This is a genomic window from Listeria fleischmannii subsp. fleischmannii LU2006-1 (assembly GCF_000344175.1).
Lineage (GTDB): Bacteria > Bacillota > Bacilli > Lactobacillales > Listeriaceae > Listeria > Listeria fleischmannii.
The window spans coordinates 1-115,343 of sequence record NZ_ALWW01000002.1; the positions used below are offsets into that span (position 1 = coordinate 1).

Sequence of the window (115,343 nt, forward strand, 5' to 3'; positions counted from 1 at the left end):
AAAAGGTTCTGCCTGTCTTAGATGAACGTGAACAGAAGATTTTACAATATACATTTATTGAAAATCGTAGTCAAAAAGAAACGGGGGAACTTCTAGATATCTCGCAAATGCATGTATCGCGCATTCAACGTCAAGCGATTAAAAAATTACGAGATGCACTGCAAAACGAGGAAGTGGACTGAATGGCAGGGGCAGCTGAGAAAAAGATAGATATTTTCACTTTCCAACGCGCAAAATTATTGCAACAATATTGTGGCGATATTTTTTATATTTATGAAAACGACAATCAATTTTTATGTGTATTAGCTGATGGATTAGGCAGCGGACACGAAGCACATTTAGCCGCAAAAGCCGTTATTGATACAGTGAAAAAAGAGCCAGAAGAAGATTTGGTTTTACTGATGGAACATTGTAATCAAGCTATTTCCGGATTACGAGGTGCAGCTGTTGCTATCATACGTGCTGATTTTGACACCAAAAAATTATCATATGTAGGACTCGGAAATATTCGCTTTTACATGGTAGATAATCATGCAAAATTAAGTTTCCCACTCTCCACAACGGGTTTTTTATCAGGAAAACGGCAACATTTTAAACAAAAAGTATTGGAATTTAAGCCTGGATCAAAATTTTTGATTCATTCTGACGGACTCGTTTTAAAAAAGGTTAAAAATTATTTAACTTCTTCATTATGTGTGGTTAAAACAGGGCATACAATCGAGCGTTTAATTCCTGATATACCAATGGATGATGTTACTTTTGTAATCGGAAAATTTCCAGAATAAAGAGATAAACTGTCATTTTTAAATGGCAGTTTTTTATGTTTACTGATACACTAGAAAAGAAGAACGTAGAGGAGGATACATAACATGGAAAAGTCTATTTTGCCATTTATTTATAAAAATTTAACGTATAAACCCGCACAAATTGATGCTGTAATTAGTTTGTTAGAAGAAGGAAATACGGTTCCATTTATTGCCCGTTATCGAAAAGAGAAAACAGGTAGCCTCGATGAAGTGGAAATCCGCGATATTGAAGAAACCTATCACTACATCACAAAACTAGAGGCCAGAAAAGAAGAGGTCATTCGCCTTATTGACGAACAAGGAAAGCTGACAGACGAGCTCCGTAAACAAATTATGGGAACCGATAAACAGCAAAGCCTAGAAGATATATACCGTCCTTTCAAGCAAAAAAAGCGGACCAAAGCGACCATCGCAAAAGAACAAGGTTTGGAGCCGCTAGCGATTCAATTGCTTACATTTGCTGATTTTGACCCAGTAAAAGAAGCGGAAACGTATATTTCCACTGAAAATAATATCCAAACTGCTGAGGAGGCCTTACTTGGCGCTCATGAAATTATTGCAGAACAAGTAAGTGATGTGGCAGAATATCGAAAATGGATTCGTGATTTCACGCGTAAATTTGGAATGATTACATCCACCAAAAAAAATGATGCGGAAGACGAAAAAGCCGTATATGAAATGTACTATGACTACCAAGAAATGATTGCAAAAATGCAAAATCACCGTGTGCTTGCGTTTAATCGCGGGGAAAAAGAAGGTATTTTGCGCGTCGCCGTACAAGTTGACACGACTAAAATCCATTCTTTTTTAGAAGAAAAAATGTTACCTAAAAAAGAGAATGCTGCCGTACAACTCGTGCGCGCTGCCATTTTAGACGCCTACAAGCGCTTTATTGGCCCGGCCATTGAACGCGAAATCCGCGCTGAATTAAGTGAAGTCGCTGAAGACCATGCGATTGATATTTTTTCTCAAAATTTAAGAAAACTTTTATTACAGCCACCCCTAAAAGGGAAAATTGTTCTTGGTGTTGACCCCGCCTTCCGGACGGGTTGTAAATTAGCCGTTTTAGATCCGACGGGTAAAGTACTTGAAATAGGTGTGATATATCCTCATACTGCAAAAGCCCGCCGTCCAGAAGCAAAGGAAAAAATTCAAGACTTATTAAACAGGTACGGGATTGAAATCATTGCGATTGGTAATGGAACAGCGTCTCGTGAAACGGAACAATTTATTGTAGAAGTGATTAAGGAATCGGGCAGCAATGCTTTTTATACCATTGTAAATGAAGCAGGGGCAAGCGTATATTCTGCAAGCGAAATTGCGCGTGAGGAATTTCCAACTTATCAAGTAGAAGAACGAAGCGCGGTTTCGATTGGGAGACGGCTTCAGGATCCGCTAGCCGAACTTGTAAAAATTGACCCTAAATCAGTTGGCGTTGGGCAGTACCAACATGATGTTGCTCAGAAAAAACTAAACGAAACACTGCGTTTTGTTGTGGAAACAGCAGTTAACCAGGTGGGCGTGAATGTCAATACGGCATCTGCCTCTTTATTACAATATGTAGCGGGGTTAAATAAGACGGTTGCTGGGAACATCCGAAAATATCGGGAGGAAAATGGACCTTTTGCTTCCCGCGCTGAACTCAAAAAAGTACCGCGTTTAGGGGCTAAATCTTATGAACAAAGTATTGGTTTTATGCGAATTTTAGAAGGCAAAAACGCGCTTGATAAAACGGACCATTCACCCAGAGAGCTATGCGGCGGCGAGGCGAAAGCGCTGAATTGGGAAAATGGATTATCGTTTACAAGATATTGGTTCACAGGCGCTTAAAGAGTCCCTCCAAGACTTAAACATTAAAGAAACAGCGGAAGAACTTGAAATTGGGGTTTTGACGCTACAAGATATTATTCAAAACTTAATTGCCCCAGGACGTGACTTGCGCGACGCACTTGAAGCGCCTATGTTAAAGCAAGATGTTATCAAAATGGAAGATTTAAAAGCTGGGATGGAACTCCAAGGAACCGTTCGAAATGTAGTGGATTTTGGGGCATTTGTTGATATTGGCGTAAAACAAGATGGTCTTGTGCATATTTCTAAATTAAGTCGTACATTTGTGAAAAATCCGATGAATGTGGTTTCTGTAGGGGATATTGTTACCGTTTGGGTGGAAGATGTGGATTTAAAGAAAAATCGAATTGCCCTTTCAATGGTCGGACCAGCTGGGGCATAAAATGGAGCAAGCAGAACTACAAAGCTGGATGGAAGAAGTATCGCTTCGCTATTTTGATAAGCCTTTTAAACATCAGGCGCGATTTAATTCAAGATTACGGACAACGGGCGGGCGCTACTTACTCCGCTCACATGACATTGAAATGAATCCTAAATATTTAAGCCACTACGGAAAAGAATATTTTACAGGGATAATGAAGCATGAACTTTGCCATTATCATCTGCACTTAGAAAATAAAGGCTATATGCACCGTGACCAAGATTTCAGGGCGCTTTTAAAGGCTGTTCGTGCCCCGAGATTTTGCAAAGCGATTGAAGCAGACATTCCAAAACATGCGTATGTTTGTGAAAAATGTGGTCAAGAATTTCTTAGAAAAAGGAAGTTTAACGTGAGTCGGTATGCGTGCGGTAAATGTGGCGGAAAGTTGCGCTATATTTCGAATGGAACGGCCTGAAGCAAGTGAATTTTCACTTGCTTTTTTGCATAAAGCTGATTATAATTAAGTTTGTTACGTTTTATTCCACAGTAGCTCAGTTGGTAGAGCAATCGGCTGTTAACCGATCGGTCGCAGGTTCGAGTCCTGCCTGTGGAGTTATGGAGAAATACTCAAGTGGCTGAAGAGGCGCCCCTGCTAAGGGTGTAGGTCGCTCGCGCGGCGCGAGGGTTCAAATCCCTCTTTCTCCGCCATACATGTCTAGCACAAGCTTTATCTCTTCGGTAAGGCTTTTTTTATTGCTTTTAAACGTCAGGCTTTATTTCATCTGTTGCGATAAGGGGCAATTACTGATAAACTAAATAAAGTCTGATAAACAGGATTTTTATGAAAAAGAAGGTGAAAAGAAAATGGTGAAACCAGTTGTAGCAATCGTTGGTCGCCCGAATGTCGGAAAATCGACCATTTTTAATCGTATTGTCGGTGAACGTGTGTCGATTGTGGAAGATGTTCCTGGGGTGACACGTGACCGAATTTATAATTCAGCAGAGTGGCTCGGTAAAGAATTTAATATTATTGATACTGGTGGTATCGAAATAGGCGACGAGCCATTTTTAGATCAAATCCGCGCGCAAGCTGAAATTGCGATTGACGAAGCGGATGTCATTATTTTTATTGCAAATGGCCGTGAAGGTGTAACAGATGCGGATGAACAAGTAGCTAAAATTTTATATCGCTCAAAGAAACCGGTAGTTTTAGCCATCAATAAAGTTGACAATCCTGAAATGCGTGATCAAGTCTATGATTTTTATTCACTTGGATTTGGCGAACCCTATCCGATTTCTGGTTCGCACGGGCTAGGCCTCGGAGATTTACTTGATGAAGTTCGAACACATTTTCCAGCTGAAGAAGAGGATGACTATGATGATGATGTGATTAAGTTCTCCTTAATCGGTCGCCCGAATGTTGGGAAATCTTCTCTTATTAATGCGATGTTAGGCGAGGACCGCGTTATCGTCTCCAATATTGCAGGCACAACACGCGACGCCATCGATACAAGTTACACATACGAAGACCAAGAGTACGTTATGATCGATACGGCCGGTATGCGTAAAAAAGGTAAAGTTTACGAAAACACTGAAAAATATAGCGTTTTACGTGCCATGCGCGCCATCGAGCGCTCTGATGTCGTCCTTGTCGTTTTAAATGCCGAAGAAGGTATTCGCGAGCAAGATAAACGAATTGCCGGGTATGCTCACGATGCAGGCCGAGCGATTATCATCGTCGTAAATAAATGGGATGCCATCCAGAAAGATGAAAAAACCATGAAGGCCTTTACGGAAGATATTCGCGAACAGTTCGTATTTTTAACCTACGCACCCATCGTCTTTGTATCAGCGTTAACGAAAAAACGTTTAACGAATTTATTCCCACTTATTAATCAAGTGAGTGATAACCATTCCCTTCGCGTCCAGTCGAGTATGCTAAATGATGTAATTAGTGATGCTGTAGCTATGAATCCTGCGCCAATGGATAAAGGAAAACGACTTAAAATTTTCTATACTACCCAGGTGGCTGTTAAACCGCCCACTTTTGTTGTGTTTGTCAATGAGCCCGAATTAATGCACTTTTCATATGAACGTTTCTTAGAAAACCGAATTCGTGAGGCCTTCCCGTATGAAGGAACACCAATTCGCGTGATACCACGTAAGCGCAAATAGAAATGGAGGAGTTTACTTTGACTAAAAAACAGATTGCAGTTTTAGGTGCGGGAAGCTGGGGGACTGCTCTTGCCATGGTTTTAGCCGATAATGGGGAAGATGTTTTGATCTGGGGGAATCATCAGGCGATTACGGATGAAATTAATCAATCGCATAAAAATGCGCATTATTTACCAGAAATAGAGCTCCCTAAATCCATTTCAGCAACGCTTTCGCTAGAAGAAGCTATTTCTAAAGCCGAAATGGTTGTGATTGCGATTCCTACAAGTGCGATGCGAACGGTATGTAAACAACTAAATGAGACTTTAACCGGAGAACCTAAACTCCTTGTTCATGTAAGTAAAGGAATTGAACCAGAAACCAATTTACGAATGTCCGAAGTCATTGCTAGCGAAATTGATTCTGCTAAGCGAACCGGAATCGTTGTACTATCTGGTCCGAGTCACGCAGAAGAAGTTGCTCTTCGTCATCCGACAACTCTTTGTGCAAGCAGTAAAGACTTAGCGCTCGCGGAAAAAGTTCAGGATGTATTTATTAATAACAATTTACGCGTTTATACGAATGAAGATGTAGTCGGTGCAGAAATTGGTGGAGCGCTTAAAAATATTATCGCGCTTGGTGCCGGAATTTCAGATGGCCTAGGTTACGGCGATAATGCCAAAGCGGCTTTAATGACACGCGGAATGGCTGAAATTACTCGCCTAGGCGTTGCGGCTGGCTCAGATCCACAAACCTTTTATGGTTTAACCGGAATTGGTGATTTAATCGTTACCTGTACAAGTGTTCATTCACGTAACTGGCGCGCTGGAAACATGCTCGGCAAAGGCAAAAGTCTAGACGAAGTTTTAGAAAGCATGGGCATGGTCGTGGAAGGCGTTAGAACAGCCAAAGCCGTAAACGGATGGGCAGAAAAACTTAACATTGATATGCCGATTTCTAAAGCTATCTATGAAGTTTTATTTGCTGGTAAAGATCCAGGTGAAGCCGTTGATATGCTAATGGGACGTAAGAAAAAAGTAGAAAAAGAAAAATTTTAAAAGAAGTCGACTCTTAAAAAAGGGTCGGCTTTTATGTTAAAATAAGTCCAAAAGGAGCGGTGACAATGAAAGTAACAAGCACAGAAAAAGGATATCAAATCTCATTTGAGGAAAAAGTAGAAAACGGCTCGATTTTATTCGTCGACACGCAACCCGCGAAAACAAGCCAGAGCACCCAAATTGCCACTTTAAATTCTAAAGAACAAGACATTCAGTATATCACTGATAAAAAAGCTCGCCTATATTTCATTTTAGAGAAACCAAACGGGGAACAAATCGTTTCAGCTGAGCGCATTTTAAATTTTGAAGGCACATTTAATTTCCGCGATATGGGAGGATACATAAATAAACACGGAAGACAAGTTAAGTGGGGCCGGTTATACCGCTCTGGCGACTTGTCAGCCTTAACGGAAGCAGATAAACATCAAATAGAACAATTAGGTATAAAATGGATTTGTGATTTAAGGAGCACAGCTGAAGTGGCTACAAATAAAGCGCCTGAAATTGCACAAATTCCAAATCTCAACATCCCAATTGGTACAGCTAAAAATGAACCAGCGGAAAAACAAAAATTAGATTTACCTACGGATAAAACCATTTATGAGCCGCTAATGGGAGAAAGTTATAAAGTTTTTGCTGGCTCACTTGAAAGTTATCACGAAATTTTTGAAGAAATTTTAAAACAAGAAACCCCGTTTTTATTCCACTGTACAGCAGGAAAAGACCGCACAGGCGTTTTAGGTGCCCTTTTATTAAAATTATTAGATGTATCTGAAAAAGATATTTTGAATGATTATTTGCTCACCAATCAATTTACAGATGACATTTTAGATGAAATGATCCATTTAGTTGAAATTTTAACCCAAAATAAATTATCTATCCAAAAAGATGCGCTTCGTCCGATGGCAGAAGCTAAAACGAGTTATCTTGAAATTGCCTTTAAAGAAATGGAAAAAAATTATGGGTCTGTAGATCAGTTTATGGAAGACGGAATAGGCATTACAAGCGAAATGAAAGCGCGTTTACAAAATATGCTTTTATATTGAAATAGGCGAAGAAACCTAGATTTTTCAGGTAACAGACACATTTTTTGTTTATTTTTATATGAAAAAAGAACTATTTTCACTGTAAACGATGGTTTCACTTGCTATTATAGGACTTCCAAGTTAGTATTATGTGTAACAGATTGATACTATCACGTTTCCGGCATAGGACGATATGTTTGAAATGTTAAGAAATCGTGTCAGTTTGGCATAAACCCTTGCAGTTGCGAGGATTATGTGATAATCTTTTATCAGAATTACTGCAAAGGCTTGCATTTAAGCCGTTTCGGTCTTAATTCTTCAAAGATTTTTCTTGAGCCTTAAAGTAATTTTGGGAAAAGGAACGTCCAAGTAATAATTAAGACCTGATTATTTTGGATTATTCTTTTGAGGGAGGTGAAACAAAAATGGCAAATAAAACAGATTTAGTAAACAGTGTAGCTGAAAAAGCTGAACTTTCTAAAAAAGACGCTGCGAAAGCTGTAGAAGCATTATTTGAAACTATTCAAGAAAACCTTTCTAAAGGTGAAAAAGTTCAATTAATTGGTTTCGGTAACTTCGAAGTTCGTGAACGTGCTGCTCGTAAAGGACGTAACCCACGTACTAAAGAAGAAATCGACATCCCAGCAAGTAAAGTACCAGCATTTAAACCTGGTAAAGCGCTTAAAGATGCAGTGAAATAATCTACATATAACTTTAAGCTAACAACTCCCCACTCGCGTATGCGGGTGGGTGTTTTATTGCGCCTCTTATCGCGGAGCGATTAGAGGCGCAATATAAGACCGAGCGGAGCGAGGTGTTAATCCGAAAGAGCCGTTTATCGCGGAGCGATTAGAGGCGCAATATAAGACCGAGCAGAGCGAGGTGTTAATCCGAAAGAGCCGTTTATCGCGGAGCGATTAGAGGCGCAATATAAGACCGAGCAGAGCGAGGTGTTAATCCGAAAGAGCCATTAGAGGCGCAATAAATTTAGCAAGTAAATTCAAAACCCTCCATTTCTTCAAACTAGTAACCCCCCCACAAACCATTCTATCCCCATAACTCAGACTTAAGACCGATAAATAATACTTTCCTAGACGTTGGAAAATAACCGTTAGGTAAGTTATTATTATTGTACAAGCAAAAATTTTCAGTGAACTCATCTTGACGTTACATAGAAATTAGAAAGGAGATTTTTAAAAAAAATAATTGTAAATGAATCTTAATTAAGGTATGGTTAGAGTATAGTTGCTTTACATGACCTTGGTAAAGGAAGGTGACACAAATGACACATAACTTTTCAGAAGATGAAATCGTATACGGAGATTCTTGGGGACTTGTGCATCGTGGTGTTTTAGAAGATAAAGAAATTGAAAGAATGAAAGCGCTACGAGATAAAGTTTATGGGAAAAATGGCATTGCTGTTACGACACTAAAGCCAATTGGGCGAGTCGAAATAGAAGGCAAAGTATATGAGGCACGACTTGAAAATGGTTATTTGGATGTCCGAACAAAAATAACAGTTGTCGGAATTGATTTTGGCTATTTGCTTGTAGAAGAATTGAAAATGGAGGCGAAGTAGATGTTATATGCAGGACCAATTATTATTACCGTTTTAGTCATTATTGTTTTAATTATTTTCTTTACACTAGTTCCCGTTGGACTTTGGATCAGTGCAATTTCAGCTCGAGTACCTGTAGGACTAGGAACATTAATCGGAATGCGCTTACGTCGCGTTGTGCCGTCTCGTGTAGTTAAACCACTTATTAAAGCGGTTAAAGCTGGTTTAGAATTAGAAGTAAATCAATTAGAAAGTCACTATTTAGCTGGTGGTGATGTTGATAATACCGTTGATGCCCTAATTGCCGCACATCGCGCTAATATTGAACTGGACTTTAGTCGTGCAGCAGCGATTGATTTAGCTGGTCGTGATGTGTTAGAAGCTGTTCAAACTTCCGTTACACCAAAAGTTATTCGCACACCTGAATTTACTGGTGTTGCACAAAACGGGGTTGAAGTAAAAGTTATTACACAAATTACCGTACAATCGAATATTGAACGTATTGTCGGTGGTGCTGGTGAGGATACAGTTATTGCTCGTGTCGGTGAAGCAGTTGTATCCACTGTCGGTGAAACACGTGAACATACAGATGTTTTAGAAAATCCAAATAGTATTTCAAAAAAAGTACAAGAACAAGGTCTTGGCGATGGAACTGCGTATACCATCTTATCAATTGATATTGCAGAGATGCGAATCGGTGATAATATTAAAGCTAAACTTGATATTGAAAAAGCCAACGCTGATATGGAAGTAGCACAAGCCGCGGCATCGAAACGTAAAGCGGAAGCGATTGCGCTCGAACAAGAAAATCGTGCAGCCGTTGTGGCAGCAGAAGCAGAAGTTCCAAGAGCCATTGCAAGTGCTTTTGAGGCAGGAAAACTGGGTGTTATGGATTACTATAAGATGGAAAACGTACAAGCGGATACAAGTATGCGCGAAACAATTGCAGGCGACGACAAACCAATTGGCCAATAAGAAAGTAGGTGCCGAATATGTCTTTTGATCCAATGGATTTCTTAAGCGATTTTGCTGGCTTTTTACCGTTTATTATCATGATTGGTGGAGTTTTACTTGCGAAACGTGCTAAAAGAGAAGCGGATAATAAACAGAAGTCTGGCCGCCCGAAAGCGCCTCAAAGCAAGATGATGCAGGCCATGAATGAGGCAAGAAGCGAATACCGTGAAGTGATGAAAACTCATTCCAAATCGCAACAAAAAACGGCTGCTAAACCTAAACCAAAAGTTACAAGTGGAACCTATACAAGTGCACGTGAAGCGCAGACCACTAAAGTAGATGTAGCGGCTAAAAGGCAGGCTGACCGTGCGAAGAAACAAATGGAACGCGATTCGAATTTGCTGGATATTAATGTGACAAGAAGTGAATTTGAGAAGCGCCGTAGACAAAGTCAAAAATTTGGAAACATGAATTTAAAGCAAGCGATGATTGTGAAAGAAGTTTTAGACAAACCAGTTTCTCTTCGGAATCATTCATCTTGAAAATTCACTTCAAAACATGTATAGTAAACGGTAGATGTATAAGAAAATCCCGTTAAGGGGAGTAGCAGTCATAATTATGTCGTCAATACGGATTTTTTCCCGGCATAGTTAGCAATTTTGAAATTGTTTGCAAGACCTTACGTTTATTTCGTAAGGTCTTTTTATACGCAAAAGAAGGAGGAAAAGTGTGAAAAAATTAGTTTCAGTAGTACTCGCGGCCACTCTTATTTTTACACCAATAGGAGGTACGGTCATTAACACAATCGTTCCCGTAGAATCAAAATACACACAAGTGAAGGAGGCGGATGCAAGGGGATATCGTTCGCCTGTCCGGTCATTTAAATCTAATAATAATGGTATCAATCGCTCTAATGTGAATCGTTCGCAAACGAATACAGGGGCAGCAAACACCGGTAAACGCGGTTTCTTTAGCGGCGGTGGCCTAATGGGCGGCTTAATGATGGGTGGAATCGCGGGCTTACTATTCGGCGGTCTTCTCTCTAATATGGGCGCATTGGGCAATATTTTTGGGCTCATGATAAACATTTTAGCAATTATCTTGATTATTCGTTTAGTGATGATGCTATTTACTAATCGAAAAAAGAATCAACAACCTGTTGTGGCATCTAATCGCGGGGCTATTACGGAGGCGCGAACAGAGACGATTGAAGCTGCAACAACTTCCCGCGAAGAAATATTAGATGAAGGTAATATTTCGAACGCAGTCATTGCTTTTTTCACGCATGAAAAGGGCTTAACGCTTGATGATGTTCAGGTCGCTTTAACTTATGATGAAAAAATTGGGTTTGGCGCTGATGTTATTCAAAATGACCGCATTATTCAGCAATTAGATCATTTTTCACTTGTCCAAGCTATTCGCTATTGGGCTGAACATTTTGCGAGAATGGATCCAAATATCGGTTTGAAATTGGAGTATTCCGAGCAAGACGGTATTTATGCTGTTATAACAGAATAACTCGAGACAGCTAGGCGTAATGCTTAGCTGTTTTTTGACAGTTTGAAAAATAAGGCGTATAATTATTCTTACTTTATTAGTCGGAATTAGGAGGTTTTAAGTGTGCATTTAAAAAAAGTGGGAGAAAAAATTGAATTACAACACGAAACAGGGAACTGGCCTTTAATTAAAGAAGAAGGTTTTTCACCTGTTCAAATAACAGTGGCTGCTGTAGCGGCATGTAGCGCCTATGTTTATGCAAAGTTACTGGATAAAAAACGTATACCTTATGAAGATTTAGATGTGGATGTGAGCTACGAGCAAGACTTAGAGCAGGCGGTTCATGTGATTAAAAAAATCGATGTGAACTTCCAAGTGAAAGTAGCGAAAGAATATCAGGAAAAGGCTGAAAAAGCCGTTCATCTTGTCAAAAATGGTTGCCCGGTTGCTAGAAGTATGCATCCAGATATTCAAATTACGGAACATGTCACATTTCTTTAAAAAAGTAGGCGCTCGCCTACTTTTTTATTTTTCTGCCTCGAGTTAATTTTCAAACTATAAGGTGATGCGAGTCTTAGTAGCTAAAACAAAAGTCCTTCCCTTTATGAAAACGCATACATTAAAAATAGGTAAAAAGTTTTTGTTTTGAATATAAAGTATGAATTTCGTCTCAAATAATCCAAAAACTTTTACAGCGCTTTCAAAATTCGTATAATAAGGTTAGGTGATTGATTCTTATTGTGTTTCACTATGAAGGGGGTAGTTTGTGATGTTATTTGAAAAGATGAAACAATACGATTATGAACAAGTTGTTTTTTGTCAGGATGAGGCTTCTGGACTAAAAGCGATTATTGCCATTCACGATACAACTCTAGGACCGGCGCTAGGTGGATGTAGAATGTGGCCATATGAAACTGAAGAAGAGGCCCTTACGGATGTTTTGAGACTTGCGCGTGGTATGACTTATAAAAATGCGGCGGCTGGACTCAATTTGGGTGGCGGGAAAACGGTCATTATCGGAGATCCAAAAAAGGACAAAAGTGAAGCCCTTTTTCGTGCCTTAGGGCGTTATGTGGAAAGCTTAAATGGGCGTTATATTATTGCGGAAGATGTGGGCACGACTGTTCAGGATATGGATTATATCCATGAGGAGACCAAGTATGTGACAGGGATATCTGAAACGTTCGGGTCATCTGGAAATCCAAGTCCAATGACGGCGCGGGGTGTTTATGTTGCTATGAAACGGACAGCAAAAGAAGCATTTGGAACGGATTCTTTACTTGGGAAAAAAATCGCGGTTCAGGGTGTTGGCAATGTAGCTTATGCGCTTTGCGATTTGTTACACAAAGAAGGCGCCGAACTTATTTTGACGGATATTAATACGCAAGCGGTAGAGCGGGCTGTGCGTGATTTTGGTGCGGAAGCTGTTTTGCCAAATGAAATTTATACGGTGGATGCGGATATTTTTGCCCCATGTGCGCTAGGCGGTATTTTAAATGATGAGACAATACCCCAGTTTAAATTTAAAGTGATTTGTGGTAGTGCAAATAATCAGTTGTTAGATATAGAAAAACATGGTGAGATGCTTGCTATGAGAGGGATTTTATATGCACCAGACTATATTGTAAATGCTGGTGGCGTGATTAATGTGGCGGATGAGCTGCTTGGGTATAATGAGGAACGGGCTAAGAAAAAAATTGATGAAATTTATGACCAAATTGGGAAGGTTTATGAAATTTCGGCGGAAGCGGGTATTATTCCGGCTATCGGCGCGGATCATATGGCTCTGAAGCGAATTGAAATGATGAAGCAAGTGCGTAGTACATTTTTGATGATGAAATAAGGGAATATTAGTGAGCTCCTTTTTTTAGAAGGAGCTTTTTCTTGCCTAAAAGGGTGCGTGTTATTATACTTATTTCATAAGACGCAAGGAGGAATTGACAATGAATGAAGGACAACAAAAATTTCAAGCATTTATTTTAGAGCGCACAGAGGATGGTAGGGAGTCCGCTATGAAGGAGCTTCTTAGCGAGAGCTTCAAAAAACAAGATTCGGGGGATTTTGACCAAATGTATTTAATGGCTATGGTTCCGAAAATGGTTTCGTATATTCGGGAAGATAAACGCGACGAAGTGATGGAAGTGGTTCAAAAATTTGGCGCGAGTCACGTAAGTAAATGATATGGCTAAGTCGATTGTTGAAAAACTTCAGTTAACGAAATATAACACGAAAGTGGTTTTAAACGTGCCACAGGATTTTACGGAGCTTGATGCTTTAGAGAACGTGGACCATTCTTTTAAACAAAAGCAATATGATTTAATCTTTGGTTTTGTGTATACAATGGCGGAAATGAAGGTTTTTGTGGAGGAGATTGTTGCGCAAAATCGTCTAGGTGAAAAAGGCTATTTATTTGTGGCGTATCCGAAAAAAGGAAATGCGCTTTATGATACGTTTGTGCATCGTGACGAAATCATGCCAACACTTAATGTTGATGAAGAGGGCTTTTTACCGAATAGTGGCCTAAAATTTTCGCGTATGGTGAGCATGGATGAGACGTTTACGGTTGTAGGAATGAAAGAAGCGTTAAAAGAAAAAGGTAAAGTGACTGCAAGAAGCGGAGCGGATGAGCCAGACTATGCGACAAAAATTCCTGATTTTAAAGCACTTATCGCTTCTGATGCACCGGCGCTTGTGGAATTTGAAAAACTTGCTGCGGGTTATCAAAAGACGTGGGCGAGATATGTGTTTAGCGCGAAACAACAAGCGACGCAGGAAAAACGCTTGTTAGAAGCGAAAGAAATCATAAAAGAGGGATATAAAAGTATCGATTTATATCGCCGAAATAAAAAGTAAAAACGTTGCTTAGCCTGTTTTGTGGCTAAGCTTTTTTTATATTAACAAAAATGTTTCCTTATGGAAAAAATTTAAAGAAAGGATTAAGAAATGGAAAATGATATTGTGTTTTGTTATAAAACGTGATATTCTTTACATGAAAATAAAAGAACGAATATTTTTGCCTGTAAGGTGAGGCTCCTATGCAAACATAGGCCACTGCCCAAAAACGTCCAAAGACGCCAATGGGTAGAACAGGGATTGTCGGATTAAGGCTTTCCATAATGTGGCTAAGAAATGATTTTTTTCTTTACGTTGCACAGTGCCAAAACTTTTGCGAGGGGAAAGCATAATCATAGGTTTATTTGAATGTGTCTTTATCCTTGTCAACGTTTTGGCAAGGATTTTTTTGTGGCAAAAATGGTGAAAGGATGTGAGATAAATGCCATGTATATTAGCTGATATGGACCCGGATAGTTGTGATAAAAAATATAGGGGTATTTATCTGCCAATCACACGCATGTAGTACCTCTTGTAGGAGGATATGCCATGAGACCAAATGAAGTGGGTTTATTAAAAGAATCCAAGGAAAAATTAGATACCTTGTTCACGTATTATCAAACAAATGGGCAAGGTTTAAACGAAAATCAAGTGAAAAAGCGGTTAGTAGAATTTGGTTACAACCGAACCAAGAAAAGTAAACCTAAGCCACTCTACTTACTTTTAGCCAAAGCGTTTAACGATCCATTTATTTATATTTTAATCGTACTTGCGGTTATTTCATTTCTAACATCCGATTTTGAAGCGGCTATTATTATGAGTATGATGATTTTATTTAGTGCTTTAATTAGTTTTATTCAGTCAGTCAGGGCGCAAAAAGCTAGTTTTTCTTTGCAATCATTTATTCAAAATAAAACGACGGTTATTCGTAATAATAAAAAACAAGAAATTGACACAAAATATCTTGTTCAAGGAGATATTCTCCATTTATCGACAGGGGCTATGGTTCCAGCTGATGTGCGTATTTTTGAAGCACAAGATTTGTTTATCAACCAATCAATGCTAACGGGAGAATCATTACCTGTTGAAAAATATGATTTTCCTGATGAAAAAAGTGATACGATTTTAGGCAGCCATAATTTAAGTTTTATGGGAACCGATGTCGTAAGTGGAACAGGGCGAGCGATTGTGCTACGTACAGGAGACCACACGATTTTTGGTGAGCTTGCTGAGATCGCCACACAAACACGAGGGGACACGAGCTTTGATAAGGGCGTTCGCTCAATCTCAAAATTGCTGTTTTACCTTATGCTTGTCATGGTGCCTATTGTGTTTGCCATTAACGGTTTTTTAAAAGGGGATTGGCTGCAAGCTTTTATGTTTTCTGTCGCCGTTGCAGTGGGACTTACACCTGAAATGCTCCCCATGATTGTTAATACAAACCTTGCTAAAGGGGCCATTAAAATGGCCAAAAAGAAAGTGATTGTGAAGGAACTTAGTGCCATCCAAAACCTTGGTGCGATGGATATTTTATGTACAGATAAAACGGGTACGCTCACTTGCGATAAAATTTCGTTAGTAAAACATGTGACAACAACGGGAAAACAATCGATGGAAGTTTTAGAACTGGCTTTTTTAAATAGTTATTATCAAACCGGTTATAAAAATGTGCTAGATTATGCTGTTATCAAACATACGGAAAAGAAAAGTGGGCAACTTAGAAACTTAAAACGAATGCAAAAGTTAGATGAAATCCCGTTTGATTTTGAACGACGACTATTAAGTGTTGTAATTCGCGAACGAAGCGCTGACCGCCTCATTACAAAAGGAGCCGTTTTAGAAGTTTTCCAAATTTGTACGCACTTTGATGCAGATGGTCAAATAAAAGAATTAACAGAGGAAGATAAAATCAAATTTCAAGCGTTTAGTGAGGAATTAAATAAAGCCGGCATGCGTGTTATTGCTATTTGTTATAAGGATAAACCTAAAGCCTCTACTTTTTCAAAAAATGATGAAGAAAGTATGATTTTAAAAGGCTTTATTGGCTTTCTAGACCCTGTTAAATCGTCTGCTAAATATGCGATTGAAAGTTTAACACAAAAGGGTGTGCATATAAAAGTTTTAACGGGTGATAATGAAATTGTAACGAAAAAGATTTGCGAGGATGTAGGAATTCCAAATGAACGATTTTTACTAGGATCGCAAATTGAAAAAATGACAGATTGTGAGCTTCATGAGGCCCTTGTAAAAGTTTCGATTTTAGCCAAACTGTCCCCACTTCAAAAAGCTCGCATCGTAGCAGTTTTGAAAAGAAACAATCATACAGTGGGTTTCATGGGGGACGGCATGAATGACGCACCGGCGCTTAGAAAAGCAGATGTAGGAATTTCTGTTGATACGGCGACAGATATTACAAAAGACGCCAGTTCTATCATTTTATTAGAAAAAAGTTTAACGATTCTGGAACAAGGTTTAGCGGAAGGACGAACGGTTTTCGGCAATATTTTAAAATATATGAAGATGACCGCCAGTTCAAACTTCGGCAACGTATTTAGTGTTTTAGTAGCGAGTGCCTTTCTACCATTCTTACCGATGCTATCCATTCATCTACTCCTCCAAAATTTATTGTATGATGTTTCACAACTTACCCTACCTTGGGACAGGATGGACGATTCGTTCCTGAAAAAGCCACGGAAATGGAATACGAAAAATATGCTGCGCTTTATTGTAACGATTGGGCCAGTGAGCTCAGTTTTTGATATTTTGACCTTTCTTGTTATGTGGTTTGTATTTAAGGCCAACACAGTAGGTGAACAGGCGCTCTTCCAAAGTGGATGGTTCGTTGTTGGCTTACTCACGCAAACCCTTGTCGTACACATGATTCGGACTGAAAAGATACCGTTTATTGAATCTGTAGCAACAAAACCAGTGATGCTTTCTACTTGTTGTGTTATGGGGCTTGGCCTTGTGATACCATTTACAGGCTTCGGTCACGCGATTGGTCTTGTGGACCTACCAGCACTTTACTTCGGGTTTTTAGTATGCATCCTAATTAGTTATATGGTCACAATCCAAATTGTCAAACATATTTACATCAAAAAATTCCAGGATTGGATTTAAAAGGAGATTTGAAATTGTCATACTTAAAAAACAAAACAATCCCAATCAATTATGGCCTATTAGGAATGTATAGCGTCGTCTTAGTCTATAGCGCAAGCTTTCAGACGGCGCTTGTGCGCTATGAGGTAAATGCTAATTATTTTGCTATTAGACAATCTATTTTTTTCACAGTAGGCCTGCTCCTCATGCTCTTTATTTCCCGTTTTAATCGGCAGATTTTTTTGCGTGAAAAAAGCATTCGTTCGATTTATCTTGTTACTTTTTTTATGTTGCTTTCTGTTCTTATTTTAGGTGAAACTACAAATTCGGCGCAGCGTTGGCTCAATTTATTTGGTTTTGTGTTTCAGCCAACGGAACTCATTAAAATTTTCGTTATTTTATTTACAGCATCGTATTTTACATATTTTCGGAAACAAATTGACAGAAGTGACCGCCCCCTTTATTTATACATCTTCTTATTATTAATGATTGTGGGGCTTATCATTTTACAGCCTGACCTAGGCACGGCGGCGATTGTATTTGTGATTGCGATTAGTCAGCTTATGGCATCAGGCTTGTCATTTAAACGCATTTTTAAAGTAGCGCTCTTTTTAATTGGGGTATTTATCGTGGCCATTTTATTCGTTTATTTCATTCATCCGGACTTTTTTAGTAGTACAAAAATGGCCCGCTTTAGTTATTTGGATCCGTTTAACAAAGAAAATTTGGATGACTCCTATCAGCTTCGAAACGGCTATTATGCCATCGGAAATGGAGGTTTTTTTGGAAATGGTCTCGGCGCAAGCATTCAAAAACTAGGCTATTTGCCAGAGGCGCACACGGATTTTATTATGACAATTATTTCGGAGGAACTAGGTGTTTTTGGCCTTTTACTCTACCTTACTTTTATCTTTATTTTTATAAAAAAGCTTTTTCCGTGGTGTTCTTGAGTCAGTCGACTTTTGACGTGCTTGTCGCGATTGGTGTTTTAAGCTGGTTATCCATCCAAGTGTTTTTTAATCTGGGCGGTGTTTCGGGAATTATCCCACTTACTGGCGTGCCATTGCCATTTATGAGTTACGGTGGGAGTTCGATTTTAGCGCTTTCGTGTGGCTTAGGTTTTGTGCTTGCGGGGGGAGAGGCGAATGAAAAAGCAGATTAAAGAAGGTGTTTTTTATGCATGAACGTAGAAAAGAAAGCGAAAAAATAATTTCCCTCGTGGTGCTTTTAAGTATCATGAGTTGTATAGCGATTTATTTTGCGCAACAAACGGAACAATATGAGAAAAATTTTGTTTTCCAACAAGTTACATTTTTGATTTTTGGCTTTGGGATATGCTACCTGGTTTCCAAAAGTCCGATTGATTTTATTCGAAAGCATATTTTTTGGTTTTACGGGGCGGCAGTTGTCCTTTTACTTGGTATTGTTTTAAAAGTTCCTTTTACACAAGAAGTGAACGGGGCGACTAGGTGGTACCGTTTTGCCGGCTTTTCCCTTCAGCCATCCGAAGTTATAAAAGGCGTTTTTGTCCTCGCTATGGCTCATTTTGCTGCGAAATATGAGAAAACACCGGTGAAACAGTTACTTGTTATGGGCGGACTAGCGCTGCCGATTTTACTTTTACTTTATAAGCAGCCGGATCTTGGGACAACCATTGTGTATTTTGTGACGATGTTTACGATTATGCTCATTGCGAATCGGTCATGGAAATTAATTGTGGGTATTATTTCGGCAGCTGTTTTGTCTGTTAGTCTCTTTTTATTTTTACTGTTAAACCATATGGAATGGCTTGAGATGTTTGGTTTCAAACGGTATCAATTTGCGCGGATTTTTACTTGGCTGGACCCTGCAAGTGATCCAAATGGCGCTTATCAGGTCAACCTGTCTATGAAGGCCATTGGCTCGGGAATGCTTTCAGGGAGGAACGGGAGCGTTTATATCCCCGAAAGCCACACCGATATGATTTTTAGTACAATTGGAAATCAGTTTGGTTTTATAGGGGTAAGTATTTTGCTTATTGTCTTTATTCTTTTTATTAAAGAACTGATTGAAGCGGGCTTAAATATGAAGAAAAGTTTTTCGATGTACCTTTTTGCGGGCTTTGCCATGTGTTTTGCTTTCAATATATTTGAAAACATTGCGATGTCGATTGGGTTAATGCCACTTACAGGTATTCCGCTCCCATTTATTAGTTATGGGGGTTCGTCTGTGTTTGGAAATATGATTTGTATTGGGATTATGCTAGCGGCTATTCGCTATGATGCACAATTAGAGTAGCTTCTTTCTACTAAAAAACCGAAATATGTTACAATGTGAGTAGGAGTTGTAGAAGGGATACGTTGTGTATGGCGAATTATATTAATAAGGAAAAACGACAAATTGATTTCGATCCATTTCAGTTGCCTATTATTGCCATCCCAGAAGTTATGGCAGTTTCATTTATGCCAAAAACAGAAAAGGCACTTTTAATCCGCATAGCCGATGTGGGGACACATTTTAAACCGCTAAAAAATCCTGATTTATATGACGCAATTCTGGAAATTCATTTTAATGACATTAACGAAGAAGATGACTACTGGGGATTAAGCCAAAAAGAAGAACATGAAATGAAGTTATTCAATGAACGTCATGCGTCCATGATTTACTCCTTTTAGATAAGCATCCTGACAGAGGACAAATTGTGGTGCACTGTAATGCAGGCGTAAGCCGAAGTAGCGCTGTTGCGATGGGAATTGCTGAACATTACGGCGATACGGTGACACTTGAACAATTAAAGGAAATTAAACGATATTTACCAAATCCACGTGTTTTAACTATCATGCGCGGGGGAAAATATATATAAACAAAGAAGCGTGCTTGCCTAGTGCGCTTCTTTTGACTCTTGTATTGTCGGATAAATCACGCATATCAGATTTTACGCCCTATTTGAATTGTTCTTTTAAAAAGGATTTTCACGATTTAATGGTATAATACGTTCTAGGATGGAACTCCTACATAAATGAGTACTTATATGCAAAAAAATTCATAATTCAAAAAAGGAATGAGTTCAATGTCAAACGAAATTAAAAAAATGGGACTTATCAGCTTAATTTTAATGATTTTCACATCAGTATTTGGTTTTGCAAATGGACCAATCGGTTTTTACCGAATGGGTTACAGCGCGATTCCGTGGTATATTGGAGCCGGAATTTTCTTCTTTATTCCATTTGCGCTGATGATGGCGGAATATGGTGCCGCTTATCGTAAGGAAAAAGGCGGAATTTATTCATGGATGAATGACAGTATCGGGCCGCGTTATGCATTTATCGTAACGTTCATGTGGTTCACCTCGTACGTCATTTGGATGGTCGGAACAGCTTCAAAAGTCTGGATACCATTTTCTATCTTCCTCTTTGGCGAAGATAAAACCCAAACATGGTCGATTCTAGGCTTGTCACCTACTAAAACAGTCGGCATCTTAGCGTCATTTGGATGGTTATCGTAACATTGCTTGCTTCAAAAGGATTAAAACAAATTACAAAAGTTACAGCTGTCGGCGGAATCGCCGTTATGGGACTAAATGTCGTTTTAATCGTCGTAAGTTTACTCATTTTAATGTTAAACGGCGGAAATTTTGCGCAAGATATTTCAGGCGTCAAAGATTTTCTTGTATCGCCTAACCCAAGTTACCTAAGCCCAATCGCTATCTTGTCGTTTTGTGTGTTCGCTATCTTTGCCTATGGTGGCACCGAGGCAGTAGCCGGTCTAGTTGACCAAACAAAAAATCCAACAAAAACATTTCCAAAAGGGATTATGATCGCCGCATTCATTATTTCTATCGGTTATGCCCTTGAAATTTTTATGTGGGGAATTAGCACAAACTGGGATAAAATTTTAAGTGGATCAAACGTCAATTACGGGAATATCACATATGTCTTAATGTATAACCTCGGATTAGAATTTGGGAATGCACTAGGACTCGCAACAGATTCAGCTGCACAAATGGCGAACTGGTTCGCACGTGTAACAGGACTTTCCATGTTCTTAGCTTATACAGGCGCATTCTTTACTCTAATTTATTCACCACTAAAAGCTATCGTACAAGGAACAGCGGCATACTGGCCAAAACGTATGAGCAAAATTAATAAATTCGGAATGCCTGAATTTGCTATGTGGATGCAGTGTTTGCTCGTTGTTATTATCGTTCTAATCGTTTCTTTTGGAGGAAAAAGTGCCTCTGCGTTTTATAATACATTAACCTTAATGGCCAACGTCTCCATGACCTTGCCTTATGTATTCTTAGCATTTGCATTCCCGTTCTTCAAAAATCGGGAGGGCTTAGAGCGACCTTTCGTGGTCTATAAAACAAAAGCAATCACCTATATCGTCACATTTATTGTGGTCGCTATTGTAGGATTTTCAAATATCTTTACGATTATTGAACCTGCTATGAGCGGAAACTATAGTGATACAATTTGGATGGTAGTTGGCCCAGTCTTCTTTGCGATTATTGCAATGGCAATCTATGAAAATTACCATATCAGACAAAGAAAACTTAAGAAGTAAAAGTAAGAACACTACTTTGCGTAGTGTTCTTAGCTTGTAGAAAAACTCAAAGTTTAAGCAAAACAAAACGCTTCTCACCAAAATCAGACTGCTGACAAATGGTGAGATTCTAGGCAGGACCGAGTACCGGAGCGGAGCGTACTCGAGTACGTGAGCACCGGAACGGAGGTGCTAACAACGAAGATTGCCGTTTGTCAGCAGTCTGAGAACACTACTTTGCGTAGTGTTCTTTTATAATGCTTTTTTCTTATTAGAAATCCACTTTTTCTAGTACACTTAATGTGTGAACACAAACGAAAATAAATCATTTTCACACGATGAATGGAGGATTTTTTATGAGTAAACATTTTGATTATATTGTCATCGGCGGTGGCAGCGGCGGAATCGCTTCAGCAAATCGGGCCGCAATGTACGGTAAGAAAGTAGCTTTAGTTGAACCCGTAAATCTTGGCGGAACTTGCGTCAATGTTGGTTGTGTCCCTAAAAAGGTAATGTGGTACGGTGCGCAAATTAAAGAAGGCATTGAAAAACTAGGACCGGACTATGGGTTAAAAGGAGAAGTGGACTTTGACTTTGAAACGCTAGTTAAAAATCGTGAAGTCTATATTGAACGCCTGCACGGAATTTATAAAACTAATTTAGACAAAAATAAGGTAACGGTCTTAAGTGGTTATGCGAAATTCACGAGCGACAAGACGGTCGAAGTAGCGGGCGAAATTTATTCGGCCGATCATATTTTAATTGCAACTGGCGGAAAACCAACCATTCCGGACGTCGAAGGAGCCGAACTTGGCACAGATTCAAACGGATTTTTTGCTATGCGTGAGCTACCAAAACGTGTGGCCGTCGTTGGAGCCGGCTATATCGCTGTCGAATTATCTGGCATTTTACATGCGTTTGGTGTCGATACCCATTTATTTATCCGTAAAGACAAGCCTCTGCGTCACTTTGATTCCATAATTTCAGAAACATTAATTAAAGTGATGACAAAAGATGGTCCAAATCTTCATACTGAAAGCGTGCCAAAAGCGGTTAAGAAAAACGAAGATGGTAGTTTAACACTTGAACTTGAAAATGGAGAGTCCTTTGAGGTCGATAAACTGATTTGGGCGATTGGACGGACGCCGGTTACAGATACCATGAATATTGCAGCAAGTGGTGTTATGCTTGACGAAAAAGGTTTTGTTAAAGTAGACAAATATCAAACTACTTCAGTACCTCATATTTATGCTGTAGGGGATGTGACAGGGCATGTTGAGCTGACGCCTGTTGCGATTGCAGCAGGTAGAAGACTTTCTGAACGCCTCTTTAATGGGAAGCTAGATGAACATTTAGACTATAACCTTATCCCGACAGTTGTGTTTAGTCACCCGCCTATTGGAACGATTGGTTTAACGGAAGAAGCGGCGAAAGAAAAGTACGGGGAGAAAAATATTAAAGTGTATTCGTCCTCCTTTACGTCTATGTATACGGTTATAACAGAACACCGGGAGCCTACTCGTATGAAACTGGTATGTCTCGGTGAAAATGAAAAAATTGTGGGACTGCACGGAATTGGTACAGGGATGGATGAGCTTCTGCAAGGATTTGCTGTAGCGATTAAAATGGGAGCGACAAAAGCGGATTTCGATAATACGGTAGCCATTCACCCAACAAGCGCCGAAGAATTCGTTACGATGCGATAAAAAGGAGGAGCAAACATGACTAAAAAATTAGCGCTTTATTTTGTCAGACACGGACAAACCTATTTAAATAAAAATTTGCGAATGCAAGGTTGGGCTGATACACCATTAACACCAGAAGGGGCAGAAATCGTGCGCCAAAGTGGCCGGGGTCTATCCGACACCGAATTTGTCGCCGCCTACTCAAGCGACCTACACCGCACCATTTCAACAGCTAAAATCCTTCTACATGAAAACAAGCACGGCTTTGGCTTGCAGCTTGAGCCACGGAGTGAATTTCGGGAGACTTTTTTCGGTTCTTTTGAAGGAGAAAAAGGGGATGTGGCATGGGGCGAAATCGCCCGCTTTAACGGCTACGATTCACAAGAAGACTTCTTTTCAAAAGTAGATGTGAGAACCATGATGAATGACACTAAAAAAGCCGATCCAACTGGCGATGCCGAAGACTTCATGACCTTTTGGACCCGCGTTGAAAAAGGGTTCCTCCATGTCATTAACCGTCACCGCGATACAGGCGGCAACATCCTCATTGTGGCCCACGGGAATACCATTCGCAATATCGTGCATGAACTTGAGCCTTCAATTACAGAAAGCTTCGTTTTAGATAACGCGAGCGTGACAGTTTTAACCTATGAAAATGGCTTATTTAAAGTAGAACGACTTAATGATATTTCACATTTTCGAGCAGAATAAAAAAATTAACCATTTCCCAAGCGGAAGTGGTTCTTTTTTACTTAGACTGAAAGATAAGATAGTAGCTAAAGATTTTAGGGTATAGTAAAAAATAAGCTTATGAAGCTAGACAATGGAGACATTTTACAACAAAGCTTAGGTTTCAAATTTTAGGAGGTTTTAAGATGAGAAATAAAAACGATTATAACGGGAAGTTTGAAAAGCAACCACAAAAATACCCGGGGATACAAAGTAAAATGAGCCAGTACCTGATACAGGGGAACAAACGTATAAAGGCTCGGGGAAACTAGTGAATAAAAAAGCGTTAATAACAGGCGGAGATTCGGGAATTGGTCGTGCAGCTGCAATTGCTTACGCGAGAGAAGGAGCAGATGTTGCTATTAGCTATCTTAAAGATGAGGAACAAGATGCAAAAGAGGTCAAAGAAGTTATTGAAAAAGAAGGGCGCAAATGCGTATTACTTCCAGGTGACTTACGCGAGGAAGGCTGTGCGCAAAAAATTGTAAAAAGTGCCGCCTCCTCATTAGGTGGATTAAATATTGTTGTGTTAAATGCAGGCATACAACAATACGAGTATGATGTTCAAAAAATTTCATCCAAGCAGTTACGTGATACCTTTGAAGTGAATGTATTTTCGGTTGTTTTTGCTATTCAAGAAGCATTAAATTATTTGGATGAAAAAAGTAGTATTATTTTGACCTCTTCCATACAAGGCGTGAAACCAAGCGCTCATTTAGTTGATTACGCGATGACGAAAAGCTGTGAAATTTCACTTATCAAAAGTTTAGCACCACAATTAGGTGGAAAAGGCATTCGAATTAATGCTGTGGCACCTGGCCCAATATGGACGCCGCTTCAAATCTGTGGTGGTCAGCCACAAGACAACATTCCAGAGTTTGGACAAAATCAACCACTGATGCGTGCCGGCCAACCAGTCGAACTGGCAAGTGTCTATGTTTTACTGGCTTCCGATGAGGCAAGCTATATAACAGGCCAAGTTTACGGTGTAACAGGCGGTGCACCGATTAACTAATTTTCTACAAAAGGAAAGGGGTTTGAAACAAATGCCATGGACGAAAAATAATTATCCCAATTCATGGAAAAACTTAAAGACAGAAGAACGAGAAAAAGCCATTGAAATTGGGAATGCATTATTAAAAGAAGGTTATTCAGAGGACCGTGCCATCCCAATTGCAACCGCTAAAGCAGAAGAATGGTATGAAAAACATAAAAAGTAAAAAAAACGCACTCGCTTTGAGTGCGTTTTTGATTTAGACTTTTTCAGTATCAAGCTTACTTTCATCGTCATCAGGCGGCGCTTTTTTGTCACTTCGCCGCAGTTGAATGAGTTTCACAACGTTCACAATAATCGTTTTCACAACCGCATAAAGTGGCACACCCAGAACCATTCCGAGAAGCCCGGCAAGATTACCTGCTACAAGTAAAATCACAATAATGGTTAAAGGATGGATTTTCAGTGACCGACCCATAATAAGCGGTTGAAGTACGTTGCCGTCAATTTGTTGTACGATAACGACTACAATAATAACAAGTAACGCTTGAAACGGGGAAGTGAAGAGTGCCACAATAACAGCTGGTGCCGCCCCAATGACCGGCCCTAAATACGGAATGATATTTGTCACACCGGCAATCAGCGCGAATAAAAGACCATATGGCTGCCCGATAATTAAATACCCGATAAACGTAAAAATACCAACAAACAAGCAATCAAGCGCTTGAGAACTAATATAAGAAGATAATGTTTTGTTCATTTCTTGAATGATTTTTTTAGCATCCGGACGAATTACTTTCGGGAAAAATTTTTCAACAGAATCCATAAAGCGATGCCCGTCTTTAAACATATAAAGTAAGATAAACGGTACAGTGACTAAAATCATAACAAAACTAGTAAGGAAACTTGCGATGGCACCAATACCTGCCGTTACTCCGTTTAAAACACTATTTAAGATTTTAGGTACTGAAATATTGGCTTTTTCAAGTTCGCCTTTAATATCAAAATCATTTAGCGGCGGATTTTTGGTAATGCCGCCCAGCCATTTTTCAAAATCAGACCAGTAACCAGGAATTGCTTTTGCAAGTTCAGTGATTTGGTCAGTAAGTACAGGGCCAATTTGAACTACTGCGAGCACGATTATGGCTATAAAAGCAATAAAAATTAAAATGACGCTAAGTAAGCGTGGTACTTTTCTTTTTTCTAAAAAAAGTACGAGTGGGTTAAACATATAAAATAAAAAGCCAGAAACTAAAATTGGTAAAAATAAAGTTGAAATAATCACTCCAATTGGCGAGAAGATATATTTCATTTGAAGTAATAAGAAAACAATCGCTACAATCGCTAAAATTTCGATTGTCCAAAAAAACATTTTGCTTTCTCTAAAGCGTGATCCTTTCATTATAAGCCCCTTTCTAAAAATTCCTTTTTTTATAGTGTATCATCATCCCTATGAAATAGCCATTTATAAATTGACCTTCCAAAAGAACTGTTATATTATATATATAACAGTAAGGAGGCGGAAATATGCTCTTACAGATTGACTTACAAAAAGAAGAGCCGATTTATATGCAAATCGTCCATCAAATCATTGAAGGGATTGCCAAAAATGAGCTAAAGCCAGGCGATGATTTACCTTCTGTAAGAAGTTTAGGCGCTGATATTGGTATTAATTTTCATACCGTGAATAAGGCGTACCAAATACTGAAGCAAGAAGGTTTTATTTTAATCCATAGGCAAAAAGGGGTTGTCATTCATCCTGATGCGGCATACCTTGCGAACGCGGCTTATGTCGAAAAGTTAAAACGTGACATTCGGCCTATCATTGCGGAGGCGGCTGCGCGTAATTTGCCTATTCGTGAAATGGAAAAATTAGTTGAGACTTTATACAACGAGATGAAAGGAGAATAAAAATGGAGTCCATAATCTTCACACTTGTTTCGCTATTTATTATTTTAATTGAAGCAATAACCCCCTTTATTGTGCACCGAACGGAATGTTTTGGTGTGAATGTGGGCGTAAGGGCGAATCAAGAACCAGAACTGAAACAAATGAAAAAACAATATGCGTTTAAAGTGATTTTATATGGCATTTTTGTTGTTATCCTTACATTTGCCTTAATGATGGCTTTTTCTGGAAATGATTCGGCGCAAGGATTTCTATTTACAATATCGATGTTTATACTCTTAATTATTGCTTTTTTGATTTATCTAAAATACCACCGGCAGACTATCGCTTGGAAGGCTCGGAAAATAAAGTCCGGAGAAATGGGCGAATCAAGCGTGGTGTTGATTGATACCGCTTTTCACCGGAATAAAATGATTATTTCTTATACGTGGTTTCTTATTCCATTTTTAATTACACTGATTACACTTGCGATGACGGTTGTTTTCTATCAATCAGCGCCAAGTGTGATACCTAGTCATTATGATTTTAATGGAAACATCACAAATGAAATGCCGAAAACCGTTCGAAATGTTTCACTTTTAATTGTGATGCAACTCTTTATAATAGGCTTATTTATGGGCATCAATTATGTGATGTCACGGAGCAAGCAAGTACTGGATAGTGATAATCCATCTGATTCGGTAAGGCGGAATCAACTCGCACGTGCGATTTTTAGTAAAGCCATGCTTGTGATGTGCATTTTATTAGTCTTAGCCTTTTTCGTGATTCAATTGACATTTTTAACTGGTTTAAGCCCACAAATCGCGACGACAGCGACACTTATTTTGGTACTCCTCATATTAGTTATCGTGTTGCTACTGGCCTTTTTTGTTGGTCAAGGCGGCTCGAGGCTTAAAATGGGGGGGAGTGAAAATACTGATAAGACTGTTCGGGACGACGATAGGTACTGGAAACTGGGTATCTTTTATTTTAACAAAAGTGATCCGTCGCTCTTTGTGGAAAAAAGGTTTGGAATCGGCTGGACGATAAACACAGCGCGACCTTTCGCCTGGATGCTACTTCTTGGAGTGATTTTAATTTCTATTTTGATAGGTGTTATCCTTTAGAGTGCATGTTTTTAGCTTTTGTGTTATCCTTTTAGCTATAAAGCGGCAAAGGAGTGAGTGATGTGTCTTTACAATCAGCACGGTTAGAAGAACATGAAGATCTCTTTTTAATAGGCTTAGCATGGCAGGGAACATTTACCGAGGCTAGAAAGGGTAATATTTTAAACGTCATTAAAAAAATGCGTTCGTTTCTCGGTGAGGAGTTTACAGAGCTTTACGGGATTTCCATTCACAATATTGAAGAAGGTTTTACGCATTATTCCGCAGTTTTAGCGGATCACAAACCTAAAACACTTCCAGATGAGCTCGAATGGTTAGAAATCCCAGCACACACTTACTTTGTGGGAAAACACGAGGGAAAAACAAATGTGGAGGCAACTTACAAAGAAGTTGCAGCAGAAATTAAAAGACGTCATTATGAACCCTATATGACCGCCAATTTCCCTGTTTTCGACCCACTACCATTTAAAATGGAAGTTTTTGATTTAAAACATGATATAAACGAGGAAAGTGAATTTGAAATCCGCATTCCAGTCGTACAAACAATTACAGATTAGCGCAGGTAAAACCTGCGCTATATTTTATTTCCATGAAAAACTAGCTTGCGAGACTAAGATATGCTATAATGAAAGCGCATTTTTTGTGAATATATTAACAAAAAGGAAGAAGTGATTTAGTTTGTCCTACTACAGTCCAAAAGAAATTACAGAAACTACAATTGAAAAAGGGATTCAAAAAGCGCATTCAAACACGCTTAGCTTAGTTATTTTAGGTTTTCTTGGAGGTGCGTTTATTTCGCTTGGATACCTCCTTTATATTCGAGTGGTGGGCACGATGCCACATGAATGGGGAAGCTTTGCCACCTTTATTGGTGCTAGCGTATTCCCAGTTGGATTAGTTTGTATTTTACTTGGCGGTGGGGAACTCATAACGGGGAATATGATGGCTGTTCCGCTAGCTTTCTTTGATAAAAAAATTACGTTTACAATGCTTCTTCGTAATCTAGGCATTGTAACGCTTATGAATTTAGTAGGGGCGCTATTTGTAGCATACTTTTTCGGCCATTTTGTGGGCTTAACAGAAGGTGACTTTTTAGAAAAAACAGTCGCGACTGCTGGGGCTAAAATTAAAGATCCGTTTTGGGTTGCTTTTGTTTCAGGGATAGGCTGTAACTGGTTTGTTGGCATGGCGGTCTGGCTATCTTATGGAGCAAAAGATTTTGCGGGTAAAATTTTAGGTATTTGGTTCCCTGTTATGGCTTTTGTGGCTATTGGATTTCAGCACGTTGTCGCCAATATGTTTATTATCCCAGCCGCTATTTTTGCAGGATCCTACACATGGACAGATTTTATATTAAACGTCATTCCTGTATATCTCGGGAACACGGTAGGTGGCGCCATTTTTGTTAGCCTATTTTATTTCCTTGCTTATAAAAAACAAGCTGTACATCCAAAAAAAGAAGATATCAGGCAGCCTGTAACAGAAAACGAATAGTAAATGAATTGAATTTGTTGCGAAAAATTAAGAACGAATTTAAAAAGATAATAAGTACGATTTAATAACTTCGCCTACAGCTTGAAGCCGACTTTTATAAAAGTCGGTTTTTAATTTACCCATAAGAACGAGATGAAGCTATATCCTTTGTAAAATCGTCCATAATTTCTAAATAAAGGCAATAAAAATAGTGAAGCTATTCTTTTTTTTGTTGTAACAAGAAATAAACTGTGTTAAAATAAAACTACAATATGTAGTTTTATAAGGAGTGTACAACATGGAATTAGATGAACGTCTGATTGAAGCTTATAACAATATTTCTGAGGCTAGCTATTATGGGGATGATGAAGACTATGAGAAATATAAGCAAGATTTACTGGCGCTAGATATTACCGACGGGGAGCAGCTTTATATTATTGCGCAACATTTTATGCAAGGTTTAAGTTCATATGAAATTGCTAAGGCATTACTCCAAAAAATTACTAAAAATAGCGAATTTTATAGTAAGGGATGTATTGTACTTTCAGATGTCGAACGCTTTGGTTTTGAAAATTATGAAGGAGCATTTGCGATTTTAGATGAGGCTATTGCGAGTGGTGCGGGAGTTGACAATATTTTATTTGCTAAAGCACGAATATATGTTGATTTAGAACAAAATCAAGAAGCACTAGCGCATTTGGAACAAATTAATCCTGATAAAATGGAAAATTATTCAAATATCCTTAATTGGTATATGACGGTTTATCGAAAATTGGACAATCTTAAAAAAGCTCATGAAACGTTTGAATTAGCAAAATCAAAATATGCAACTGACTACAGCTATCCAACAGTTGTACTCAGCTATGCTCGTTTTCTCATAGCAGAAGAAAAGTACCAAGAAGCATTAATGATTCTAGAGGAAGTAACACAACTATCAAAGGATTATATAGGCGCCCTTTCTGAGTGGCAAAACATTTACCGACAATTAGATGAACCTAATAAGGCTGATTTGTACATGAGATGGCAGCATATATTAGAACATGCTTGGGCACACGATGGAGTTATAAATTCAGCAATTTGGCAGTCAGAAACCGATTTAGATAAATTGCAATTTTGGAACCAGATTTCAAAAGATAGCCCAGAATATTATTATGCAAAGTTGCAAATCGCCTTTATTGCATTTGATTTAAATGAGATTGAGATAAGTAAAGAGATACTTACTGCTATTCCGGAAATGGAAAAAAATCGCATAGAAGAGGAATATGATTATGACTTTCAAACCCTCTTTCAAAAGCTTGATGAGAAATTACAAGCTACTGCACGACCGGAAACAGTACCTAAAGATGCCTTTTTGATAAAAAAGAAAATATTTGGGTATTAGGTCAAAAAATTGATAGACAAGCTTATATTGGTGAAGTTTTAGAGTGGGATATAGACGGTCGTTTATCAGAAAAATCGATTTATACGGGTAATGAAGGTGATACAGTTACTTTTGAAGCCTACAACCAAGCTTTCGAAACAGAGAGCAGTGGTAGATGGGTAGAGGGTTTAATGGTTGAAAATATAGTTTATCGCTGTTCGAATAGTGATGAACTTGAAAGTAGTTACGGGGTAGAAGATCCCGCTGTTACGAAAGCGGTTGGAACAAAATTCTCGTTATTAAACCAGACAATGGCTATTGCGCTCTACAACCAATCAGGAGACTTTATTGGTGAAAAAGATCTTAGCGAAGGAAATGAGTTCCCAGAAGGATTTTTTGATTCTCTAACAAGAGAGCTATTTCGTGTTTATAGTGCAGCGCATCACGGGGTATATAGTCTAATTGCAAAACGACTTGCTAAGGTCAACCGCGAAGATTTACAAGGTGAAGAATTACAAAGTTTGTATGATGCGTTCGCGTTTATTGCAGCACATGTAGAAGGGAATAATGTTGTCATTGACGATGATTTTATTAGCGGACATGGTCAATTGAGCAATTCTTCTTTTCAACAATACGATGTTAATTTTAGTGGGTTTATCGAAACACAAGCCAGAAAATATTTAAAAGAGATAGTGGCAAAATAATCCACATTTGTTTATTTTATGATGGAATCAAAAGAATCCTCTTACAGCTACAAGTAAAAAAGGCACGAAATGTGTTAAGCTAAAACTTGAAAGTGAAAAGAGGATTTTTTTGCTTCATATAGAAAATCGGAGCCTAAGTTTTAAATTCACGACTTGCAAAAAAAGTAAAATGACTTTATACTTAAACTATTCTATCAAAGGGGTGTTATCTTTAAGCCAATGAAATTATAATCCTGTTTTATATGAAAAAATGAAGGCAAGACCATTTTTTTCGGACAGGATACGTATGCTCATTTCGCTTGTTAACATCGTGCGACTATGTTTATTTGTGTACTCCTATCCGAAAACTCGGCAGGAGGTTTTTTTATGTTTACATTAGAAGTAAAAGATTTGAAAAAAGAAATAGGTGCTAGAACACTGTTTGAGATTAGCCATTTAACGGCGAAACGCGGGGATAAAATTGGTATTGTGGGACGTAACGGTACGGGTAAGACCACTTTGCTTGAAATTTTAGCGGGTGTTTCTGAACAAGACGCTGGTGAGGTTTTGCGTGACGGAACGACCGGCTACATCCGCCAAATTAATCCGCAAGATGAACGTCTTAGTGGTGGGGAAAAAACGCGTAAGTTAATTCAGGAAGTGTTGCGCACAAGGCCGCAGCTTATATTTGCGGATGAGCCTACATCGAATTTGGATGCAGATAGTGCGGCGCATTTAAAACGCGATTTTAAGAAATTTTCAGGCACGATTTTTGTTATTTCACATGACCGGGATTTTCTAGATGCGGTTTGTTCGGAGATTTGGGAACTGGAAGGTGAGGAGATTACGCGTTACAAGGGGAACTATTCGCACTATCGTTTGCAAAAGGATAATGAACGAGAAGCACAGCAAAAAGCGTATTCAGAAAATATGGCGGAGAAAAAACGGTTGGAATCTGCTATTTCATACCGCAAAGATATGGCAGGTAGTATGGATGCCAAGCAAGAAAAATTATTTAAGAAAGGCCTCACAAGAAAAGAAGTTGCGTATGGCAGAATGTTTAAGGGTGGGCAACAAAAAAGCCAACATAAAACGATTAAAGCTACCGAAAAACGACTAGAACGACTCGAACACGTCGATAAACCATTCCAGTTTAAGCCGGTTAAAATTAGGCTACCAGAGACGAGACGTCTTAAAAAGGGCACTTCTCTTTTGCAAATTTCTGCAGGAGACGTAAAAGTTCCAGGGAAGAAGCTTTTTAAAACGGAGGCTTTTTCCATAAAAGTAGGAGAAAAGATTGCGCTTGTTGGAAAAAATGCCAGCGGGAAGACAAGCTTTTTGCGGGCGATTTTAAACGAGGACGATTTGATTCGGCGGACAAATGAAGTACGAATCGCATACTTCGACCAAGAACTGGCAGGGCTTGTTACGAGTGAGACGTTAATTGAAAACGTAAATCGAGTGAATGCCCACGACAAACAACTTGCGATGGACGTTTTAGGTAGCATGCACTTTTCACAGGCCGATTTAAATAAAAAAGTGGCGATTTTATCTGGCGGTGAGCGTGTCAAATTGTATTTATCAATGATTTTACTAAGCGACGCCAATTTGCTTATTTTAGATGAGCCTACAAACTATTTGGATATTGACGCGATGGAAGCACTAGAAAGTATGATTCGCGAATTTGACGGCGCCGTTTTATTTGTCTCGCATGATGGGGCCTTTGTGCGAAATGTCTCGGAGCAGGTGATTCGTATTGCTGATGGGACAATGAAATGGATACCAAAAGCGATGACGGACATCGTAAAGGAAGAGAGTGAGGCACGCGTGACAGTGGCAGAAGATAAACTTGTTGTCCAACTACGCCTAACAGAAATCGCTGCGAAGCTTTCTGACCCGAAAATAAGTGCTAAAGAGAAAGATGAGCTAAACGAGGCGTATATGCGTAATAGCCAGATTTTGCGGCAACTTGAAGAGTGAATTATGGGTATTTTTGTGATAAAGTGGAGATAAGCTAAATTAAAGAGAGGTAATAGTATGGGGCAGAGCGATATAGAAGACAGGTTAAAGATGAAAAAGGTAGAAATGGAACACTTAGTGCAGTTTAATGAATTACTCCGTTATGTGTTTCAAGTGACGAACCAAGATTTGCAGGAAGTAGGATACGAGGAAGGTGAAATCGAGCAGGCTAAACGTCCTGTTTTAAAACAAGCAGATGTGTTGGGCTGGTTTGACGGCGACAAGCTTGTTTCGCAACTCGCAGTTTATCCGCTAAAAGTCAACATTCATGGTGTAATATATGATATGGGTGGTGTGACTGGTGTTGGAACGTATCCGGAATATGCGAACTTTGGTTTAATGCACCAGCTTATGCGGCAAAGTTTAAAGGATATGCGTGATCGTAAACAAACGGTGTCTTATTTATTTCCGTATTCGATTCCGTATTATCGCCGAAAAGGTTGGGAAATTATTTCAGATATGATGACCTTTTCTATTAAAGATACGCAACTGCCTAATTTAGTTCAAGTATCTGGAATGGTGGAGCGAACGGATATTTACCATCCGGATATTAAATTAACCTATGATCGTTTTGCGCGTGAAAATCATGCGGCGATGATTCGAGATGAACTTTCCTGGGAAGAATATTTTCGCTGGGAAAAAGAGGAACTTACGGCAGGTATTTACTACAATGCGAACCACGAGCCGCTTGGTTTTGTCTTTTACTGGATTGCGGACGATATTTTTTATATGAAAGAAATGATTTATTTAACGGAAGAGGCGCGGTCAGGCTTATGGAATTTTATTAGTGCGCATTTTTCAATGGTGACGGATGTGAAGGGGCGGACCTATACAAACGAACCGATTGCGTATTTACTTGAAGATAGCGAAATTGTAGAAACGATACAGCCTTATTATATGGCGCGCATTGTGGACGTGGAAGGCTTTTTGGAAAAATATCCATTTCGTTTTAGCGAAGGGGAAGCGGCTTTTCATTTTGTTGTGCAAGACCCGTTACTGGAATGGAATCAAGGTGTCTTCACTATTTCGTTCGAAAACGGACAAAAAAAGATTACGAAAGAAGCGGCGGGACCTGCGATTACAGTGGACATTAAAGCACTGACAACGTTGCTATTTAGCTACAAACGGCCGAGCTACCTTGCTAAAATTGGACGCATCCAAGCAGATAAAAGAGCGATACAACTACTCGAAAAACTCATTCCTACTGAAACAGCTTATTTTTCCGATTATTTTTAAACATAGGGTGCCTTACTATTTTGTAAGGTGCTTTTTTGTGACTTGATTTCTGCTTAGAAGAGGAATAAAATAAACAAAGATTTGAGACAGAAAGAAGGTCCAAAATTGTTTAGTCATTTACCTAATTCATTTTTACAGATGAATACGATTTTTATATCTATTTTAATAGAAGCACTACCTTTCGTTTTAATTGGCGTTTTTATTGCTGGTTTTATTCAAATGTTTATTTCTGAAAAATTTATCGCGCGTGTGATTCCTAAAAATCGATTTTAGCCGTTGTTGTAGGTTCTTGTATCGGTGTTCTATTTCCTTCTTGTGAATGCGGAATCGTACCGATTGTTCGTAATTTGTTAAAAAAAGGAGTGCCACTTCATGCGGGAATTGCTTTTATGCTCACGGCACCTATTATTAACCCGGTCGTCCTTTTTTCTACATACGTAGCATTTGGTAGTACATGGGAAATTCCTATTTTACGTGTGGTCGGCAGTCTGGTTGTGGCCATGGTCGTGGGGAATTTAATTGCCTTTTTCTACAAAGGAGAGGGCTTAAAAGAGAAAATTTTAAATACAGAAAGTGATGTTAAAGAAGAAGTAGAATTGGTTCAAACACCACCCTTAATGCTTGCGGATAGCTCTGTTCCAGTTACCCAGTTTACGATGCTTGAAACAAGTCAGGAGGAACATCACCATTCTCATGAACATGCGCATCATAGTCATACTGAAATGAATTTTGGTCAAAAATTGTGGCATACAGCACAACATTCAGTAGATGAATTTTTTTCAGTAGGGAAGTATTTAGTTTTTGGTGCATTTATCGCGGCTGCTATGCAAACGTATATTAAAACATCCACGCTTATGCAAATCGGACACGGTCCCATCTTATCCATTTTACTCATGATGGTACTCGCCTTTATTTTATCCCTTTGCTCGGAAGCAGATGCTTTTATCGGTGCCTCATTCCGAAGCATCTTTTCAACCCAGTCTATCGTAGCATTTCTCGTATTTGGTCCCATGCTTGACATCAAAAATTTAATGATGATGCTGGCTTCTTTTAAAGTCAAATTTGTCCTTTTTCTCGTTACAACGGTTACGATTGTGGTCTTCATTTACGCCCTAATTATTTAGAAAAGGAGGATTTTCATGTTACGCGCATTTATATTATTAGGTTTTGGCTTTTATATGATGTTTCTGCATATTTCCGGAGATATTAGTAAATATATTAATATGAAGTATTCCTATCTCTCCTTTTCAGCTATGATAGCCTCTTTTTTACTTGCTATCATTCAACTCATTATGGTCTTCCGAGATGAAGACGAAACGAGCCATGAACACGCAGGACATATCCATTCAGGAGAAAATACGATTTGGAAAAAATTCTTTGTCTATACACTTCTTGCCTATCCACTCGTTGTGGGATTTTTATTCCCTGTCGCGACACTCGACTCAACCATTGTCTCAGCAAAAGGATTTCATTTTCCAAAAAACAATGCAGCTGGTGATGATCCGTATGCGGCGAATCAATTTCTAAGGCCGGATACAAGTGGTTATTTTGGTAAGACGGATTATGAAAAAATGATGGAGAAAGAAAAAGCGCTCATTATCCATCAAAATCCAATCGTAGTAACGGATGAAAATTATTTAATGACCATGGAAATTTTATATAATTATCCAGGGGAATTTACAGGTAAGAAAATTAAATTTACAGGCTTTGTTTATAATGACCCCGTCACTAAATCAGGCAATCTCTTTTTATTCCGCTTTGGTATTATCCACTGTGTGGCGGATTCGGGCGTATTTGGTATGCTTGTTAAAATGCCGGAGGGGACAGAAAAGCTAGCCAACGATACATGGATTAGTGTTTCTGGTGAAATTACGCAAGACTATTATGCTCCGTTTAAAATGAATATCCCGTCACTTGAAGTAGAAAAATATATGAAAATCGATAAGCCAAAAGAAGTATACGTTTACCGAAAATATTAATTTTAGGTTGCGGATTTGGTATGATTACGTTATGCTTATTTTTGTGAACTGTTTACGTTTTCACGAATCGATAAAAGGATGGACTTAACAATGAATGATTACCGTCATTACTATCATTTTCCGCGCAGCGACTGGCAGGAACTGGAAGTAAGTAAAGACCAAATTTTAACTTCAGAAGAACTCGAACAAATTCGTGGGTTAAACGACCGAATTTCTCTTCAAGATATATCTGAAATTTATTTGCCGCTTATTAAACTAATTGCTATTCAGTACCATGAAGCGATTTTTATTCACGGTGAAAAAATGGAGTATTTAAAGAAAAAGGAAGAGCGCCCGCCCTTTATTATTGCGCTTGCTGGTTCGGTTGCAGTGGGAAAAAGTACCACAGCACGTGTGCTGAAGCTTATGCTGGATCGCTGGTTTTCTAAAACACGTGAAGTTGAACTTGTGACGACAGATGGGTTTTTATATCCGAACAAAGAGCTTGAACAGCGTGGAATTATGAATAAAAAGGGCTTTCCGGAAAGTTATGATAAAAATCGTTTTATTGATTTTTTAGTGGATTTGAAAACGAACAAAAAGAATGTGGACGTTCCGCTTTATTCTCACCTTACGTATGATGTGCTGAAAGAGACCCGCACACTTAGAAATCCCGATATTGTTATCGTAGAGGGTATTAATGTTTTACAAATGGACGCTTCGTCAGCCTTCTTCCCACGCGATTTTTTTGATTTTGCGATTTATATGGACGCCGCAGAGGATAGTATTAAACGCTGGTATTTGGAACGCTTTTTTATGCTCCGGGAAACGGCTTTCCAAGACACAAGTTCCTATTTTCATCAATATACGAAAATTAGCGAACAAGAAGCGGAAAGATATGCGCTTGAAATCTGGGACACCATCAATGGCTTAAATTTAAAAGAAAATATTGAAACAACCAAATATCGCGCTGACCTGATTTTGCATAAAGGGGACAATCATCTTATTTCAGACATTTATTTGCGAAAATAACCGCCTAAATCTACTAGGCGGTTTTTACTTTACATTTTTCGTTAAATGAATTATATTGTAAGTGAGTAATCACTCATTAAAATGGAAAGTGGGGAATGTGAGATGGAATCCATTATTTCGACCAAAAATTTGAATATCCAGTTTCATAATAAACAAATTTTATTTGATGTGACAATGAATGTTCATGAGGGGGAGATTTTCGGACTTATTGGGCCTTCTGGTGCCGGAAAGACAACTCTCGTCAAAGCCATTGTCGGGATGGAAAAAGCGAGTAGCGGGGAAGTAGATGTACTGGGCGCTAAAATGCCAACGCTACATGTTATGAACCAAATTGGCTATATGGCTCAGTCAGACGCCTTGTACGTCGATTTAACCGCCAAGGAAAATTTGGATTTTTTTGCCTCTCTTTATTTATTAAAAGGAGCAAAAAAACGTGAGAGAATTACTTATGCGGCTAAGCTTGTCAATTTAACCGATGATTTAAACAAAAAAGTAAGTGCTTTTTCAGGCGGAATGAAACGCCGCTTATCTCTTGCGATAGCAGTGCTTGCTGATCCGGACGTTTTAATTTTAGATGAGCCCACGGTTGGAATTGACCCAGAGCTTCGGAAATCCATTTGGGATGAACTAAATGAATTAAAAAACAATGGAAAATGTATTTTAGTCACCACTCACGTCATGGATGAAGCGGAAAAATGCGACCAACTGGCCATGGTGCGTGAAGGACGAATCATTGCAGAAGGAACGCCAGACGAGCTTTCAAGTAAAACTGAAACTGGAAAACTGGAAGATGCATTCTTAGAATTTGGGAGGGTGACGAAATGAGAGTTTTAGCCATTGTCAAACGAATTGCCAACCAATTTAAGCGAGATAAACGTACACTTGCCCTCATGTTTATCGCACCGCTCCTTTTAATTACATTACTTAATTTTTTATTTGACAGTGATTCCGTAAATCCCAAAGTAGGAGAGTTCGGCCTAACGGACAGCATGATAACACAACTGGAAAAAAGCGACTTATCGATAAAAAAATACGCCAATAATACAAGTCCAAAAGATAAAATAGAGAAGAATGATTTAGATGCCTTTATCGATTTTTCAGATAACCAATTAACAATCACTTATGAAAATAGTGATCCATCAAAAAGTAAACAAATTGCGTTAAAAGTGCAAGGCGCCCTATTAAAAGAACAACAAGCAAACCTCAAAAATGCTGCGAAACAATTAGAAGGTACAATGAAACAAATGCAAGCAAGTGGGAACGTAAACGAAAGCGCCGTTTCAATACCTAAAGGTGAGTCTAATATTCAAGTTGAAACGCATTATATATATGGCGACAAAGATACGACCTTTTTTGATACAATTGGCCCTATTTTTATCGGATTTTTCGTTTTCTTCTTCGTCTTTTTAATTGCGGGTATTTCCTTTTTACGCGAACGAACAACAGGTACGCTTGAAAGGCTCATGGCGACGCCAATTAAGCGAATTGAAATTGAACTCGGCTATATGATTGGCTTTGGTATTTTTGCACTCTTACAATCCGTTTTAGTGGCCGTTTACTCCGTCCAAGTTCTGGATATGATTCAAAACGGTTCCATCTGGTATGTACTGCTCATTACACTAATGCTTGCTATGGTTTCACTTGCCCTTGGAATGCTGCTTTCCACATTTGCCAATAACGAATTTCAAATCATCCAGTTTATTCCAATCGTGATTGTGCCACAAATTTTATTTTGCGGTATTTTCCCGCTCGAAGGAATGGCTGACTGGTTGCAGTGGATTGCGCATATCATGCCGATGTATTACGGGGCACAGGCTCTTCAAAGCATTATGATTAAAGGGGAAGGTTTTAGTAGTTTCGCCGGTGATTTCTACATTCTCCTTTTATTTATAGCGGCGTTTCTAATTCTCAATATTTTTGCCTTAAAGAAATATCGAAAAGTATAGGAGGAAATAAATTTGGAGAACAAACCAACAGATCTTTTGCGTCAGATTTTAGATGTCACTGAAAAAGATAAACGAATGAGCGAAAAAACAAAAAAAATATCGTCAAAGCTGCTATCGAACTTTTTGCTGAAAAGGGGTTTTCTGCGACAAGCACGAGTGAAATTGCAAAACGCGCCGGAGTGGCAGAAGGCACCATTTTTCGCCATTATAAAACCAAAAAGGATTTATTAATGGCCATTACGATGCCAGCTTTAATTGAAGGTGTCGTACCGTTTTTAGCACAGGATTTTGCAGAGGAAGTATTTCAACAAGACTACAGCGATTTTAAATCCTTTTTAAGGGCGATTATTATAAATCGGTTTGAATTTGCCAAAAATAACGGGAAAGTCATCAAAATTTATTTTATGGAACTCATGTATCATGATGAATTACGCACGCAGTTCTCTGAAATTTTTATGACCCATGTAAAAGGCCATTTTGACACCCTTATTGATTCTTATAAAGAAAAAGGGGAGCTTATGGATATGCCAAACAGCACCATTATGCGCGCCTTAATTACAAATATCGTTGGCTTTTTACTCACTCGTTTTGTTGTGATGCCTGATGCTAATTGGGACGATGAAGCGGAAATTGATTTTACCGTTCGTTATATTATGAACGGCTTGGCTAAATAAAAACGGGAAAGCTGTTTCTTACAAACAGCTTTCCCATTTTTATTAATTTTTTCTGGAGTTTGCTACGATATGAATATCAACGCCGTCAGTTTGGCGCATAATAGCATTTACAATTGAGCCTTTTGCGACTTCTTCAACTCTCGATTTAATCGACTGGCCTAAAATGATTTGGGTAATATTGTTTTTATTGGCCACATCAGTAATCACTTGAGAAATTTTCCGTTCCTTGATGGGCTCTACAAGAAAGTGGGCGTTAAATTGCTTGGCTAAATCTTGCCACGTTGCATATTCCTTTTGAGTTTTTTCAGGTAGCTCATCTAATTCTTTGGAAATGGCCGTTAAAATGAAGAGTTCACTGCGCAGACGATCGGCGATGCGGAAGCCACGGCGAATCAATTTTTCAGCATTGGCATCATTTTTTATACAAACCAAGATTTTTTCGTTCATCATGGCGGCCCGAAGACGCGCGGCCTTTTTGTCCGCCTTATCATCTACATCGTCGGCAACTTCGCGGAGTGCGATTTCGCGAAGCGCGGATAAATTTTTGGTTGTAAAGAAATTCTCAAGAGATTGTTGGATCTTTTCGGCTGCGTAAATTTTTCCTTCTCTTAGCCTCTTTTGAAGTGTTTCGGCGGTAACATCGATTAAAATAACTTCATCAGCCACATCAAGTAAAAAGTCTGGAATTCTCTCGCGCACAGAAACACCCGTAATATCATTCACAACATCACGCAGGCTTTCTAAATGCTGAATATTAACAGCAGAAATCACATTAATACGATGATCTAAAATGGTTTGAACATCTTGATAGCGCTTTTCGTTCACTGAACCAGGGATATTAGAATGCGCCAGTTCGTCAATAATGACAACCTCAGGGTTTCGCGCAATAATCGCGTCTACATCCAAATCGAAATAGGTATTATTTTTATAAGGAATTTCTTTTAAGGGAAGCGCTTCTAAACCGTGAATTAAATCGGCTGTTTCTTTTCGACCATGCGTTTCAACAAGACCGATTACAACATCAATGCCTTCTTTTTTTAGTTCGTGTGCTTCCGTTAACATCCGATATGTTTTCCCGACACCAGGCGCCGAGCCAATATAAATTTTTAATTTTCCGCGCTTTAATTTTTCAATTTGTGCTAGCAACTCTTCCGGGCTTTTTCGGTGGAAGGAAAGATTTTTGTTGCCCACTAGACGCACCTCCATTAGTTATAAGCTGTTTACAGAAAATCAGCTTGATTCATGCAGTATTCATTTTAGCACAAAGTCATTCAAGAAAGAAGTTCTTTTTTTCGCAAAAAAAAGCTGGCAAAATTGCCAGCTTGAGATATTCTTTTTTACTGCGCGTAGTAACCTCCGTCAACAGGTAATTCAATCCCCGTCACGAAATTCGATTCGTCACTTGCAAGATATAAAACGCCGTACGCAATATCAAGGGACTTACCAAGCCGAGGTAGCGGCGTAAGCGATTCGAACCAGCCCCGTGTCGCTTCGTCTTCAAATAATTTTTTCGTCATAGGCGTTTCGATATAGCCTGGGTGAACAGAATTACAACGAATATTTTTCTTCGCATAATCCACCGCAACAGCTTTTGTTAAAAGTCTAACTGCCCCTTTAGAAGCCGTATAAGCGCTTGCACCAGAACCCCCAGTTAAACCAGCAATAGAAGAAATATTAATGATGGAACCGCCCCCTTGTTTCTCCATAATCGGGATAACTTGGCGCATGCCTAAAAATGTTCCTTTTAAGTTTACATCAATGACTTTATCCCACTGTTCAATGCTTGTATTCACAAGGTTAAGCTCCGTACTAATGCCTGCATTATTGACCAAAATATCCACACGGCCAAATTTATCTAAAGCAAGCTGGATGACTTTTTCCCAATCTTCCTCGCGAGCAACATTATGGGTTAAAACTTCGGATTTTGGATTAATCGCTTTTAGTTCTTCGCCGGTTCTATTCAGAACTTCTTCCTGCATATCCGTCGCTATAACAAAAGCCCCTTCTTTCGCAAATAGCAATGCCTCTTCCTTCCCTTGACCGCCTGCAGCCCCAGTAATAATAGCAACTTTGTCTTTTAATCTCACTTTAAATCCCTCCTAATTTGATAACGCTTACAACCTTATTATAGGACGAAATAAAGAGCAGTTCCAGAAAACTGCTCAAAATAAAGTACTTAAATTTTAGTACCTATATTTACTTGTTTTTTTAACCAATTTTTTCCTTCTACAAACCGTGAAACGAGCATCGCACAAACCGTGTTCCCTGTGGAGTTTAATAGGGTAGCCGGAATATCGATAATCGTACTAATGATCATAATAGTTGCAACGAGTTCAGGTGAGAAGCCGAAGATGGAGATAATTAATAATTCCCCTGTCATACCGCCACTTGGAATGGCTCCCATAACTGCGCCGACTAAAAAGGCAACGGCTAAAATGGCTAAAATACTCGATGCACTTGTCATATCTTTTCCAAATAAAGTAAAGAGGAAAACAATTTTCATGATACCACCCATAACCGAACCGTCTTTATGCGTGTTCGCCCCGAGCGGGATGACCGTTTCAGCAATATCATCCGGGACACCCATTTTTTTAGTAGCAACTAGATTCACAGGAATACAAGCCGCACTGGACGATGTAGCGATAGCCGTAATGGCTGGCGTTGTGACATGTTTCCAGAAAACTTTTACGCCAGTTTTTCCAGAAGCGATAAAGGCATACAATGTATTCATGCCAAAGAAATAAATGACCGCTAAGACGAGATAAAGGAAGAAAATGCCAAGATATCCATTAATAATTTGTGGTCCGAGTTCACCAACTGTTACGGCGAAATAACAACCGAGCCCAACTGGGGCAGCGTACATAATAAACTGTACCATTTTTAAAATAACTTCTGTCGCCGAGTTTAGAAAAGCCGCAACGGGTTGACCTTTTTCACCAGCCATCGAAGTTGCTAACCCGAATAGAATCGAGAAAATAATGAGTGGAAGCAAGTTGGACTTTGTAAATAATTCAAGAAAATCAGGGACAGTAAAAGTTGTCACTAAAATTTCCGCAAGTCCTTTGCCTTCCTCAGTTGGTGCTTTTGGTAAATGAGCCGTAATGGCTGATAAATCCACATTATGTAACGGATTATAAATTGAAATACCGATAAAAGCGATAATTCCTGCGATAACTGCTGTTGTAAAAAATACAGCGAATATAGTTCCAATGATTTTTCCAAGTCTAGCCATTTGCTTCATATTAGCGATGGCGGATGAAACACTAAGAAAAACAAGTGGAACAATGACCACAAACATTAAATTTAAAAAAATATCGCCAATAGGTTTAACGATGACCGTTTTATCTCCAAAAATAACGCCAAACAAACCACCTAAAACAATGCCTGAAAGCAGACAAATCGTAAAGGTATAATTTCGTAAAAGTTTCATTCTGATTCTCCCTTTCCGCTAAGTACTTTAATAGAATAGCAGAGATAACAGCGGAATGGAAGGGTTGTGAACAAAAATTAAAGAGAAAAAGCGACCGTGTAGTTTGTCACAAATAATATAAAACGCCTTTAAATAGCCATATAAAAAAGGATTATGATCGATGCTTCGAAAAATGGGGTGCGTAAATAAGCCAATTTATTCAAACTAAAACCCCCTTTCTCGTTAGAAAAAGGGGGTTTTAGTTTTATTTGGTTGTTTCAGTTGTGTCTTCACTGTCTGATTTCTTTTTATTGTAGTTATACTTGGATGGATCGACTTTCTTAAAGCCTTCCGGTGTATAGAACCTTAGTAAATCACCTTGTAAAACAGAATCAGAAAGTTGAAGTTCTTTCGAGACGGTATCTTTTGTTGCTTCCATTTCCTTCGTCTCTTTCTCAACCGGCTCACCTGTTGTTTGGTTATAATATTTACCACCTATTAAAGAGTAGGTTGGGCTAATAAAATCACCGTTTCTAAATGGTACAAGTTGTTTATGGTCTTTAGAAAGTAAATCTGTTCCCATTTGAAGATAATTTTTCGTATCAATACCGAGCAAGTGAAGCATAGTTGGAAGTACATCAATTTCGCCACCATACTGCGTTTTGACGCCGCCTTTCACACCAGGAACATGAACCATGAATGGTACGCGTTGTGCTTGGGCATTTTCATAAGCATTATAATCTTTGCCTAAGATTTTCGTCATAGCAGAAGCATGATTATCGGAAATTCCGTAGTGGTCTCCGTACATTACAATGACCGAGTTGTCATATAAGCCAGTTTCTTTCAAGTAAGTAACGAACGATTTTACAGACTCATCTAAGTAACGAGCAGTTTGGAAGTAAGTATCAACAGATGAATCGCCTGTTGTAGCTGGTGCAATACTAGCCTCATCCGAATCAATTGGGTAAGGGAAGTGGTTCGTTAATGTAATAAACTTCGCATAAAATGGTTGTTTAAGAGATTCAATATATGGCTCAGATTCCTTAAAGAAAGGTTTATCTTTTAAGCCGTAATTGGAAACGTCGTTATCATTCATATCATAGTAGCTCGCATCAAAGAAATGATTGTAACCAAAATGTTTATAAACTTCATCACGATTCCAGAAACTCTTATAATTTCCGTGGAATACAGCGGAATCATAACCATAATTCGCTAAAATCCCAGGAGCCGATTGGAACGTATTCGAGCCTTTTGTTGTAAAGGCGGACCCTTGAGATAAGCCGTAAAGGGAATTCTCAAGCATCATTTCAGCGTCAGCCGTTTTACCTTGCCCTGTTTGATGGAAGAAGTTGGTAAACGCAAGCGTATTTTGATCTTTAAAGAACGAATTAATAAACGGCGTAACTTCTTCACCATTTAGCTTGTAGTTGATTAAAAATTGTTGGAAACTTTCTAAATGGATATAAATAACATTTTTACCTTTTGCTTTACCAAAATATTCCGGATTTGGTGCCGCATATTTTGATTTCGTATAATTTAAGACTTCATTGACATCACTTGAATCTGCAAGTGCTTTTTGCGTTTGAGATTCTGTACTCTTAACAGCGTCATAAATTTGGTAATTGGTCATTCCCAAATATTTCACAATATAGTTGCGGTCAAACGTTCTTGTTAACAACTGCGGGCGATCAATTTCAGCCAACCCAAGATTGGCGAAAAACATAGCGACTCCAAGTGTTAAAACACCAACCACTTTTCTGGCGCGAATTCTTGATTCTTTATTCGGTCGTATAATGCCAAACACAAGTAGAGCAATTAAAATCAGGACATCTGCAAAGAATAAAATATCGGTCCAATGGATTAAAGCAAGAATACTCCCGCCCATGTCACCCATATTTTGCATTTGCTTCGGATTCAAATTCGGAAGCGTAATGAAGTCCGAAAAGAACCGGTAGTAAACCATATTGGCGAAAAGAACGAATGTTAAAAGGAAATCAATAACGATAATCCAAATAAATGAACGTCTTCCTTTCGCAAATAGGGCTAGCCCCATAAAGAACACCGCTGTACTAAGCGGATTAATAATTAATAAAAATTGCTGCATGGTATTTTCAATACCGAGTTTAAATTGCGTTTCATAGGCAATAACTGATTTTAGCCAAAACAGAACGACGGCCAGAATAAAAAACCCATAATTTTTGCTTAGAAAAGTAAGGATTTTTCCTTTCCCACTTCCTTCATATTACACCTCTCCTACACTCTATTTACTTTTTAAGTATTTTAAGATTTTGATGAAAAAAAGCAGGTTTTTTGCATATACATACAAAGCCTGCACCAACATAATCTTAACACAATTTTAACAAAAGGGAAAACATAACACATGGGTCCTGAGATGGATGACTAGAAAAAAGAACGGCTCATCGTTTATGATAGAAGAAAAAAGAGGGAAGACATTGAAACTAACAAACACTTTTTTTGAAAAAAAGACTACGATTGAAGTGGCGCGGGATTTATTAGGTACAAAACTCGTACATGATACAGGGGCCGTCAAATACACAAGTTTAATTGTGGAGACCGAAGCTTATTTAGGCGAGACGGATGAGGCGGCACATAGTTACCTGAAACGGCGAACAAAACGGACGGAAGTCATGTTTATGCCTGCTGGCGCAATTTATATGTATCAAATGCATCGTCAAGTGCTACTTAATTTTATTACAATGGAAGAAGGCGTACCAGAAGCCGTTTTAATTCGCGCGGTCGAACCGTTAACGGGGATTTCTGAAATGGAATTAAATCGCGGTTTGAAGTCGGGGGTTGAGGTTTCAAATGGGCCGGGCAAATTGACACAAGCAATGGAATTTTCGATGGAAGACTATGGTAAAACGCTGTTTGATAGTAATATTTGGCTTGAAAAGGGCTTAACGCCAGCTCAAATTGTTGCGACGGAGAGAATTGGCCTGCCCAATAAAAAAATGGCGAAGCATTTTCCACTGCGATTTATAGTAGCTGGAAATCCGTTTGTCTCTGGGAAAAAGAAGGATATATCGAAAAATAATGGTTTTTACTAAATTTTATGTTTGCTGTACCTGCGCGGCTACTATATAATGAAAAAGCAAAGGAGGAAGATTATGGTAAAGAAGATAATTGCAATTATTATTTTAGTCATTGGTTTATTACTTATATTTTCGCCTTTTATTAAAAGCGGGATTGTGAAATATTTAAGTGGCCATGATTCGATTACAAATTATTCGGCCCAAACGTTAGAAGATAATAATAAAAAACAAGCTACTTTCGATTATGATAGTGTTCAGCTTCCTTCCATGAAAAATGTAGTCGAAGGGGCTAGAGACTATGATAAAGATGCGGTAGTTGGTTCTATTGCCGTTCCTTCTGTTGATATAAAACTTATGGTTTTAAAAGGAACGAATACAGCCAATCTCTTAGCTGGTGCAACAACAATGCTCCCGGACCAACAAATGGGGAAAGGCAACTACCCGCTAGCAGGGCATCATATGCGAAACGAATCGATGCTTTTTGGTCCCTTGATGAATATAAAAGAGGGCGCCAAAATTTATTTAACAGATTTAAACACACTTTATGAATACGAAGTGGCCTCAACTAAAATAGTAGATGAGACAGATGTAAGTGTTTTAGATGATGCTGGTGATAATCGCATTACTTTAGTGACGTGCGATAAACCAACAGAAACAACAAAACGCAAAATCGTGGTGGGTAAACTGACCCATACAGAAAAATTAACAACAGAACTTAAAAACAAATATTTCGAATGATCCCTTTATTATAAAGGGATTTTTTTAAAGCGAGTTGCTTTGGTTTGAAAAAGAAGTGTTGTATCATAAAAATGAGTAGAAGAAAGGGTGAAAAACATATGGAACTTACTGTTTTTGGTCACTGGGGAGGTTATCCGCTTGCAAATGATGGGACGAGTAGTTATTTGCTTCGCGAAGGAGACTTCCATCTATTAATAGATGTGGGTGCGAGTGCGGTTTCGATTATGCAAAATTATATAAATCCGAATGATCTAGATGCGGTGATTATTTCACATTATCATCCGGACCATGTGGCAGATGTTGGGATATTGCAACATGTTCGCTTGTTATCAGATACAGCTAATAAGCCCCCTGTTTTGCCAATATATGCCCATAAAGAAGATGCTAGAGGATATTCTTATTTGGATATGGAAGGTGTCACAAAAGCGCATGAATATAGGGAGAATGAAGAAATTCAAATCGGTCCTTTTCAAATTCGCTTTTTAAAAACCATTCATCCTGTGCCGTGCTATGCGATGCGTATTGAGGCGGGTGGAAAAGTACTAGTTTATACGGCAGATAGTGCCTTTCAGGAATCATTTATTCCATTTTCAAAAGAAGCAGATTTACTGATTACGGACACGAATTTTTATCAAGATATGGCCGGGAAATCAAAGGTGCATATGGCAAGTGTTGAAGCTGGTCAAGTAGCACAAGAGGCGGGCGTTAAAAAGCTCTTACTTAGCCATTTGCCACAAAAAGGAAGTTTAGAACAGTTACAAAAAGAAGCTGAGTCTGTTTTTAGTGGGGAAACCAAACTTGCTGAAAAAGGTTTAAAAATTCATCTATAAAAAGGGGTAAGAAACGTGTATTTTATTGATAATAATAATGAAAAAGATCCGCGTATCAATTTAGCTGTCGAAGAATTTATTTTAACGGAACTTAATCTAGACGAGCCGGTGCTGCTTTTCTATATAAATAAGCCATCTGTTATTATTGGACGAAATCAAAATACGATTGAGGAAATTAATACGGAGTACATTGAAAAAGAAAATGTCATTGTAGTACGTCGCTTATCAGGCGGTGGTGCTGTTTATCATGATGAAGGAAACTTGAATTTTAGTTTTATCACAGAAGATGATGGCGATTCTTTCCATAACTTTGCGAAATTTACGCAGCCGATTGTTCAGGCGCTTCAGAAACTAGGCGTGAATGCTGAATTAAAAGGGCGTAATGATCTGTTAATTGATGGTTTTAAAGTATCAGGAAATGCTCAGTTCGCAACTAAAGGAAAAATGTTTTCACACGGTACGCTCATGTATAACTTGAACTTAGACCATGTGGCCGCATCTTTAAAACCGCGCAAAGACAAGCTAACTTCAAAAGGAATCAAATCGGTCCGCAGCCGCGTTGCCAATATCGCTGACTTTTTGGATGAAAAAATGACCACAGAAGAGTTTCGCGATTTATTACTTCTTTACATTTTTAACGTGGAAAACGTAGCAGATGTAAAAGAATATAAACTCACAGAGTCTGATTGGGCTAGAATTCATGAAATTTCAAACGAGCGCTATGCGAATTGGGATTGGAACTACGGAAAATCACCGAAATTCGATTTAGAACGTACAAAACGCTTCCCAGTGGGCTCCGTTGATATTCGTTTAAATGTAAACAAAGGAATCATTACAGAAATCAAAATTTTCGGCGACTTTTTCGGTGTATTAAATGTAGCGGATATTGAAGAGCGCCTAACCGGAACCGTCTACAAAAAAGAGGCACTAGAATCCGCATTAGCAGATATTGATGTGAAAAAATATTTTGGTAATATCACGAAGGAAGAGTTTTTAGAATTACTTTATTAAAAAATTGGCAAGCCTATACAGGCTTGCCAATTTTTTATTTTATGTCCTCTTTCATCGCATATAGTTGGCTCACATCAAAACCATTCGCTTCGTCTATTACATAAAGCGGGCGATGCTTCACTTCCTCATACATACGACCAATATATTCGCCAATCACTCCTAAAACAAGAAGAACAATTCCAAAAAAGATTAGTTGGATAATCACAATCGAGGCCCAGCCAGGCACCGTTGCGGTTGTGAATAGTTTTTGAAATAGGACGAAAAACATATAGAAGAAGCCACATGCGGCAACCGTTACGCCTAAATAAGTTGCAAGTTTTAGAGGCAGATAAGAAAAAGAAGTAATGCCATCAATGGAGAGTTTAATCATTTTTCGAAGCGGATATTTCGTCGTTCCGTAAAGCCGCTCATCGCGCTCATATTCAATCTCCGTTTGCTTAAAACCAAGCCAACTAACTTGCCCACGAACAAACGGATTTTTTTCTTCCACCTGCCTAAGAGCCCTACAAACCTTCCTATCCATCAGCCGAAAGTCGCCAGTATCAACAGGAATAGGTGTATCAGACAGCTTTTCAAGAGCACGATAAAACACTTTTGCACTAAATTTTTTAAAAAAAAGATTCTCCTTTTCGAATTAACCGTTTCGCATAGACAACTTGATAGCCCGCCCGCCATTTTTCCACCATAGCAGGAATAAGCTCTGGAGGGTCTTGCAGGTCAGCGTCAATGACCACAACACCAGCGCCACTTGCATAATCAACACCAGCTGTAATCGCAATTTGATGCCCGAAGTTTCGAGAAAAATGAATCACACGAACATGCGCATCTAATTCCCGCAGATGATTTAAAATCGACCTTGTCCCGTCTATACTCCCGTCATTCACAAAAATCAGTTCAAAATTTGCTGTTAAACGCCGCATAACGGCCACTAAACGTTCGTAGCTACTAATTAATACTTCCTCTTCATTAAAAACCGGAATGACCACTGAAAGTTCCATTTGATTTGTCATGTTATCCGCACCCTTTCCTATTTCAGTAAATAAAGCGTTCCATTTCCAGTACCATTCATTCCTTGGCCGCCATTTGCCCGCGTTGTAGTTTGCGATGTGGTATCGGTTGAACTATATTCACTGGAATCAATTGGTGTAGCATTTTCTTCAATCCAAGTGATGATTTCCGAATTCGCCGCTTTACTGTTAGCAGGAATATAGAAGTACTTGATTTCGCCGTTTTTAATCATCGTTTTAAAATCATTTAGCGTGAGTGTAGGGTCAGTTCCGTTAAACCCACCCATCGCCATGACAGCTTTTTGAGTTTTAATAATGTAAGGACCTGCTGTTGTCGCATCTGTCGTTCCAAATAGATAGGTTTCGCCAGTATTGTTTTTTTCTAAATAAGCAATTAACCCCGTATCAACAGAAGCATCAGCAAAGCCACCACCACTTGAACTTGAAAGCCCGGGACCTGTCTCAGGAAGCGAACTATTCCCTCCGTAGATGAGCGGGGTAAGCGACCAGTATGTTGGAGCGACAAGAAGGACAGCGAGACCGAGCGCCGTAATTTTAGCCGTCAAAGCTGTTGATTCCCTCCGGTAGAATACTAAGAAGAGCGAAATCGCAATGGCTAAAAGCAAAATGCCAATCGCACAAGGAGCCGAATATTGCCAAACAAAGAAAGCCTGTAAAGCACCAGTTACTGTAAGAGCACTTGGGAGTAAAAAGACTCGCCAAGTTTTCTTCTCCGAATAAAGTTTAAAAAGAGCGATTAAACCAGCGCCTGCTAACGCCGCAATAGGAGGGGCAAGCATAATGAGATAATAGTGATGGAAGAAACCCGCGACGCTGAAGAATCCGGCAACCGGAATAAGCCAAGCTGCCCAAAAAACCATTTCTTTTTGCGCATCTGATAAATGAAACCATTTAGCCTCTTTACGGCGATAGGCGATAAAAATGGCTAACATACCAAAAAGTGCAAGTGGTAAAAACCAACTAATTTGGTCACCGAGTGCTGTTTGGAAGAGGCGTAAAGGTCCTTTTTCCCCTGTACCAAACATGCCGCCACTATTCATCATTTTAGAACCACCTTGCCCGCCGCCGTTTGGCCCACCAAAAGAAGGGGGACTTGGCATGTTATTAGCAGTGCTATTGTTATTTGTTCCGTCAAATGACGGGCCCCCGCTACTCGATTGACCATCGGAATTTTGCCCGTTAGTATTACTTTTCGCACTATAAGCGGAATTTGCAGAACCCGTGCTACCGATACCTGTTTCCTGGCCTAATAAACGCTCCATTCCGTTATAACCAAAAGCAAGTTCTAACACAGAATTTGTTTCGCTACTCCCTATATAAGGACGACTACTTGCATCAGTTTGATCCACAACAACAGCCCACGAAACGGATACACCTAGCATGAGGACGAGAGACAAGGCTAAATGGACGGCCTTTTTTTTCCAAGAAATCTTTGTAGCGAGTAAATAAAACACAATAAAAGCTGGAAGTACCATATAGGCCTGAAGCATTTTAACGTTAAAACCAATTCCAATCATGAGGAAGGCGAAAAGTAGCCAGCCCAGTTTTCCGCGCTTAACAGCTTTAAATAGAAAGAGCGTACCAAGTAGTAGAAAGAAAACTAAGATAGCATCCACGTTATTTGTTCGCGAAACCGCTACAGCAATTGGTGTAAGGGCGAGTAAGAGTGCCGAAACGCGTGCTGCCCATTTACCAAAGCGAGGTCGTATCAGAAAATATAAAATAATGACAGAAAACACGCCAGCCAGTGCTTGTGGTAAAATAACGCTAAAACCATGAACACCAAAAATTTTAGCGCTTAACGCCTGAAACCAAAAAGCAACGGGCGGTTTATCCACCGTAATAAAGCCTGCTGGATCGAAAGCGGCGTAAAAGAAATTATGAAAGTTTTGCACCATACTTGTGACAGCTGCTGTATAGTAAGGATTAACCGTTTCATCATTCCAAACCCCATAAAAATTCACAAAAATTGCTATACCGATAATACCCACTAAATAATAATCTAATTTTTTCTTCATGAAATCACTTCTCTCTTTTTATGAATAACTTTAGTGTAAAAGTTAAATATGAATAGGTTATGAACAAATTTAGAAAGAAGTTTGAAACTAAATTGAAAAAGCATACCCACTTTTTAACAAAAAAAACATAAAATTTTAAAAAAAGGTCTTGTCAAAATGAATATCTGATGGTATGATATAAAAGTTGTTATAAGCGGCTTATAAAGCCAATTGTGCGGGTGTAGTTTAGTGGTAAAACCACAGCCTTCCAAGCTGTTGTCGGGAGTTCGATTCTCCTCACCCGCTCTTTACATACTGTTACTAACGCAGTGTTTCGACCTTTTTAAGCGAAGCATTGCGTTTATTTTTATTTTTTAGGATAAAAAGGAGGTTTTCGCATGGATGTTAAAAAGCTCAAGGCTGAAATTATTCAGTATGCAACCGAAATTGGGGTGCAAAAAATTGGCTTTACAACAGCGGATCCTTTTTTATTTTTAAAAGAACGACTGGAAGTGGCTGAAAAAGAAGGCGTTTTAACGGGATTTGAACACCCCGTTTTAGACGAACGTGTCTATCCTGATCTTATTTTTGAAGAACCGAAGTCAATTATCGCCATTGCGCTTGCATATCCCTCAAAACTAAAAGAAAGCCCTACAAGCAAACGTGAATCTAGGCGAGGCGTATTTGCGCGTGCTTCATGGGGAATTGACTATCATACGATTTTGCGTGAAAAATTAGCTTTAATAGAAGCCTTTATTTTAGAACGAGTGAAAGATGCGAAAATGAAGAGTATGGTTGATACCGGAGAATTATCGGATGTTGCTGTAGCAGAGCGAGCTGGCATTGGCGCACGAGGAAAAAATACACTTTTAATTACAAAAGAGTTCGGTTCTTGGGTTTATTTAGGGGAAATGTTGACGAATATTGCTTTTCCGCCTGATACACCAGAAACGGATTTATGCGGCGACTGTAATAAATGTGTCGAAGCTTGCCCAACGAATTCACTGCTAGGCGAAGGCGCAATGAATCCCAAAATCTGTTTAAGCTATTTAACTCAAACAAAAGGTTTTTTAGAAGAAGAATATCGCGAAGTGTTGCATAATCGTTTGTACGGCTGTGATACGTGCCAAGTGGTCTGTCCGTATAATCGCGGACGTGACTTTCACCTTCACAAAGAAATGGAACAAGATGGAAACTTAGTTCGACCTGAACTTAAACCACTATTACACATTTCTAATCGCGAATTTAAAGAAAAATTTGGTAGCATGGCAGGGTCCTGGCGGGGGAAAAAGCCCATTCAGCGCAATGCGATTATTATTCTGGCAAGATATAAAGATAAAACGGCCATCCCGGATTTAATCGGCTGTCTAAATCATGATACGCGTCCCGTAATTCGGGGAACGGCTGCCTGGGCGCTTGCTAAAATAGGCGGAAAAGATGCTGAAGTCGCTATTTTAAATGCTTGGGAAAAAGAAAAAGATGAGGAAGTCAAAATAGAAATTGAACGAGCAAAAAAAATTATAGGAGTAGGGTGAATAAAAAAATGGCAAACCATGTAGTACTTTATCAACCGGAAATCCCGGCAAACACAGGAAATATTTCGCGCACGTGTGCGGGGACGGATACGTATTTACACCTTATTCGCCCACTGGGGTTTAGCACGGATGATAAAATGTTAAAACGCGCAGGATTAGATTACTGGGACCATGTAAAATTAAAATATTATGATTCACTAGAAGAGTTTTTTGAAAAAAATGCGGGTGGCGAATTTTATTTTATTACAAAATTTGGTAGACATGTGTATAGCGATGTGGATTATAGTGACCCTAATAAAGATTATTTTTTCGTTTTTGGAAAAGAGACAACGGGCCTACCCGATGAAGTTTTAAAGGCCCACGAGGAAACTGCGCTTCGAATTCCAATGACGGATAAAATCAGATCGCTTAACCTATCAAATACAGCCGCCGTTTTAATTTATGAGGCATTACGTCAGCAAAGTTTTGGTAATCTTGAAACAGCGCCAAACTATGAACGCCAAGTTTTTGAGGATTAAGGAGGGCTTTAAATGAATCAAACTATTGAACAATTGCTAGGTCACTATTCTGTTCGCGAATTTGAAGATAAACCACTTTCTGAGGAGCAAATTAAATTGCTTGTTCAAAGTGCGCAGGCTGCATCGACTTCTAATTTTGTGCAAGCCTACTCGATTATCGGGGTAAGTGATAAGTCCATTCGAGCGGAACTTTCAAAAATCGCAAGCAATATGGGCTATGTTGAAAAGACGGGGCAATTTTTTGTTTTTGTTGCAGATTTAGCAAGAAATAAACGAATTGCGGAAGCGTATAAAGCTTCTGCGGATTCTTTAGAGACAACTGAAAAGTTTTTAGTTTCTGTGATTGATGCGGCACTTGCGGCGCAAAATATGGCGGTTGCTGCGGAATCAATGGGGCTTGGAATTTGCTATATTGGTGGCATTCGAAATGACAGTAAGAAAGTCTCTGATTTACTGCATATTCCGGATTATGCGATACCTTTATTTGGCTTAACAGTAGGTTACCCATTGCAAAATTCTGCACCAAAGCCACGCATGCCGGAATCACTCATCTATCATGAAAATACGTATGAGGCAAAAGATAAGGAACTTTATTATGCGTATGATGATATTATTCGTGATTACTATAAGGAACGAACTGGCGGGGTGCGTGTTGAGGCATGGACGGAGCAGATTGCAAAAGGAATGAGCAAACCGACGAGATTAGATTTAAAATCTTTTATTGAAAATAAACATTTAGGCACAAAATAAAACGCGAAGTGATCATCACTTCGCGTTTTTGTTTTATCATCCATTCCGCTTATTTCGAGCAGACTGAATTAAATTCCAAATGATTAAAATTAAAATCACAACGAGAAGAATATTAATTAATCCGCCCGCGATATGAAAAATAATGCCGATAAGCCATACGATGAATAAAACAACAATAATTCCCCAAATTATACCTAACATAAATAAAACCTCAATTCCTTTGATTGTACGTTAGTATTTACCACAAATTTAAAGGGTGAAACATCTAAATTCCTTTTTCGAGACGGATTTTTTGAAAAAGACCTTCTATTCCAGCTGAAATAAGCCGCTCCGTTTCATCAAAATCCCCTGTATAATAGGGGTCCGGGATACTTGGGTTATCGCTATTTGGAACAAAATCCATCAATTTATGAATGGAAGCCTGGCTGTTTTCTCCGCCTAAAGCTAGAATATCCGTTACATTAGAATCATCCATCCCAATAATATAATCTGCTGTTTTAAAATCTGCCTCATTTAGCTTACGTGCACGCATATGACTAAAATCAATATGATGCTTTTCTAATACTTTTTGCGTTCCACGGTGAGGCGGATTCCCTAAATTCCAAGATCCCGTTGCTGCAGAATCAATATCGAATTGATCCGCCACATGTGCCTCTTCTACTTTCTGTCTAAAAAAACCTTCTGCCATAGGGGAGCGACAAATATTCCCTAAGCATACAAAAACAACTTTAATCATTTTATTCACCCTTCCATTCTCTCTGTAACGCTGTTAAATTGATATCACTAGCCTTAAGGAGCTCGAATAATTCGAGAACTAACACTTCAGGCAATTTTCGTCTAAAATATAGAATTTGATTTTCAAACAAGGGGTAGGCCAGCTCTTCTTTTTTCGCCAATATTAGCTTTTTCAGTTGCGTTAAATACCACGTTTTCTCCGCTTCATCCTCAAGTAAAGCCAAAATTTCCACCCGTGTTTTGAAATCCGCTTGAATGAGCATTTGGTCAAGTTTTGCCTGTCCGTATGATGGTGCTTGATGGATTTCAAATGGCTCGAAGTAAAGCTGGTTTTGAAAGCTATCAAAATCGCTGGCGATGGTTAGGGTTTGCAAGGTTTCAAAATCGGCATAAAAAATACTCGGTTCCTCCGTACGGTAATCAAAACCGATATAGCGCGCACCGTCTTTCGAAAAATAAATATAATGCCCGGAAAGTGGATTTTCTAATGCGGCCTGAGGTTCGGTAATTAATTTGTCAATACCAAAAATTTGATAGATTTCCAGAAAATTGATGCCATATGAAGTAGGCTCACTTGTTTTAAGATGATTTTTTTTAATAAAACCACCATTTTGTTCTTTTAGTAAGGCGCGGTAAGACGCTGGTAGGCGGACCTTATTTTGTGTTTCAAATTGTTCTATTTGTTCTTCGGTTGCTTTTTTTGATTCTGTTATTAGCCACATGCCTGACACCTCCAAAACCTATTATGCTAAAGATTTTTGTACCTTGCAACTAAAGGGACGTTTAGTTACATTTTTTTGTGGTAAACTTAGATTGTGATGATTTCCACACTGGACAAAACGCGGAAGTTAGATTATAATAATTATTAAATAATACTAATTACAATTTAGGAGGAGAAAGATATTATGAAAACAATTAATTCAGTTGACACAAAGGAATTTTTAAACCATCAAGTGGCAAATTTAAACGTATTTACGGTAAAAATTCATCAAATTCATTGGTATATGCGTGGACGCAATTTCTTTACATTACATGAAAAAATGGATGATTTATATAGCGAATTTGGGGAACAAATGGACGAAGTCGCAGAACGTTTACTTGCGATTGGCGGTAGCCCATTCAGTACATTAAAAGAGTTTTTAGACAATGCAAGTGTTGAAGAAGAAGCTTACACTAAACCTAAAACGATGGAAGAGTTAATGGAAGATCTTGTGGGCACGTTAGAGCTTCTTCGTGACGAATATAAACAAGGAATTGAGCTTTCTGAAAAAGAAGGCGACGATGTAACAAATGATATGTTAATCGGCTTTAAAACAAGTATTGATAAACATATTTGGATGTTTAAAGCTTACCTTGGTAAAGCTCCTTTAGAAAAATAAGGAAAGAAAGATGTGGCTTCCGGTCACATCTTTTTTGTGCTTTCATTTTATGTTATATAACACGTTCTTAAATTTAAAATTGTTGTTTAACAAAATGTTTAAAATTTTATGAAAAGAGGTATAAAAAAATCAAGCATAAAAGCAGAATGCATGATTATTCTTTTAAAATCTGCTAATCTAACTATAAATCATTAAGGAATGAGGAGTGAAATTATGGAAATTAAAGTGACGGAAAATGCCCAAAGCTGGTTTAAAGATGAGTTCGACGTATCAGGCGACAACGGTATTCGCCTATTCGCTAAATACGGTGGCTCCAACAGTTCCTTACACCCAGGGTTTTCAATTGGTGTATCTGCAGCCGTTCCACATGAAGCCGTTGTAACTGATCAAGAAGAAGGCATTCTTTTCTTTATTGAAGAACATGACTATTGGTATTTTAAAGAACATGACTGGGAAATTGATTATAATCCTGAAACAGAAGAAGTAAAATATTCGTTTACGGAAACAGTACAATAATCGATTTTTAGTGAACTGCAAGCTTCCATGCTTGCAGTTTTTTTGTGATTGACTAGAAACGTACGTTCTGGTAAGCTACTAAAGCAGGGGGTTTTACTAGATGAAAAAAATATGGATTTTAATAGCTGCTCTTCTTGTATTATCAGGTTGCGGCAGTATGTCTTCTTTTTCAGGGGAGGCAGAAAGTAAGGTATCTACTGAAAAATTACGGGGTGCAAGTTTTACATTTTTTGATGTGGGCCAAGGGGACAGCACCTTAATTGAAGCAGATGACGGCACGACGATTCTAATTGATACAGGTCGTAGTGATGATAAACGTATTTTAACGTATTTGGAAGAAAAAAATCTTGAAAAAATTGATTTGCTTCTTCTAACACATCCACATGCCGATCATATTGGAAATGCGGATAAAATTATTCAAACCTATAAGCCGAAAGAAATTTGGATGGATGGCTTAGCTTTTAATAGTTCGATTTATGAGCGTGTGATTGATGCGGCGCTTGATTCAGAGGCGAAGTATAAGGAACCACGTACAGGAGATAAGGCATCTTTTGGACCGTTTGAACTCTCCGTTTTAAGCCCAAAAACGCTTAGTGATGATGCAAATAATGATAGTATTGCGGTTAGGCTTACATATAAGGACATTTCGGCGATTTTCACGGGGGATGCTGAAAAAGGACGTGAACAAGAGATGACAGATAGCGGCATGAACCTAAAAGCTGATATTTTAGATCTTGGACACCACGGCTCCTCCACTTCAAACCAACCTTTTTTCTTGGATAAAGTAAAGCCTGAGGTGGCGATTTATTCTGCAGAAAAAGGGAATAGTTATGGACATCCTCATGTCGAGGTTTTAGACTGGCTAAAGAAGAGAAACATTAAAACTTACGGAACGGATGTAAACGGCACGGTGACAATTTCGACAGACGGAGAGTCGCTTCATGTTAAAACAGAAACAGAAGGCACACCAAAATCGGGTAGTAGTTATAAATATGATGCAAATAAAAGAGCAGATTCAAAAACGGAAGAAGGGAAGACAGAAGAAATGCCCGCTTCCATTAATTTGAATAAAGCTTCATCCGACGAATTACAATTTCTTCCATTGATTGGTCCAGAACTTGCAAGTAAGATTATTGCGGAGCGACCTTATCAGTCGATTGATGATTTAAAACGAATTAATGGGATTGGTGATGGCATTGTTAGACAAATTAAAGCGCAAGGAATTGCGACTGTGAAGTAGGTGAACAGTATGGAAGCAGTACTTGATCGAATCGAAGACGGTATCGCTGTTTTTATAATAAAACCAACTGAAGAGGAAATCGAAATGCCACAATCTAAACTTCCCGCACATCTAAAAGAAGGTGACTTGGTTTCTATTTCCAGTAACGGGACTATCACAAAGAATGAGGTAGCAACAGATGATGCTAAAGCACGTATTGCAGCTAAATTAGAACGCCTAAGGAAACAAAATGGTCGTTGACAAACACTAGTTTGCGCGGTATAGTAATAAAAATTAAATCACTTATCCAGAGAGATGGAGGGATCTGGCCCTTTGAAATCTCGGCAACAGCCTTTTGGGCGATGTGCTAAATCCAGCAGGGAAACCTGAAAGATAAGAGTCGTGACGTATGAAGGCCTCTTTTCTTAGGAAAGAGGTCTTTTGAATAGGGGGATAAATTTTGGAAGAGCAACTAGTGAATTTTTAGAGGAAAACGAGGCGAAGTTTGTCGCGATTAGTCACGCGATTCATGCGCGGCCTGAAATTGGGAATGAAGAATTTTTTGCCAGTCATCTTTTAGCGGAGACACTTGAAAAGGAAGGGTTTGAACTGATTCGCGGCGTGGCAGGTCATGAAACAGCGTTTATTGCTAAAAAAAGCAGTGGAAAAAAAGGACCTCGTATTGTTTTTTTAGCGGAGTATGACGCTTTGCCTGGGCTTGGGCACGCCTGTGGGCACAATATTATTGGTTCTACAAGTAACTTTGCTGCGATTTCACTTGGGCGCCATATAAAGGAATTAGGCGGTGATGTGCTTGTTTACGGAACACCGGCTGAAGAAGGCGGTCCAAATGGAAGTGCCAAAGGGAGTTTTGTACGTGCCGGTCTCTTTCAAGATATTGATGCCGCGCTTATGATTCATCCAAACGGGAAAACGCATGTTACGGTTCCTGCAAACGCTGTTGATGTACTTGATTTTGAATTTACAGGTAAAGCCGCACATGCCGCTACAAACCCGGAAGAGGGGATTAATGCGTTAGACGGGGTCATTCAATTTTATAATGGTATAAATGCACTAAGGCAACATTTGTCAAAAGATGCAAGTATTCATGGAATTATTACGGATGGCGGGAAGGCCGCGAATATTGTACCAGACTTTGCAAAAGCACGCTTTTTTATACGAGCGGCAAAACGCAAAGATCTAAATAACTTAACGGAACGCATCATTCAAGTTGCGGAAGGGGCAGCTCTCCAAACCGGGACGAAGATGAAGGCGATACGCATTCAAAATGGTGTTGATAATGTTTGGGTGAATGAACCATTCAATCATTTATTTACGGAAGTCGCAGCCCGCCTTAAGATTCCTTGTGCTGCAGAAGGAAAAGGAGTGGGGTCAAGTGATGCTGGAAATGTTAGCCAAGTCGTTCCAACTATCCATCCCTTCATTAAAATTGGGCCAGAAACGCTTGTCGCACATACAGATGCGTTTAGAGAAGCGGCCAAATCAAGCGAAGGCGATAAAGCCCTTTTACTCGGAGCAAAATTACTCGCTGTAACAGCACTTGAATTATATAAAAATAGCGAACTCCTTCAAAAAATCAAAGAAGATCAGTTTCGTTTACAGAAATTAGAAGAAAAATAAAAAGAGCCGATTGGGCTCTTTTTTATTTTTTCAAAAAGCGTTTTATTACGCGCTGCTCCCATCCCGCACATGAAAAATAGGAAAAGGACAATTAAAAGAAGAATGAGCGGAAAAGTGAAGCTACCTAAAAAGTCATGAAGAATACCGAATAAGATAGGCCCACAAGCAGCAAGCAGATAGCCAATCGATTGCGCCATACCAGAAACTTCAGCCGCATCACTCGCTGTCTCAGTCCGCAAATTAAAAAACCATCATACAAAGACTAAACGCCGTCCCCGAACCAATACCTAGCAAAACAACCGAAGTCGCAAGCACCGCAAGATTTTGAATCGGAACTAATAAACCCAAAACCCCCAGAACCATCAATATTGTTGAAAATAAAACGAGTACGCGCTGGTTTTTCATTTTAAACGCGACAATCGGAATAATAAACGTAATCGGCATAATGCCAAATTGCATAAGCGAAAGCATAAAACCGCCTTCAGTGCTTGAGTAACCATGTTCTTGAATCATGACAGGTAAAAAAGCTACCGAAATATAAAAAACAGCTGATTGAATGCCCATCATGGCCGCAATTTGCCAAGCCATTTTAGAACGCCAAACATTCCCTGTTTTTCCTTCTTTTTTTGAAGTATCATGACTTACTTGATTGCGTTTTGACTTAAGTTGCGGGAGCCAAATGAGTAGGGCAAGTAAAGAAAACGCCGCCCAAATAAATAGGGTCATTTGCCAGTTACCGCCGAGCTTTTTTGTAATCGGAACACTTAAACCAGAAGCAATAGCCGCAAATAAATTCATTGAAATCGAATAAATGCCTGTCATCATACCAAGTTGAAAAGGAAATTCCTTTTTTATTAAACTTGGGATAATCACATTTCCAAAAGCAATTCCAATCCCAATACATAATGTACCAGCAAGCAGAAAACCTAAATGGCCAATCGGACGAACAAGACTCCCAAGCAAAATGAAAAGAAGCGTATAAAAAACGAGTTTCTCGACGCCTATTTTTTGACTGATTTTTGAAACAAAAGGTGAAATAAGTGCAAACGCAAGAAGCGGAAGCGTCGTTAAAAAACCTGCAAGCGTATTTGAAATCGGGATACTTTCACGAATGTAATCGAGAAGCGGGCTAACAGATGTAATCGGCATACGCAGATTGATAGCGACTAGAACAATCCCTATCATTAGAAATATTTTTTTATCGCGCGCTAGTTGCAAATTTTCTTCCAAAACATATTGATTTCCTGACATAACAAACTAAAACCCCTTATTTGAAATTCTATTTTTATAAAGTGAGATATATAAATCTACTTCATGTTGTGCTTTTTTTACATCTTTCTTAGAAATAGCGTCAATTAGTGCCACATGACTCGTCAAACGGTCCTCATTTAGCAAAGCAGAATGCATAATCGACATTTGAATTTTATCAAAAAGATGGGCATACATATCAGCAAGAAGTGTATTTTTAGAACAGAGCGCAATTTGATGGTGGAGTGCCATATCAGCCTCCACAAAACTATCCATATCCGTCGCCTCTTGACATTTTTTAACCAGCGAAAAAAGCATGCCAAGTTCCTCGTCCGTCCGCCTCATACAAGCAAGCGCCACAATTTCACCCTCGAGGGCATGCCTCACTTCAAAAATTTCAAGTAAAGAAGAATGGGAAACCCGTTCCTGAAGAACCACATGAAGCGAGCTATCCGCAACAACAAATGTACCGTGACCTTGACGAACCTCCAAAAGCCCAACTTGGGATAAAGCTTGGACGGCTTCCCGAAGAGTATTTCGACCAATTTCTAAGTCTTCCATCAATTGTTTCTCACTCGGAATTTTATCCCCAACCTGCCACTCACCACATCGAATTTTTTCTTCTAACCATTTATAAACTTGCTTACTAAGCGTTGTACGTTCTATTTTTTGATTCATAAAATCCCTCTTTCTTTCTAAAGGTAGGATGATAGGTTTATTGTATCGGATTTTTAGGTTCCTGTAAATAGCGATGAAAGAAGAGATATGCTATTATTAATAGTATTGAAGAGGAGTGTGACAAAATGGAATGGTTCGCACAGTTTATAAAAAAAGACACACCAAGACGGCTTTTTGTTTTTGTCATCCTTGGCGTACTAATCTATCTACTTCGCAGCATGATGGATTTAATCTTACTTACTTTTATTTTTGCCTTTTTAGTGACAAGACTTGAAAATGTCATTTTAAAACGCGTTCGAATTTCGCGGAAGCTCATTGTGATTTTACTTTACATACTTGTTGCAGCTTTCTTATACATTGCCATTGTGCATTACTTGCCGATTTTAATCCAACAAATTTCGGACCTCGTGAATATGCTTGTCAAAATGTATAATCATCCAGGAGACAATACGGTTGTAAACTGGATAGTTAGTTGGTTAAAGCAATCTAATATTGAAAAATATTTAGAAACAAGCGTAGAATTTGTTATCGCATCGCTTTCAGGCATCGGCGCTATTGGAATGTCGTTTTTCCTAGCGCTTATTTTAAGTTTGTTCTTCTCACTCGAAAAAGAACGTGTCACCAAATTTACAGCCCAATTTTTCACGAGTAAAATCGGGTTTATTTTTAAAGATTTCGCTTACTTCGGTCAAAAATTTGTCGCGACCTTTGGAGTTGTCTTAGAAGCACAACTTCTCATTGCGCTCGTTAATACTATCATTACAACAATCGCGCTTTATTTAATGCATTTTCCACAACTACTAAGCTTATCAATTATGGTATTTGTCTTAGGCATGATTCCTGTTGCGGGCGTAATTATTTCATGTATCCCTCTTACGATTATTGCGTACTCTATCGGCGGATTTACAGATGTCTTTTATATTTTGCTAACAGTTGTTATCGTTCATGCCATTGAAACGTATGTTTTAAACCCGAAACTAATGTCATCTAAGACTGATTTGCCAGTATTTTACACGTTTATCGTCTTGATTTTCTCAGAGGCTTTTTTCGGGGTTTGGGGATTAATTGTCGGAATTCCAGTATTCGTCTTTATTCTAGATATTTTAGATGTGAGGAGCACGAGCGAAATTCCGCGCAAAAACTTCTTTGGCGGGAGGAAGAAAAAAGATGATTCGTAAACTAACAGAAAACTACCCGTTTGAATTGCTTTATGATGCCGATCCAGCTAAAGAAATCGTAGCAGAGTACTTGCGACGCGGTGATTGTTACGGTTACTTTGAAGAAGCCGCACTCATCGGTGAATTCGTTTTACTTGAAACCCGTCCCAAAACATTTGAAATCATGAACATCGCTATTTTGGAAGAAAAAAGGGGACGAGGGTACGGAAAAAAGCTCATGTTAGAGGCGATACAAATCGCTAAAAAAGCTGGCGCCAAGCAAATTGAAATCGGCACTGGCAATTCTAGTTTGAGCCAGCTTTCGCTATACCAGAAATGCGGATTTAGAATCACTCACATCGAAAAAGATTATTTTTTGAAAAACTATCCCCAACCAATTATGGAGAATGGCATTCAATGTGTCGACATGATTCGTTTAACTTATGACAAATAAAGAAAAGAGGCCGGAATTCCGGCCTCTTTTCTTTAAAAATTACCCATTCGATACCCATAAAAAATCACCGACAACAGCATCAACTTCAGGATTTTCATGCAACTGGCTATGCCCCGCGTCGCTACCAGTAAAAAGTTTTTCCTCATAGTTTAGAATATCAGAAAAGATAAATTTTCCAGATAGCGCACTAGAAACAGGTACGCTACCATCGCTTTTAGTCCCATCTGATTTATCCCCAGCAATATTAAAAACTTCGAGCGATTTAGGAATATTCGCCTTCTGCTTCATAAAATTCGCATACCGTTCTGATTCCGTTTTTGGTCCAGTAGCACTAAGTTCATACGCAGCATTGCCAATTTCAAGGCCGTTTAGCGGTGCACCAATCAACACTAATTTTTCTAAAGTAGGAAAACGATTGTCACTCCCCGTTTGTTCCACGTAATTGACTAAGCTAACGCCACCCATCGAGTGACCAAGGGCATTTATCTTGTTAATATGGTAATCAGATTTTAGCGTTTTCGTAACCGTCTCTAGCCATTCCGTTTGATTCACCATCGAACTTTTATTATTTTCGAATAAAATTTGAATGAGCGGATTATGGCTAAATTTATCGTAACTACCGGAAATATCAAGCGTTCCGTCTGATTTTACCGTTATCACAAGCGATTTTGTAGCATCATTTTGTGATTCCAGACGCTTTATCATACCACCAAGTGAATTTTTTGTACCCGCATAACCATGAACAAATAAAGTGGGTGTAGCAATTTCACGCGGCTTATCCGGTTTAGCTTTCACCGTTTGGGACGTTTTATTATCTGTTGTTCGTTTATCAGCTGTCATAAAAATAAAACTAAAAGCTAGAAATAAAATGCCAAGTGTAAGTAATAAAAAGATGATTTTTTTCATTTTGTCATTTTCCTCTCTTTTTTATTCCCCAAAAAGAAACGGAATGATATAGTGATCAACTGCAGGCAGTTCATGCATATTACTATGTGAGGCCTCAGGGCCCTTGATAACATGAGTTTCTACTTTTTGACTTTGAAATAATTTTTTTCCGTAAAGCACGCTATCTACTTTCACTTCACCATCGCTTTTAGTGCCATCATTTAAATCGCCAGCAATAATTAAAACAGGAATATTTTTTGGTAAAATTTTCGCCATTCTTTCAGCAAAATTTGCATGTACTTCTTGTTCATTTCGAATATCTACTTGCTCATCGCCGTTTATATATTCCTCAGGATAAAGCGGAACAGCTAAAAATACAATTTTATTGATAGAAGGATAGGCTGGGTCTTTTGAATAAGAGGCTAGGTAGGCTTCCCATACACCACCGCCCATTGAATGCGCTACAGCATTAAATTTTGTGATGTCTTCATGTTTTTGTAAATAACTCATCACTTTTTTCATCCACATTGCTTGCTGTGTAATCGTTGCGCGATTATTATCAAAAACCACATTGATTAATGGGTTTTTCGCATTCGGATTATACTCGCCTTCTGTAGAAATTTCTCCAATTTTACTAACATGAACAATCATCGAGTCAGTAGCCACATGATATTTTTGATCAAGTCGGCGAATCATACCATGAAGTGAGCGATCCGTCCCGTGATAACCGTGAATAAAAATAGTGGGAATCTTTGTGTTTACAGCCTCCGGACGGGTAGGATTAAGGGCCATAAGTGAAAAAATAGCGCCTCCTACGCATAAAATAGGTACTAAATAAGCTAATAAAATTCGCTTTATCATGCGAGTTCATCCCCTTTAATCAAAGTCTGATTTGATTATACATGCTTTTAAATAAAATTGCACTTACTTAAAAGCTTGGAATCAAGGGACATTTAATAGTATACTGTTAAAAAAGGAGTTAAGGAGGAGTTTAATTTGATTAAAAGAACGGGTGAAGTCACCCTAGCCATTATCGGACTTATTTTATCTCTTATTTTACAAGGCATCATGACCTTCATTGGTTTTGCGTTTGTAAAAGCAACAAATACACAAAGTGGCTACGATGCATTTATTGAAAACTACGAAAGAACATTACGTGAATCGGGTATAAGCGCAGCAGATGCGCCAACTGGTACAAAGGTAATTGATACATTAGGAAACTTTTCAACATTTTTCCTTATCGCACTCATTGCTGTAATCATTTTAGCTGTACTGGGACTTATTTTCATTGTAGGAAATAAAAAGCCTGTGCTTGCTGGGTTTCTATTTTTATTCGCGGGCCTTTTCGTTATTGCATCGACATTCTTAGTCGGCTTTATCCCAGCCTTACTATTCATTATCGCCGCAATCATGTGCTGGGTGCGCAAACCGAAAGTTACACACTTTGATTCATTCTAAGTAAACGAAAAACGATGCTGTGATGTATCGTTTTTTTGTTTAATATTTTTTTGAAAAGGGAAAGAATGAAATGAGAATGAGGAGGTGGAGGTTTTGAAAAAAAAATCTACTTTAGCGCTAATTGGCGCCATTTCAGGAGCAACTGCCGGTGTTTTATCCTATGTTATTTACCGCCAGCGAACGAATGATCCATTTGATAGTGTGAACGATATCCGAAAAAAATATGAAGAAGAAGATGAGACTGAAATTGAGGCAGAAAATATGGTTTCAGAAGGGGCCATGTCCAGTGTGAATTATGCCAATAAGTGGCAAGAATAAGCGTTTAGAAGCGGTGTTAACTTTTGTTTAGCGCCCTTTTTTTTTATGTTTAAAGTAAGGCTCGAGTCTGATTTAAAGTTCCTTCTATAGGTGCTTATTTTTGTTGAAATTTCGCGTTATGATGGATACAGTTAAAGTAAGGAGGCAAAAATGATGAAAGGCATAATCATTGCGATACTTGTTGTTATTTTAATCGGCCTGATCTTAACCATTTTATGGCCAGCGATTATGGCAACACTTGGAGCCGTTTTAGGTTTCTATTCGCTTAAAAAGTTACTCGAAACAAAGTCAGTCGGAGAAAAAGTCGTCTACGGTATACTTATTGGTATCGGTGCCTTGATGATTCTTACCAATTTAAAAGGCGCAATTGTTGTCTTAGTCATAGCTGCAATTGTTTACTTCCTAACTAAAAATAACCGTAATAAACGAAATGATAATAACGATACATTTGACTACCCATATAATAAATAATTGGAGGAGAATAAAATGGCAAATTTCTTTGATAAAATGAAAGAGTGGAATAAAGAGGTTACAAAAAAAATAGATGAACGTGCTGAAAAACGTCGCAGCTCTGTTACTTACTACATGGATAAAACAAAAGCTGAAATGAAGGATGCAGAACGTATGGTTGAAAAACAACGCGAACTAAAATCCTTATTTTATAAAGAGTATAAAGAAATGGAAGCTTATGTAGAAAAACGTCGTCGCCAAGTAGAAATTGCAGAAGAAGCTGGTGAAACAAAGCTTGCTGAATTTGCAAAAGCAGAGGTAGCGCAGTATGAGGAACAACTTCAAACTACAAAAGGTCATTATGAACAAGCTTCTAAACAATTAGAAGATTTAGAGCTTCGTATGCACGAAATGCGTCTAAAATGGAAAAACTTAAAAAACGCAACATTTAGCTGAAATGGCTGAAAAAAATGCAGCTGAAACTTCAGAAAAAATGGATAAAGTTATTCATGATATGAGTTGGGGCAGCGTTTCAGATTACCATGAAGCACAAAAACAACGTGATTTAGCGGAAGAAGCAAATAAAAAAGCAGATATGGCGAAAGAACTTTCACAGTCATTTGATGAGCTCATGGATGAATTAGAGAAAAAAACAGCTAAAAGTAAAGAAGTCATTAAAGATAAAGCACAAGATTTCACATCAATGGTAGATGATATCATTGAGCGCGAAAAACAAAACTTTAAGAAAAAAGATCAGGCTTCAATGGAAGAACTACTAAATGATTTAGAAAAAGAGTCTAAGAAAAAAGAAGAAAAAAGAAAGATAAAGAGACACTGATTCCTGAGCTTGAAAAAAAAGATGAAGAAAAGAAAGAAAATGAATAAGTAAAATAAAAGCCGCCTGCACTGGCGGTTTTTATTTTGCTTAAATTTCTTTTTTCGGGGTAAATGGAAAAAGATAAGTTGCTTTTTCCAAAAAAAGCGGTATAATAATTGGTATAGACCGATTGAGAATAGGAGGCTTTCGTAATGACTGTAAAAGTAATTACAAATGCAACAATTTATACAGGAAAACTTGTATTAGAAGATGCTTATATGCGTTTTGATAAACAAGTAGAAGAAATCGGCTCCATGAGTAACTACAAAGCAAAAAACGGAGAAGAAGTAATAGACGCTAAAGGACAAAAGGTTGTTCCCGGATTTATTGATGTTCACTCTCATGGTGGTTACGGGCATGATGCGATGGATGCTGATCCTGTAGCACTTAAAAAACAAGTTCGTGGCATGTTAAATGAAGGGATTACAACTTATTTCCCGACTACCATGACACAATCACATAAAAATATTGAAGCCGCATTAAAAGTGATTGGTGAAGTAGCAAAAGAAGAACCTGTTATTGGTGGAATCCATTTAGAAGGACCTTTTGTATCTGCAGTATTTAAAGGTGCACAGCCGGAAGAATATATTCAAGCACCTGACCTTGAACTATTCAAAAAATGGTACGATATTTCAGGCGGTATTATTAAAGTGGTTACTTATGCTCCCGAGCATGAAACCTCTCCTGCTTTTGAAAATTTATGCCAAGAGCTCGGTGTTGTACCTAGTGTTGGTCACTCCAATGATGTTCGCGAACATTTAAAAACTAGTAAAGCAACGCACGCGACGCATCTTTATAACGCTTGCCACCGTATGACGCACCGTGAGCCGGGTGTTCCAGGACACGTTTTACTTGAAGATGGTATCCAAGCGGAGTTAATCGTTGATGGTATCCATGTCAATCGCGATATGGTAAAACTGGCTTATAAAATGAAGGGCGCACATGGTATTTCTCTTATTACAGACTCCATGCGAGCAAAAGGTATGCCAGAAGGAAAATCAGAATTAGGTGGGCAAACGGTTATCGTAAAAGATAAACAAGCTCGCTTAGAAGACGGCACACTTGCTGGTAGCGTCTTAACATATGATGATGCTTTCCGTAATATGATTGAATTTACGGGCTGCTCAGTGGAAGAAGCTGTTCTTATGAGTTCTGTTAACCAAGCGAAAGAATTTAACTTAACTACAAAAGGTGGTCTTGAAGCAGGTAAAGACGCTGATTTTAATATTTTTGATGATGCACTAAATTTAACAGCCACATATTCTTATGGTCAAAAAAACGTATAATTGAGAGGAAGAAACGAACATGCAACTTATCAAAACTAAGGATAAACTAGAAGGCTCTAAAAAAGGTTTGGAAATAATTGAAAAGGCAATTCGTAACGGAGAAGTGAAAACACTTGGCCTTGCAACTGGAAGCACGCCAGAACTTTTTTACGCTGAATTTATTAAAAGCGATGTAGACACAAGTGATGTTACAACTGTTAACTTGGATGAATACGTAGGCCTTGCAGCCGACGACCCAAACAGTTATCATTATTATATGAATGATTTACTTTTTTCCAAACGTCAATTTAAAGAAAGCTTCTTACCAAACGGGGAAGCAACTGATGCTGAAGCAGAATGTGCGCACTATGAAGAAATTTTAAATACGCATCCTGTTGATATTCAAATTTTAGGTATTGGAACAAACGGGCATATCGGTTTTAATGAACCAGGGACTTCTTTTGACTCTTTAACACATAAGGTCTTATTAACCGAATCTACGCGTGAAGCAAATAAAGTACATTTTGAAAAAGAAGAAGATGTACCAACACATGCGTATTCAATGGGAATTAAATCGATTATGAATGCAAAGAAAATCATTCTGTTTGCGTTTGGTAAATCTAAAGCAGAAGCTATTAAAGAAACTATAAATGGATCTGTAGATGTAAACTGCCCAGCTTCCGTATTACAAAACCATCCAGATGTAACAATTATTGTAGACGAAGAGGCGGCTTCACTTCTATAAAAATGAGGGCTGAAAATGATCGATAAACAGTTGGGAATTCCAATCTATATTCAAATTCAAACGGAAATTAAACAAAAGATTGAGGCGGGCGTTTGGCAAGTTGGAACAGCTATTCCAGCTGAACGCCAGCTCGCTGAAATGTTCCATGTTAGCCGAATGACTGTCAGACAGGCGATTCAAGGTCTTGTAGACGACAATATTTTACAAAGACGTGTCGGTGCAGGTACATTTATTGCTGAAAAAAAATTAACAGAACGACTGGAAGCTGTAACCAGTTTCACTAATCTAATGCTTCAAGAAGGGAAAAAACCTTCTACACGCATTGTTTCTTATGGTATTCGTCCTGCAAGTACACAAGAACAAGAAGCACTAGGTATTCCAGAAAAAAGTAATGTTATGAAAGTTGAGCGTATTCGTTACGGGGATATGGTACCTATTTTGTATGAAGTGGCAGCTATCCCTGAATATATTGCTTCGCTACTTACAAAAGAAGATATTATGAATTCTTTGTATGAAGCTGTTGAAACGAAAATTGGAAAACAAATTGGTGAAGCTGAACAAACAATGGAGGCTGCATTAGTTTCTGAGAAGGTGGCTCCTTTTTTAGATGTGAAACTTGGTTCTCCAGTTATGAAATTAAGGCAAATTACCTACCTAGAAGACGGTCGTCCGTTTGAATTTACTCGTTCTCAATATGTAGGTAGTCGTTTTCAATTCGTTGCCAAAGTAAAACAATAAAAAAAGAACTTCCTGAAAAAAACAGGAAGTTCTTTTTTTATTTCATACCTAAGTTTTCAGCTAGTTCATCATGGAGTCTTGCGCGTTCTGCATCTGAGACGACATAGTACCAAGGACCACCATCGATTCGGCTACCTTCACCTTTTACTTGTAGATTCTCTACGTTGGATAAAGTGCTACGATAATCTTTAGCTATTCGAGTAATATCATTCATGGTAAAATCTGTTTGGATGTTATCTCCAATAGCATTTAAAATGCCATCAAAACGCCATATCAAACCAGTACTTAGTGCTTTTTCAGCTACAGCAGACATAACTTGTTGTTGACGTTTTTGTCGACCAAAGTCACCTTCTGCATCCGATTTACGAATTCGTACGTATGCAAGTGCATCTTCACCATTTAAATGGATTTTTCCTTTGTTGAAAACTTTTTTTGTTTCCTTCAGAAGACTGGGTAGCGAGTGTTAAACCATCTTTGTCATTGACAACATCGACTCCACCAACAGCATTTACTAAGTCACGGAATCCTTCCATGTTGATTTTAATATAGTAGTTAAAAGGAATTCCATTTAAAAATTGTGTCGTAGTAGCATCTGTCATTTTAACGCCACCATAGGCATATGCGGCATTAATTTTATGCGGGTTTGAATCATATCCAGGAATAGTTGTTTTCGTATCTCGAGGAATACTTAACATCTGAATTTTATTTTTTGTAGGGTTTACAGTTGCTGCAATTAAAGTATCAGAACGACCTTTATCGCCAGAGCGCTCATCGACACCTAGAATCAACACAGAAAAAGGTTGTTTTTTATCTAAGCGGACACTTGCGTTTTCTTTACCTTCTATAGGGGTATGAATTTTATTAAATGTTGAAGTTGTTTTCCAGTAAGCATAGCCTAAGTATCCAGCAATTCCTAGAACAAAGACAAGCAGAATAATGAGAAAAATTTTTTAAGCCTTTGCGTTTTTTTCTTTTTTTTGTTTATCAGATCGCAAATTGTTCATCCTTTCTTATTCAATATAGTTATTTTAATACAAATTGAGTGCTACGTCAGCTTTTTTTGGAAAAAGTCGAAAAATAGACACAAATTAAAGACTATTTAGTAATAGATGGGGAATAAAGAATTAAAGAAGTTTTTAAGATTTTGGATTTTCATTGTCTTTTTAAAAATAAAAACGTATAATAAGAACAGAATTTAATGTAGGGGAGGCCTTGCCTTGTTACCTTCAATAATTATTTTGTGTTTACTGGCATCACTCGTCATAACGCCCATTGTAAGGCAAGTGGCTCTTTACTTTGATGTAACAGATAAACCAGATAAACGACGCGTGAATGTGCGACCAATTCCAAGCCTTGGTGGCTTCGCGATTTACATAAGCTTTTCAATTGGCTTGTTTTTATTACCAATTGATAAAACCTTCATATGGCCACTTTTTTTCGCTGGTACTGTGATGATGCTAACGGGCTTTATTGATGATTTATTTGAAATAAAAGCAAGATATAAACTAATCGGGCAAGTTTTAGCAGCATTTATTATTGTATTTTGGGGTGGAATTTCGATTGAATTTATTAATTTGCCTTTTGGTGGAGAAGTTCATTTTGGAGTTTTAAGTATTCCACTTACAATCATTTGGATTGTAGCGATTACAAACGCCATTAACTTGATTGATGGATTAGATGGCCTTGCTGCAGGTGTTTCTACGATCGCCCTGATTACCATTTTAGGAATGGCCTTTATTATGTCAGATCCTGTTGTCATTTCAATTTCTGCCATACTAATTGCGGCGACATTAGGCTTTTTACCATTTAATTTTAATCCTGCTAAAATTTTTATGGGGGACACGGGAGCATTATTTTTAGGATTTATTATTGCTGTATTATCTGTAATGGGATTCAAAAATATCACTTTTGTTTCGCTCGTTGTGCCTATTCTAATTTTAGGTGTTCCAATTTCTGACACTATTTTTGCAATCATTCGCCGGGCAGTTACAAAACAGCCTATCGCTATGGCGGATAAATCACATATTCATCACCAATTAATGAATTTAGGATTTACACATCGTCAAACAGTTATTTTAATTTATGCGATTTCAGCCCTATTTTCACTGTTTTCTTTTATCTTTACAATGTCAACGATTTGGGGATCAATGCTTTTAATGGCGGTTCTTCTCTTACTCGTTGAAATATTAATTGAATCGCTTGGCTTGATTGGGCAAAATTATCGCCCTATTATGAAGCTACTCCGAATTGAACAAGTACGCGAGGACGAAAATGATTCTTAATAATCAAAGCTAACCTAAAGATTTATAAAGGGTTAGCTTTTTTTGATGAAGTATTGCTCGCTTCTCTTACTTGTGATACATTATTCAATGTAAGTTAAAAGGAGAAAAGAGGAATTGAATATGGAAATTATTGCGACAGCAGAATCAGCACTGCAAGCCGAAAATTTGCTTCGCGCCGGGGTAGATACGCTCTATATTGGAAATAGTCGTTTCGGCCTCAGATTACCGACTTCTTTTTCAAATGCTGAAATCGAAGAAATCACAAAATTAGCCCATTCTTTTGGGAAAAAAAGTGATTGTTGCGGTAAATGCACTGATGCACAATGATCATGTGGAAGAGTTACCTGTTTTTTTACGTGAAATTGATGCGATGGGGGTAGACAAAATTGCGGTTGGGGATCCAGGCGTTATTTTAATGCTTGAAGAGTTAGAAATTAAGGTGCCGTTTATTTATGATGCGCAGACATTTGTAACGAGTGCCGAACAAATTGATTTTTGGGCTGGTCTAGGCGCGGTTTCAGCGGTTCTTGCACGCGAACTGACGCGGCCAGAAGTGATTCAAATTGCAAAGCGGCTTGATATCCCCGTAGAAGTACTGGTTTATGGGCCAACTTGTATTCATCAATCAAAACGTAAACTTGTTACCAACTATTATAATATTGTTGGACTACAAACAACTGCTGACAAAGCGCGAGGGCTTTATTTAAGAGAGCCAAATGACGCGGATAGTATGTTGCCAATTTATGAAGATGAAAATGGTACACATATTTTTAGTACGGAAGATATTAGTATGATGCCTTATCTTGCGGAACTTTATGATGCTGGTGTCACGACTTTTAAGCTTGACGGAATTCTGATGCACGGTGCGGATTTTGTTTCAATCGCTAAACTTTTTGTGGAAGCGAAAGAGGCGCTTATCAATCAAAACTTTGTTGCAGAGACATTTGTGAATCGTTTAGCTAAATTAGTACCAGATACACGTGAACTAGGCGCTGGTTTTTATTTGAAAAATCCAGATGAAGTGAAGTAAGGGGGACAAAATGATGAAAACGACTTTAAAAAAACCTGAGGTGCTTGCACCAGCTGGAAATTTAGAAAAGTTAAAAATTGCGATTCGCTACGGAGCGGACGCTGTATATATTGGCGGACAGGCATTTGGGCTTCGTTCGCGCGCTGGGAATTTTAGTTTTGAAGAAATGGTTGAAGGGGTCGAATTTGCGCACAGTCGCGGGGCAAAAGTTTACGTTGCGGCTAATATGGTTGCGCACGAAGGGGATACAGAAGGAGCCGGTGAATTTTTCTTAAAGCTTCGCGATATTGGTATTGATGCAGTGATTGTGTCGGATCCTGCGCTCATTCAAATTTGCTTTAGTAGCGCACCTGGACTTCCGGTTCACTTGTCTACTCAAGCTTCTGCGACGAACTACAAAACGCTTGAATTTTGGAAAAAAAGAGGGCTTGAACGTGTTGTTTTGGCGCGTGAAGTTAGTATGAAAGAAATTCGTGAAATTGGCGAAAATACAGATGTTGAGATGGAAGCTTTTATCCACGGGGCGATGTGTATTTCGTATTCGGGCAGATGTACGCTATCGAATCATATGGCGAACCGTGATGCAAACCGCGGTGGTTGTGCGCAAAGTTGTCGTTGGAAATATGATTTGTTTGAAATGGATAATGGTAGACCGCAAAATCTAGTGGATGATGAGGAAGAACCTTTTTCAATGAGTGCTGTTGATTTATCGATGATTCGCTTTATTCCGGATATGGTAGATGCGGGTGTTGATAGTTTGAAAATTGAAGGTAGGATGAAGTCTATTCATTATGTTTCAACGGTTGCGAGTATTTACCGAAAAGTGGTAGATGCTTACTGTTCTGACCCGGAAAATTTTGTGTTTGATCCAGCTTGGGAAGACGAGCTTTGGAAAGTGGCACAACGAGAGCTTTCAACAGGTTTCTTTTATAAAGAGCCGACGGAAGATGAACAACTTTTTGGTAAAACTAGAAAGATTCCGCAATATGCTTTTGCAGCACAAGTTCTTGAATATGATGAAAAAACGAAGGTGGCTACCTTACAACAACGGAATAATTTTGGTGTAGGGGATGAAATTGAGTTTTACGGGCCTAGTGATACGGGCTTTAAACAAGTAGTGCGTGAGATTTGGAATGAGGACGGGGAGTCGATTGACCGTGCACCAAATGCCATGATGACGGTAAAAATGGTTGTAGATTTACCTGTTAAGCCTTTTTATTTTATGCGCAAAAAGAAATAAATGTTAAAAAAGACACTTTTTTAAGTGTCTTTTTTAGTTTTTTTGTATATAAAATTAAAATAACTTAGTTTTTCGTAAATTTTATTTTAAAAGAAAATAGTGTTGTTTTTAGGCGAATAATACATAATATAGACACAGAAATTCGTTTTTTTTATGCTATACTAATATAGCTAAAGCGGATATGGCTTTAGTTTAAAATTCAATGGGAGGAAAAATGTGATGAAAAAGATATTAGTTGGCCTGGTGATGTTTTTATTCGTGACGGCAATTTGGGGTCACGATGTGTTTGCGAATAGCAGTAAAAGTGTGAATATTCAGAGTATTGAAAGAGCAGATTGGATTGCAAATTCTGGAATGAGTAAAGGAATTAACCACGATCGCCAAGACTTAGGGTTTATTTTACAAGCAAATACTGAATTGCGTGTTCGTCAAACAAATCCAAATTTTGATGGATCAGTAGTTGTTTATTTGCTGGGAAATGATTCTAATGTTGAAAAATCTGTAACAGTTGGTCGTGAATGGAAAACAATTCAAAGTACTGCAAATTTAGTACCTTTTGTTAATACACCATACGGAAAAGTAAATGCAACAGTAGAATATGAAGTGGTAAGTGATACAGAACAAAAATCTTTACCAATTTATAAATATCATGAAAATGAACAAAGTTTTTTGATAAATGGGATGAAAATGATGGAGATTATGCGCTTGTAAAAGGAGAAGATTTCCAGTTATTAGTTCCTAAGCGAGATAAAGCTACTCTTAAAAATATGAAAGATTTTAAGAATTTAGATGAATTAATCATTCATTATAAAAATTTGTTTAAGGCGTACAATAATACGGCTGGATTTGATGAATCAACGCCTCTTAATCGAAACTCCTCAAACCGTTATTTCTTAAAAGCAGATGCGCACGGAGCTGGAGGAGCATACTACGGCGGGAACTGGACAGCAATGACTAGTACGTCAGTGGGGAGTTGGTTAAAAGAAGGTGATTGGGGTCAGTTACATGAGATTGGCCATGGTTATCAAGCAGGTTTTGATAGTAGAGGAATGTATACGGGAGAAGTTTTTAATAACTTATATGGTGTAGAGTATCAATATAAGCTATACGGTAAACAAGCAGATGAATTAGGTTGGCTCTTTGATTATGGACGTAAAGAAAGAGTTGAAAATGGTTTATATACAAGCTTGATTGAACAAAATGGTACCTACCATTCCGTTGGTGTCCGTGAAAAACTTGTATTTTTATCATTATTACGCCAAAAAGCTGGAAATGAAGCTTTAACAAAACTTTACCAAGGATATAGAGTTGTTGCTAATCAAAGTGGTTTTAATAGAAGCGATTATTTATTACCGGATTTATTTAATCAGTACTATAGTGAAAATAGTCATTTAGACTTTACACCCGTTTTTGAAAAATGGGGAGTTCAAGTGAAGCCAAATCAAAGTGAACTTAATCGCACAAAAGGTTATCCAGCTGTTGCTTCTTTAGCACATGTAGTGCCTCAAAATAAATTAGCAGATGCAAGAAACTTGTTGGATAGTAACCTTTTAATTACTTCTAATTTTGAAATGATCACAAATGATGAAATTGCACCATTAAATTTAAAAGGTAACCTTACTATTAATTTCCAAGCAGATAAAATGTCGGAACTTTATGGAAACGAGATTCGCCTTAGAGATGGGAATAAAATTGTTCAAGAAAAAGTAATCTCAGGAAATTCCATTCAATTCTCTAATGTGCCAAATGGTGTTTACAGCATAGAGGTTGTTGGAACAAACATGAAAGATTATATTTTCGATACGAAGTATGTTTATGTAAAAGAAAAAGAAAATCAAGCTAGCCTTACTTTTTCAAAATTAAATGCTGCTTCTTTTCACAATCAAGAAATTCAACTTCTTGGTTTAGGTGATGAGCTGTTTGCTAATTTTACTGTTAGTGGTCAAAATAATACGGCAAAAGTTTCCATTCTTACGAGTTCTCCGCATTATTTCTTTGCTAACCGTAAGTATGCTGAAGTTACAGTGACAAATACGAGTAATGAAGTTGTTTACCATCAAATCCTAGAAGGTACAAATGCCCCAGTTGAAACGAAAGAATTTCCGTTTAACGAAGGCGACCGAGTAGAGATTTATCACGTCGAGCCATCAAGGTTAAAATCTAAAGAAAATATTGTAGATAACACACGCACTACAAATACTTGGGTTATGACAAAATGGGGCTTAGTGAATCAACAACTTCATAATGATGCAGAAAAAGAGTATGAAAAACAATTAAGTGACTTAGGAGACAAACTTCTTAAAGAAGATTCTTTGAAAAATGCTTCTAGCTCATTATCAGATGATAAGAAAATCTTTATAAGTAGTGTTCAGTATCTAAAAGAGCCAGTAAAATCGGAGTTCGAACAAAAATATGCGGCTCTTTTACCAGATAAATTAAAAGGTCAAGATTTCCAATATGTGTTTAAAGGATTAGGGGATCATCTTGTTACGAAAATGAATGTTTCTTTATCAAAAGGAGTAGTAACAATTGAAACGCCAGAAAATAAACCACATGTTTATTTCAACAAACCATATGCCAATATTACAATTTACAATAAATATGGTATTGAAAAATATAATCAAGATTTTGTAGGTACAACAAATTATCCTTCTAATAAAGGAGAAGTAAATATCGAGAAAGGCGATTATATTCGTGTGCATCATGAGGAAGGTGAAGCTCGTCTTAGCGTTCAAAACCGTTCCAATTATGTCTTTTTAGATAGAGCAAAAAATCTCACTTTCCAAGTTGAAAAAGATGGTTTGAAAGCAGTCGATAGTATTCCTGCTCCAATAGCGGAAACGGGCGATAATTTCCAATTCATGCTTACAGGATTAGGAGATCACCTTGTTTCAAAACTAGATATTTCACTATCAAATGGTACGGCGACAATTGTAACACCTGAAAACAAACCACATATTTATTTCAATAAAACCTATGCAGCCATTACAATCTATAATAAATATGGCGGAGAAAAATATAACCAAGATTTTGTAGGTACGACGAATTATCCTTCAAGTACAAAACAAGTTAAACTTGTGAAAGGTGACTTTATTAAAGTGTACCACGAAGAAGGCGGAAGTCATCGTCTAGCTGTTCAAAATAAAAATAATAATCTCTTTTTAGAAAAAGCTAAAACGACGATTTATCGTGTAGGCGAAAATGGTCTAGAGAAAGTAAGCTTAAGCGAAATACCTGTTCAAAGTGCAGATATTAGCCCTGACTTCTTATACACTTTTAAAGGTTTAGGAGATAATACTTTTCTTACTATGAATGTCTCATTAGAGGATATGGAAGCGAGTGTAAATATTCGTGCAGGACGCCCACATGTTTATTTCTCTAATCAATATGCGGCAATCACGATTTTAGACAAAGAAAATCATGAAAAATACAAACAATCATTTGTTGGAACAACAAATTATGGGGCGAAAGTAGATAAAGTCAAATTGGAAGTGGGAGATTTGATTAAAGTTGAACATCAAGAAGCGCAAGCAAGACTTAGCATTCAAAATCAGATGAACCATCTTTCTTTAGAAAAAAATAAAACAGTGACATATCGTGTGACTGAAAATGGCCTAGCTATAGTCCAGTAATAACAATAAACCGATGCATAAATATAATGGAAAAACATTATACGAAGCATCGGTTTTTTGTATAAAAAAAGAGCGGTACACCACTCTTTTAGAAAGTTTTAGTCGATATAACGCCACATCATCTCTCCGTTTTGCAATTCAACGGGGGTGACTTTTTGTTGTAAACGCCATTTTTTCATTTGACGTTCGATTTGACATTTCGATACATTATAAAACTGGGCCATTGAATCGGTACTTGTGACCTTTACAAGCGCCATATATTCTTCCATAGAAGGTTTTTCTTCTGGTTCCGGAAAGTGGTTGAGTAATTCTGATAAAATATGGACATAAATATCATAGCGATGCATACCAGTAATTTTTAAGCCGGCATCCTCAATATTTCGATTGAAAAAAACAACAGTAGGGTTTTCTGTAATTTCCATTTCGCGCGCCACTTTTTGGTCTCCAATGTACGACCGTTTAGCAATGTTTGAATGGAAGTCTTTTCGAAATTCTGCTAAATCAAGACCCGTTGCATTTGCTTGTTCAAAAAGAATCATTTCATTTGAAATATCTTCCCCGTTCACAAAATAAGCTTCCTGAATATGGCGTAAAAACGAAATTCCAAGGTTTTTTCCTTGAAGTTCAGCAGCTTTAACGGCAAGACAAGAAACATAAGAAAGGTGGGCAAGCTGTTGTTGTTCTTTTAATGAAAGATTTTCTTTTGAACGTCTATGCTTACTCATAAATGTTTGAAGATTATTAAAAAGAATGTATCTTAACTTAAAATAATTACCATATTCTAATTGTAAACGTCGAATATTCGCTTCCATATCGAAACAATCTTTACAAGCTGGATCGAAAAAAAGATAAATCTCAATAGGCTTGCTATTTGCAACCGACTTATAATATAAATTTTGATTAATCATTTTTTAATCACCTGATTTTCAGTTTCTGACATAGATTAAGTTGTCATCGTCTTTGTACCAGTGTGAAAATGTTTGTTACCATTTGCTGATACACTTTTTTTATCTATATTTATTTTATCAGTCACATCCAAAATTAACAAATAATTGTACCTGAGAAATAGAGCTCTAAGGAAGAAGTTTAAAAAATAGTCACATTTAACACTAGAATGTGTTAATTTATATCACTTTTTGTAGACATGTTCATAAAAACGTTCAATTTTGTTCGGTGCAGGTTGTATAGTAATTTCATTTCGTTCTAAGAAGCGGTTAAAGATTTCTTGTCCTTTTTTAAAATCGGATACTTCATATTCCACATCAAAATCAATTTTATCGCCGTAAAAATTTTTATCGAAGACTAAAAGTCCTTTTTTATACTCCACTTCAGCCCGAATGGTTTTTAGGGAACCAAAATAGTGTAAGTCTTCATAAGATACGCTTAGCGTAGCCAATTTATCTCGAATTGGCCCAGTTGGAATATTGGCGCCATCAAAAATGGCTTCAGCCTGGTCACCACCTAAATATTGTGTGGTTTCTAAAAGGCCGTCTCCTTGCGGGGTTTTAAGTGTCATTTCAAAATGGCTTCCTTTTTTTCGGATGCGAAGGGCGCTTAAGCGTGCTTTCAAGGCAAAGTCTTTTGTATCGAAATAATAATTTGTCTGCTCAAAATAATCGGTTTCTTTTAAGCGAAATAAATCGCAAAGAGACGCGTACTCATTTTCATTTAAAAGGTTACGGAACTCAATCTCTAGCTCTTCCATTGTCGTCTTCCTCTCTTTATGCTTTTCTTCTATAGTAACAAAAAATAGTGAATAGTGATAACTGTAGCATCGCGGAAAATATGGTAAAATAAAAGGGTATGAATAAAGTTCAGTCTATGAGGTGAGTTTTTTGAACCATTGGGAAGATTTTTTGGCGCCGTATAAACAGGCTGTCGATGAATTAAAGGTGAAACTGAAGGGGATGCGCGCACAGTTTCAGCTTGAAAATAACCATTCACCGATTGAGTTTGTTACGGGGCGGGTAAAACCGATTGCGAGTATTTTAGATAAAGCGAATCAAAAAAATATTGCGCTGGACCATTTGGCGGATGAGATGCAAGATATTGCGGGGCTTCGCATGATGTGCCAGTTTGTTGATGATATTGAAACGGTTGTTCATCTTCTGAGGCAAAGAAAAGATTTTCGCATTGTTGAGGAACGTGATTATATTGCGAATAAAAAGCCGAGTGGTTACCGCTCGTATCATGTTGTGATTGAGTATCCGGTCGAAACCATTAGTGGGGAAGAAAAAATTCTTGTTGAAATCCAGATTCGGACACTGGCAATGAATTTTTGGGCAACCATTGAGCATTCTGTGAACTATAAGTATCAAGGGGAATTTCCTGAGGCGATTAATACGCGGTTAAAACGTGCGGCCGAGGCGGCTTTTCAGTTAGATGAAGAGATGAGCCAAATTCGCGAAGAAATTCAAGAAGCGCAAGTTTATTTTTCAAAAAATAAGGATGTGCCTAAAAATAAAACGTTGAATCATCATGACCTACCAAAAAAATAGCGACTAGTAAAAGGAGAATGCACAGTGAAGTATGTGATTACATCAAAAGGGGATGAAAAATCCAATTTACTTAGGCTTACGATGATTGCTGCTTTTGGTGAGTATGAGATGGAGTATGACGCGCTGAGTCCAGAAATTGTAATTTCAATTGGAGGCGACGGCACACTCTTAGCTGCTTTCCATGAGTATGAGCACCGTTTGAATGAGACAGCATTTGTAGGGATTCACACAGGGCATCTTGGCTTTTATGCAGATTGGCGGCCAAATGAGGCTGAAAAGCTAGTGAAGTATATTGCAAATGGTAAATATGAAAAAGTACGTTATCCACTTTTAAAAACAACTGTATACTACGAGTTGGGGAAAAAAGAAGCGGTTTATTTAGCACTAAATGAATCCACGATAAAAAGTTCCGGGGGTCCCTTTGTTGTGGATGTGATGATTAATGAAAGTCATTTTGAACGCTTCCGCGGGGACGGACTTTGTATGTCAACGCCTAGTGGCACAACGGCTTATAATAAGTCGCTTGGCGGTGCGCTTATGCATCCGTCCGTTAAAGCGATGCAACTAACCGAAATGGCCTCTATTAATAATCGAGTTTACCGGACAATAGGTAGTCCTCTTGTCTTTCCGGAACACCACCAAGTGAAGTTAAAACCTGTGAATGATAAAGATTTTCAAATTTCGGTGGACCATTTAAGTATTTTACACCGCGATGTGCGTGAAATCATATATGAAGTGGCAGATGTAGAGATTCAATTTGCACGTTTTCGTTCGTTCCCGTTCTGGAAACGAGTGCATGATTCCTTTATTGAAGACTAGGAGGAAGAAAGGTTTTGTTTTTAGAATGGCAAGCAAGTGAACAAGAAGCTGGAATTTTACTTAGAACGTTTTTACGACACCATCATATTTCCAAACAGCTACTTGCATCTGTGAAATATAATGAAGAAGGAAAGATTGAAGTAAACGGGGTGGAACAAAACGTCCTTTATAAGGTGCAGGCGGGGGATCTAATTCGTATCCATTTTCCACCTGAAAAGGAAAACACGCGTTTAGTAGCGGAGTTTAGCCCGCTTGATATTGTGTATGAAGATGATTTTATTTTAGTTTTAAATAAAAAGGCTGGTATGGCGAGTATTCCGGCGCAATTTCATCCTAGCGGGTCTGTTGCGAATCATTTAAAGGGTTACTACGAGACAATTGGCCTTGATTCGGCGATTCATATTGTGACGCGTTTAGACCGCGAAACCTCAGGCCTGATGCTGATTGCTAAAAATCGTTTTGCACATGCACGATTAAGTAAGACTCTTCAAAAAGGACTTTTAAAAAGGCGCTATCAGGCATTTGTTGCAGGTAACTTGCTAAATGATGAAGGTTCCATTGAGGCGCCAATTGGACGTAATAGTAATATTAGCATTATGGAACGTATGGTGACGCAAGACGGGAAATATGCTAAAACAAACTATAAGCGATTAGGGAGCTACGCGGCATTTGATCATCTTCAAATTGAGCTTGAAACAGGAAGGACGCATCAAATTCGGGTTCACTTTTCATATATTGGTCACCCGCTCATTGGCGATACGATGTACGGAGGGCCAAATGAATTGTTAGCACGCCATGCCCTGCATTCGTACCATCTACACTTGGTGCATCCTTTAACCGAGGAGTATATGGAGTTTGAAATTCCTTTACCGGAAGATTTACAAGCACTTCTTTAGAAAAATGTGGAAAAATAGTTTTAAAATGATGTAAAATAGAAAATGGCAATGCAAATTGAGGAGGAATTAGTAATGAATTTAACATTAGAGGGAAAAACGTATGTGGTGATGGGTGTGGCGAATAAACGAAGTATCGCTTGGTCCATTGCAAAATCTTTAAATGATGCAGGAGCAAGCCTCGTTTTTACATATGCAGATGAACGCGCGAAAAAAAGTATTCATGAGCTTTCTGGTTCGCTTTCAGAAAAAAATCATGCTGCTCCAGTTGTTCAGTGTGATGTGACAAGTGAAGAGGGCATTCGAGCAGCTTTTGAAACCATTAAAGGGCATGCTAGTAAAATTAGTGGATTAGCGCATTGTATAGCGTTTGCTAATAAAGAATTTCTTTCTGGCGATTATTTAGAAGTTGATAGAGAAAGTTTCTTACAAGCGCATGAAATTAGTTCCTATTCATTCACGGCGGTTGCGCGAACTTTGAAACATTTAGATATGCTAACAGAAGATGCAAGCTTACTTACACTGACTTATCTTGGCGGTGAGCGCGTTGTTGAAAACTACAATATTATGGGGGTAGCGAAAGCTTCTCTTGATGCGACTGTTAAATATATGGCCATGGACCTTGGTAAAATTGGCGTACGTGTTAATGCCATTTCCGCAGGCCCTATTCGGACGTTATCAGCACGTGGTGTAAGTAGTTTTACTAAATCCCTTGCTATTGTAGAAGAAAAAGCGCCACTTAAACGCTCGACACAACCTGAGGAAGTTGGCGATACTGCATTATTCTTATTTAGCCCACTTTCAAGAGGAATTACAGGTGAATTAATTCATGTAGATAGCGGCTATCATATTATTGGATTTTAAATAATTTTGAGACCAAAACGAAAACACACTTTTCATTATGGAAAAGTGTGTTTTCGTTTGTAGAAAAACTCAAAGTTTACGCAAAATAAAACGGCGCACGCCAAAATTAGACTGCTGACAAATGGTGAGATTCTAGGCAAATCCGAGTACCGGAGCGGAGCGTACTCGAGTACGTGAGCACCGGAACGGAAGGTTTAACGACGAAGATTGCCGTTTGTCAGCAGTCTGAAACACACTTTTCATTATGGAAAAGTGTGTTTTTCAGTTTTTGGTTTCCAAATCTTTCTTAAGTCCTTTTGGCAATTGCCCTTTATGATAGTAAAAGTCACGTGGCGTTTTAGGGTAACTAGTTGGGATAGGTTGTTTATTGAAGTCAGCAATAGCGGCATCAATTTGCACCCAACCGCGCCAACTTAAATGAATGGGGTCTTCTAAATAGTAAGGAGAATCTTGATATTTTTCAAGCGACACATAGCGGAAACCGTTACGTTTCACTTGTTCTTCTGTTTTTTTATAATAATCATTAAGTCCATCTTGACTCATGCCGATAAAGCGTAACCACTCCCCATTAACAGGCGGATTAACAAATAAAACATCGGCACCAGCTTGTTTGAAGGCATCCATCACGAGCTGTAAATCATCGTATTCAGGAGAGTTTGCATAACTTAAATTCTTACGACTATCCTGAAGTTTATCTATAATAGGCGCAATTTTCTTATCAAAATATTTTTGTTTAACATGAAATGGGTTGTCGCCTGTACTTTTTTCGCCAAGCGAAGCGGCCATTTTGTCTAGCTCTTCGAAATTTAAATTTTTGGGAAGGGTTCGTACGCCCTTTTTCACTAGATGTTCTTTGGAGCCAGTGACAAATTTCGATTCGAGTTCATCTTTACGGACTAAAATCCGGTACTCTACTTCTGCTGCTGTCCGTGTTAAAAAGGAGTCGTGCGGCTTATTTGGGCCAGGAGTAGCGATATTTTCAAGCATTTTAGTAAGCGTTGAATCATTTTGAACCACTTTATAACTTAAAAGCCTTCTTGCAGCAAACCTACGCGCCGAGGTATCTTTCCCTTCCTGAAGCGCAAACGCATACGCCTGAATAGGTGAGAATGTAGCCCCAAAATGAGCATTATCAACACCCTTTGGTTGAAACCACTGCGGTGATAAAATAAAGACCACTTTTTTTCCTTTGAGCTTATCTGAAAGCATATTAATATCTAAATAATGATAAAGAGATTGCGTGCCTGGTCGTCCGATAAGAAAAGGAGTGTAGCTTGTCGCGTATTTATTCGCCATAACACTTGGGTGAAAGGGGTCGATACGTGATAATTCAGAGGAGCCGAAAATAGGCATATAGTTTTGATCCATTGCGGCTCGTTGAAGAGCTTCCCCGCCCACTACGTTTTCACTCATAGATGTGGCTGCATTTTGAATGGACTTGTTAGAAACACTGCCAAATATCGCGCTTGGTCCAAAAAGAATAAACAAGAAGACACCGCAGGCCACTAAAATGGGTCCGAATGTCATCCATAGTTTTTTTCTCATGACTGAAGGGCCTCTAGTTGTTTAATGATTAGTTCTGGCGTCGCCCATTCATCGCGTTCAAATTCGGATACAGGAACTGTAATATCAAGATTGCTTTCAATTTCTACTAAAAGTTGAACAGTCGCCATAGAGTCAAGTAGACCTTCATCAAATAAGCGAACATTCGTATTTTCTTTTACTTCTTCTGATTCTGTAATTTCTTCTAAAATATCTAAAACTTGATCACGAAAACTCATTATTATTACCACCTTAGAATGTTATTTTATCAAATATGCCAGAGAAAATGAGGAAACCGAAACAAACAAAGTTGAACGTTATAATCATTCCAATGACATACGTAATTTTATTTTTGGGATAAAACTTATATTTTTTGTTGATACGTTCAAAAATATCGAATAAAACGATAATAGTAGCCTGATATAAGCCATAAACGATGTAGTACCAGTGTAACCCGTGCCAAATTCCCATGATGAAAAAATTGACAAAGTAAGCGATGTAAGCAATAGTAAATTTATTTTTAAACCATTTCTTTTTGGTTAAAAAGAAGACGAGTCGCATAAAAATGAAGTCTCGGAACCAGAAGGAAAGCGTCATATGCCACCTGTTCCAGAAATCTTTAATATTACGTGCTAAAAATGGTTTGTTGAAATTCATAGGCGTTTTTATACCTAAAAGATATGAAACGCCGACCGCGAATAAACTATAACCCGCAAAATCGAAAAATAAGTACATACTATACGCATACATATAACCGATTAAACTTGTATTAAAATCAATGTGTTGAATTAAAAGCCCTTCAAGTGGGGTCTTCCAGTGAATGTCAATTAAATAGGCAATGATGAATTTATAAAGAAAGCCAAGAAAAATATAAAAAATGCCTCGATTTAATAGCTCAACGTATTTTGCTGGATCAAGCGGATTTTTAACATCCTTTTGAAATCTTCGAAAACGGTCAATTGGACCTGAGGAGATGGTTGGAAAGAACAAAAGAAAATTAACAAATTCCACAGAATTATACTCTTTAATTAGCCCATCTCGGATTTCCATGACCATTGTAGTTGCTTTAAAGGTTAAATAAGAAATCCCTAGAAAACCAACAAGCGTTGTATTATCAGCAAGTAGTGGTTGCACTTTGACAATAATAAGCGGCAAAATAGACATGATAACAAAAAGAGTAAAGATGCCGCCGTGATTTTTATTTTGTACACGACGATAATAAAAATAGAGTCGTACAACAATGAGCTGCCAAAAGATAAAAACGATAAAGGCGACACCTTGCACTAAATTGCTTGAAAACATGAAGAAAATGAAAAGTAAGGTAACAAAAGCGTTATAAACTGGAAGTCTTTTCCCCATTAAATTTGCAATCACGATAGGCGCGATAAAAAGAGCCAAGATTACAAAGTAAAAAATTGAGCCATAGGGGGTTGTCATTCGTTCACCTCATTTGATAAAATTTTCCGATCAATCTTTCCATTATTGGTTAAAAGAAAATCTGTCTTATACACCCATTTGCGTGGAATCATATAGCTAGGCATTTTAGTCATGAGCTCTTGCTTTATCGCTTTTGACAATTGAAATGGCTTAGCAAAATCATTTTCAAAAGGAATAACAAACGCTACAAGTGAATCCACTTTTCCTTCTACTAGTTTTGGTACAACAACAGCATTTCGTACGTAGCTCACTTCTTTTAAATTATTTTCGATATCTTCTAGTTCGATGCGGTAACCATGAAGTTTCACTTGAAAATCTAGGCGGCCTTGGAAAAAAAGTTGATTATCTTTTATAATTCCGCAATCGCCTGTATGGTAGGCCATGAAATCTCCTACTTTTGAGAAAGCTTCGATGGTCTTTTCTTCATTATTGAAATAGCCTTTGGAAACGCTTGGTCCAATCAGAACAATTTCACCTTTTTCTCCGTCTGGAAGTAGTTCGTTAGTGTCCGGATCCATAATAACGAGATGAGTATCTGGTTTTACCTTGCCAAGTGGGAGACTTGGATAAGCCTCAATGATTTCATTTGTAATTTCAATTTTAGTAACCGCGACAGTTGCTTCGGTTGGACCGTATGTGTTATAAATTTTTGCACTCGGAAAACGTGCGATTAATTCACGTGCGGTTTCTTTAGTTAATACTTCACCACAAAAAATAAATTTAGTTAATGATGGATTATTTTCTTCGTTAAAATGAGTGTCAAGTAGACAAATATCAATAAACGATGGGGTTGAAACCCATACATCAAGTTGTAACTTTGGAATTGTGGCATATAAATCTTTTAAGTTAGCGCTACAAGTCTTATCAATTGGAACGAGAGTACTTCCAGAGAGTAAACTTGGGTATAAATCCATAACAGAGAGGTCAAAAGAATAGGGTGCCTGATTTAAAATGCGTAAACCTTCTGATAATGAAAAATCTTGTAATAACCAGTTGGAAAAACTAATTAAATTATTTTGGCTAATTTGAACACCTTTAGGAAGACCCGTACTTCCAGATGTGTAGATAATATAATGCGTATCGTCACCTTTTATTTGACTTGCCTCGCGCGGCATCTTATCTTTATTTTCGCAAATAATTTCAGTAATCTGACTTGCTGTGATAATCGTTTTCTCTGTTTCGATTGGTAATTCTTCGATAGCAATTAAGCATGCTGGTTTTGAGGCGGATACAATTTGAGTAATGCGGTCTTTTGGCATGGAAGTATCAACAGGAACATACGCATGTCCACTTTTTAAGCAAGCCATAAAAGCAACTAATATGTGTGCGGACATATGCCCGTAAACGACAATTGGAGTGCCTTTTGGCAGAGCTTGTCCTTCTAGAAAAAATGCAAGAGAATCAGATTGTTTTTTTAGTTCCAGATAGGAAAGTATGGTACCATTATATTCGTAGCAAACCTTTTGCGGCGTTTTTATCGCCCATTCATCAATGCGATCGGTGAGTGACGTGGTCATCGTTTGTAAGCCCATGCGTAATCATCCTTTCTTTTTAAAATTCGTTATAAATAAAGTTTGTGCTATTTGGGTTTTTAAAGCCATAAAACCATAAAAGTCCAAGTAAAATAGCTAAGTAAAAAATAGTTTTTAATATGAAAATAGTGCTCGGCTTATGAAAAAACAACTTGACTTTTTGCATCTGTCCACCCCGTTTGTTTCGTTTTTGTTACAAATGTTAAAATTAAACACTTAACTCTCATATAATGTAACGCATCTGTATTGAATTGTCTAATTACATTTTTGTAAGGTTGAAGCGCTTTCATTGCTTGTGAATAGCGAAGATATAAAGAAATTTATAAGAAATCACTGAAAATCTGCCTTTTTACTTAGAAAAAGGATTTTTTAAGTGAGACAACCCTTTAAAAAATGTAAGGTTAAATAAAAGGAGTGTAGCTAGTGGAATCAAAACGTATTGCAGGTGAAAAAGCTTGTGAAGCTATTAAAGATGGCATGACGGTAGGACTTGGAACGGGGAGTACAGTTTTTTATACGATTGAAAGATTGGGCATGTTAGTGAAAAATGGTTTAGAAATAAAAGGTGTGGCGACGTCAATTGAAACAGAAGAATTGGCGAAGAAGTGGCATATTCCTTTACTTTCTTTTAACGAAGTAACAGAAATTGATGTGACAATTGACGGTGCTGATGAAGTAAACCATGCTTTTGAAGGGATTAAAGGCGGCGGTGGAGCTTTATTACGTGAAAAACTAGTGGCGCTTAGTTCAAAACAAAATATTTGGGTGGTGGATGAGTCGAAAGTGGTGGATGTGCTTGGGAAATTTCATTTGCCAGTAGAAGTCTTGCCTTTTAGTTATAAATATGTGGAAAGAGAGCTTCTAGAGCGAGGAATCAAAGCTCATATTCGTTATCAAGCAGACGGCGAGATATTTATCACGAATAATGAAAATATGATTTTAGATTTAGAGGTTTATCCACTTGTAGATGCGAAAAAACTGTCTAACGAATTAGACAGTTTGTCAGGAATTGTGGAGCACGGTCTCTTTTTAAATATTGCTAATCAGGTCATTGTTGGGAAAAAAGATGGCACGATTGAAATATTACATTAATGTTTTGAACTCGGAAAATAGCGGAACATCAGGTAAAGCATCAGTTGTAAAATAAAGAAATAGATAATAAATTCAAATTGAAAGCTGGAAATATCTAAAATGCTACGAATAACAGTACCGGGTTCTGTCAAAATATGGACAGTATGTAAACGGTCGAAACGCCCTAAATAAATGCCATAGCTTGATAAAAGCAAAATGATAGGAACAAGGATAGCTTCGCGCCAATTCGTACGTTCTTTTATAGCATCCAGAATAAAGCGAAGAGATACATTCCCTACGAAAAGACCGAAAAATACAGCTCCTGCCATAACTGTGAAACTTTGCCAAAGCAGACTATCTTTTTGAAGAATACCATTATAATCATATATTTTAAATTGCTTTAAATGGAAAAAATCCGTAACTAAGTAAAACGCATTTGGGAAAAATACAAGCCAAGCGACTGCCAAAATCCAAAAAAGGACGGCCGGTCGCTTTTTATTATGTAGAAAAACAGCAATTTCAAAGGGAATATAAGCTAATGTGATATTTAAAATTAAAAAATGGTAATAATCAAGTACAAAGAAAAGGAGTAGCATAGCGCCTAAGTAAAAAATCCGACAACTCCAAATTAGTTTGTTCATGTAACCACTCCTTTCAACAAAACTTATTATACATGATTTTGTTCGTTCTTTAACAAATATTTATAAAAAAAGTAGCCATTACGGCTACTTTCAGACTGCTGACAAACGGCAATCTTCGTTGTTAGTGCCTCCGTTCCGGTGCTCACGTACTCGAGTACGCTCCGCTCCGGTACTCGGCTCTGCCTAGAATCTCACCATTTGTCAGCAGTCTGATTTTGGAGAGAAGCGTTTTGTTTTGCTTAAACTTTGAGTTTTTCTACAAGCTGAAAGTAGCCATTACGGCTACTTTCCTAAATGTTTTTTTCCATTTCCTTATGTTCGATACCTGCATCCATAAATATTTCTGAACAAACCACGTAACCGAGTTTTTCATAAAAGGGAATGGCGCTTACTTGAGCACCTAATTTTAATTTATTTGCACCTTGTTTTTTGGCTTCTTGTTCGATTGCTTCCATGATTTTTCGTCCTGAACCTTTGCCACGAGCTGCTTTTTGGGAACAAATACGTTCCACCTTGCCGTAATCAGCTAGTATTCTAAGACGGCCCGTTGCAAGCGGGGTGCCATCTTCCGCATAGTCCACAAACATTATCGTTGACGGCGAATTATCAAATTCATCCCACTCTAGTGCTGGATCAACATGTTGCTCTGTTACAAAAACATCAAAGCGAATTTGAAGCGAGTCTTTTTTCATTTGTTCATCTGTTACTTTCTTTACTGTAGACATTCTTTCTCCTTCCATTAAACACCCATGCTCTCTAAATCAAATGTATGCGTAGGAAGCATAAAGGTTAAGCTTGTTTTTATAAAGGGCTGCCAGTATTTCCAGCGGTGTCCGCCATTAAAAAGATGGAATTCGGATTCAAACCCTTTTTGCTCAATTAAAGCATGCAGTTTTTCATTAGGCTCTAAAAAATTAGCGACTTTGTTATCTGTTGTTTCCACTTCAGTTTCCGCATCACCCACAATATGGAACACCTTAAGTGAGGCCGGATTTGCTTTACTTACAAGATCTAGTAGCTCATCATTTACAAAAGGGGAGTGTAAAATAGCATTTCCAAAGGTAAATGGATATTTAAGAGCAGCCTTTAAAGATACGCTTGCACCTAATGAATCCCCCATTAAAAATCGGCTTCGTGCCATTTGGAATGACGGATAGGCATCTTCCAGATACGGAACAAGTTCATGGGCTAGAAAACGCATATACGCTTCATTTTGTTCGCCATCCGGATGATATTTTTTGCGTCTATCTTCCACCGTTTTATAAGGTAAGCAAATAAAAATTCGCTTTTTGGATTTGATTTTGATTGGTAAGTTCATCTACATATTTAGGTAATTTTCCAAAACTCACGTAATCTTTCCCGTCTTGTACGATAAAAAGTGGATATTTATAAAGAGGGGAGTATTCCGGTGGTAAGTAAATAATGATGTCCATTTCCTCATTTAAATGTTTACTAAACAATTTCTCTTCAAGCATTTTTCCTTCTGCCATCGTAAATCTCTCCTCTCACAAATTTTTAATTTTTAAAGAATGTCTCCATTTTATCATGATTTTAAGAAAATGGAAGTATAATTTGCTTATTTTTAATAAAAAAGTTAGAAAATACTTTCTATTTAGTTTATTTGATGATAAATGGCGGAGAAAAATACTGTAAGGCTAATCAAGTTGTGCTATACTGGTAACAAGTTATCTACATAGTAACAAAGAAAGTAGGGGAAAACATGGCAAAAGATATTGATTGGGCTAATTTAGGTTTTGGTTATATTAAAACGGATAAACGCTATATTTCACATTGGAAAGACGGCGAGTGGGATAAAGGAACTCTTACGGAAGATAATGTGTTGCATATAAGTGAAGGTTCGACTGCTCTTCATTACGGACAACAATGTTTCGAAGGTTTAAAAGCTTACCGTGCAAAAGACGGATCTATTAATTTATTCCGTCCAGATCAAAATGCACAGCGTATGCAAAGAAGTTGTGAGCGACTTTTAATGCCAACTATTCCAACTGAAAAATTTATTGAAGCTTGTCGCCAAGTAGTTTCGGCCAATGAAGAATTTGTGCCGCCATATGGAACTGGCGGAACGCTTTATCTTCGTCCATTTGTAATTGGTGTTGGTGATAATGTGGGTGTTCATGCTGCACCTGAGTATATTTTTTCGATTTTCTGTACACCAGTTGGCGCCTATTTTAAAGGTGGGCTTCAACCTGCTAATTTTATTGTATCGGATTATGACCGTGCTGCACCAAAAGGAACAGGAGCGGCTAAAGTAGGCGGAAACTATGCTTCTAGTCTTTTACCAGGAAAAGAAGCACAAAAAAGGAACTTTGCGGATGCCATTTACCTTGATCCGGCTACACATACTAAGATTGAAGAAGTAGGCGCGGCTAACTTTTTTGCAATTACAAAAGACAATCGCTTTATTACACCGTTTTCTCCTTCCATTTTACCAAGTATTACGAAATACTCTCTCCTCTATCTTGCTGAACATCGTCTTGGCCTTGAAGTAGAAGAAGGGGATGTTTATATCGATCAATTAAATGATTATAAAGAAGCTGGTGCTTGCGGTACGGCAGCGGTTATTACACCAATTGGCGGTATACAAAATGGGGATGATTTCCATGTATTCCATAGTGAAACAGAAGTGGGTCCTGTCACAAGACAATTATATGATGAACTTTGTGGCATTCAATTTGGTGATAAAGAAGCACCGGAAGACTGGATTGTCAAAGTAAAATAGTAAATGAACCATTACGTTTTTTAAAACTAGGCGTAATGGTTTTTTGTTGCAAGTAAAAAAGGAGTACGTTACACTATAACTAATGAACGTTAGGTAAGGGGTGTTAGGCATGAAAGATTTAAAAATTTATGTAGAAAGTGAATTTGCGCCATTAAAACGCGTGGTGTTGGCACAATCTGAATTTTGTTTCCCGGAAGCCGGCTTTGATGAGGCTAGTGAACGGTTTTTAACGGAAGATAGTATGGCCGCTTATGATGGGGCTTTCGGGGTGGAATTAAAAGAGTTTCGTCCGGATTTACAAGCTGCTTGGGAAAAAGAGAAGATAGAATTTAGGCGTATTTTAAAAAAACATGGCGTAGAGGTTTTACGTCCGCGTCTTTTGACAAAGGAAGAAAAAGAAATAAACAAAGCGGCAGGATATGCTAATTTTTTCTGTCGGGATCCGTTTTTTGTTGTCGGGGATAAAATGATTGAGGCGAATATGAAACTGACTCACCGTATAAACGAAATTTTTCCTATCCAAGCTCTTCTGCAAAAAGAAGCGTATCAAAATCAGGTTTATTATGTGGGTTTACCTACCGCTAAACGAATTGGTTTGTTTGACCAAATGGAAGGTCCCTTTTTAGAAGGAGGAGACGTTCTGGTTCTTGGAAAAGAGGTTTTTGTTGGGAATTCTGGTCTTGCATCGAATCATGCAGGGATTAAGTGGCTTCGAAACTTGCTTAGTTTTGACGGTTATACGGTGACAGAAATTCCATTACATCCGCACATTTTACATCTTGATTGTGCGCTTAGTTTTGTAAATGAGCAGCTGCTTATTTTATGTGAAGAGGCTTTCTTAGATGGGGTGCCGGAGCGCTTTAAGTCTTTTGGAAAAATAAATGTGACACTTCATGAGGCACAAAAATTGATTACAAATGGACTTCCAATTAATGAATCAACCTATGTTATGGATCCTGCTTTTACAAAAATCGGCAAGCAATTGGAAGAAAAAGGGATTTTAGTGGAATATGTGGACTATCAAATTTCCAGAAGTTTTGGCGGTTCGTTTCGTTGTACGACACAACCGCTTTTACGAAAAAAATAACCAGAGAGCGCAAGCGCTCTCTGGTTATTTTTCGCCGGATACATGTTTTTTCGGTAAGATAAAATGTAAGAAAAAGCTTACAACAGCCAGTAAAAACATGGCCCAAAACACATAATGCAAACCTTGATATAAAATGTCACGTAATGGTTCAATCAAGTTTTCCCCCACTTGGGTAGATGTTTTTGGACTGATAAGTAGATTTAAGTGTTTTCTATCTACGCCCGAAATCTCGCTTGCGGCAAATTGAGCAGCAAGTACGGAGTTAAAAATAGTACCAAAAATCGCAACTCCAATCGTTTGCCCAACCGTTCGAAATAAAGTGTTAGAAGCTGTGGCGATCCCCGTTTGATAGCGAGGCACAGCGTCTTGAACGGTGACCATCGTTGTTGTAAAAATAATACCAAAACCCAAGCCCATTAAAGCGCTATTTAAATAGAAGTAGATATCTAGCGTATTGGATGGGAAAATAGCTAAAATAAGCCCACTTAAAACGGTAATTAAAATGCCCGCACCAACAGTATGGCGATTCCCAATTTTCATGAGTAGTCGGCCGCCGATAAAGGAGCCAATAATCCAAGTAATAGAAAGCGGGGCAATCATTAAACCAGCAATTGTCGCACCGTGGCCAAGCATACCTTGCGCCCACATCGGAATATAAACATTAATGCCAATTAAAAAAGGCGCTAATGAAAAAGCCGATTAAATTACCGATAAGGACAACTGGATTTTTAAACAAAATAAAAGGCATAATTGGATCTTTCGCCCGTTTTTCGGCAAAATAAAAGCCTACAAAAAGTAAAATAGCTAGTGCAAATAAAATTAAAACGAGCGGCTCACCCCAGTTTAGCGTTTCACCCGCGCGTTGTAAGGCGAATAGGAGTGCGAGAAGTGCCACCGTAAACAGTGTCGTTCCAAGAAAATCAATAGGCAAGTTCTCTTTTGAAACATTCTCTTTTAAATAAAGAAAGACTAAGATAATCGTCAAAATCCCAACAGGAACATTGATAAAGAAAATCCAGTGCCATGACAATTGATCCACTAAAAAACCACCTAAAAGTGGGCCGAAAACGCCGGCGATTCCCCATGCTGAACCCATGAAACCAAGAACTCTGGCGCGCTTTTCAAAAGGATAAATATCGGCAATAATTGTCATCGTTAGCGGTAAAATCCCACCAGCCCCAATACCTTGTATGGCGCGAAAAATAATGAGTTGTTCCATGTTGGTTGCAAACCCGCAAAGTGTGGAACCAACTAAAAAGATGAGTGTTGCGACGATAAAAATCATTTTTCTTCCATATAAATCCGATAATTTCCCGTAAATGGGAACGGTAACGGCAGATGTTAATAAATAAATTGAAAAAATCCAATTCATCAGTTCAATGCCATCAAGTTGGCTAACGATTGTTGGAATGGCTGTGCTGACAATCGTTCCCTCAATGGCGGCCATAAAAGTTGCCACAAACACAGCGACTGTGACAGCTTTTACTTTTGTTTCTTCCACAAAACCTACCTCCCTTTTCTATCAAGCTGAATTATAGCATAGAAAAATAGCTTTTTGTCAAAGAAATTCATCATTTGTGCCTTTTTTTGAATAAAAGTCTATAATATAAGAGAGTAAAGGAGGAATTAAATTGTCTTACGAACCGAATACAACGGAAACGATGTTGAAAATTAAAGAACTCACTGAAATAGCAAGTCCAACAGGAAATACACGTGAAATTATGGCGAAAATTGGAGAAGATTTAGAAGATTTAGGTTTAAGTTATCGTTTTAACAATAAGGGTGGCTTACTTGTTACGTTATCTGGTGAAAATACAGATAAACACCGAATGCTTACAGCGCATGTGGATACACTAGGCGCGATGGTCAAAGAAATCAAAGCAGATGGACGTCTATTACTTTCTTTAATTGGAGGATTCCGTTTTAATGCTATTGAAGGGGAATATTGCACAATTGAAACTTCAGACGGGAAAAAAATTACAGGTACCATTTTAATGCATCAAACGTCTGTGCATGTTTATAAAGATGCGGGTACGGCAGAACGAAATGAACGTAATATGGAAGTGCGTGTGGATGCCCGTGTTTTTTCAAAAGAAGATGTACGCGAATTAGGCATTGAAGTTGGCGATTTTGTTTCTTTTGATCCGCGGACCGAAATTATAAACGATGAATTTATTAAGTCGCGCCATTTGGATGATAAAGCGAGTGTGGCAATGCTTCTTCGTCTCATCAGGCATATTCATAAAACTGGGGTTAAACTGCCATATACAACCCATATTTTAATCTCAAATAATGAGGAGATAGGCTACGGAGGTAATTCGAATATTCCGGCGGAGGTTGTAGAATATTTGGCGGTTGACATGGGGGCGCTTGGTGACGGGCAGGCTTCTGATGAGTTTACGGTCTCGATTTGTGCGAAAGATGGTAGTGGTCCGTATCACTATGAATTACGGAGAAATTTAGTGGCGCTTGCCAAACAGCATGATATTCACTATAAAGTGGATATTTATCCGTATTATGCTTCTGATGCTAGTGCGGCAATTCATGCAGGTAATGATATTGTCCACGGGTTAATCGGGGCTGGAATTGATTCTAGCCATGCCTATGAGCGTACCCATCGTGACTCGCTTTATCATACGGAAAAGTTGCTTTACCACTATCTTTTAAGTGCGATGGTGGAGTAAATTTGGAGGTGTAAAAAGATGAATGTACATGATTTTACGGAAGTAGCGATGAACGGAGAGAATATCCCGCTTTCGGCTTATGAAGGAAAAACACTGTTAATTGTGAATACAGCTAGTAAATGTGGCTTGACACCACAATTAGAGGGACTTGAATCCTTATATAAAACCTACCAAAAAGACGGATTTGAAATTTTAGGTTTTCCTTGCAATCAATTTTTACGCCAAGATCCCGGTACAAACGAAGAAATTATGGAATTTTGTAAGCTGAATTACGGCGTGACATTTCAAATGTTTGAAAAAACGAAAGTCAAAGGTCGCGATGCCAATCCGCTTTATAAATACCTCGTTTCAGAAACAGGTGGAAAGAAAATCGAATGGAATTTCGCGAAGTTTCTAATTGATGGAAACGGCAATATTATTGAGCGTTTTTCTTCCAAAACAAAACCAGAAAATATTGAAGAAAATATTCGCGCGGCTTTGGGAAAATCATAGAGTGATTGCGCGTTTAGCCATCCTTAATGGATGAGTTTTTGTAACATCGTTTTATTTGATAGATAGACAACTAAAAAGTGTGGGTGAATGGTTTTTTAATTCGAAACCATACTAAGCATAGAGGATGAGGCACATGAATAAAACTTTGAAAAAAAGATGGGAGGCGTATTTTTACTTGTATATGCCGTCTGGTATATTTACCTTATGGTTATCGTTTTATCTACAAAAGTAACATTAGGCTTCCCGCTCTGGTTAGAAATTTTATTAGTACTTTCTGTAGGGATTTTAATAGCTTATCATATAAAAGGTAGACGATTTTGGTTTGCTGCTATTATGTGTAGCATTCTTATATTTTTACTTGTTAGTCTTATGTTTAGCATCATTTGAATTTTCCGAGTCCTATGTTTCAGCTAGGGCTCATTTTTTTGCACAATTATGTCAGTAAACACAGATGATTGCGGTTTAGCAGGTATTTTTTTTGGAATTCCTATGATATACTATAAAAATGTGAATAAGTCGAGGAGGAAATGAAATCATGAATCAGGATTTACAAAAAGAAGTAGCGACGCGTAAAACGTTTGCGATTATTTCCCACCCGGATGCAGGGAAAACAACGATTACGGAACAGTTACTTCTTTTCGGAGGGGCCATTCGTTCTGCGGGAACCGTTAAGGGGAAAAAAACAGGGAAATATGCCACAAGTGACTGGATGGAAATTGAAAAGCAACGTGGTATCTCGGTCACAAGTTCTGTGATGCAATTTGATTACCACGATTGTCGAATTAATATTCTAGACACGCCTGGGCACTCCGATTTTAGTGAAGATACGTACCGGACACTTATGGCGGTTGATGCAGCTGTGATGGTAATCGATTCCGCAAAAGGGATTGAAGCCCAAACCATTAAATTATTTAAAGTTTGTCGAATGCGTGGTATTCCGATTTTTACCTTTATGAATAAGATGGACCGTGAAGGGAAAATGCCACTTGAACTTTTATCTGAATTAGAAGAAGTGCTCGGCATTGAATCTTACCCGATGAACTGGCCAATTGGTATGGGGAAAGAACTTATGGGATTATATGACCGTTACCATAACGTTGTAGAGCGCTACCGCGCAAATGATGATGAGACCTTTTTGCCACTAAACGATGAAGGCGACTTAAAAGAGGCACACGACATTCAAAAATCAAGTTATTACACCCAAGCTTTGGAAGAAATTATGCTTTTAGATGAGGCGGGAAACGAATTTAGTCGCGAAAAAATTGCAAAAGGTGAACTGACGCCAGTTTTCTTCGGAAGTGCTTTAACGAACTTTGGGGTAGAGACGTTCTTAAAAACGTTTGTTGAATTTGCGCCGTCGCCAAGTGCCCATGAGACGAATGAAGGGGACATTGCGGCGGATGATAAAAATTTTACTGGCTTTATTTTTAAAATCCAAGCCAATATGAATCCTGCTCACCGCGACCGTATTGCTTTTGTGCGTATTTGCTCGGGTGAATTTGAGCGCGGTATTGGCGTAACTTTAACGCGTACAGGGAAACAAATGAAGCTTGCCAACTCTACGCAATTTATGGCAGATGACCGTGAAAATGTATCACGCGCTGTGGCCGGGGATATTATTGGATTATACGACACGGGAAATTATCAAATTGGTGATACCATTTCTAGTGGAAGTAAAACGATAGAATTTCCAAAACTGCCTCAATTTACGCCTGAACTTTTTATGCGTGTATCGGCTAAAAATGTCATGAAACAAAAACACTTCCATAAAGGGGTGGAGCAGCTCGTTCAGGAAGGCGCTATCCAATTATTTAAAACGTGGAGAATGGAAGATTATATTATTGGCGCTGTGGGACAACTTCAATTTGAAGTATTTGAGCACCGGATGCGGAATGAATATAATTCGGAAATCATTATGGAACCAATTGGGAAGAAAATTGCACGCTGGATTCGCGAAGAAGATGTGGACGAGAAGCTTTCGACTGCAAGAAGTATGCTTGTCAAAGACCGTTTCGATGCCCCGCTGTTCTTGTTTGAAAATGAGTTTGCGATTAATTGGTTTAAAGATAAAAATCCAGACATCGAACTAACTTCTTTACTTTAAAATAAAACAATTGACTTTATTTTTAAAAACATGGTATAGTCAAATTGTAGAGTTCAATTATATATCTTTTTGACAATAGTCAAAGGGGAGTAGCGCTGGTTTTCGGACCAGGATAAAATCGTCATTACATGAATGGATCATTCATCGGTTTTATTAACATGTAACATGTCAGCGAGACCTTTGCCCGTAGTGGGTGAGGTCTCGTTTTTTATTTACTCGGCTTTGTCAAAAGGCACAAAATCGAAGGAGGAATTTTAGTGGACACTGCAATGCTTTTGGAATATGGCTGGGTACTACTTGTTCTAATCGGACTTGAAGGCATACTTGCCGCAGATAATGCTGTCGTTATGGCAGTAATGGTAAAACATTTACCAGAAAAACAACAAAAAAAGGCGCTTTTTTACGGCCTCATGGGAGCTTTCGTCTTTCGTTTTGCAGCCCTATTCTTAATTTCTTTTCTTGCAAATGTTTGGCAAGTTCAGGCACTTGGCGCATTATATCTTTTATACATCGCCATTAGCCATATTGTGAAACACATAAAAGGAACCGATCATAATGAAAAAGAAGCGAAAAAATCAGGCTCCGGTTTCTGGATGACTGTGCTTAAAGTAGAGATTGCAGATATTGCCTTTGCGATTGACTCCATGCTTGCAGCCGTTGCCTTAGCGATTACACTTCCAAAAACTGGTTGGGGACAAATTGGGGGTATTGATACCGGACAATTTGCTGTTATGTTTTTGGGCGGTTTAGTCGGACTGATTATCATCCGTTTTGCCGCAACACAATTTGTGAAGTTACTAAAAAATTATCCGTCACTTGAGACGGCGGCCTTTTTAATCGTAGGCTGGGTTGGTGTAAAATTAGTTGTGTATACGTTGGCGCATGAAAGCTTAGGCGTTATTCCGCATGAATTCCCAGAGTCTACAACATGGAAACTTATTTTCTGGGGCGTTATGATTTTAATTATCATCTGGGGATGGCTTATTTCCGTCAAACAAAAGAAAAAAACGCAATCTAATGAATAAAAGGCTTAACAATTTTTGAATAAGGGTATAAAATGAGAAGGTATGTACGTGTATGGTGCAGCCTTCTTGTGTGTACATAGAAAAATGAGGTGAAGAAAATGGATGTTTCAATTTTAGCCGAGTACATATGGGTCTTTTTTGTACTGGTTGCACTGGAAGGGATATTATCCGCTGATAATGCCGTTGTAATGGCGGTTATCGTGCAAAAATTACCTCATGATAAACAAAGAAAAGCTCTATTTTACGGCTTAGTCGGTGCTTTCGTGTTTCGATTTATTGCTCTTTTCTTAATTTCTTTTTTAGTGAAAATATGGGAAATACAAGCAATCGGCGCAATTTATTTACTCTATTTAGCAATTAAACATATGGTGGACTTGAAACGCGGTAAAAATGAAGAACATAAAAATTTAGCAGAAAATGAAAAGCCGGTCTCATTTTGGGGTACTGTCATGCGTGTGGAATTAACGGATATTGCGTTTGCCTTAGATTCCATGCTTGCAGCTGCAGCACTTGCCATGACACTTCCAGATTTAGGCGATTTTAATATTGGAGGTATGAACGGCGGACAATTTATTGTGATGTTTTTAGGCGGGCTAGCGGGATTAATCGTCATCCGTTTTGCGGCTACACAAGTTGTGAAACTGCTAGAACGCTATCCAACGCTCGAAACAGCAGCCTTTTTAATCGTAGGCTGGGTTGGTGTAAAATTAGGTGTATATACGCTTGCACATCCTTCAGTGGGAATATTACCAGAAGATTTTCCAGATTCGACAGCATGGAAGCTGACATTTTGGGCCGTCATGCTAATAATCGGTATAGGTGGTTATATCATTGCTAGAAAAAAAAGAAAAAAGACCAGCAAAAAGAAACTTTATCTTCAAAATCAGACGATCAAAAGTAAAATTAGAATTATTTTGTCGCGCATGACACCAGTTCAAATTATTATCGCGTATTATTTTTTCGCGGTGACGATTTCAACGATTCTACTTAGTCTCCCTTTTACGCAAAAACCGGGTGTGCATGTGCCTTTTTTAGATACGCTTTTTATTGCGGCTAGTTCGGTTAGTGTAACGGGGCTTGCGACGATTGATGTGGGGGATTCTTATAGTACGGCAGGCATTTGGGTCCTGATGGGAATTTTCCAGCTCGGTGGCCTCGGCGTGATGATGCTTAGCACTTTTTTCTACTTAATTTTACGGCGGAAAATCGGGCTTAAGCAACGGCAACTTATTATGACGGATACAAACCAATATACGATGAGTGGCATGGTTCGGATGCTACGTGAGATTTTACTTCTCATTTTCGGGATTGAAATTATCGGTGCCGTCATTTTAGGACTGTATTTCATCCCGTTTTATCCAACGGTGGGTGAGGCGATGTTTCAAGGGATTTATAATTCGGTTTCGCTAGTTACAAACGCCGGGGTGGACATAACGGGCACTTCATTAATGCCATTTGTAAACGATTATTTTGTGCAGTTTATTGCCATCTTGCTGATTGTCGCAGGTGGAATTGGCTTCCCTGTGCTACTTGAAACGCGACGTTTTTTATTTGAAAAGAATACGCTCTATCCGTTCCGTTTTTCGCTCTTTGTCAAGGTTACGACGCTCACGTATTTGGTGCTTTTAATTGGTGGGGGGTTGCTGATTTGGGGCATGGAGTTCAATCATTTCTTTAAAAGTGCCAGTTTGGATGAGGGCTTCTTCAATTCGATGTTTCTCTCGGCAACGTCTAGAAGTGCGGGTCTGCAGACGATTGATAGTGGGGCGCTGACGATTCCTACGCTTTTAGTGGTTTCATTTCTTATGTTTATTGGTGCTTCGCCGAGTTCGGTTGGCGGTGGTATTCGAACGACTACGTTTGCGGTTACGATTTTATTTTTATATTCGGTCATTCGTGGGCGCAATCATATTTATATTTTTGGTCGTGAACTTCATCAAGAAGATGTTAGAAAATCGCTTGCGGTTATCATCTTTGCGAGTATTTTATGTTTAACGTCAATCATCATTTTGGCACAAACAGAAAATGCTACGCTCATTGAAATTATATTTGAAGTCTTTTCAGCATTTGGAACTTGTGGCTTATCGCTTGGCCTCACGCCAAATTTAAGTGTGGCAGGGAAAATTATTATTATTATCTTAATGTTTATTGGCCGTGTGGGCATTATGTATTCGATGTTAAGTTTACGTAAGAAAAGCGAACCTAAAAATGCGATTCGCTTGCCAAAAGAGAAGATTATTACAGGTTAAGTTGTTAACGGAAAAAACCGTTTTGCATATCGCAAAACGGTTTTTTTTAAGGTTGTTCTTTTTTTTAATTGATACGTACTTACTTCCGTTGTGCGACTCATCTTCTCATAAAACAAGCGTTTGTCTTTTGCGAAAAAGTTGATGCTAATGTGAATGGCAAATAAGAATGCGATAGTCGCGGAAATGGCGAATAAAATGAGTGTGAGTTCTGGCGTGGTGATTTTAGGTATTTGTTCATTAAGTGGGATAAGAATTAAACCACCGATGAGATAATAAAGTAAACCATAACGCACGAGCAGATGCTTGAATTTGACACGGCTTTCACCGATGCGAACAATGCGGATATGCACAATCCACTTTCCTAAAGTTAAGCCGTTTGTAAGGCTTGGTAGTACGATGAAATATAAGAAAATAAGTAGGATTTGCCAAATGATTTTTTTATAATAGTCGGAACCAGAGGAACCAATTTCAGAGAACGGTAGGAGATGGAGCCAGGTTAATAGGCCTGTTGTCACGTTTAGTAGAAACCAATCGATGACGGTAGCCAAAAAGCGTCTCACGAAACTGACGCGTTCACTACGCTCATGACTTGTTTGGTCCATTCTTTCCCGCGAAGGTAAAAAGAACGTAAAGAGCGGAGCAAGCACGTACCCGATAAAGCCGCCGAGCGTGTTTAACATCAAATCATCTACATCAAATAAGCGGTAAGCATGGGGGTAAAGGAAAAAGAGTCCGGTGAGTTGAGTGATCTCAAAAAAAAGAGATAGAAAAAAAGCAATCAGTGTGGTCTTACCCATTGAAAGCCGGAAATAATAACGCAAATAAACGCCTAGTGGGAGGAGTAAGAAAATGTTAAACAGCGGTTGAATTACAACGTTTTGAGTAAGCGCTGGTAAATATGTAGACGGGTCACTTAATACAAGTTTGGTTTGGTTTATAAAGTCAGCTACAAAATGAAAAGGAATGAGTTGTGGATCCGGTGCTTTGGAATTAGCTACAAGATCCATATCAGGTAGTGGTAAAACGGTCATGAAAAAAGCGGTCATTAAATAAAAAATGAACGTAAATAAGACAAAAATTCGCATAAAGGTGATACTGCCAAATTTTCGGTAGGAATAAATGGCGAATGGAATAGTAAGAAGAATACTTAAAAATGGAAATAATAGTAGTGCAACTTGAATTGGAACGAAATAAGACATCATGTCCCCCTTAAAAAATGAGTTTGCTGCAAAATGCAACAAACTCATTTTAAATCATTTTACTTGGCATTCCAAGATTTTGGAACTGGACGTCTAAATATTCCCATAAGACCTGTTAAAACAAGTAGAATACCAGAAACAATCCAAGCTGTTCCGATTACGAAAAATAAAATTAGCCCAATTAGGAAAATGATAACACCCCACGTGCGTGGTGCTTTTCCAATAAGTAAGGTTCCAATAAGTGCGATAGCAGAAGCGAAAAATGTAATCCAACCTAGTTGTGTCACATTATCCCCTAATGCTCCTGAAAAATACGTAAATGTTTGAATATAAGCTGTGAGTTCTTCCCCGTAATTGACAATCCAAATGCCTACACCGAGTCCAATTATTGATCCAATAAGACCAAGAATGATTTCAGGTTTGCGACTGGCCATGTCTATTCCTCCTTAGACGCTTCGCTTGTTAGTATCCTTCATTCGGCAATATCTTTTCTTTTAATCTGACAAAAGCCGCTTTTAAACGGTTTATTTTAAGTTCAATAATCGGCTGAACAAACGTATTCACAACCGAACTGGACAAAATAACCGTTAAACCAAAGGAAATTGCTAACAAGAGAATAAATGTATTTAACGTGTAGCTGAAATCAGACATACTTCCCTCGCGAAACATTTTGATGAAAAAGCCATGAAGTAGATACACGTATAAAGTATTTTTACCCCATTTTGTAAAGAATAATCTCTTTTTAGGAACAAAAGTAAGGAATGAGGCAATGGATAGGAAACTTATGAAATAGATAATGCCGCGAATCACAAGTCCAAATGTTTTAACATCAACAAAATTCCCATATGGCTTAGAGCCTAAAAACCAGTTTTCATTTAAGTCAGGGCTCGAAATAATGAAAATTAGAATCGCAAGCATAATGACACTTCCTAAAATTCGAGCCATACGCGTTTGTAACCATTTAAAATGTTCTTTCTGCATGAAAAAGCCAACTAAAAAGAAGGGGAAAAAGACAAAGGTTCTTGATAAACTTAAATAACCATCAATCATGTCAAAATAGCCAGCTAAAAGTCCTATTGTAACCGCAATTGAAATACTTAAGCCTGGCTTTAATTTTGCAAAACCATAGAGTAAAATGTTCCAAAAGAAAAGACTAAGTAAAAACCAAAGTGACCATTCTGGGTCAAGCAGCGTTAGCGAAATGCTACTTTGACCTAGTAAATAATAATAAAAAATCGAATAAATAAGTTGGAAAAAAACATAAGGTAAAATAAGTTTTTTCATGGTGCGCATGAGATAACCTGGCTTTTTAAATCCTTTTGCAAAATAACCTGATATTAAAATAAAGGCTGGCATATGAAAAGTGTAAATAAAGATGTATAATACACGTACACTTGCATATTCAGCAACAAATGTTTGTAAGAGGTGACCAAAAACAACTAAGAAAATTAAAATAAATTTTGCATTGTCGAAATAGTGATCCCGTGGCTTACTTTGATTTATTGTCTCCATAAATTTCACCACACGGTCCTTTCTACATAAATCTATCCCTATTTTCCCATAATGCTGTGACAATAAACCGACAAAACCTTAACAAATTAATTGTTTAATATTACAAAGGAGGGTCTGGAATGGAAATTAGTTCGCTTGAAAGTCCATTAGGAAAACTTGATTTAGTTGTCCAAAATAGCTATGTGACGAGGATTTCATATGGTGCCAAGGGTTTACATGAAACGGGTTCGCAGGAAGAAAAACGGGTCATGAATCAGCTTAAAGAGGAGCTCACGGCCTATTTTTCAGGTGAGTTACAACAATTTCAAATAGATTTTCAAATAAGCGGGACACCGTTTGAACAGTCTGTGTATCAAACGTTGTTAACCATTCCTTATGGTGAATTTTGGTCCTATAAAGAAGTGGCTAGGGCGATACAAAATGAATCTTCTGTTCGGGCGGTAGGGCAAGCGAATCGGAAAAATCCACTTCCAATTCTTGTTCCGTGTCACCGAGTTGTTCAAGAAAATGGTAAACTAGGCGGGTATAATGGGGCAGATTTTCAAACAAAAGTAGCTTTACTTGAACTTGAAATGAATCATAAAAACGATTTTTGGACATAAAAAAAGAGGTTCGCAAAAGGTAAATACCTTTTACGAACCTCTTTGTATTTAGGCGGTTACTTTTGTGCCAACAACGATTTTTCCTTCGTCATTTAAGCTAGCTGACACTTCGCTAAGCTCTGGTTTATCAATTAGCACGTCTGCGATAGCATCTTCTAGGTGTTCTTGAATCGTTCTGCGCAGTGGTCGTGCACCGAATTTAGCATCGTAACCTAAATCGATTAATTTTTCTTTGACTGCATCTGAAACTTCAATTTCCATATTTTGTGCGTGTAACATAGTATTTAAATCTTGCAACATTAAATCGACAATTTGCATTAAGTCTTCTTTTTCTAGGCTGTTAAATTCAATCACGCTATCAAGACGGTTAAGGAATTCTGGTTTAAAGTAGTAGCCTAAACGATCAAGTAAATCGCTACCGCTTTCCAATTTGTCATTTCCGTGATTAAAACCTACGTAAGCTTCTTTTGTGCCAGTTCCGGCATTACTTGTCATAATGATGACAGTATCTTTAAAGCTTACGGTTCTTCCTTGTGAGTCCGTCAAACGGCCGTCTTCCAAAATTTGGAGGAACATATGCTGAACATCAGGGTGCGCTTTTTCCATCTCATCAAGAAGTAAAATGCTGTAAGGATTACGACGGATTTTTTCGGTAAGTTGACCAGCTTCCTCATGACCGACGTAGCCAGGAGGCGAACCGATAAGTTTTGAAACACTATGTTGTTCCATGAACTCAGACATATCGAGGCGAATCATTGCATCTTCAGAGCCGAAAAGTTCATTCGCAAGCGTTCTACCTAGTTCGGTTTTACCAACCCCTGTTGGACCAACAAAGAGGAAGGAGCCGATTGGACGATTTTTTTGTTTTAAGCCAACCCGGCCGCGACGAATCGCTTTTGTAATTTTTTTAACGGCTTCTTTTTGACCGATAACTTTTTCGTTTAAATGAGCTTCCAAGTCTTTCAACTTCGATTGCTCGTCTTGTTCGAGACGACCGACTGGAATACCTGTTTTTTCTTCAATAAGCGCCTGAATATCAGAGGCTTGAATGACAGGTCGCTCGGAAATACCAACTTGCGATTTATTTTCTGTGAGTCGTGTAATTTCATCGCGAATTTTAGCAGCTCTTTCATAATCTTCTTTTTGAAGGGCCGCATCTTTTTCAGCTTCCAAACGATTTAGTCGTTCTGTAACGGTTTTTTCATCTAATTTTTCAATGGTTAAATTGTATTTGGAGCCCACTTCATCCATTAAGTCGATAGCTTTGTCCGGCAAGTGCCGGTCTTGGATATAGCGCGCACTTAGTGACACCGCTGCATCTAAGCTTTCTTTTGAAAAAACGACCTCATGGAAGTTTTCGTAGTTTTCTTTTAAGCCTTCTAAAATGGTTAGTGTGGCTGAAAGACTTGGCTCATTAACGATAACGGGTTGGAAACGACGTTCAAGCGCTGCATCTTTTTCAATTTTGCGATATTCGCTTAAAGTAGTTGCACCAATCATTTGCAGTTCACCACGAGCAAGTGCTGGTTTTAAAATGTTCCCAGCATCCATAGACCCTTCAGCAGAACCAGCACCGACAATCGTGTGCACTTCATCGATGAACAAAATAGTATCCTCACGTGCCGTTAATTCCGAAATAAGTTGTTTCATACGCTCTTCAAATTGACCGCGAATACCTGTTCCAGAAACGAGCGAAGCAACATCAAGTAAAATCACTTCTTTGTTTAAAAGCTTGTTTGGAACATTTCCTTCCGCAATAGCTCGCGCCAATCCTTCAACGACAGCTGTTTTACCGACCCCCGGCTCCCCGATTAAAACGGGATTATTTTTATTCCGACGGTTTAAAATCTCAATTGTCCGTTTGATTTCATCATCACGACCGATGACCGGATCTAATTTACCTTCTTGTGCCATTTTAGAAAGGTTTGTTCCAAATTCATCTAAGAGGCCACTGCCTCCTGTAGTTTCAGTTTGCACTTGGCTTTGTTGTCTTGCTTGGCCTTGATTTTGGTTCATGCCACCACTAATTTGACGGAAAATATCATCAAATGGTGAGCCATTATTTTGCATAAAGTTGGATTGATTATTTTTAAGTGTCGCATAACAAGACTCACAAAGTGGCATCTCTACGCGATTTCCATTCACATTCATATATAATTGGATTCTTGCATCGTTTTGTTTACAGTTTTGACATAACATAAATTGATTTCCTCCTTTAAATATAAGAATCAATTTCAGGTCAATTCGACTTTGACTATATTTGACCTTATGTTTATAGTATACACTGACCTTTTTTTGACTTTCAAGTTTTTTGCTCCTATTTTTTTATAAAAAAAAACGCATAGATTTAAATTTTATAAATCTACGCGTCATAATTAATAAATAGGGAGGGCAGCGAGAAGTAGAAAAGCAAATATCAAATGCGAGAGATAAAGCATGAGTAAACTACTTCGCCAAACATATAAGAAGCCCCAAAATAGGGAGGCTGTGAAAATACCAATCACCATCGCCATGTTTCCACTAACTGAAACAAATAAAGCTGCGAGAAAGGCAGAGAGTAAGACAGCAAACCAAGTGGTGTAGGCATCTAGTAATCGCTGTAAAACAAAACCGCGCCAGAAAATTTCTTCTCCGGGAACAATGGCTACGATAAGTAAAATCCAAACTAGCCAGTTATCTGTTGCATATTTGTTAAACGCACTATGTACGGAAGCATTTAAACCAAATGGCATAAATTTGAAGATAAACGCACCAACATAAAAAATAAGATATAAAATAATTGCTGAAAAAACAGCAGGCAATATACCTTTAAAAAATGAAAATTTCTTCTTTAAATCAACGTTGAAAATACAAAAACTAAGTAAAAATAACATGCTCGCCCCGTACATATACCAAAAACTTTTTGTGAATTGGTAGGTAAGAAAAATCAGTACGGCAGCTAACAGAAGCCCTATAATCAGCTTAAAATCTATCCTGTTGCTTCTCAATACAAAAACACCTCTTAAAAAATTCTTATCTATTCATTACTTTAATCGAAAATAGCTTATTTGGCAACAAAACACATTTTAAACGACTTTTATACACAATTTTTGTTATAATAAAACAAGAATTTTGTTTTTTACGAGCGGAAGGAAGGGTAACATGTTAGAAAGAAACTATAAAATCCTACTATGGCTTTATATTTTTTGGTTTTTAGGAAGTATTATATTAATCTCATTAGGCATATTGCCCTCTAGAATAACCGGTGTACATTCCGTTTTCCTCATCTTTACAGGTGTGTTTGCTACTGTATTTTTTATCGTTCAATACGGAAAAGGATTAGGATCAGCCATTACCATTTTAATTTTTGCTGTGACAACTTGTATTGAATGGATGCAACTTAGTTTTGCAGAAGATGTTTATACGGCAAGTTATGGCTTTATGATAAAAGGTGTTCCTGTCACATTTGGTTTTATTTGGATAGGGCTTATCGCAGGGACACACGTTATCGCAAGGGAAATTACACTTAAAGTGAATATTGATTGGCTACGCGGTGGTATGTATGCTGTTATTGCTGCCACAATGGTCATGATTTTTGAAATTATTGTAGAACCGATTTCAATTCAAGCGAAACAATTGCCGTTTTTAGGAAATGGCTTAACGATTTTACAATTTTCCGATGTCGCTAATTGGTTTCTTTTAGGATTAATTTTGCATCTGATGATTTATTTTATTTTAAGCTTAACAAACCGCTGGGAGCATCTGAAATATCCTGATTTAAAATCTGAAATTGTCGTGGTGTATTGGATTATCTTAGCTTTCTTCATATTCTTATCCTTATATGTAGATGTTTGGGCAACGATTACAGTAGGTTTAACGGCCAACCTTATTTTTACAATTTGTTACTATTTAAGTTTAGATTCGAAACCGCGGATACGTTTAAAAAAACCGAAAACCTAACAATTTAGGTTTTCGGTTCTTTTTTGTGAATTTGTTCGGCGACAAAATTGGCACTTTCAATAATATAAGGCAATGTTGTACCGGGGTGTGCGTTCGTGCCCACGACGTATAAATTAGGGAATTTTTTATTTAGCCGATAAACGGGGTTTTGAATCCCAGTTTGACGAATACTTCGGGTCATCCCGTGAACAGCACCTTGATATAAATGAAAATCTTCTTCCCATTCTTTTGGGGTAATAATTTTTTTCTCCACAATATGTTCCTCTAGGTCATCCATTTTTAAAAACGTTTTAACAAGCTCAAGCACTTTTTTCTCAAAAGAAGGTTTTTCTTTCTCCCAATCAATGTGGCTTTGATTATTTGGAACGGGTACCATGAGGCGTATGGCCGAATGTCCAATCGGCGCCATAGTGGTATCAGTCGTAGAAGGGTTAATGATATAAACGGCAAAATCATCGGATAATATTTTTTTTGAAAGTAGTTCATCAGAGTACTTTTTCGCATTTTTAGGGAAAATAACCGATTGATGTGCAGTGGGATAGCTTTTATCTAACCCAATATACATCATAAATGTGCTGGAAGAAAATTCTTTTTTGGTTAGACTTTTTGTGCGCAGTGATTTTTTTTCTTGCATTAATTCGGTAATCGTATAAGCAAAATCGGTGTTAATTACATAATGATCTGCAGAAATGGTTTCTCCGTTTTTTAGCGTAAAGTTTTGAATGCGATTTTTTTGAAAGGTGAAATGGTCGACCTCGGTGTTTAAATGAATACGACCACCGTTTTCTTGGAGAACCTCGGCCATTGCTTTAAGTATTTGGTTATGGCCGCCAACAGGATGATAAAGGCCATAGTAAAATTCTGAAAAAGGAATAATACTATAAATGCCGGGCGTTGTATACGGGCTCATTCCCATATTACGCACTTGAAAAGAAAAGGCAAGACGTAAATCGGGGTCTGTAAAAAAACGAGATGTTTCATCATTTAAATTTCGACCTAAAGAGAGGCTCGGCAACGCTCGTAACATAGCTGGCCTTACATAATCAAGGAGTGAAGAAAGACTATAATTCATGAGAGGGGCTAAGTATAGCGATTTTTTTGCGCTTTCTTCCATGTATTGTAAATAATTTTCTTCATTATCTGGAAAGTGTTTTTTTAATTCTTCTATCGTTTGGTCTTGATCATGATAGGGTGAGAATGTTTTATTATTACGAAAAAAAAGCTGATAAAGTGGTGCAAGAGGAACGAGTGTTACATAATCTTGTAGGTCACGATTGCAATCCATGAAGAGAGAGGTTAGCGCATGAGGCATTGTTATAGCAGAAGGACCGATATCAAAACGATAATCCCCAAGCTCTAAAAGGCTAGTGCGCCCGCCTATATAGGCGTTTTTTTCATAAATATCAACTTCGTACCCGGCAGAAGAAAGGCGCATTCCAGCAGCTAGTCCTCCCGGTCCGGCGCCGATGATTGCAACTTTTTCTTTTGTCATATTAAATCAGCTCCAGTCTTTTTTTGCATCAAAAAAGCGCATACCGCAAAAGCAAATAACTCTACGGTTTATTGCGCTATTTTTAATCTTCTTTAGAAGAATGAATGATTTTATAATTTTTATGATTGACAACCGTTTTTTCTTCAATTCCCAGTTCATTAAAATTTTCCATATACGTTAAATCGACAATCACTGAGTTTTCATTAATTTTTTCGACGATTCCTGTTAGACCGTCTTTGAATTCAATAATGTCACCAACATGTGCTTTAGCCATTTATCATCACTCCCATACATTTGAGGTGGAAAAAGTATCACATTAAACTCAATTCCAGTCTGCACTAATTTCACAATAATTGCAAACAATACGGTTTTATAAGCGCGTTTTTTAGATTTGATGTGGAAAAATTCACATTATGGTGGTAGAAAAATGTATTAAATCGGGACGGATTGTAGCCCGGAAACCATAGATAAATTGCGTTTTGGTATCAATTCAGCTAAAATGAAAGGGTAACGATTTTTTTACGCCAAAATTCTCAAGAAATGGTTGTAACCAATGCGAAAACATGGTACTCTTTTTAATTGAGGGATAGCCTTTTTGCTGAGAAATCTTTTTGGTGAAAAAGGTCACAATAAATTTCTTTACAAAGGAGAATGTAATTATGGAACAAGCAAGTTTTGTAGTAATTGATGAAACAGGAATTCACGCACGTCCGGCAACTTTATTGGTGCAGGCTGCAAGCAAATACAGCTCTGATATTCAAATTGAATACACAGGCAAAAAAGTAAACCTTAAATCTATTATGGGTGTTATGTCTCTAGGTATTGGCAAAGGTGCTGACATTACTATCCATGCTGAAGGTAGCGACGAAAAAGAAGCTATTGAAGGTTTAACTGAGGTACTTAAGAAAGAAGGCTTGGCTGAATAATGTTAAAAGAGTTGAAAGGGATCGCAGCATCTGATGGGATTGCCATTGCGAAAGCTTATCTGCTCGTTGAACCGGATCTTTCTTTCGGAAAATCTGAAGTGGCTGACGCAGAAAGCGAAGTTAAACGTTTTCAAAGCGCAGTAGATGTTTCTAAAGCTGAACTTTCAAAAATTCGCGAGCAAGCAGCGAAAAGCTTAGGCGAAGATAAAGCACAAATCTTTGACGCACATCTACTTGTTCTTAATGACCCAGAACTTGTTGGACCTATTGAGGAAAGTATTAAATCAACGAAAACAAACGCAGAAGCTGCTTTACAAGAGACTACGGATATGTTTATTTCGATGTTTGAATCGATGGACAATGAATATATGCGTGAACGTGCGGCAGATATTCGTGATGTGAGAAAACGTGTTTTGTCTCACTTACTAGGCGTAACAATTCCAAATCCTGCTTTAATCAATGAGGAAGTGGTTGTCGTAGCTAGCGATTTAACACCTTCTGATACGGCTCAGCTAGACCGTAATTTTGTAAAAGGCTTTGTAACGGATATTGGTGGACGTACATCTCACTCTGCAATTATGGCGCGGTCTCTTGAAATTCCAGCAGTTGTTGGAACAAAAGAAGTAACGAGCGGTACAGCAGAAGGCGAACTAATCATCATTGATGGTTTAGAAGGTAACGTTATTATTAATCCAACTGAAGAACAAGTAGCTCATTACAAAAAAGTTCAATCTGATTTTGCGGCTCAAAAAGCAGAATGGGAAAAACTTAAAAATGAAGAAACTGTTTCTAAAGATGGTAAACATGTGGAACTAGCGGCTAATATTGGAACACCGAATGATTTAGAAGGTGTTGTAGCAAACGGCGGCGAAGCAATCGGCTTATATCGTACTGAATTCTTATACATGGGTCGTGACAACTTCCCAACTGAGGAAGAACAGTATGAAGCTTATAAAGCAGTTCTTGAAGGTATGGACGGAAAATCCGTTGTTGTTCGTACACTTGATATTGGTGGCGATAAAACATTACCTTATTTAGAATTACCTGAAGAGATGAATCCGTTCTTAGGTTTCCGTGCAATTCGTCTTTGCTTTGCAAATGAAGACTTGTTCCGTACACAACTTCGCGCGTTACTTCGTGCGAGTGTACATGGTAAGCTTAAAATTATGTTCCCAATGATTGCAACAGTTGGCGAGTTCCGTCAAGCAAAAGCGATTTTACTTGATGAAAAACAAAAACTAGTAGCAGCTGGAACTGATGTGAATGAAAACATCGAATTAGGTATCATGATTGAAATTCCAGCAGCAGCAGTGCTTGCGGATCAATTCGCTAAAGAAGTTGATTTCTTCTCCATCGGTACAAATGATTTAATTCAGTACACAATGGCTGCGGACCGCATGAACGAACGCGTTTCATATCTTTACCAACCATACAATCCATCTATCTTGCGTTTAGTTAAAAATGTAATTGACGCATCTCATAAAGAAGGTAAATGGACAGGCATGTGCGGCGAGATGGCTGGAGACCAAACAGCGATTCCATTATTACTTGGCTTAGGTCTTGATGAGTTCTCAATGAGTGCTTCAAGTATTTTGAAATCTCGTTCCCTTATCAAACGTCTAGATCAAACTGAAATGGTTAAACTTGCTGATGAAGCTTTAAACAAAGCAACAGCTGAAGAAGTTGTTGAACTTGTTGAGAAGTATACAGCTGAATAAAGTTAAAAAAGCTAGGAATAAAATCCTAGCTTTTTTTGTGTTTAAAATAGAAAGAGAAGTTTGTCCCTAACATTTTATGTTATAATAATTATATCCAATATCTATAGATAAATAGTCGGATGATTAAGACATAAAAAGGGAGCGAAAAAGGTATGCGAAAGTTATTAAACTTGAAATTGAAAAATCTGTTTTTTATCCTAATGGCGGTTTTCTTAACTTTAACCCCACTAGGAAATATGGCACATGCAGCTTCAGATAAAGTATATGTTGGGGCTATAGCAGTTAGTACAATTGAAAAAGATAAGCTAAAATTGCATGCGCAAACAAATTTACCTAAGAAAATGAAATTTTTTGTAAAAATTACAGGGTCAGATGGTTTTGAAAAAAAGGTGAAATTAAAAGTAAAAAAAGATGGCAAGTTAAAGAAAACTGTGAAAAAGTTGCCAAATGGTTCATATAAAATACTTTATCAATCCTATCAACCGAAAAAACAAACAAGCAAAATGAGGGAAATTATAGGGGAAAAGGGTGGTAATTTAAAAGGTGATTTAGTTAACAAGAAAAAAGTTGTGAAATTTACTGAAAATGTACAAGTTTCCTCATCTCTTGTGAAGAGTGACTCTGAAATTGAGGCGGAAGAGAAAGCAGAAAAGGCAAAGCAAGCAGAAGAAGAGGCTAAAAAAGTAGCTGAGGAGAAGGCGGCTAAGGAAAAAAAAGGTAGCTGAAGAAGCAGAAAAAAAAGAAAAAAAGAGGAAGCAGCTAAACGTGAGAAGGAGCGTGCAGCCGAAGAACGTGCGGCGGAAGAACGAAGACAAGCACAGGAAGAACAGCCGCAATCTGAACCAGAGCAGAGTCAAGGGTAAATTAAAGGTAGCTATAATGGGATTTATCATGTTCCAGGAAGTACCTATTATGACCGCACGAAGAATGTAAAAGAGTGGT

Annotated in this window: 107 protein-coding genes, 3 tRNA genes, 15 pseudogenes and 3 riboswitches (1 of these 128 running past the window's edge); of the genes and pseudogenes, 90 read left to right on the top strand and 35 right to left on the bottom strand. The window is 38.1% G+C overall.

All coding sequences use genetic code 11. The features are described 5' to 3' along the window. The 29 genes and pseudogenes from LFLEISCH_RS00735 to LFLEISCH_RS15195 form a co-directional block, all read left to right on the top strand. A partial coding sequence (locus tag LFLEISCH_RS00735) for a sigma-70 family RNA polymerase sigma factor (protein ID WP_007471997.1) occupies positions 1–182 on the top strand: 182 nt, incomplete at its 5' end. Further along, positions 183–785, top strand: a complete 603-nt coding sequence (locus LFLEISCH_RS00740) for a PP2C family serine/threonine-protein phosphatase (RefSeq protein ID WP_007472000.1) — start codon at positions 183–185, stop codon at positions 783–785. It begins immediately after the preceding gene. A gap of 84 nt (positions 786–869) precedes the next feature. Further along, positions 870–3,036: pseudogene (locus LFLEISCH_RS00745) on the top strand (Tex family protein). 1 nt (position 3,037) lies between these two features. Beyond that, positions 3,038–3,490: a SprT family protein gene (locus LFLEISCH_RS00750; RefSeq protein WP_007472005.1), complete on the top strand. Its 453-nt coding sequence runs from the start codon at positions 3,038–3,040 to the stop codon at positions 3,488–3,490. A 65-nt stretch (positions 3,491–3,555) separates the two neighbouring features. After that, a tRNA-Asn gene (locus tag LFLEISCH_RS00755) sits at positions 3,556–3,628 on the top strand. Between the two features lie 4 nt (positions 3,629–3,632). Further along, positions 3,633–3,723 (top strand) — tRNA-Ser (locus tag LFLEISCH_RS00760). A 156-nt stretch (positions 3,724–3,879) separates the two neighbouring features. Beyond that, positions 3,880–5,190 (top strand): ribosome biogenesis GTPase Der, encoded by a 1,311-nt coding sequence (gene der / locus LFLEISCH_RS00765; RefSeq protein ID WP_007472008.1) that lies wholly within the window; start codon positions 3,880–3,882, stop codon positions 5,188–5,190. 17 nt (positions 5,191–5,207) lie between these two features. After that, the gene (locus tag LFLEISCH_RS00770) at positions 5,208–6,227 is read left to right on the top strand and encodes an NAD(P)H-dependent glycerol-3-phosphate dehydrogenase (protein ID WP_007472010.1); all 1,020 of its coding nucleotides are present in this window, start codon (positions 5,208–5,210) and stop codon (positions 6,225–6,227) included. A gap of 65 nt (positions 6,228–6,292) precedes the next feature. Beyond that, the gene (locus tag LFLEISCH_RS00775; protein ID WP_007472013.1) at positions 6,293–7,273 is read left to right on the top strand and encodes a tyrosine-protein phosphatase; all 981 of its coding nucleotides are present in this window, start codon (positions 6,293–6,295) and stop codon (positions 7,271–7,273) included. Positions 7,274–7,677: 404 nt separating this feature from the next. After that, positions 7,678–7,953, top strand: coding sequence for an HU family DNA-binding protein (locus LFLEISCH_RS00780; RefSeq protein ID WP_007472015.1), 276 nt, complete (start codon positions 7,678–7,680; stop codon positions 7,951–7,953). A gap of 581 nt (positions 7,954–8,534) precedes the next feature. Next, complete coding sequence (locus LFLEISCH_RS00785; protein ID WP_007472018.1) at positions 8,535–8,831, top strand: NfeD family protein; 297 nt, start codon at positions 8,535–8,537, stop codon at positions 8,829–8,831. Further along, complete coding sequence (gene floA / locus LFLEISCH_RS00790) at positions 8,832–9,785, top strand: flotillin-like protein FloA (protein WP_007472020.1); 954 nt, start codon at positions 8,832–8,834, stop codon at positions 9,783–9,785. Positions 9,786–9,802: 17 nt separating this feature from the next. After that, positions 9,803–10,306: a hypothetical protein gene (locus LFLEISCH_RS00795; RefSeq protein ID WP_007472022.1), complete on the top strand. Its 504-nt coding sequence runs from the start codon at positions 9,803–9,805 to the stop codon at positions 10,304–10,306. A 187-nt stretch (positions 10,307–10,493) separates the two neighbouring features. Next, complete coding sequence (locus LFLEISCH_RS00800) at positions 10,494–11,282, top strand: DUF2653 family protein (RefSeq protein ID WP_007472024.1); 789 nt, start codon at positions 10,494–10,496, stop codon at positions 11,280–11,282. 102 nt (positions 11,283–11,384) lie between these two features. Beyond that, positions 11,385–11,762, top strand: coding sequence for an OsmC family protein (locus tag LFLEISCH_RS00805; RefSeq protein WP_007472026.1), 378 nt, complete (start codon positions 11,385–11,387; stop codon positions 11,760–11,762). Positions 11,763–12,030: 268 nt separating this feature from the next. Further along, positions 12,031–13,104 carry a Glu/Leu/Phe/Val dehydrogenase dimerization domain-containing protein gene (locus LFLEISCH_RS00810; RefSeq protein WP_007472028.1) on the top strand — a complete coding sequence of 358 codons (1,074 nt, stop codon included), beginning with the start codon at positions 12,031–12,033 and terminating at the stop codon, positions 13,102–13,104. 100 nt (positions 13,105–13,204) lie between these two features. After that, on the top strand, positions 13,205–13,441 hold the full coding sequence (locus LFLEISCH_RS00815; protein WP_007472034.1) for a hypothetical protein: 237 nt from the start codon (positions 13,205–13,207) through the stop codon (positions 13,439–13,441). Position 13,442: 1 nt separating this feature from the next. Then, a complete protein-coding gene (locus LFLEISCH_RS00820; protein ID WP_007472037.1) occupies positions 13,443–14,114 on the top strand; it encodes a YdeI/OmpD-associated family protein in 672 nt (223 codons plus the stop codon). A gap of 156 nt (positions 14,115–14,270) precedes the next feature. Then, positions 14,271–14,444: riboswitch (M-box (ykoK) riboswitch) on the top strand. Positions 14,445–14,642: 198 nt separating this feature from the next. Continuing rightward, complete coding sequence (gene mgtA / locus LFLEISCH_RS00825; protein WP_007472039.1) at positions 14,643–17,213, top strand: magnesium-translocating P-type ATPase; 2,571 nt, start codon at positions 14,643–14,645, stop codon at positions 17,211–17,213. A 14-nt stretch (positions 17,214–17,227) separates the two neighbouring features. Next, complete coding sequence (locus LFLEISCH_RS00830; protein ID WP_007472041.1) at positions 17,228–18,142, top strand: FtsW/RodA/SpoVE family cell cycle protein; 915 nt, start codon at positions 17,228–17,230, stop codon at positions 18,140–18,142. Next, a complete protein-coding gene (locus tag LFLEISCH_RS15690) occupies positions 18,139–18,354 on the top strand; it encodes an FtsW/RodA/SpoVE family cell cycle protein (RefSeq protein WP_007472043.1) in 216 nt (71 codons plus the stop codon). Before LFLEISCH_RS00830 ends, LFLEISCH_RS15690 begins: the two co-directional genes overlap by 4 nt. A gap of 14 nt (positions 18,355–18,368) precedes the next feature. Beyond that, positions 18,369–19,469 carry an FtsW/RodA/SpoVE family cell cycle protein gene (locus LFLEISCH_RS00840; RefSeq protein WP_007472045.1) on the top strand — a complete coding sequence of 367 codons (1,101 nt, stop codon included), beginning with the start codon at positions 18,369–18,371 and terminating at the stop codon, positions 19,467–19,469. 68 nt (positions 19,470–19,537) lie between these two features. Further along, positions 19,538–20,034: pseudogene (locus LFLEISCH_RS00845) on the top strand (hypothetical protein). Between the two features lie 207 nt (positions 20,035–20,241). Beyond that, positions 20,242–20,676, top strand: coding sequence for an amino acid permease (locus LFLEISCH_RS16135; RefSeq protein WP_007472050.1), 435 nt, complete (start codon positions 20,242–20,244; stop codon positions 20,674–20,676). Further along, on the top strand, positions 20,664–21,737 hold the full coding sequence (gene yjeM, locus LFLEISCH_RS00850; protein WP_007472052.1) for a glutamate/gamma-aminobutyrate family transporter YjeM: 1,074 nt from the start codon (positions 20,664–20,666) through the stop codon (positions 21,735–21,737). Before LFLEISCH_RS16135 ends, yjeM begins: the two co-directional genes overlap by 13 nt. A gap of 335 nt (positions 21,738–22,072) precedes the next feature. Continuing rightward, the gene (gene gorA, locus LFLEISCH_RS00855; RefSeq protein WP_007472054.1) at positions 22,073–23,422 is read left to right on the top strand and encodes a glutathione-disulfide reductase; all 1,350 of its coding nucleotides are present in this window, start codon (positions 22,073–22,075) and stop codon (positions 23,420–23,422) included. A 15-nt stretch (positions 23,423–23,437) separates the two neighbouring features. Continuing rightward, positions 23,438–24,112, top strand: a complete 675-nt coding sequence (locus tag LFLEISCH_RS00860) for a histidine phosphatase family protein (RefSeq protein ID WP_007472057.1) — start codon at positions 23,438–23,440, stop codon at positions 24,110–24,112. A gap of 164 nt (positions 24,113–24,276) precedes the next feature. Next, positions 24,277–25,145: pseudogene (locus LFLEISCH_RS00865) on the top strand (SDR family oxidoreductase). 31 nt (positions 25,146–25,176) lie between these two features. After that, positions 25,177–25,350, top strand: a complete 174-nt coding sequence (locus LFLEISCH_RS15195) for a DUF2188 domain-containing protein (RefSeq protein ID WP_007472060.1) — start codon at positions 25,177–25,179, stop codon at positions 25,348–25,350. Positions 25,351–25,383: 33 nt separating this feature from the next. On the opposite strand, the gene LFLEISCH_RS00870 is transcribed toward LFLEISCH_RS15195, so the two are convergent. After that, positions 25,384–26,526, bottom strand: a complete 1,143-nt coding sequence (locus LFLEISCH_RS00870; RefSeq protein WP_007472063.1) for an AI-2E family transporter — start codon at positions 26,524–26,526, stop codon at positions 25,384–25,386. Between the two features lie 125 nt (positions 26,527–26,651). Here LFLEISCH_RS00870 and LFLEISCH_RS00875 point away from each other — a divergent pair, with 125 nt between their 5' ends. The 14 genes and pseudogenes from LFLEISCH_RS00875 (at position 26,652) to LFLEISCH_RS00940 (ending at position 40,519) form a co-directional block, all read left to right on the top strand. Further along, the gene (locus LFLEISCH_RS00875) at positions 26,652–27,035 is read left to right on the top strand and encodes a GntR family transcriptional regulator (RefSeq protein ID WP_007472065.1); all 384 of its coding nucleotides are present in this window, start codon (positions 26,652–26,654) and stop codon (positions 27,033–27,035) included. 2 nt (positions 27,036–27,037) lie between these two features. Further along, positions 27,038–28,138 carry a DUF1648 domain-containing protein gene (locus LFLEISCH_RS00880; protein ID WP_007472067.1) on the top strand — a complete coding sequence of 367 codons (1,101 nt, stop codon included), beginning with the start codon at positions 27,038–27,040 and terminating at the stop codon, positions 28,136–28,138. Positions 28,139–28,200: 62 nt separating this feature from the next. After that, positions 28,201–28,695, top strand: a complete 495-nt coding sequence (locus LFLEISCH_RS00885; protein ID WP_007472069.1) for a GyrI-like domain-containing protein — start codon at positions 28,201–28,203, stop codon at positions 28,693–28,695. 121 nt (positions 28,696–28,816) lie between these two features. After that, the gene (locus LFLEISCH_RS00890; RefSeq protein WP_007472071.1) at positions 28,817–29,632 is read left to right on the top strand and encodes a formate/nitrite transporter family protein; all 816 of its coding nucleotides are present in this window, start codon (positions 28,817–28,819) and stop codon (positions 29,630–29,632) included. 277 nt (positions 29,633–29,909) lie between these two features. Then, complete coding sequence (locus LFLEISCH_RS00895; protein WP_007472073.1) at positions 29,910–30,992, top strand: tetratricopeptide repeat protein; 1,083 nt, start codon at positions 29,910–29,912, stop codon at positions 30,990–30,992. 170 nt (positions 30,993–31,162) lie between these two features. Beyond that, the gene (locus tag LFLEISCH_RS00900; RefSeq protein WP_007472074.1) at positions 31,163–31,675 is read left to right on the top strand and encodes a hypothetical protein; all 513 of its coding nucleotides are present in this window, start codon (positions 31,163–31,165) and stop codon (positions 31,673–31,675) included. Positions 31,676–32,041: 366 nt separating this feature from the next. Further along, positions 32,042–33,634 (top strand): ribosomal protection-like ABC-F family protein, encoded by a 1,593-nt coding sequence (gene abc-f / locus LFLEISCH_RS00905; protein WP_007472076.1) that lies wholly within the window; start codon positions 32,042–32,044, stop codon positions 33,632–33,634. Positions 33,635–33,691: 57 nt separating this feature from the next. Continuing rightward, entirely contained in the window at positions 33,692–34,909 is a 1,218-nt protein-coding gene (locus LFLEISCH_RS00910; protein WP_040504720.1) for a GNAT family N-acetyltransferase, read from the top strand. 105 nt (positions 34,910–35,014) lie between these two features. Beyond that, positions 35,015–36,033: pseudogene (locus LFLEISCH_RS00915) on the top strand (permease). A gap of 15 nt (positions 36,034–36,048) precedes the next feature. Then, positions 36,049–36,888 carry a TIGR03943 family putative permease subunit gene (locus LFLEISCH_RS00920; RefSeq protein ID WP_007472080.1) on the top strand — a complete coding sequence of 280 codons (840 nt, stop codon included), beginning with the start codon at positions 36,049–36,051 and terminating at the stop codon, positions 36,886–36,888. Positions 36,889–36,978: 90 nt separating this feature from the next. After that, positions 36,979–37,899 carry a type I pantothenate kinase gene (gene coaA, locus LFLEISCH_RS00925; RefSeq protein WP_007472082.1) on the top strand — a complete coding sequence of 307 codons (921 nt, stop codon included), beginning with the start codon at positions 36,979–36,981 and terminating at the stop codon, positions 37,897–37,899. A 102-nt stretch (positions 37,900–38,001) separates the two neighbouring features. Further along, positions 38,002–38,724 (top strand): ABC transporter ATP-binding protein, encoded by a 723-nt coding sequence (locus tag LFLEISCH_RS00930; RefSeq protein ID WP_007472085.1) that lies wholly within the window; start codon positions 38,002–38,004, stop codon positions 38,722–38,724. Then, positions 38,721–39,845 (top strand): ABC transporter permease, encoded by a 1,125-nt coding sequence (locus LFLEISCH_RS00935; RefSeq protein ID WP_007472087.1) that lies wholly within the window; start codon positions 38,721–38,723, stop codon positions 39,843–39,845. The genes LFLEISCH_RS00930 and LFLEISCH_RS00935 overlap by 4 nt, the downstream gene beginning before the upstream one ends. A 75-nt stretch (positions 39,846–39,920) precedes the next feature. Further along, positions 39,921–40,519, top strand: a pseudogene (locus LFLEISCH_RS00940) (TetR/AcrR family transcriptional regulator). A gap of 42 nt (positions 40,520–40,561) precedes the next feature. Here the strand turns inward: LFLEISCH_RS00940 and kdpDN are convergent. The 4 genes from kdpDN to ltaS form a co-directional block, all read right to left on the bottom strand. Further along, positions 40,562–41,710, bottom strand: a complete 1,149-nt coding sequence (kdpDN, locus tag LFLEISCH_RS00945; protein WP_007472093.1) for a KdpD-like non-kinase potassium sensor — start codon at positions 41,708–41,710, stop codon at positions 40,562–40,564. Positions 41,711–41,856: 146 nt separating this feature from the next. Next, positions 41,857–42,606, bottom strand: coding sequence for an SDR family NAD(P)-dependent oxidoreductase (locus tag LFLEISCH_RS00950; protein WP_007472096.1), 750 nt, complete (start codon positions 42,604–42,606; stop codon positions 41,857–41,859). Positions 42,607–42,695: 89 nt separating this feature from the next. Beyond that, entirely contained in the window at positions 42,696–43,949 is a 1,254-nt protein-coding gene (locus LFLEISCH_RS00955; protein WP_007472102.1) for a dicarboxylate/amino acid:cation symporter, read from the bottom strand. Positions 43,950–44,193: 244 nt separating this feature from the next. Then, positions 44,194–46,146 (bottom strand): lipoteichoic acid synthase, encoded by a 1,953-nt coding sequence (ltaS, locus tag LFLEISCH_RS00960; protein WP_040504721.1) that lies wholly within the window; start codon positions 46,144–46,146, stop codon positions 44,194–44,196. 208 nt (positions 46,147–46,354) lie between these two features. Here ltaS and LFLEISCH_RS00965 point away from each other — a divergent pair, with 208 nt between their 5' ends. The 4 genes from LFLEISCH_RS00965 to LFLEISCH_RS00980 all read left to right on the top strand — a co-directional run bounded on the left by LFLEISCH_RS00965 (position 46,355) and on the right by LFLEISCH_RS00980 (position 49,560). Beyond that, positions 46,355–46,996 carry a DNA-3-methyladenine glycosylase gene (locus LFLEISCH_RS00965; protein ID WP_174269983.1) on the top strand — a complete coding sequence of 214 codons (642 nt, stop codon included), beginning with the start codon at positions 46,355–46,357 and terminating at the stop codon, positions 46,994–46,996. Positions 46,997–47,056: 60 nt separating this feature from the next. Continuing rightward, positions 47,057–47,719, top strand: a complete 663-nt coding sequence (locus tag LFLEISCH_RS00970; RefSeq protein ID WP_007472110.1) for a class A sortase — start codon at positions 47,057–47,059, stop codon at positions 47,717–47,719. Between the two features lie 98 nt (positions 47,720–47,817). Then, positions 47,818–48,549 (top strand): MBL fold metallo-hydrolase, encoded by a 732-nt coding sequence (locus LFLEISCH_RS00975; protein ID WP_007472111.1) that lies wholly within the window; start codon positions 47,818–47,820, stop codon positions 48,547–48,549. A gap of 15 nt (positions 48,550–48,564) precedes the next feature. Continuing rightward, on the top strand, positions 48,565–49,560 hold the full coding sequence (locus tag LFLEISCH_RS00980; RefSeq protein WP_007472113.1) for a lipoate--protein ligase: 996 nt from the start codon (positions 48,565–48,567) through the stop codon (positions 49,558–49,560). A 34-nt stretch (positions 49,561–49,594) separates the two neighbouring features. On the opposite strand, the pseudogene LFLEISCH_RS00985 reads toward LFLEISCH_RS00980, so the two are convergent. Then, positions 49,595–50,570 (bottom strand): annotated as a pseudogene (locus LFLEISCH_RS00985) (glycosyltransferase family 2 protein). Between the two features lie 17 nt (positions 50,571–50,587). After that, complete coding sequence (locus LFLEISCH_RS00990; RefSeq protein WP_007472115.1) at positions 50,588–52,606, bottom strand: glycosyltransferase family 39 protein; 2,019 nt, start codon at positions 52,604–52,606, stop codon at positions 50,588–50,590. Positions 52,607–52,820: 214 nt separating this feature from the next. Here LFLEISCH_RS00990 and LFLEISCH_RS00995 point away from each other — a divergent pair. From LFLEISCH_RS00995 to nfsA, 4 genes are all read left to right on the top strand, one after another. Further along, positions 52,821–52,891, top strand: a tRNA-Gly gene (locus tag LFLEISCH_RS00995). A gap of 92 nt (positions 52,892–52,983) precedes the next feature. Then, positions 52,984–54,120, top strand: coding sequence for a tRNA epoxyqueuosine(34) reductase QueG (gene queG / locus LFLEISCH_RS01000; protein ID WP_007472118.1), 1,137 nt, complete (start codon positions 52,984–52,986; stop codon positions 54,118–54,120). An 8-nt stretch (positions 54,121–54,128) separates the two neighbouring features. Next, positions 54,129–54,638 (top strand): tRNA (uridine(34)/cytosine(34)/5-carboxymethylaminomethyluridine(34)-2'-O)-methyltransferase TrmL, encoded by a 510-nt coding sequence (gene trmL, locus LFLEISCH_RS01005; protein WP_007472121.1) that lies wholly within the window; start codon positions 54,129–54,131, stop codon positions 54,636–54,638. 12 nt (positions 54,639–54,650) lie between these two features. Further along, positions 54,651–55,388: an oxygen-insensitive NADPH nitroreductase gene (nfsA, locus tag LFLEISCH_RS01010; RefSeq protein WP_007472123.1), complete on the top strand. Its 738-nt coding sequence runs from the start codon at positions 54,651–54,653 to the stop codon at positions 55,386–55,388. A gap of 36 nt (positions 55,389–55,424) precedes the next feature. Here the strand turns inward: nfsA and LFLEISCH_RS15200 are convergent, their stop codons facing one another. The 3 genes from LFLEISCH_RS15200 to LFLEISCH_RS01020 form a co-directional block, all read right to left on the bottom strand. Then, a complete protein-coding gene (locus LFLEISCH_RS15200; protein WP_007472125.1) occupies positions 55,425–55,589 on the bottom strand; it encodes a lmo0937 family membrane protein in 165 nt (54 codons plus the stop codon). 64 nt (positions 55,590–55,653) lie between these two features. Beyond that, positions 55,654–56,124, bottom strand: a complete 471-nt coding sequence (locus LFLEISCH_RS01015) for a low molecular weight protein-tyrosine-phosphatase (RefSeq protein WP_040504722.1) — start codon at positions 56,122–56,124, stop codon at positions 55,654–55,656. Between the two features lies 1 nt (position 56,125). Next, a complete protein-coding gene (locus tag LFLEISCH_RS01020) occupies positions 56,126–56,845 on the bottom strand; it encodes an SMI1/KNR4 family protein (RefSeq protein WP_007472129.1) in 720 nt (239 codons plus the stop codon). 183 nt (positions 56,846–57,028) lie between these two features. Here LFLEISCH_RS01020 and LFLEISCH_RS01025 point away from each other — a divergent pair, with 183 nt between their 5' ends. The 5 genes from LFLEISCH_RS01025 (at position 57,029) to LFLEISCH_RS01045 (ending at position 60,878) form a co-directional block, all read left to right on the top strand. Next, a complete protein-coding gene (locus tag LFLEISCH_RS01025; RefSeq protein ID WP_007472131.1) occupies positions 57,029–57,502 on the top strand; it encodes a Dps family protein in 474 nt (157 codons plus the stop codon). Positions 57,503–57,715: 213 nt separating this feature from the next. Next, on the top strand, positions 57,716–58,018 hold the full coding sequence (locus LFLEISCH_RS01030; protein ID WP_007472133.1) for a HesB/YadR/YfhF family protein: 303 nt from the start codon (positions 57,716–57,718) through the stop codon (positions 58,016–58,018). A 100-nt stretch (positions 58,019–58,118) separates the two neighbouring features. Then, a complete protein-coding gene (locus LFLEISCH_RS01035) occupies positions 58,119–59,258 on the top strand; it encodes an MBL fold metallo-hydrolase (RefSeq protein ID WP_007472135.1) in 1,140 nt (379 codons plus the stop codon). A 9-nt stretch (positions 59,259–59,267) separates the two neighbouring features. Beyond that, the gene (locus LFLEISCH_RS01040) at positions 59,268–59,498 is read left to right on the top strand and encodes a DUF3006 domain-containing protein (protein WP_007472138.1); all 231 of its coding nucleotides are present in this window, start codon (positions 59,268–59,270) and stop codon (positions 59,496–59,498) included. A gap of 39 nt (positions 59,499–59,537) precedes the next feature. Then, positions 59,538–59,637, top strand: a riboswitch (SAM riboswitch). Between the two features lie 41 nt (positions 59,638–59,678). Beyond that, positions 59,679–60,878: a M20 family metallopeptidase gene (locus tag LFLEISCH_RS01045; protein ID WP_007472140.1), complete on the top strand. Its 1,200-nt coding sequence runs from the start codon at positions 59,679–59,681 to the stop codon at positions 60,876–60,878. Here LFLEISCH_RS01045 and LFLEISCH_RS01050 read toward each other — a convergent pair. Together LFLEISCH_RS01050 and LFLEISCH_RS01055 are read right to left on the bottom strand one after the other, a co-directional pair. After that, positions 60,845–62,129, bottom strand: a pseudogene (locus LFLEISCH_RS01050) (CynX/NimT family MFS transporter). The gene LFLEISCH_RS01045 and the pseudogene LFLEISCH_RS01050 overlap by 34 nt on opposite strands. Positions 62,130–62,135: 6 nt before the next feature. Further along, positions 62,136–62,804, bottom strand: coding sequence for a FadR/GntR family transcriptional regulator (locus LFLEISCH_RS01055; protein WP_007472146.1), 669 nt, complete (start codon positions 62,802–62,804; stop codon positions 62,136–62,138). Positions 62,805–62,929: 125 nt separating this feature from the next. On the opposite strand from LFLEISCH_RS01055, the gene LFLEISCH_RS01060 reads away from it, so the two are divergent. Together LFLEISCH_RS01060 and LFLEISCH_RS01065 are read left to right on the top strand one after the other, a co-directional pair. After that, the gene (locus LFLEISCH_RS01060) at positions 62,930–63,982 is read left to right on the top strand and encodes an AI-2E family transporter (protein ID WP_007472149.1); all 1,053 of its coding nucleotides are present in this window, start codon (positions 62,930–62,932) and stop codon (positions 63,980–63,982) included. Next, positions 63,972–64,415: a GNAT family N-acetyltransferase gene (locus LFLEISCH_RS01065; RefSeq protein ID WP_007472151.1), complete on the top strand. Its 444-nt coding sequence runs from the start codon at positions 63,972–63,974 to the stop codon at positions 64,413–64,415. The genes LFLEISCH_RS01060 and LFLEISCH_RS01065 overlap by 11 nt, the downstream gene beginning before the upstream one ends. Before the next feature lie 39 nt (positions 64,416–64,454). Here the strand turns inward: LFLEISCH_RS01065 and LFLEISCH_RS01070 are convergent, their stop codons facing one another. Both LFLEISCH_RS01070 and LFLEISCH_RS01075 read right to left on the bottom strand, forming a co-directional pair. Then, positions 64,455–65,321 (bottom strand): alpha/beta hydrolase, encoded by an 867-nt coding sequence (locus LFLEISCH_RS01070; RefSeq protein WP_007472153.1) that lies wholly within the window; start codon positions 65,319–65,321, stop codon positions 64,455–64,457. 21 nt (positions 65,322–65,342) lie between these two features. After that, positions 65,343–66,161: an alpha/beta hydrolase gene (locus LFLEISCH_RS01075; protein WP_007472155.1), complete on the bottom strand. Its 819-nt coding sequence runs from the start codon at positions 66,159–66,161 to the stop codon at positions 65,343–65,345. A gap of 135 nt (positions 66,162–66,296) precedes the next feature. Between LFLEISCH_RS01075 and LFLEISCH_RS01080 the strand changes: the two genes are divergently transcribed. The 7 genes and pseudogenes from LFLEISCH_RS01080 to LFLEISCH_RS01110 all read left to right on the top strand — a co-directional run bounded on the left by LFLEISCH_RS01080 (position 66,297) and on the right by LFLEISCH_RS01110 (position 71,151). Next, positions 66,297–66,758, top strand: coding sequence for a DUF4064 domain-containing protein (locus LFLEISCH_RS01080; protein ID WP_007472157.1), 462 nt, complete (start codon positions 66,297–66,299; stop codon positions 66,756–66,758). A gap of 84 nt (positions 66,759–66,842) precedes the next feature. After that, entirely contained in the window at positions 66,843–67,076 is a 234-nt protein-coding gene (locus LFLEISCH_RS01085) for a hypothetical protein (protein ID WP_373852525.1), read from the top strand. A gap of 153 nt (positions 67,077–67,229) precedes the next feature. Further along, entirely contained in the window at positions 67,230–67,547 is a 318-nt protein-coding gene (locus LFLEISCH_RS01090; RefSeq protein ID WP_007472161.1) for a lmo0954 family membrane protein, read from the top strand. A gap of 15 nt (positions 67,548–67,562) precedes the next feature. Beyond that, positions 67,563–68,411 (top strand): annotated as a pseudogene (locus LFLEISCH_RS01095) (PspA/IM30 family protein). Positions 68,412–68,555: 144 nt separating this feature from the next. Beyond that, a complete protein-coding gene (gene nagA, locus LFLEISCH_RS01100; protein WP_007472167.1) occupies positions 68,556–69,689 on the top strand; it encodes an N-acetylglucosamine-6-phosphate deacetylase in 1,134 nt (377 codons plus the stop codon). Positions 69,690–69,708: 19 nt separating this feature from the next. After that, complete coding sequence (locus LFLEISCH_RS01105) at positions 69,709–70,413, top strand: glucosamine-6-phosphate deaminase (protein ID WP_007472169.1); 705 nt, start codon at positions 69,709–69,711, stop codon at positions 70,411–70,413. A 15-nt stretch (positions 70,414–70,428) separates the two neighbouring features. Then, positions 70,429–71,151 (top strand): GntR family transcriptional regulator, encoded by a 723-nt coding sequence (locus LFLEISCH_RS01110; protein ID WP_007472171.1) that lies wholly within the window; start codon positions 70,429–70,431, stop codon positions 71,149–71,151. A gap of 37 nt (positions 71,152–71,188) precedes the next feature. Here LFLEISCH_RS01110 and LFLEISCH_RS15700 read toward each other — a convergent pair whose 3' ends face one another. From LFLEISCH_RS15700 to LFLEISCH_RS15705, 3 genes and pseudogenes are all read right to left on the bottom strand, one after another. Then, positions 71,189–71,428, bottom strand: a complete 240-nt coding sequence (locus tag LFLEISCH_RS15700) for an LCP family protein (RefSeq protein WP_241432856.1) — start codon at positions 71,426–71,428, stop codon at positions 71,189–71,191. Positions 71,429–71,497: 69 nt separating this feature from the next. Continuing rightward, positions 71,498–71,560 (bottom strand): annotated as a pseudogene (locus tag LFLEISCH_RS16315) (hypothetical protein); the annotation flags it as partial. After that, on the bottom strand, positions 71,544–71,942 hold the full coding sequence (locus tag LFLEISCH_RS15705) for an LCP family glycopolymer transferase (protein WP_007472175.1): 399 nt from the start codon (positions 71,940–71,942) through the stop codon (positions 71,544–71,546). The gene LFLEISCH_RS15705 and the pseudogene LFLEISCH_RS16315, both read right to left, overlap by 17 nt. Before the next feature lie 426 nt (positions 71,943–72,368). Between LFLEISCH_RS15705 and LFLEISCH_RS01120 the strand changes: the two genes are divergently transcribed. The 6 genes and pseudogenes from LFLEISCH_RS01120 (at position 72,369) to LFLEISCH_RS16320 (ending at position 79,335) form a co-directional block, all read left to right on the top strand. Then, positions 72,369–73,433, top strand: a complete 1,065-nt coding sequence (locus tag LFLEISCH_RS01120; RefSeq protein ID WP_007472177.1) for a glycosyltransferase family 4 protein — start codon at positions 72,369–72,371, stop codon at positions 73,431–73,433. 120 nt (positions 73,434–73,553) lie between these two features. Next, positions 73,554–74,463: pseudogene (locus tag LFLEISCH_RS01130) on the top strand (peptidase U32 family protein). Positions 74,464–74,476: 13 nt separating this feature from the next. Beyond that, on the top strand, positions 74,477–75,703 hold the full coding sequence (locus tag LFLEISCH_RS01135) for a peptidase U32 family protein (RefSeq protein WP_007472182.1): 1,227 nt from the start codon (positions 74,477–74,479) through the stop codon (positions 75,701–75,703). A 219-nt stretch (positions 75,704–75,922) separates the two neighbouring features. Next, positions 75,923–76,414, top strand: coding sequence for a hypothetical protein (locus tag LFLEISCH_RS14480; RefSeq protein WP_007472184.1), 492 nt, complete (start codon positions 75,923–75,925; stop codon positions 76,412–76,414). 35 nt (positions 76,415–76,449) lie between these two features. Next, positions 76,450–77,916: pseudogene (locus tag LFLEISCH_RS14485) on the top strand (putative mucin/carbohydrate-binding domain-containing protein); the annotation flags it as partial. Then, on the top strand, positions 77,911–79,335 hold the full coding sequence (locus LFLEISCH_RS16320) for a putative mucin/carbohydrate-binding domain-containing protein (protein ID WP_338151538.1): 1,425 nt from the start codon (positions 77,911–77,913) through the stop codon (positions 79,333–79,335). The pseudogene LFLEISCH_RS14485 and the gene LFLEISCH_RS16320, both read left to right, overlap by 6 nt. A gap of 98 nt (positions 79,336–79,433) precedes the next feature. Here the strand turns inward: LFLEISCH_RS16320 and yjbH are convergent, their stop codons facing one another. Both yjbH and LFLEISCH_RS01150 read right to left on the bottom strand, forming a co-directional pair. Then, positions 79,434–80,243, bottom strand: coding sequence for a protease adaptor protein YjbH (gene yjbH, locus LFLEISCH_RS01145; RefSeq protein ID WP_007472188.1), 810 nt, complete (start codon positions 80,241–80,243; stop codon positions 79,434–79,436). Positions 80,244–80,464: 221 nt separating this feature from the next. Then, positions 80,465–81,040 (bottom strand): CYTH domain-containing protein, encoded by a 576-nt coding sequence (locus tag LFLEISCH_RS01150; RefSeq protein ID WP_007472190.1) that lies wholly within the window; start codon positions 81,038–81,040, stop codon positions 80,465–80,467. A 130-nt stretch (positions 81,041–81,170) separates the two neighbouring features. Here LFLEISCH_RS01150 and yjbM point away from each other — a divergent pair, with 130 nt between their 5' ends. The 4 genes from yjbM to fabI all read left to right on the top strand — a co-directional run bounded on the left by yjbM (position 81,171) and on the right by fabI (position 84,409). Further along, positions 81,171–81,833, top strand: a complete 663-nt coding sequence (gene yjbM, locus LFLEISCH_RS01155) for a GTP diphosphokinase (RefSeq protein ID WP_007472193.1) — start codon at positions 81,171–81,173, stop codon at positions 81,831–81,833. A 24-nt stretch (positions 81,834–81,857) separates the two neighbouring features. Then, a complete protein-coding gene (locus tag LFLEISCH_RS01160) occupies positions 81,858–82,652 on the top strand; it encodes an NAD kinase (protein ID WP_007472195.1) in 795 nt (264 codons plus the stop codon). Between the two features lie 14 nt (positions 82,653–82,666). After that, the gene (locus tag LFLEISCH_RS01165; RefSeq protein ID WP_007472197.1) at positions 82,667–83,548 is read left to right on the top strand and encodes an RluA family pseudouridine synthase; all 882 of its coding nucleotides are present in this window, start codon (positions 82,667–82,669) and stop codon (positions 83,546–83,548) included. A gap of 72 nt (positions 83,549–83,620) precedes the next feature. Beyond that, complete coding sequence (gene fabI, locus LFLEISCH_RS01170; RefSeq protein ID WP_007472199.1) at positions 83,621–84,409, top strand: enoyl-ACP reductase FabI; 789 nt, start codon at positions 83,621–83,623, stop codon at positions 84,407–84,409. Positions 84,410–84,670: 261 nt separating this feature from the next. Here fabI and dltD read toward each other — a convergent pair whose 3' ends face one another. From dltD to LFLEISCH_RS01195, 5 genes are read right to left on the bottom strand one after another with little or no spacing between them, the layout of a single operon-like run. Next, entirely contained in the window at positions 84,671–85,954 is a 1,284-nt protein-coding gene (gene dltD / locus LFLEISCH_RS01175; RefSeq protein ID WP_007472201.1) for a D-alanyl-lipoteichoic acid biosynthesis protein DltD, read from the bottom strand. Next, positions 85,951–86,190 (bottom strand): D-alanine--poly(phosphoribitol) ligase subunit DltC, encoded by a 240-nt coding sequence (dltC, locus tag LFLEISCH_RS01180; protein WP_007472204.1) that lies wholly within the window; start codon positions 86,188–86,190, stop codon positions 85,951–85,953. The genes dltD and dltC overlap by 4 nt, the downstream gene beginning before the upstream one ends. Positions 86,191–86,203: 13 nt before the next feature. Further along, on the bottom strand, positions 86,204–87,388 hold the full coding sequence (dltB, locus tag LFLEISCH_RS01185; RefSeq protein WP_007472205.1) for a D-alanyl-lipoteichoic acid biosynthesis protein DltB: 1,185 nt from the start codon (positions 87,386–87,388) through the stop codon (positions 86,204–86,206). Continuing rightward, positions 87,385–88,905: a D-alanine--poly(phosphoribitol) ligase subunit DltA gene (dltA, locus tag LFLEISCH_RS01190; RefSeq protein WP_007472207.1), complete on the bottom strand. Its 1,521-nt coding sequence runs from the start codon at positions 88,903–88,905 to the stop codon at positions 87,385–87,387. Before dltA ends, dltB begins: the two co-directional genes overlap by 4 nt. A 34-nt stretch (positions 88,906–88,939) precedes the next feature. Next, positions 88,940–89,086 (bottom strand): teichoic acid D-Ala incorporation-associated protein DltX, encoded by a 147-nt coding sequence (locus LFLEISCH_RS01195; protein WP_007472208.1) that lies wholly within the window; start codon positions 89,084–89,086, stop codon positions 88,940–88,942. Between the two features lie 257 nt (positions 89,087–89,343). Between LFLEISCH_RS01195 and rpiA the strand changes: the two genes are divergently transcribed. Further along, a complete protein-coding gene (gene rpiA, locus LFLEISCH_RS01200; RefSeq protein ID WP_007472210.1) occupies positions 89,344–90,012 on the top strand; it encodes a ribose-5-phosphate isomerase RpiA in 669 nt (222 codons plus the stop codon). On the opposite strand, the gene LFLEISCH_RS01205 is transcribed toward rpiA, so the two are convergent. The 3 genes and pseudogenes from LFLEISCH_RS01205 to LFLEISCH_RS01215 form a co-directional block, all read right to left on the bottom strand. Beyond that, positions 90,009–90,632, bottom strand: coding sequence for a DUF1361 domain-containing protein (locus LFLEISCH_RS01205; RefSeq protein WP_007472212.1), 624 nt, complete (start codon positions 90,630–90,632; stop codon positions 90,009–90,011). The genes rpiA and LFLEISCH_RS01205 overlap by 4 nt on opposite strands. Before the next feature lie 290 nt (positions 90,633–90,922). Continuing rightward, positions 90,923–91,372 (bottom strand): GNAT family N-acetyltransferase, encoded by a 450-nt coding sequence (locus tag LFLEISCH_RS01210; protein ID WP_007472214.1) that lies wholly within the window; start codon positions 91,370–91,372, stop codon positions 90,923–90,925. Beyond that, positions 91,372–92,122 (bottom strand): annotated as a pseudogene (locus LFLEISCH_RS01215) (alpha/beta hydrolase). Before LFLEISCH_RS01215 ends, LFLEISCH_RS01210 begins: the two are co-directional and overlap by 1 nt. 203 nt (positions 92,123–92,325) lie before the next feature. Between LFLEISCH_RS01215 and LFLEISCH_RS01220 the strand changes: the two are divergent. Continuing rightward, positions 92,326–93,372: a branched-chain amino acid aminotransferase gene (locus LFLEISCH_RS01220; RefSeq protein ID WP_258404588.1), complete on the top strand. Its 1,047-nt coding sequence runs from the start codon at positions 92,326–92,328 to the stop codon at positions 93,370–93,372. A 109-nt stretch (positions 93,373–93,481) separates the two neighbouring features. Continuing rightward, positions 93,482–94,459, top strand: coding sequence for a dimethylarginine dimethylaminohydrolase family protein (locus LFLEISCH_RS01225; protein WP_007472218.1), 978 nt, complete (start codon positions 93,482–93,484; stop codon positions 94,457–94,459). A 24-nt stretch (positions 94,460–94,483) separates the two neighbouring features. On the opposite strand, the pseudogene LFLEISCH_RS01230 reads toward LFLEISCH_RS01225, so the two are convergent. Then, positions 94,484–95,960, bottom strand: a pseudogene (locus tag LFLEISCH_RS01230) (LM6179_1298 family efflux MFS transporter). Between the two features lie 130 nt (positions 95,961–96,090). Between LFLEISCH_RS01230 and LFLEISCH_RS01235 the strand changes: the two are divergent. The 6 genes and pseudogenes from LFLEISCH_RS01235 (at position 96,091) to LFLEISCH_RS15510 (ending at position 103,013) form a co-directional block, all read left to right on the top strand. Then, positions 96,091–97,143, top strand: a complete 1,053-nt coding sequence (locus LFLEISCH_RS01235) for a M42 family metallopeptidase (protein WP_007472225.1) — start codon at positions 96,091–96,093, stop codon at positions 97,141–97,143. Between the two features lie 18 nt (positions 97,144–97,161). Next, entirely contained in the window at positions 97,162–97,635 is a 474-nt protein-coding gene (locus LFLEISCH_RS01240) for a glutathione peroxidase (RefSeq protein ID WP_007472226.1), read from the top strand. 535 nt (positions 97,636–98,170) lie between these two features. Continuing rightward, on the top strand, positions 98,171–99,739 hold the full coding sequence (locus LFLEISCH_RS01250; protein ID WP_007472231.1) for a peptide chain release factor 3: 1,569 nt from the start codon (positions 98,171–98,173) through the stop codon (positions 99,737–99,739). Between the two features lie 72 nt (positions 99,740–99,811). Further along, positions 99,812–99,966: riboswitch (yybP-ykoY riboswitch) on the top strand. Between the two features lie 30 nt (positions 99,967–99,996). Further along, positions 99,997–100,764, top strand: a complete 768-nt coding sequence (locus LFLEISCH_RS01255; protein WP_007472233.1) for a TerC family protein — start codon at positions 99,997–99,999, stop codon at positions 100,762–100,764. Positions 100,765–100,862: 98 nt separating this feature from the next. Beyond that, positions 100,863–101,627 (top strand): annotated as a pseudogene (locus LFLEISCH_RS15505) (TerC family protein); the annotation flags it as partial. 51 nt (positions 101,628–101,678) lie between these two features. Further along, on the top strand, positions 101,679–103,013 hold the full coding sequence (locus LFLEISCH_RS15510) for a TrkH family potassium uptake protein (protein WP_149806148.1): 1,335 nt from the start codon (positions 101,679–101,681) through the stop codon (positions 103,011–103,013). Here LFLEISCH_RS15510 and LFLEISCH_RS01265 read toward each other — a convergent pair. The 3 genes from LFLEISCH_RS01265 to LFLEISCH_RS01275 are packed head-to-tail and all read right to left on the bottom strand — an operon-like array spanning position 103,010 to position 105,724. Beyond that, on the bottom strand, positions 103,010–104,212 hold the full coding sequence (locus LFLEISCH_RS01265) for a VanZ family protein (RefSeq protein WP_007472240.1): 1,203 nt from the start codon (positions 104,210–104,212) through the stop codon (positions 103,010–103,012). The two genes, LFLEISCH_RS15510 and LFLEISCH_RS01265, sit on opposite strands and share 4 nt — an antisense overlap. Positions 104,213–104,271: 59 nt before the next feature. Then, entirely contained in the window at positions 104,272–104,646 is a 375-nt protein-coding gene (locus tag LFLEISCH_RS01270; protein ID WP_007472241.1) for a DUF4064 domain-containing protein, read from the bottom strand. A 28-nt stretch (positions 104,647–104,674) separates the two neighbouring features. Then, positions 104,675–105,724, bottom strand: a complete 1,050-nt coding sequence (locus tag LFLEISCH_RS01275) for an acyltransferase family protein (protein ID WP_007472242.1) — start codon at positions 105,722–105,724, stop codon at positions 104,675–104,677. A 119-nt stretch (positions 105,725–105,843) separates the two neighbouring features. Between LFLEISCH_RS01275 and LFLEISCH_RS01280 the strand changes: the two genes are divergently transcribed. After that, a complete protein-coding gene (locus LFLEISCH_RS01280) occupies positions 105,844–106,326 on the top strand; it encodes a methylated-DNA--[protein]-cysteine S-methyltransferase (protein ID WP_007472244.1) in 483 nt (160 codons plus the stop codon). A gap of 48 nt (positions 106,327–106,374) precedes the next feature. On the opposite strand, the gene LFLEISCH_RS01285 is transcribed toward LFLEISCH_RS01280, so the two are convergent. Both LFLEISCH_RS01285 and LFLEISCH_RS01290 read right to left on the bottom strand, forming a co-directional pair. Beyond that, positions 106,375–108,525 (bottom strand): ATP-dependent Clp protease ATP-binding subunit, encoded by a 2,151-nt coding sequence (locus LFLEISCH_RS01285; protein WP_007472246.1) that lies wholly within the window; start codon positions 108,523–108,525, stop codon positions 106,375–106,377. Between the two features lie 176 nt (positions 108,526–108,701). Continuing rightward, a complete protein-coding gene (locus LFLEISCH_RS01290; protein WP_007472249.1) occupies positions 108,702–109,313 on the bottom strand; it encodes a CPBP family intramembrane glutamic endopeptidase in 612 nt (203 codons plus the stop codon). A 154-nt stretch (positions 109,314–109,467) separates the two neighbouring features. Here LFLEISCH_RS01290 and LFLEISCH_RS01295 point away from each other — a divergent pair, with 154 nt between their 5' ends. Further along, positions 109,468–110,265, top strand: coding sequence for a hypothetical protein (locus LFLEISCH_RS01295; RefSeq protein ID WP_007472251.1), 798 nt, complete (start codon positions 109,468–109,470; stop codon positions 110,263–110,265). Positions 110,266–110,269: 4 nt separating this feature from the next. On the opposite strand, the gene LFLEISCH_RS01300 is transcribed toward LFLEISCH_RS01295, so the two are convergent. Together LFLEISCH_RS01300 and LFLEISCH_RS01305 are read right to left on the bottom strand one after the other, a co-directional pair. Then, positions 110,270–111,757 carry a phytoene desaturase family protein gene (locus LFLEISCH_RS01300; RefSeq protein ID WP_007472254.1) on the bottom strand — a complete coding sequence of 496 codons (1,488 nt, stop codon included), beginning with the start codon at positions 111,755–111,757 and terminating at the stop codon, positions 110,270–110,272. 82 nt (positions 111,758–111,839) lie between these two features. Further along, the gene (locus LFLEISCH_RS01305; RefSeq protein WP_007472255.1) at positions 111,840–112,031 is read right to left on the bottom strand and encodes a YkvS family protein; all 192 of its coding nucleotides are present in this window, start codon (positions 112,029–112,031) and stop codon (positions 111,840–111,842) included. A gap of 385 nt (positions 112,032–112,416) precedes the next feature. Here LFLEISCH_RS01305 and LFLEISCH_RS01310 point away from each other — a divergent pair, with 385 nt between their 5' ends. The 4 genes and pseudogenes from LFLEISCH_RS01310 to LFLEISCH_RS16420 form a co-directional block, all read left to right on the top strand. Next, a complete protein-coding gene (locus LFLEISCH_RS01310) occupies positions 112,417–112,683 on the top strand; it encodes a phosphocarrier protein HPr (protein WP_007472257.1) in 267 nt (88 codons plus the stop codon). Continuing rightward, positions 112,683–114,401 (top strand): phosphoenolpyruvate--protein phosphotransferase, encoded by a 1,719-nt coding sequence (gene ptsP, locus LFLEISCH_RS01315; protein ID WP_007472258.1) that lies wholly within the window; start codon positions 112,683–112,685, stop codon positions 114,399–114,401. Before LFLEISCH_RS01310 ends, ptsP begins: the two co-directional genes overlap by 1 nt. Positions 114,402–114,553: 152 nt before the next feature. Continuing rightward, complete coding sequence (locus LFLEISCH_RS01320) at positions 114,554–115,126, top strand: hypothetical protein (RefSeq protein ID WP_007472260.1); 573 nt, start codon at positions 114,554–114,556, stop codon at positions 115,124–115,126. 135 nt (positions 115,127–115,261) lie between these two features. Continuing rightward, positions 115,262–115,343: pseudogene (locus LFLEISCH_RS16420) on the top strand (sunset domain-containing protein); its annotated part runs 53 nt beyond the window's last position; the annotation flags it as partial.

What these genes read in the sequence shown, in the direction of transcription:
- LFLEISCH_RS00740 (WP_007472000.1), top strand. Translation starts at nt 183, where the DNA reads ATGGCAGGGGCAGCTGAGAAAAAGATAGATATTTTCACTTTCCAACGC.
- LFLEISCH_RS00750 (WP_007472005.1), top strand. Translation starts at nt 3,038, where the DNA reads ATGGAGCAAGCAGAACTACAAAGCTGGATGGAAGAAGTATCGCTTCGC.
- der (WP_007472008.1), top strand. Translation starts at nt 3,880, where the DNA reads ATGGTGAAACCAGTTGTAGCAATCGTTGGTCGCCCGAATGTCGGAAAA.
- LFLEISCH_RS00775 (WP_007472013.1), top strand. Translation starts at nt 6,293, where the DNA reads ATGAAAGTAACAAGCACAGAAAAAGGATATCAAATCTCATTTGAGGAA.
- LFLEISCH_RS00780 (WP_007472015.1), top strand. Translation starts at nt 7,678, where the DNA reads ATGGCAAATAAAACAGATTTAGTAAACAGTGTAGCTGAAAAAGCTGAA.
- LFLEISCH_RS00785 (WP_007472018.1), top strand. Translation starts at nt 8,535, where the DNA reads ATGACACATAACTTTTCAGAAGATGAAATCGTATACGGAGATTCTTGG.
- floA (WP_007472020.1), top strand. Translation starts at nt 8,832, where the DNA reads ATGTTATATGCAGGACCAATTATTATTACCGTTTTAGTCATTATTGTT.
- LFLEISCH_RS00795 (WP_007472022.1), top strand. Translation starts at nt 9,803, where the DNA reads ATGTCTTTTGATCCAATGGATTTCTTAAGCGATTTTGCTGGCTTTTTA.
- LFLEISCH_RS00810 (WP_007472028.1), top strand. Translation starts at nt 12,031, where the DNA reads ATGTTATTTGAAAAGATGAAACAATACGATTATGAACAAGTTGTTTTT.
- LFLEISCH_RS00815 (WP_007472034.1), top strand. Translation starts at nt 13,205, where the DNA reads ATGAATGAAGGACAACAAAAATTTCAAGCATTTATTTTAGAGCGCACA.
- LFLEISCH_RS00820 (WP_007472037.1), top strand. Translation starts at nt 13,443, where the DNA reads ATGGCTAAGTCGATTGTTGAAAAACTTCAGTTAACGAAATATAACACG.
- mgtA (WP_007472039.1), top strand. Translation starts at nt 14,643, where the DNA reads ATGAGACCAAATGAAGTGGGTTTATTAAAAGAATCCAAGGAAAAATTA.
- LFLEISCH_RS00840 (WP_007472045.1), top strand. Translation starts at nt 18,369, where the DNA reads ATGCATGAACGTAGAAAAGAAAGCGAAAAAATAATTTCCCTCGTGGTG.
- LFLEISCH_RS16135 (WP_007472050.1), top strand. Translation starts at nt 20,242, where the DNA reads ATGTCAAACGAAATTAAAAAAATGGGACTTATCAGCTTAATTTTAATG.
- yjeM (WP_007472052.1), top strand. Translation starts at nt 20,664, where the DNA reads ATGGTTATCGTAACATTGCTTGCTTCAAAAGGATTAAAACAAATTACA.
- gorA (WP_007472054.1), top strand. Translation starts at nt 22,073, where the DNA reads ATGAGTAAACATTTTGATTATATTGTCATCGGCGGTGGCAGCGGCGGA.
- LFLEISCH_RS00860 (WP_007472057.1), top strand. Translation starts at nt 23,438, where the DNA reads ATGACTAAAAAATTAGCGCTTTATTTTGTCAGACACGGACAAACCTAT.
- LFLEISCH_RS15195 (WP_007472060.1), top strand. Translation starts at nt 25,177, where the DNA reads ATGCCATGGACGAAAAATAATTATCCCAATTCATGGAAAAACTTAAAG.
- LFLEISCH_RS00870 (WP_007472063.1), bottom strand. Translation starts at nt 26,526, where the DNA reads ATGAAAGGATCACGCTTTAGAGAAAGCAAAATGTTTTTTTGGACAATC.
- LFLEISCH_RS00875 (WP_007472065.1), top strand. Translation starts at nt 26,652, where the DNA reads ATGCTCTTACAGATTGACTTACAAAAAGAAGAGCCGATTTATATGCAA.
- LFLEISCH_RS00880 (WP_007472067.1), top strand. Translation starts at nt 27,038, where the DNA reads ATGGAGTCCATAATCTTCACACTTGTTTCGCTATTTATTATTTTAATT.
- LFLEISCH_RS00895 (WP_007472073.1), top strand. Translation starts at nt 29,910, where the DNA reads ATGGAATTAGATGAACGTCTGATTGAAGCTTATAACAATATTTCTGAG.
- LFLEISCH_RS00900 (WP_007472074.1), top strand. Translation starts at nt 31,163, where the DNA reads ATGGTTGAAAATATAGTTTATCGCTGTTCGAATAGTGATGAACTTGAA.
- abc-f (WP_007472076.1), top strand. Translation starts at nt 32,042, where the DNA reads ATGTTTACATTAGAAGTAAAAGATTTGAAAAAAGAAATAGGTGCTAGA.
- LFLEISCH_RS00910 (WP_040504720.1), top strand. Translation starts at nt 33,692, where the DNA reads ATGGGGCAGAGCGATATAGAAGACAGGTTAAAGATGAAAAAGGTAGAA.
- LFLEISCH_RS00920 (WP_007472080.1), top strand. Translation starts at nt 36,049, where the DNA reads ATGTTACGCGCATTTATATTATTAGGTTTTGGCTTTTATATGATGTTT.
- coaA (WP_007472082.1), top strand. Translation starts at nt 36,979, where the DNA reads ATGAATGATTACCGTCATTACTATCATTTTCCGCGCAGCGACTGGCAG.
- LFLEISCH_RS00930 (WP_007472085.1), top strand. Translation starts at nt 38,002, where the DNA reads ATGGAATCCATTATTTCGACCAAAAATTTGAATATCCAGTTTCATAAT.
- LFLEISCH_RS00935 (WP_007472087.1), top strand. Translation starts at nt 38,721, where the DNA reads ATGAGAGTTTTAGCCATTGTCAAACGAATTGCCAACCAATTTAAGCGA.
- LFLEISCH_RS00955 (WP_007472102.1), bottom strand. Translation starts at nt 43,949, where the DNA reads ATGAAACTTTTACGAAATTATACCTTTACGATTTGTCTGCTTTCAGGC.
- LFLEISCH_RS00965 (WP_174269983.1), top strand. Translation starts at nt 46,355, where the DNA reads ATGATAGAAGAAAAAAGAGGGAAGACATTGAAACTAACAAACACTTTT.
- LFLEISCH_RS00970 (WP_007472110.1), top strand. Translation starts at nt 47,057, where the DNA reads ATGGTAAAGAAGATAATTGCAATTATTATTTTAGTCATTGGTTTATTA.
- LFLEISCH_RS00975 (WP_007472111.1), top strand. Translation starts at nt 47,818, where the DNA reads ATGGAACTTACTGTTTTTGGTCACTGGGGAGGTTATCCGCTTGCAAAT.
- LFLEISCH_RS00990 (WP_007472115.1), bottom strand. Translation starts at nt 52,606, where the DNA reads ATGAAGAAAAAATTAGATTATTATTTAGTGGGTATTATCGGTATAGCA.
- queG (WP_007472118.1), top strand. Translation starts at nt 52,984, where the DNA reads ATGGATGTTAAAAAGCTCAAGGCTGAAATTATTCAGTATGCAACCGAA.
- trmL (WP_007472121.1), top strand. Translation starts at nt 54,129, where the DNA reads ATGGCAAACCATGTAGTACTTTATCAACCGGAAATCCCGGCAAACACA.
- nfsA (WP_007472123.1), top strand. Translation starts at nt 54,651, where the DNA reads ATGAATCAAACTATTGAACAATTGCTAGGTCACTATTCTGTTCGCGAA.
- LFLEISCH_RS15200 (WP_007472125.1), bottom strand. Translation starts at nt 55,589, where the DNA reads ATGTTAGGTATAATTTGGGGAATTATTGTTGTTTTATTCATCGTATGG.
- LFLEISCH_RS01015 (WP_040504722.1), bottom strand. Translation starts at nt 56,124, where the DNA reads ATGATTAAAGTTGTTTTTGTATGCTTAGGGAATATTTGTCGCTCCCCT.
- LFLEISCH_RS01020 (WP_007472129.1), bottom strand. Translation starts at nt 56,845, where the DNA reads ATGTGGCTAATAACAGAATCAAAAAAAGCAACCGAAGAACAAATAGAA.
- LFLEISCH_RS01025 (WP_007472131.1), top strand. Translation starts at nt 57,029, where the DNA reads ATGAAAACAATTAATTCAGTTGACACAAAGGAATTTTTAAACCATCAA.
- LFLEISCH_RS01030 (WP_007472133.1), top strand. Translation starts at nt 57,716, where the DNA reads ATGGAAATTAAAGTGACGGAAAATGCCCAAAGCTGGTTTAAAGATGAG.
- LFLEISCH_RS01035 (WP_007472135.1), top strand. Translation starts at nt 58,119, where the DNA reads ATGAAAAAAATATGGATTTTAATAGCTGCTCTTCTTGTATTATCAGGT.
- LFLEISCH_RS01040 (WP_007472138.1), top strand. Translation starts at nt 59,268, where the DNA reads ATGGAAGCAGTACTTGATCGAATCGAAGACGGTATCGCTGTTTTTATA.
- LFLEISCH_RS01055 (WP_007472146.1), bottom strand. Translation starts at nt 62,804, where the DNA reads ATGAATCAAAAAATAGAACGTACAACGCTTAGTAAGCAAGTTTATAAA.
- LFLEISCH_RS01060 (WP_007472149.1), top strand. Translation starts at nt 62,930, where the DNA reads ATGGAATGGTTCGCACAGTTTATAAAAAAAGACACACCAAGACGGCTT.
- LFLEISCH_RS01065 (WP_007472151.1), top strand. Translation starts at nt 63,972, where the DNA reads ATGATTCGTAAACTAACAGAAAACTACCCGTTTGAATTGCTTTATGAT.
- LFLEISCH_RS01070 (WP_007472153.1), bottom strand. Translation starts at nt 65,321, where the DNA reads ATGAAAAAAATCATCTTTTTATTACTTACACTTGGCATTTTATTTCTA.
- LFLEISCH_RS01075 (WP_007472155.1), bottom strand. Translation starts at nt 66,161, where the DNA reads ATGATAAAGCGAATTTTATTAGCTTATTTAGTACCTATTTTATGCGTA.
- LFLEISCH_RS01090 (WP_007472161.1), top strand. Translation starts at nt 67,230, where the DNA reads ATGAAAGGCATAATCATTGCGATACTTGTTGTTATTTTAATCGGCCTG.
- nagA (WP_007472167.1), top strand. Translation starts at nt 68,556, where the DNA reads ATGACTGTAAAAGTAATTACAAATGCAACAATTTATACAGGAAAACTT.
- LFLEISCH_RS01105 (WP_007472169.1), top strand. Translation starts at nt 69,709, where the DNA reads ATGCAACTTATCAAAACTAAGGATAAACTAGAAGGCTCTAAAAAAGGT.
- LFLEISCH_RS01110 (WP_007472171.1), top strand. Translation starts at nt 70,429, where the DNA reads ATGATCGATAAACAGTTGGGAATTCCAATCTATATTCAAATTCAAACG.
- LFLEISCH_RS01135 (WP_007472182.1), top strand. Translation starts at nt 74,477, where the DNA reads ATGAAAACGACTTTAAAAAAACCTGAGGTGCTTGCACCAGCTGGAAAT.
- LFLEISCH_RS14480 (WP_007472184.1), top strand. Translation starts at nt 75,923, where the DNA reads ATGAAAAAGATATTAGTTGGCCTGGTGATGTTTTTATTCGTGACGGCA.
- LFLEISCH_RS16320 (WP_338151538.1), top strand. Translation starts at nt 77,911, where the DNA reads ATGACAAAATGGGGCTTAGTGAATCAACAACTTCATAATGATGCAGAA.
- yjbH (WP_007472188.1), bottom strand. Translation starts at nt 80,243, where the DNA reads ATGATTAATCAAAATTTATATTATAAGTCGGTTGCAAATAGCAAGCCT.
- LFLEISCH_RS01150 (WP_007472190.1), bottom strand. Translation starts at nt 81,040, where the DNA reads ATGGAAGAGCTAGAGATTGAGTTCCGTAACCTTTTAAATGAAAATGAG.
- fabI (WP_007472199.1), top strand. Translation starts at nt 83,621, where the DNA reads ATGAATTTAACATTAGAGGGAAAAACGTATGTGGTGATGGGTGTGGCG.
- dltD (WP_007472201.1), bottom strand. Translation starts at nt 85,954, where the DNA reads ATGAGAAAAAAACTATGGATGACATTCGGACCCATTTTAGTGGCCTGC.
- dltC (WP_007472204.1), bottom strand. Translation starts at nt 86,190, where the DNA reads ATGAGTTTTCGTGATCAAGTTTTAGATATTTTAGAAGAAATTACAGAA.
- dltB (WP_007472205.1), bottom strand. Translation starts at nt 87,388, where the DNA reads ATGACAACCCCCTATGGCTCAATTTTTTACTTTGTAATCTTGGCTCTT.
- dltA (WP_007472207.1), bottom strand. Translation starts at nt 88,905, where the DNA reads ATGACCACGTCACTCACCGATCGCATTGATGAATGGGCGATAAAAACG.
- LFLEISCH_RS01195 (WP_007472208.1), bottom strand. Translation starts at nt 89,086, where the DNA reads ATGCAAAAAGTCAAGTTGTTTTTTCATAAGCCGAGCACTATTTTCATA.
- LFLEISCH_RS01205 (WP_007472212.1), bottom strand. Translation starts at nt 90,632, where the DNA reads ATGAACAAACTAATTTGGAGTTGTCGGATTTTTTACTTAGGCGCTATG.
- LFLEISCH_RS01210 (WP_007472214.1), bottom strand. Translation starts at nt 91,372, where the DNA reads ATGGAAGGAGAAAGAATGTCTACAGTAAAGAAAGTAACAGATGAACAA.
- LFLEISCH_RS01225 (WP_007472218.1), top strand. Translation starts at nt 93,482, where the DNA reads ATGAAAGATTTAAAAATTTATGTAGAAAGTGAATTTGCGCCATTAAAA.
- LFLEISCH_RS01240 (WP_007472226.1), top strand. Translation starts at nt 97,162, where the DNA reads ATGAATGTACATGATTTTACGGAAGTAGCGATGAACGGAGAGAATATC.
- LFLEISCH_RS01250 (WP_007472231.1), top strand. Translation starts at nt 98,171, where the DNA reads ATGAATCAGGATTTACAAAAAGAAGTAGCGACGCGTAAAACGTTTGCG.
- LFLEISCH_RS01265 (WP_007472240.1), bottom strand. Translation starts at nt 104,212, where the DNA reads ATGTCTTATTTCGTTCCAATTCAAGTTGCACTACTATTATTTCCATTT.
- LFLEISCH_RS01270 (WP_007472241.1), bottom strand. Translation starts at nt 104,646, where the DNA reads ATGGCCAGTCGCAAACCTGAAATCATTCTTGGTCTTATTGGATCAATA.
- LFLEISCH_RS01275 (WP_007472242.1), bottom strand. Translation starts at nt 105,724, where the DNA reads ATGGAGACAATAAATCAAAGTAAGCCACGGGATCACTATTTCGACAAT.
- LFLEISCH_RS01280 (WP_007472244.1), top strand. Translation starts at nt 105,844, where the DNA reads ATGGAAATTAGTTCGCTTGAAAGTCCATTAGGAAAACTTGATTTAGTT.
- LFLEISCH_RS01285 (WP_007472246.1), bottom strand. Translation starts at nt 108,525, where the DNA reads ATGTTATGTCAAAACTGTAAACAAAACGATGCAAGAATCCAATTATAT.
- LFLEISCH_RS01295 (WP_007472251.1), top strand. Translation starts at nt 109,468, where the DNA reads ATGTTAGAAAGAAACTATAAAATCCTACTATGGCTTTATATTTTTTGG.
- LFLEISCH_RS01300 (WP_007472254.1), bottom strand. Translation starts at nt 111,757, where the DNA reads ATGACAAAAGAAAAAGTTGCAATCATCGGCGCCGGACCGGGAGGACTA.
- LFLEISCH_RS01305 (WP_007472255.1), bottom strand. Translation starts at nt 112,031, where the DNA reads ATGGCTAAAGCACATGTTGGTGACATTATTGAATTCAAAGACGGTCTA.
- LFLEISCH_RS01310 (WP_007472257.1), top strand. Translation starts at nt 112,417, where the DNA reads ATGGAACAAGCAAGTTTTGTAGTAATTGATGAAACAGGAATTCACGCA.
- ptsP (WP_007472258.1), top strand. Translation starts at nt 112,683, where the DNA reads ATGTTAAAAGAGTTGAAAGGGATCGCAGCATCTGATGGGATTGCCATT.
- LFLEISCH_RS01320 (WP_007472260.1), top strand. Translation starts at nt 114,554, where the DNA reads ATGCGAAAGTTATTAAACTTGAAATTGAAAAATCTGTTTTTTATCCTA.